99 protein-coding genes (2 of these 99 running past the window's edge) are annotated in these 115,343 nt (G+C 50.0%); 73 read left to right on the plus strand and 26 right to left on the minus strand.

What is annotated here, in order from left to right; genetic code table 11:
• From acpS to AC3QL0_RS05700, 14 genes are all read left to right on the plus strand, one after another.
• Window positions 1-359, plus strand: the 3' portion of a protein-coding gene (gene acpS, locus AC3QL0_RS05635) for a holo-ACP synthase (protein ID WP_135863775.1). Its footprint begins 43 nt before the window's first position; only the last 359 of its 402 coding nucleotides appear in the window; the start codon falls outside the window, past its left edge; the stop codon is at window positions 357-359.
• A 23-nt stretch (window positions 360-382) separates the two neighbouring features.
• Window positions 383-1,441 (plus strand): beta-N-acetylhexosaminidase, encoded by a 1,059-nt coding sequence (gene nagZ / locus AC3QL0_RS05640; RefSeq protein ID WP_493010946.1) that lies wholly within the window; start codon window positions 383-385, stop codon window positions 1,439-1,441.
• Complete coding sequence (gene uvrC / locus AC3QL0_RS05645; protein ID WP_493010947.1) at window positions 1,404-3,227, plus strand: excinuclease ABC subunit UvrC; 1,824 nt, start codon at window positions 1,404-1,406, stop codon at window positions 3,225-3,227. Before nagZ ends, uvrC begins: the two co-directional genes overlap by 38 nt.
• Before the next feature lie 31 nt (window positions 3,228-3,258).
• A complete protein-coding gene (gene pgsA / locus AC3QL0_RS05650) occupies window positions 3,259-3,828 on the plus strand; it encodes a CDP-diacylglycerol--glycerol-3-phosphate 3-phosphatidyltransferase (RefSeq protein ID WP_493010948.1) in 570 nt (189 codons plus the stop codon).
• Window positions 3,829-3,832: 4 nt separating this feature from the next.
• A complete protein-coding gene (locus AC3QL0_RS05655; RefSeq protein ID WP_493010460.1) occupies window positions 3,833-5,089 on the plus strand; it encodes an MFS transporter in 1,257 nt (418 codons plus the stop codon).
• A gap of 368 nt (window positions 5,090-5,457) precedes the next feature.
• Window positions 5,458-6,765, plus strand: a complete 1,308-nt coding sequence (aceA, locus tag AC3QL0_RS05660) for an isocitrate lyase (RefSeq protein WP_493010461.1) — start codon at window positions 5,458-5,460, stop codon at window positions 6,763-6,765.
• A 213-nt stretch (window positions 6,766-6,978) separates the two neighbouring features.
• Window positions 6,979-7,938, plus strand: coding sequence for a hypothetical protein (locus AC3QL0_RS05665; RefSeq protein WP_493010462.1), 960 nt, complete (start codon window positions 6,979-6,981; stop codon window positions 7,936-7,938).
• Window positions 7,939-7,956: 18 nt separating this feature from the next.
• A complete protein-coding gene (gene ccoS, locus AC3QL0_RS05670; protein WP_135865598.1) occupies window positions 7,957-8,133 on the plus strand; it encodes a cbb3-type cytochrome oxidase assembly protein CcoS in 177 nt (58 codons plus the stop codon).
• A 156-nt stretch (window positions 8,134-8,289) separates the two neighbouring features.
• On the plus strand, window positions 8,290-9,774 hold the full coding sequence (ccoN, locus tag AC3QL0_RS05675; RefSeq protein ID WP_493010463.1) for a cytochrome-c oxidase, cbb3-type subunit I: 1,485 nt from the start codon (window positions 8,290-8,292) through the stop codon (window positions 9,772-9,774).
• 10 nt (window positions 9,775-9,784) lie between these two features.
• Entirely contained in the window at window positions 9,785-10,444 is a 660-nt protein-coding gene (gene ccoO, locus AC3QL0_RS05680) for a cytochrome-c oxidase, cbb3-type subunit II (protein ID WP_493010464.1), read from the plus strand.
• A gap of 2 nt (window positions 10,445-10,446) precedes the next feature.
• The gene (locus AC3QL0_RS05685) at window positions 10,447-10,614 is read left to right on the plus strand and encodes a cbb3-type cytochrome oxidase subunit 3 (protein ID WP_135865604.1); all 168 of its coding nucleotides are present in this window, start codon (window positions 10,447-10,449) and stop codon (window positions 10,612-10,614) included.
• Window positions 10,607-11,515: a cytochrome-c oxidase, cbb3-type subunit III gene (gene ccoP, locus AC3QL0_RS05690; RefSeq protein WP_493010465.1), complete on the plus strand. Its 909-nt coding sequence runs from the start codon at window positions 10,607-10,609 to the stop codon at window positions 11,513-11,515. The genes AC3QL0_RS05685 and ccoP overlap by 8 nt, the downstream gene beginning before the upstream one ends.
• A gap of 36 nt (window positions 11,516-11,551) precedes the next feature.
• Window positions 11,552-13,060, plus strand: coding sequence for a cytochrome c oxidase accessory protein CcoG (ccoG, locus tag AC3QL0_RS05695; RefSeq protein ID WP_493010466.1), 1,509 nt, complete (start codon window positions 11,552-11,554; stop codon window positions 13,058-13,060).
• A gap of 24 nt (window positions 13,061-13,084) precedes the next feature.
• On the plus strand, window positions 13,085-13,318 hold the full coding sequence (locus tag AC3QL0_RS05700) for a hypothetical protein (RefSeq protein ID WP_135865610.1): 234 nt from the start codon (window positions 13,085-13,087) through the stop codon (window positions 13,316-13,318).
• A 102-nt stretch (window positions 13,319-13,420) separates the two neighbouring features.
• On the opposite strand, the gene fnr is transcribed toward AC3QL0_RS05700, so the two are convergent.
• Window positions 13,421-14,146, minus strand: a complete 726-nt coding sequence (gene fnr / locus AC3QL0_RS05705) for a fumarate/nitrate reduction transcriptional regulator Fnr (RefSeq protein ID WP_493010467.1) — start codon at window positions 14,144-14,146, stop codon at window positions 13,421-13,423.
• A gap of 333 nt (window positions 14,147-14,479) precedes the next feature.
• Between fnr and clpB the strand changes: the two genes are divergently transcribed.
• From clpB to AC3QL0_RS05720, 3 genes are all read left to right on the plus strand, one after another.
• On the plus strand, window positions 14,480-17,074 hold the full coding sequence (clpB, locus tag AC3QL0_RS05710) for an ATP-dependent chaperone ClpB (protein ID WP_493010468.1): 2,595 nt from the start codon (window positions 14,480-14,482) through the stop codon (window positions 17,072-17,074).
• Between the two features lie 149 nt (window positions 17,075-17,223).
• Window positions 17,224-18,099: a LysR substrate-binding domain-containing protein gene (locus AC3QL0_RS05715; RefSeq protein WP_493010469.1), complete on the plus strand. Its 876-nt coding sequence runs from the start codon at window positions 17,224-17,226 to the stop codon at window positions 18,097-18,099.
• Window positions 18,096-19,277: a YbfB/YjiJ family MFS transporter gene (locus tag AC3QL0_RS05720; RefSeq protein WP_493010470.1), complete on the plus strand. Its 1,182-nt coding sequence runs from the start codon at window positions 18,096-18,098 to the stop codon at window positions 19,275-19,277. The genes AC3QL0_RS05715 and AC3QL0_RS05720 overlap by 4 nt, the downstream gene beginning before the upstream one ends.
• A gap of 46 nt (window positions 19,278-19,323) precedes the next feature.
• On the opposite strand, the gene AC3QL0_RS05725 is transcribed toward AC3QL0_RS05720, so the two are convergent.
• The gene (locus tag AC3QL0_RS05725; RefSeq protein WP_135866608.1) at window positions 19,324-20,034 is read right to left on the minus strand and encodes an epoxyqueuosine reductase QueH; all 711 of its coding nucleotides are present in this window, start codon (window positions 20,032-20,034) and stop codon (window positions 19,324-19,326) included.
• A gap of 39 nt (window positions 20,035-20,073) precedes the next feature.
• Window positions 20,074-22,821 (minus strand): bifunctional [glutamate--ammonia ligase]-adenylyl-L-tyrosine phosphorylase/[glutamate--ammonia-ligase] adenylyltransferase, encoded by a 2,748-nt coding sequence (gene glnE, locus AC3QL0_RS05730; RefSeq protein WP_493010471.1) that lies wholly within the window; start codon window positions 22,819-22,821, stop codon window positions 20,074-20,076.
• A gap of 100 nt (window positions 22,822-22,921) precedes the next feature.
• Between glnE and AC3QL0_RS05735 the strand changes: the two genes are divergently transcribed.
• Window positions 22,922-26,464, plus strand: a complete 3,543-nt coding sequence (locus AC3QL0_RS05735) for a YhdP family protein (protein ID WP_493010472.1) — start codon at window positions 22,922-22,924, stop codon at window positions 26,462-26,464.
• A 71-nt stretch (window positions 26,465-26,535) separates the two neighbouring features.
• Here the strand turns inward: AC3QL0_RS05735 and gdhA are convergent, their stop codons facing one another.
• The 3 genes from gdhA to trxA form a co-directional block, all read right to left on the minus strand.
• On the minus strand, window positions 26,536-27,876 hold the full coding sequence (gene gdhA, locus AC3QL0_RS05740) for an NADP-specific glutamate dehydrogenase (RefSeq protein ID WP_493010473.1): 1,341 nt from the start codon (window positions 27,874-27,876) through the stop codon (window positions 26,536-26,538).
• A 211-nt stretch (window positions 27,877-28,087) separates the two neighbouring features.
• The gene (gene rho, locus AC3QL0_RS05745) at window positions 28,088-29,344 is read right to left on the minus strand and encodes a transcription termination factor Rho (RefSeq protein WP_166408265.1); all 1,257 of its coding nucleotides are present in this window, start codon (window positions 29,342-29,344) and stop codon (window positions 28,088-28,090) included.
• A 79-nt stretch (window positions 29,345-29,423) separates the two neighbouring features.
• Entirely contained in the window at window positions 29,424-29,750 is a 327-nt protein-coding gene (gene trxA / locus AC3QL0_RS05750) for a thioredoxin TrxA (protein ID WP_135864938.1), read from the minus strand.
• A gap of 229 nt (window positions 29,751-29,979) precedes the next feature.
• Here trxA and AC3QL0_RS05755 point away from each other — a divergent pair, with 229 nt between their 5' ends.
• The 9 genes from AC3QL0_RS05755 (at window position 29,980) to AC3QL0_RS05795 (ending at window position 40,735) form a co-directional block, all read left to right on the plus strand.
• Window positions 29,980-31,947, plus strand: a complete 1,968-nt coding sequence (locus AC3QL0_RS05755; RefSeq protein ID WP_493010474.1) for a DNA topoisomerase IV subunit B — start codon at window positions 29,980-29,982, stop codon at window positions 31,945-31,947.
• Between the two features lie 37 nt (window positions 31,948-31,984).
• Window positions 31,985-34,306 (plus strand): DNA topoisomerase IV subunit A, encoded by a 2,322-nt coding sequence (gene parC, locus AC3QL0_RS05760; RefSeq protein ID WP_493010949.1) that lies wholly within the window; start codon window positions 31,985-31,987, stop codon window positions 34,304-34,306.
• Window positions 34,307-34,327: 21 nt separating this feature from the next.
• Window positions 34,328-35,356: a CDP-6-deoxy-delta-3,4-glucoseen reductase gene (locus AC3QL0_RS05765; protein ID WP_493010475.1), complete on the plus strand. Its 1,029-nt coding sequence runs from the start codon at window positions 34,328-34,330 to the stop codon at window positions 35,354-35,356.
• A gap of 50 nt (window positions 35,357-35,406) precedes the next feature.
• Window positions 35,407-36,660 (plus strand): D-amino acid dehydrogenase, encoded by a 1,254-nt coding sequence (locus AC3QL0_RS05770; protein ID WP_493010476.1) that lies wholly within the window; start codon window positions 35,407-35,409, stop codon window positions 36,658-36,660.
• Window positions 36,661-36,667: 7 nt separating this feature from the next.
• Window positions 36,668-37,960 carry an extracellular solute-binding protein gene (locus AC3QL0_RS05775; protein WP_493010477.1) on the plus strand — a complete coding sequence of 431 codons (1,293 nt, stop codon included), beginning with the start codon at window positions 36,668-36,670 and terminating at the stop codon, window positions 37,958-37,960.
• A 98-nt stretch (window positions 37,961-38,058) separates the two neighbouring features.
• Window positions 38,059-39,231 (plus strand): TcpQ domain-containing protein, encoded by a 1,173-nt coding sequence (locus AC3QL0_RS05780; RefSeq protein WP_493010478.1) that lies wholly within the window; start codon window positions 38,059-38,061, stop codon window positions 39,229-39,231.
• 2 nt (window positions 39,232-39,233) lie between these two features.
• Window positions 39,234-39,440: a hypothetical protein gene (locus AC3QL0_RS05785; protein ID WP_493010479.1), complete on the plus strand. Its 207-nt coding sequence runs from the start codon at window positions 39,234-39,236 to the stop codon at window positions 39,438-39,440.
• A 133-nt stretch (window positions 39,441-39,573) separates the two neighbouring features.
• Window positions 39,574-40,158, plus strand: a complete 585-nt coding sequence (locus AC3QL0_RS05790) for an NUDIX domain-containing protein (protein WP_493010480.1) — start codon at window positions 39,574-39,576, stop codon at window positions 40,156-40,158.
• Window positions 40,159-40,237: 79 nt separating this feature from the next.
• On the plus strand, window positions 40,238-40,735 hold the full coding sequence (locus AC3QL0_RS05795) for a hypothetical protein (RefSeq protein WP_493010481.1): 498 nt from the start codon (window positions 40,238-40,240) through the stop codon (window positions 40,733-40,735).
• A gap of 49 nt (window positions 40,736-40,784) precedes the next feature.
• Here AC3QL0_RS05795 and gph read toward each other — a convergent pair whose 3' ends face one another.
• The 3 genes from gph to ompA form a co-directional block, all read right to left on the minus strand.
• Complete coding sequence (gene gph, locus AC3QL0_RS05800) at window positions 40,785-41,459, minus strand: phosphoglycolate phosphatase (RefSeq protein ID WP_493010482.1); 675 nt, start codon at window positions 41,457-41,459, stop codon at window positions 40,785-40,787.
• Window positions 41,460-41,467: 8 nt separating this feature from the next.
• Entirely contained in the window at window positions 41,468-42,184 is a 717-nt protein-coding gene (gene ubiG / locus AC3QL0_RS05805) for a bifunctional 2-polyprenyl-6-hydroxyphenol methylase/3-demethylubiquinol 3-O-methyltransferase UbiG (protein WP_493010483.1), read from the minus strand.
• Between the two features lie 99 nt (window positions 42,185-42,283).
• Window positions 42,284-42,877 (minus strand): outer membrane protein OmpA, encoded by a 594-nt coding sequence (gene ompA, locus AC3QL0_RS05810; RefSeq protein ID WP_430219406.1) that lies wholly within the window; start codon window positions 42,875-42,877, stop codon window positions 42,284-42,286.
• 405 nt (window positions 42,878-43,282) lie between these two features.
• On the opposite strand from ompA, the gene gyrA reads away from it, so the two are divergent.
• The 14 genes from gyrA (at window position 43,283) to cysM (ending at window position 58,499) form a co-directional block, all read left to right on the plus strand.
• Window positions 43,283-45,988 carry a DNA gyrase subunit A gene (gene gyrA / locus AC3QL0_RS05815; RefSeq protein WP_493010484.1) on the plus strand — a complete coding sequence of 902 codons (2,706 nt, stop codon included), beginning with the start codon at window positions 43,283-43,285 and terminating at the stop codon, window positions 45,986-45,988.
• Window positions 45,989-45,997: 9 nt separating this feature from the next.
• Window positions 45,998-47,110 carry a 3-phosphoserine/phosphohydroxythreonine transaminase gene (gene serC / locus AC3QL0_RS05820; protein WP_493010485.1) on the plus strand — a complete coding sequence of 371 codons (1,113 nt, stop codon included), beginning with the start codon at window positions 45,998-46,000 and terminating at the stop codon, window positions 47,108-47,110.
• Window positions 47,103-48,188, plus strand: a complete 1,086-nt coding sequence (gene pheA / locus AC3QL0_RS05825) for a prephenate dehydratase (RefSeq protein WP_493010486.1) — start codon at window positions 47,103-47,105, stop codon at window positions 48,186-48,188. Before serC ends, pheA begins: the two co-directional genes overlap by 8 nt.
• 11 nt (window positions 48,189-48,199) lie before the next feature.
• Window positions 48,200-49,102 (plus strand): prephenate dehydrogenase, encoded by a 903-nt coding sequence (locus AC3QL0_RS05830; RefSeq protein ID WP_493010487.1) that lies wholly within the window; start codon window positions 48,200-48,202, stop codon window positions 49,100-49,102.
• On the plus strand, window positions 49,099-50,418 hold the full coding sequence (gene aroA / locus AC3QL0_RS05835) for a 3-phosphoshikimate 1-carboxyvinyltransferase (protein ID WP_493010488.1): 1,320 nt from the start codon (window positions 49,099-49,101) through the stop codon (window positions 50,416-50,418). Before AC3QL0_RS05830 ends, aroA begins: the two co-directional genes overlap by 4 nt.
• Window positions 50,415-51,071, plus strand: coding sequence for a (d)CMP kinase (gene cmk / locus AC3QL0_RS05840; RefSeq protein ID WP_493010489.1), 657 nt, complete (start codon window positions 50,415-50,417; stop codon window positions 51,069-51,071). Before aroA ends, cmk begins: the two co-directional genes overlap by 4 nt.
• A 100-nt stretch (window positions 51,072-51,171) precedes the next feature.
• Window positions 51,172-52,887, plus strand: a complete 1,716-nt coding sequence (gene rpsA, locus AC3QL0_RS05845) for a 30S ribosomal protein S1 (protein ID WP_168246826.1) — start codon at window positions 51,172-51,174, stop codon at window positions 52,885-52,887.
• 5 nt (window positions 52,888-52,892) lie between these two features.
• Window positions 52,893-53,216 (plus strand): integration host factor subunit beta, encoded by a 324-nt coding sequence (locus AC3QL0_RS05850; RefSeq protein ID WP_135862988.1) that lies wholly within the window; start codon window positions 52,893-52,895, stop codon window positions 53,214-53,216.
• 130 nt (window positions 53,217-53,346) lie between these two features.
• A complete protein-coding gene (locus tag AC3QL0_RS05855; protein ID WP_135862989.1) occupies window positions 53,347-53,661 on the plus strand; it encodes a LapA family protein in 315 nt (104 codons plus the stop codon).
• Window positions 53,662-53,682: 21 nt separating this feature from the next.
• Complete coding sequence (gene lapB, locus AC3QL0_RS05860) at window positions 53,683-54,939, plus strand: lipopolysaccharide assembly protein LapB (protein WP_493010490.1); 1,257 nt, start codon at window positions 53,683-53,685, stop codon at window positions 54,937-54,939.
• Window positions 54,936-55,865: a D-glycero-beta-D-manno-heptose-7-phosphate kinase gene (rfaE1, locus tag AC3QL0_RS05865; protein WP_493010491.1), complete on the plus strand. Its 930-nt coding sequence runs from the start codon at window positions 54,936-54,938 to the stop codon at window positions 55,863-55,865. Before lapB ends, rfaE1 begins: the two co-directional genes overlap by 4 nt.
• Window positions 55,862-56,857: an ADP-glyceromanno-heptose 6-epimerase gene (gene rfaD, locus AC3QL0_RS05870; protein ID WP_493010492.1), complete on the plus strand. Its 996-nt coding sequence runs from the start codon at window positions 55,862-55,864 to the stop codon at window positions 56,855-56,857. Before rfaE1 ends, rfaD begins: the two co-directional genes overlap by 4 nt.
• 100 nt (window positions 56,858-56,957) lie before the next feature.
• Complete coding sequence (locus tag AC3QL0_RS05875) at window positions 56,958-57,305, plus strand: ComEA family DNA-binding protein (protein ID WP_493010493.1); 348 nt, start codon at window positions 56,958-56,960, stop codon at window positions 57,303-57,305.
• A gap of 285 nt (window positions 57,306-57,590) precedes the next feature.
• Window positions 57,591-58,499 carry a cysteine synthase CysM gene (cysM, locus tag AC3QL0_RS05880; RefSeq protein WP_493010494.1) on the plus strand — a complete coding sequence of 303 codons (909 nt, stop codon included), beginning with the start codon at window positions 57,591-57,593 and terminating at the stop codon, window positions 58,497-58,499.
• A gap of 152 nt (window positions 58,500-58,651) precedes the next feature.
• Here the strand turns inward: cysM and AC3QL0_RS05885 are convergent, their stop codons facing one another.
• The 5 genes from AC3QL0_RS05885 to uraH form a co-directional block, all read right to left on the minus strand.
• Entirely contained in the window at window positions 58,652-60,637 is a 1,986-nt protein-coding gene (locus AC3QL0_RS05885) for a hydantoinase B/oxoprolinase family protein (protein ID WP_493010495.1), read from the minus strand.
• 14 nt (window positions 60,638-60,651) lie between these two features.
• Window positions 60,652-62,673, minus strand: a complete 2,022-nt coding sequence (locus tag AC3QL0_RS05890) for a hydantoinase/oxoprolinase family protein (RefSeq protein ID WP_493010496.1) — start codon at window positions 62,671-62,673, stop codon at window positions 60,652-60,654.
• Window positions 62,674-62,814: 141 nt separating this feature from the next.
• Window positions 62,815-63,879 carry an AraC-like ligand-binding domain-containing protein gene (locus AC3QL0_RS05895; RefSeq protein ID WP_493010497.1) on the minus strand — a complete coding sequence of 355 codons (1,065 nt, stop codon included), beginning with the start codon at window positions 63,877-63,879 and terminating at the stop codon, window positions 62,815-62,817.
• A gap of 188 nt (window positions 63,880-64,067) precedes the next feature.
• Window positions 64,068-65,288 (minus strand): urate hydroxylase PuuD, encoded by a 1,221-nt coding sequence (locus AC3QL0_RS05900; protein ID WP_493010498.1) that lies wholly within the window; start codon window positions 65,286-65,288, stop codon window positions 64,068-64,070.
• 49 nt (window positions 65,289-65,337) lie between these two features.
• On the minus strand, window positions 65,338-65,691 hold the full coding sequence (uraH, locus tag AC3QL0_RS05905) for a hydroxyisourate hydrolase (RefSeq protein WP_493010499.1): 354 nt from the start codon (window positions 65,689-65,691) through the stop codon (window positions 65,338-65,340).
• A 199-nt stretch (window positions 65,692-65,890) separates the two neighbouring features.
• Between uraH and AC3QL0_RS05910 the strand changes: the two genes are divergently transcribed.
• From AC3QL0_RS05910 to AC3QL0_RS05945, 8 genes are all read left to right on the plus strand, one after another.
• Window positions 65,891-66,652 carry a GntR family transcriptional regulator gene (locus AC3QL0_RS05910; RefSeq protein WP_493010500.1) on the plus strand — a complete coding sequence of 254 codons (762 nt, stop codon included), beginning with the start codon at window positions 65,891-65,893 and terminating at the stop codon, window positions 66,650-66,652.
• Between the two features lie 16 nt (window positions 66,653-66,668).
• Complete coding sequence (puuE, locus tag AC3QL0_RS05915) at window positions 66,669-67,604, plus strand: allantoinase PuuE (protein ID WP_493010501.1); 936 nt, start codon at window positions 66,669-66,671, stop codon at window positions 67,602-67,604.
• A 150-nt stretch (window positions 67,605-67,754) separates the two neighbouring features.
• Entirely contained in the window at window positions 67,755-70,373 is a 2,619-nt protein-coding gene (alaS, locus tag AC3QL0_RS05920; RefSeq protein WP_493010502.1) for an alanine--tRNA ligase, read from the plus strand.
• Window positions 70,370-70,615, plus strand: coding sequence for a sulfurtransferase TusA family protein (locus tag AC3QL0_RS05925; protein ID WP_135862014.1), 246 nt, complete (start codon window positions 70,370-70,372; stop codon window positions 70,613-70,615). The genes alaS and AC3QL0_RS05925 overlap by 4 nt, the downstream gene beginning before the upstream one ends.
• Window positions 70,616-70,744: 129 nt before the next feature.
• Window positions 70,745-71,005: a 30S ribosomal protein S16 gene (gene rpsP / locus AC3QL0_RS05930; protein WP_135862012.1), complete on the plus strand. Its 261-nt coding sequence runs from the start codon at window positions 70,745-70,747 to the stop codon at window positions 71,003-71,005.
• Between the two features lie 35 nt (window positions 71,006-71,040).
• Window positions 71,041-71,652: a ribosome maturation factor RimM gene (gene rimM, locus AC3QL0_RS05935; protein ID WP_493010503.1), complete on the plus strand. Its 612-nt coding sequence runs from the start codon at window positions 71,041-71,043 to the stop codon at window positions 71,650-71,652.
• A gap of 48 nt (window positions 71,653-71,700) precedes the next feature.
• Complete coding sequence (trmD, locus tag AC3QL0_RS05940) at window positions 71,701-72,486, plus strand: tRNA (guanosine(37)-N1)-methyltransferase TrmD (protein ID WP_493010504.1); 786 nt, start codon at window positions 71,701-71,703, stop codon at window positions 72,484-72,486.
• 452 nt (window positions 72,487-72,938) lie between these two features.
• Window positions 72,939-73,463: a DUF6985 domain-containing protein gene (locus tag AC3QL0_RS05945; protein WP_493010505.1), complete on the plus strand. Its 525-nt coding sequence runs from the start codon at window positions 72,939-72,941 to the stop codon at window positions 73,461-73,463.
• 157 nt (window positions 73,464-73,620) lie between these two features.
• Here the strand turns inward: AC3QL0_RS05945 and AC3QL0_RS05950 are convergent, their stop codons facing one another.
• Entirely contained in the window at window positions 73,621-76,473 is a 2,853-nt protein-coding gene (locus tag AC3QL0_RS05950; RefSeq protein WP_493010506.1) for a valine--tRNA ligase, read from the minus strand.
• A 243-nt stretch (window positions 76,474-76,716) separates the two neighbouring features.
• Here AC3QL0_RS05950 and ndk point away from each other — a divergent pair, with 243 nt between their 5' ends.
• The 19 genes from ndk (at window position 76,717) to rpoD (ending at window position 97,738) form a co-directional block, all read left to right on the plus strand.
• Window positions 76,717-77,142, plus strand: a complete 426-nt coding sequence (gene ndk, locus AC3QL0_RS05955; protein WP_135861999.1) for a nucleoside-diphosphate kinase — start codon at window positions 76,717-76,719, stop codon at window positions 77,140-77,142.
• A gap of 33 nt (window positions 77,143-77,175) precedes the next feature.
• The gene (gene rlmN, locus AC3QL0_RS05960; RefSeq protein ID WP_493010507.1) at window positions 77,176-78,324 is read left to right on the plus strand and encodes a dual-specificity RNA methyltransferase RlmN; all 1,149 of its coding nucleotides are present in this window, start codon (window positions 77,176-77,178) and stop codon (window positions 78,322-78,324) included.
• A complete protein-coding gene (locus AC3QL0_RS05965) occupies window positions 78,324-78,830 on the plus strand; it encodes a helix-turn-helix domain-containing protein (protein WP_493010508.1) in 507 nt (168 codons plus the stop codon). The genes rlmN and AC3QL0_RS05965 overlap by 1 nt, the downstream gene beginning before the upstream one ends.
• On the plus strand, window positions 78,827-80,116 hold the full coding sequence (gene ispG, locus AC3QL0_RS05970; RefSeq protein ID WP_135861996.1) for a flavodoxin-dependent (E)-4-hydroxy-3-methylbut-2-enyl-diphosphate synthase: 1,290 nt from the start codon (window positions 78,827-78,829) through the stop codon (window positions 80,114-80,116). Before AC3QL0_RS05965 ends, ispG begins: the two co-directional genes overlap by 4 nt.
• A 33-nt stretch (window positions 80,117-80,149) precedes the next feature.
• Window positions 80,150-81,433 (plus strand): histidine--tRNA ligase, encoded by a 1,284-nt coding sequence (hisS, locus tag AC3QL0_RS05975; RefSeq protein ID WP_493010509.1) that lies wholly within the window; start codon window positions 80,150-80,152, stop codon window positions 81,431-81,433.
• A 7-nt stretch (window positions 81,434-81,440) separates the two neighbouring features.
• Window positions 81,441-82,079, plus strand: a complete 639-nt coding sequence (locus tag AC3QL0_RS05980; RefSeq protein ID WP_493010510.1) for a tetratricopeptide repeat protein — start codon at window positions 81,441-81,443, stop codon at window positions 82,077-82,079.
• The gene (gene bamB, locus AC3QL0_RS05985) at window positions 82,079-83,227 is read left to right on the plus strand and encodes an outer membrane protein assembly factor BamB (RefSeq protein ID WP_493010511.1); all 1,149 of its coding nucleotides are present in this window, start codon (window positions 82,079-82,081) and stop codon (window positions 83,225-83,227) included. Before AC3QL0_RS05980 ends, bamB begins: the two co-directional genes overlap by 1 nt.
• Before the next feature lie 5 nt (window positions 83,228-83,232).
• The gene (gene der, locus AC3QL0_RS05990) at window positions 83,233-84,606 is read left to right on the plus strand and encodes a ribosome biogenesis GTPase Der (RefSeq protein ID WP_493010950.1); all 1,374 of its coding nucleotides are present in this window, start codon (window positions 83,233-83,235) and stop codon (window positions 84,604-84,606) included.
• The gene (gene hisC / locus AC3QL0_RS05995) at window positions 84,603-85,673 is read left to right on the plus strand and encodes a histidinol-phosphate transaminase (protein ID WP_493010512.1); all 1,071 of its coding nucleotides are present in this window, start codon (window positions 84,603-84,605) and stop codon (window positions 85,671-85,673) included. The genes der and hisC overlap by 4 nt, the downstream gene beginning before the upstream one ends.
• A 122-nt stretch (window positions 85,674-85,795) precedes the next feature.
• Window positions 85,796-86,032: an RNA chaperone Hfq gene (hfq, locus tag AC3QL0_RS06000; RefSeq protein ID WP_135861985.1), complete on the plus strand. Its 237-nt coding sequence runs from the start codon at window positions 85,796-85,798 to the stop codon at window positions 86,030-86,032.
• 69 nt (window positions 86,033-86,101) lie between these two features.
• A complete protein-coding gene (gene hflX, locus AC3QL0_RS06005) occupies window positions 86,102-87,208 on the plus strand; it encodes a GTPase HflX (protein ID WP_493010513.1) in 1,107 nt (368 codons plus the stop codon).
• Entirely contained in the window at window positions 87,174-88,493 is a 1,320-nt protein-coding gene (gene hflK / locus AC3QL0_RS06010; RefSeq protein WP_493010514.1) for an FtsH protease activity modulator HflK, read from the plus strand. Before hflX ends, hflK begins: the two co-directional genes overlap by 35 nt.
• A 9-nt stretch (window positions 88,494-88,502) precedes the next feature.
• Entirely contained in the window at window positions 88,503-89,378 is an 876-nt protein-coding gene (gene hflC, locus AC3QL0_RS06015) for a protease modulator HflC (RefSeq protein WP_493010515.1), read from the plus strand.
• A 160-nt stretch (window positions 89,379-89,538) separates the two neighbouring features.
• Window positions 89,539-90,708 carry an ATP phosphoribosyltransferase regulatory subunit gene (locus AC3QL0_RS06020; protein WP_493010516.1) on the plus strand — a complete coding sequence of 390 codons (1,170 nt, stop codon included), beginning with the start codon at window positions 89,539-89,541 and terminating at the stop codon, window positions 90,706-90,708.
• 68 nt (window positions 90,709-90,776) lie between these two features.
• Window positions 90,777-92,072, plus strand: coding sequence for an adenylosuccinate synthase (locus AC3QL0_RS06025; protein WP_493010517.1), 1,296 nt, complete (start codon window positions 90,777-90,779; stop codon window positions 92,070-92,072).
• A gap of 152 nt (window positions 92,073-92,224) precedes the next feature.
• On the plus strand, window positions 92,225-92,770 hold the full coding sequence (locus tag AC3QL0_RS06030) for a phosphoribosyltransferase (protein ID WP_493010518.1): 546 nt from the start codon (window positions 92,225-92,227) through the stop codon (window positions 92,768-92,770).
• A gap of 315 nt (window positions 92,771-93,085) precedes the next feature.
• Window positions 93,086-93,298 (plus strand): 30S ribosomal protein S21, encoded by a 213-nt coding sequence (rpsU, locus tag AC3QL0_RS06035; RefSeq protein ID WP_166408216.1) that lies wholly within the window; start codon window positions 93,086-93,088, stop codon window positions 93,296-93,298.
• Window positions 93,295-95,265 carry a DNA primase gene (gene dnaG / locus AC3QL0_RS06040; RefSeq protein WP_493010519.1) on the plus strand — a complete coding sequence of 657 codons (1,971 nt, stop codon included), beginning with the start codon at window positions 93,295-93,297 and terminating at the stop codon, window positions 95,263-95,265. Before rpsU ends, dnaG begins: the two co-directional genes overlap by 4 nt.
• A 247-nt stretch (window positions 95,266-95,512) precedes the next feature.
• Window positions 95,513-97,738 carry an RNA polymerase sigma factor RpoD gene (rpoD, locus tag AC3QL0_RS06045; protein ID WP_493010520.1) on the plus strand — a complete coding sequence of 742 codons (2,226 nt, stop codon included), beginning with the start codon at window positions 95,513-95,515 and terminating at the stop codon, window positions 97,736-97,738.
• Window positions 97,739-97,933: 195 nt separating this feature from the next.
• Here the strand turns inward: rpoD and guaD are convergent, their stop codons facing one another.
• The 4 genes from guaD to xdhA are packed head-to-tail and all read right to left on the minus strand — an operon-like array spanning window position 97,934 to window position 104,088.
• Window positions 97,934-99,265, minus strand: coding sequence for a guanine deaminase (gene guaD / locus AC3QL0_RS06050; protein ID WP_493010521.1), 1,332 nt, complete (start codon window positions 99,263-99,265; stop codon window positions 97,934-97,936).
• Window positions 99,266-99,283: 18 nt separating this feature from the next.
• Window positions 99,284-100,252 carry a xanthine dehydrogenase accessory protein XdhC gene (gene xdhC / locus AC3QL0_RS06055; protein ID WP_493010522.1) on the minus strand — a complete coding sequence of 323 codons (969 nt, stop codon included), beginning with the start codon at window positions 100,250-100,252 and terminating at the stop codon, window positions 99,284-99,286.
• Between the two features lie 3 nt (window positions 100,253-100,255).
• Window positions 100,256-102,589, minus strand: coding sequence for a xanthine dehydrogenase molybdopterin binding subunit (xdhB, locus tag AC3QL0_RS06060; RefSeq protein ID WP_493010523.1), 2,334 nt, complete (start codon window positions 102,587-102,589; stop codon window positions 100,256-100,258).
• Window positions 102,586-104,088 (minus strand): xanthine dehydrogenase small subunit, encoded by a 1,503-nt coding sequence (gene xdhA / locus AC3QL0_RS06065; protein ID WP_493010524.1) that lies wholly within the window; start codon window positions 104,086-104,088, stop codon window positions 102,586-102,588. Before xdhA ends, xdhB begins: the two co-directional genes overlap by 4 nt.
• A 160-nt stretch (window positions 104,089-104,248) precedes the next feature.
• On the opposite strand from xdhA, the gene AC3QL0_RS06070 reads away from it, so the two are divergent.
• From AC3QL0_RS06070 to nagB, 5 genes are all read left to right on the plus strand, one after another.
• Window positions 104,249-105,196, plus strand: a complete 948-nt coding sequence (locus AC3QL0_RS06070) for a LysR family transcriptional regulator (RefSeq protein ID WP_493010525.1) — start codon at window positions 104,249-104,251, stop codon at window positions 105,194-105,196.
• Between the two features lie 217 nt (window positions 105,197-105,413).
• On the plus strand, window positions 105,414-106,094 hold the full coding sequence (locus AC3QL0_RS06075) for a c-type cytochrome (RefSeq protein WP_493010526.1): 681 nt from the start codon (window positions 105,414-105,416) through the stop codon (window positions 106,092-106,094).
• A gap of 3 nt (window positions 106,095-106,097) precedes the next feature.
• Entirely contained in the window at window positions 106,098-107,132 is a 1,035-nt protein-coding gene (locus AC3QL0_RS06080; protein ID WP_493010527.1) for a c-type cytochrome, read from the plus strand.
• Window positions 107,133-107,374: 242 nt separating this feature from the next.
• Complete coding sequence (locus tag AC3QL0_RS06085; protein ID WP_493010528.1) at window positions 107,375-108,883, plus strand: metal-dependent hydrolase family protein; 1,509 nt, start codon at window positions 107,375-107,377, stop codon at window positions 108,881-108,883.
• A 273-nt stretch (window positions 108,884-109,156) separates the two neighbouring features.
• Window positions 109,157-109,906, plus strand: a complete 750-nt coding sequence (nagB, locus tag AC3QL0_RS06090; protein WP_493010529.1) for a glucosamine-6-phosphate deaminase — start codon at window positions 109,157-109,159, stop codon at window positions 109,904-109,906.
• A 97-nt stretch (window positions 109,907-110,003) separates the two neighbouring features.
• Here the strand turns inward: nagB and AC3QL0_RS06095 are convergent, their stop codons facing one another.
• The 7 genes from AC3QL0_RS06095 to AC3QL0_RS06125 all read right to left on the minus strand — a co-directional run.
• Window positions 110,004-110,462 carry an Ivy family c-type lysozyme inhibitor gene (locus AC3QL0_RS06095; RefSeq protein ID WP_493010530.1) on the minus strand — a complete coding sequence of 153 codons (459 nt, stop codon included), beginning with the start codon at window positions 110,460-110,462 and terminating at the stop codon, window positions 110,004-110,006.
• Window positions 110,463-110,577: 115 nt separating this feature from the next.
• On the minus strand, window positions 110,578-110,976 hold the full coding sequence (locus tag AC3QL0_RS06100; RefSeq protein ID WP_493010531.1) for a YchJ family protein: 399 nt from the start codon (window positions 110,974-110,976) through the stop codon (window positions 110,578-110,580).
• Window positions 110,977-110,979: 3 nt separating this feature from the next.
• Complete coding sequence (locus AC3QL0_RS06105; protein ID WP_493010532.1) at window positions 110,980-111,480, minus strand: hypothetical protein; 501 nt, start codon at window positions 111,478-111,480, stop codon at window positions 110,980-110,982.
• A gap of 117 nt (window positions 111,481-111,597) precedes the next feature.
• Window positions 111,598-112,017, minus strand: coding sequence for a GlcG/HbpS family heme-binding protein (locus AC3QL0_RS06110; protein ID WP_493010533.1), 420 nt, complete (start codon window positions 112,015-112,017; stop codon window positions 111,598-111,600).
• A complete protein-coding gene (locus AC3QL0_RS06115; protein ID WP_493010534.1) occupies window positions 112,014-113,939 on the minus strand; it encodes a TRAP transporter large permease in 1,926 nt (641 codons plus the stop codon). The genes AC3QL0_RS06110 and AC3QL0_RS06115 overlap by 4 nt, the downstream gene beginning before the upstream one ends.
• 62 nt (window positions 113,940-114,001) lie before the next feature.
• On the minus strand, window positions 114,002-115,015 hold the full coding sequence (locus AC3QL0_RS06120; RefSeq protein ID WP_493010535.1) for a TRAP transporter substrate-binding protein: 1,014 nt from the start codon (window positions 115,013-115,015) through the stop codon (window positions 114,002-114,004).
• Window positions 115,016-115,145: 130 nt separating this feature from the next.
• A protein-coding gene (locus AC3QL0_RS06125; protein WP_493010536.1) for a sulfite exporter TauE/SafE family protein crosses the window boundary here: on the minus strand, window positions 115,146-115,343 show its 3' portion. The gene runs 564 nt beyond the window's last position; 198 of the gene's 762 nt are visible here — the last part of the coding sequence; the start codon falls outside the window, past its right edge — the gene reads right to left on this strand; it ends in the stop codon at window positions 115,146-115,148.

Raw genomic sequence — 115,343 nt, forward strand, 5'->3', positions numbered from 1 at the left:
CGCGCATTCAGGCCGCGTATGAACGCCGGCCCGATCGCTTTGTGCAACGTATTTTGGGGCCAGAGGAACAAGTGGTATTTGCACGGCGTGCTGAGCGCGATATGCGACGCGGCATGCGCTATCTGGCAACTCGATTTGCCGCTAAAGAGGCCTTTTCTAAAGCTGTAGGCTTGGGAATGCGTATGCCGATGGCATGGTCGCGAATGCAAGTGTTAAATGCTCCCAGTGGTAAACCTACGGTAGTGCTAGCAGAACCGCTGGCACACTGGTATAACCAACGTTTTGGTGCTGCGCATGTCAGTCTGACCGATGAGTCTGATTTAGTGATGGCATTTGTGATTGTGGAAAGTCAGACCTAATGACTAAAAGTGGAAACATCAGCATGAAGCAAAGTGAGCAGGGCTCAGTGTTGTTACCCGGTCCAGTAATGGTGGACGTAGCGGGTACTGAATTAACCGAAGCAGAACGTCAGCGGTTGCAGCACCCTTTAGTAGGGGGCGTGATTCTATTTGCACGCAACTTCAATTCGCGTGAGCAACTGACTGCATTATGCGACGCTATACATGCGTCCAGAGATGAGCCGTTGTTGATTGCCGTGGATCACGAAGGTGGTCGTGTGCAACGTTTCAAAACAGATGGTTTTACCGTGCTTCCAGCCATGCGTCATTTGGGTACGCTCTGGGAAAAAGATGCCAAAGCAGCCGCAGAAATGGCGGCGGCTGTTGGGTATGTCTTGGCAGCTGAGCTACGTGCGTGTGGCGTAGATATGAGCTTTACACCTGTGTTGGACTTGGATTGGGGCGTTAGTGGAGTAATTGGCAACCGTGCCTTCCACCGCGATCCAAAAGCGGTGGCGATGTTGGCTACTGGTTTGGTGCAAGGCTTGCATCGTGCTGGTATGGCCAGTTGTGGCAAACATTTCCCTGGTCACGGCGCGGTAGAGGCGGATTCTCACCATGAGATCCCAGTGGACGAACGCGACCTAGAGCAAATCTTGAATGATGATGCGGCACCTTACGGTTGGTTGGGGGCGATGGTGCTAGATAGCGTTATGCCTGCACACGTGATTTATCCCAAAGTAGACGATAAACCTGCTGGTTTTTCTCGCTACTGGCTGCAGCGCGTATTGCGTAAGGCATTGGGTTACGAGGGGGTGATCTTCTCTGATGACCTGACTATGGAAGGCGCAACCGTAGCAGGTGATATTTTGGCTAGAGCTGAGGCTGCATTGGGTGCTGGTTGCGACATGGTGTTGGTATGCAATAGACCTGATTTGGCCGATGAGCTGCTGCAGCGTTTACAGCACAGTTCTGATCCTGAGTCTGTGCAGCGTATACGCCGTCTGCGTTGTTTGGAGCCTGCTTTGGCGTGGGATGATTTGCAGTCTGATGAATACTACCAGCATGCCAGAGAGCTTCAATCTCAAATCGTTTCTAGCTGAACTGCCTAATTTGCCAGGTGTCTACAGGCATCTGGATGAAGAAGGTACGGTGCTTTACGTAGGCAAAGCTAAAGATCTGAAAAAGCGCGTCAGTTCGTATTTTCAGAAAAATTTGTCTAGCCCGCGTATTGCCCATATGGTGGCGCGCATTGCACGTATTGAAGTGACGATTACGCCTAGCGAAGCCGAAGCGCTATTGCTAGAAAATAATCTGATCAAGCGGTTGCGCCCACGCTACAACATCCTGTTTAGGGATGATAAGTCGTACCCTTATTTGCAGTTGAGTGCCCATGAGGCGCCACGTATTGCCTATTACCGAGGCAACACTAATGTGGGCGGGCAGTTCTTTGGGCCGTACCCCAATGCTTGGGCGGTACGCGAAACTATACAAATTCTGCAGCGTGTATTTCAGTTACGTACCTGTGAGGATGGGGTATACGCACACCGTTCACGTCCCTGTTTGTTGCATCAAATCCAACGATGTACGGCACCATGCGTGGGCAATATTTCTCTGGAAGAATATCAAGCTGATGTGAAACGGGCTGTGCGCTTCTTGTCTGGGCAAGCCAATGAGGTATTGCAGGAAATAGAAGAGCGCATGCAAGAAGCCGCTGAGCAGTTTGAGTTTGAACAAGCTGCCGTATTGCGTGATCAAATGCGAGCGTTATCTACGGTATTGCAACAGCAGACCATGGAGCATGCAGGTACTGATGATTTGGATGTGATTGCGGTCATCAGCGAAGAGGGCAAGGTGTGTGTCAACTTGGCTATGGTGCGTGGCGGGCGTCACCTAGGGGATAGAGCATTTTTTCCGACCCAGGTGCAAGACGATACGCCAGAAGATGTCTTGGCTGCATTTATTAGTCAGCACTATATAGAGCGTCCTTTACCTCCTGTATTAGTGGTATCACATCGTTTGTTGGATACCGCTATTTTGGACATGCTCAAAGAGCAAACTGGCAAAGAAACACGGTTACTGATTCGTCCTCAGGGCGTGCGTAAAGCATGGCTAGAGCAAGCATTGAAAAATGGCGAATTGGCCTTGGCGCGCAGACTGAATGAGGCCATTACCAAAGCAGCGCGCACCCTAGATTTGGCGTCAGTGCTAGGACTGGATACCGATGATGAAGCGTTGGAAGCATTGACTATTGAGTGTTTCGATATTAGTCATACGGCAGGTGAGGCGACTCAAGCGTCATGTGTGGTGTATAGGCATCATGATATGCAACCCACTTTATATAGGCGATATAACATCGCGGGAATTACTCCCGGGGATGATTATGCCGCAATGCGTCAGGTGTTATTTAGACGTTATGAGCGTGTTGCAGAAGGTCAGGCAACCTTACCAGATATAGTGCTAGTGGATGGTGGTAAAGGCCAGATATCCATGGCAAAACAAGTATTTAACGAGCTTGGTTTAGATACGAATGTGTTGGTGGGTGTGGCCAAAGGCGAAGGACGTAAAGTAGGGCTTGAGACCCTGATTTTTGCCGATGGCAGGCCCGAGCTGCGCTTGGGTGTGGCGTCTCCTGCATTAATGTTAGTGGCTGAGGCGCGCGATGAGGCGCACCGTTTTGCCATTACTGGGATGCGAGCCCGTCGCGCAAAGTCTAGGAATGTGTCACGATTAGAAGATATAGAAGGCGTAGGAGCAAAACGCCGGCAACGCTTGTTGGCTCGCTTTGGCGGGTTTACAGGTGTAGTAAATGCGAGCATAGATGATTTAGCTTCTGTTGAAGGAATATCTGCTGCATTAGCTGAGCGTATCTACTATGCTTTACGTTGATGTTTTGTAATACCGAGTTAGCCACATGATGATGCCTCTTACTTTTCCCATGGCCCTGACCTGGTTGAGAATCCTGATGATCCCGCTGGTACTGGCGTTGTTTTTCTTGCCAGAAAGTTGGATGAACATACATTCGCGTGATGTATTAGCCTGTGGCGCTTTTATCGTGGCTGCTATCACGGACTGGTTCGATGGTTGGCTTGCGCGACGCTGGAATCAAACCTCAGCCTTTGGTGCGTTTCTGGATCCAGTTGCCGATAAGTTGATGGTATCGGCCGCATTGCTGGTATTGGTGGATTTAGGGCGCGTGGGCTTTGTTATCGCCTTTATTATTATTGGTCGTGAGATCGCCATTTCAGCCTTGCGCGAGTGGATGGCACAAATGGGTGCTAGCAGCAGCGTGGCGGTTAATTGGTTGGGTAAATTCAAAACAGCAGCGCAGATGCTCGCTATCCCATGTTTGTTGTACTGGGAAAACTACGAGGACATACCTGTGGGCGTCATTGGGCAGGTGTTAATCATCATCGCGGCGATTCTGACAGTGTGGTCCATGTGCTATTACTTGAAGAAAGCTTGGCCTGAAATAGCCCGTAAGAGTTAATGCCATGGCTGTATCAGAGCTGACCGCTGAAGAAGTCGTTCATCGAAAACAAGACTGGAGCATCATTAGCCTTATAGGTGTGGTGCATGCCAGTTCGCACTTTTTTCAACTGCTACTGCCCACACTGTATGTGTTCTTAGCGCGCGAGTTTGGCTTTGACTATGTTGAGCTGGGCGCATTAGCCACCACATTTTTTGTGGTGTCTTGCTTGGGACAGGCTAGTTCGGGTTTTATTGTCGATCGTATAGGCCCCATTCCTGTATTGCTATTTGGTTTGGGAGGCTTTGTGATCTCCGGCATTATGATTGGTTTTGCTACCAGTTACTGGATGCTGTGGTTAGCGGCTGCCATTGGTGGTGCTGGGAATTCCATTTTTCACCCGGTAGACTACTCCATTATTAATCACCGTGTCAGTGCAAGACGCTTAGGGCATGCGTTTAGCGTGCATGGTCTAACAGGTAACTTGGGCTGGGCATTAACGCCTTTATTTGTGGCGGCGATTGCTTCTGATCATGGTTGGCGAGCAGCCGCTTTTTCTGCGGCAGGATTAATTGCGGTGGTGTGGTGTGCAGCTTTCTTGGGTAGAAACCTGTTAGCTGGTCAGCATAAGCGACAGCAAGTGGAAGCAGTACAAGAAATATCGTCCGAAAAATCCTTGGCGAGTGAGGGGGTCTGGCAAACTCTAAAAATACTCTGTAAGCAACCTGCCTTGTGGGGCGCTTTCTTATTTTTCGCCTTTTCCTCTATGGCGTTGTCTTCGGTGCAGAACTACACCATCCCTATGCTGGGTAGTGTTTATCACATTGACCCGGTGGTAGCAGGTACAGCATTGTCAGCCTATATGGTGACAGCGGCAGTGGGGATGTTGGCGGGCGGTTTCTTGGTCGGAGCTGATGCACGAAGTGAGCGCACGGTATTTTTATCCCTGTGTTTTGCCGGGTTGATGTTGGTGCTGCTAGGCTCAGGGCTTTTAAGTTCGTCTGTTGCCGTCGTGATGGTGGGGTTGGCGGGTTTCTTCTCTGGTGTGGCTGCACCATCGCGTGACATGCTGATTAGACGTGTGACCCCTAAAGGGGCAACAGGCACTGTATACGGTTTGGTGTATTCAGGCATGGATGTGGGTTCGTCATTGGCTCCGTTGATGTTTGGCGCCATGTTGGATGCTGGTTTGAATAGAGGTCCATGGTTTGGGGCTGCCGTAGCATTTTGTATTTCTGCCTCGATGGCAGTGTGGATTGCACGGGCTGCTGAGAAGAAGTAACGTCGTAGTCCGTGCTCTCTATATAGATAGAGAGTAATAGGTTGTAGTAAAGAAACACCTCAGAAATTGGAATAACGCCAATTTTCGAGGTGTTTTTTTATTTTCTATTATTTTTTGGTACAAAAAGGTTCAATTTTCATATTGTGGTTGTGGCTTTCCGCATTGTGAAAACCAAATGGCGCGCTGCACAATAAATTTTTCCATAAACAAAAATATGATTTCATATCTTGAAATATAAATCGTATGTTATTGATATTAATTATAAAAATATATAGTCTTATATAAGATATAAGTGTGTTGCAGACGCAGCATTTGCGTAGACTAATACTCATCTTGATTGTTTTCTTTTTCTTGTATTGGAGACTGACATGAGTAACCGCGAAACCGAAATCCGCAACTTGCAGAAATACTGGGCCGAGGACCCACGCTGGCAAGGTATCAAACGCACATACAGTGCTGAAGAAGTTATCCGTCTGCGTGGCTCTACTGTAGAAGAGCACACCTTGGCGCGTCGCGGTTCCGAGAAGTTGTGGAAGATGATTACTGAAGAACCCTTTGTAAATGCATTGGGTGCGTTGACAGGTAACCAGGCTATGCAGCAAGTGAAAGCTGGCTTGAAAGCGATTTACCTGTCTGGCTGGCAAGTGGCTGGTGATGCAAACGGTGCAGGCGAAATGTACCCCGACCAATCGTTGTACCCCATCAACTCGGTTCCTCAGGTTGTACGTCGTATTAACAATGCCTTGATGCGCTGTGACCAAATTCAATGGTCCGAAGGTATGAATCCTGGTGATCAAGGCTATATCGATTACTTGGCTCCTATCGTTGCCGATGCAGAGGCTGGTTTCGGTGGTGTATTGAACGCATTTGAGCTGATGAAATCCATGATCGTGGCAGGTGCATCTGGCGTTCACTTTGAAGATCAACTGGCAGCAGTGAAAAAATGTGGTCACTTGGGCGGTAAAGTGTTGGTTCCAACACGCGAAGCTATCTCTAAACTAGTGGCTGCTCGTTTGGCTGCCGATGTTCTGAATGTACCTACAGTATTGGTTGCTCGTACTGATGCAGAAGCGGCTGACCTGATTACTAGCGATGTAGATGACAACGACAAACCGTTTATCACAGGTGAGCGCACGGTAGAAGGTTTCTTCCGCACACGTCCAGGTGTGGATCAAGCGATCTCGCGCGGTTTGGCTTACGCTCCTTACGCTGACTTGATCTGGTGTGAAACATCTACGCCGAACTTGGAGTACGCAAAACGCTTTGCTGAAGCCATTCACCGTCAGTTCCCAGGCAAAATGCTGTCATATAACTGCTCGCCTTCCTTTAATTGGAAGAAAAACTTGGATGACCAGACTATTGCAAAATTCCAACGCGAGTTGGGTGCAATGGGTTACAAATTCCAGTTCATCACCTTGGCTGGTTTCCACGCACTGAACTACGGCATGTTTGATCTGGCACACGGTTATGCTCGCAACAACATGACCGCTTTCGTTGATCTGCAAGAGCGTGAGTTTGCTGCAGCAGAGCGTGGTTTCACAGCGGTACGTCACCAACGCGAAGTAGGTACTGGGTACTTCGATGCTGTAACACAAACTATCGAAGGTGGCCAATCTTCTACTACAGCATTGGCAGGCTCCACAGAAGCTGCCCAATTTGCTAAAGCCGCTGAATAAAGCTAGCATCATGGGTTGATACAAGCCGTAGCATCTTTGGATGCTGCGGCTTGTTCTGTATCAAACAGAAGCGAGACGTTGGCAGACCTTCTGATACCTTTGTAGTAGAATGCACCCGACTAGTACCTCATATCATGTATTCAAGCTTTCGCCGATAACGGTTAGCATGCATGTAAACGGTTAATAAGCAGTTAACGCTTATCTATTCTCTTTATGCGCGCATACTCTATATTTACTATCCCTGCGGGTCTATCTGACGAGCAGCGCAGTCAGCGCAAGCACATGCTCGCGCGACTTGGATTGGCGTGGTTGGCCATGATGCAGGTGATGATGTTTGCTTTTCCAGGGTATTTGCGCTCAGAGTCAATGGAACCTGACAGTCTGGCATTGATGGATAAAGCCATTTTGATCATGAACTGGGCCGCGTTAGTGCTTACCGTTCCTGTCATGATGTACTGTGCTCAGCCTATTTGGGCTGGCGCATGGAATAGTCTTAAAAAATTCAAAGTTGGGATGGATGTGCCCGTTGCCTTAGGCATTATCGTGGCATTCATACCCAGCGTTATCAGCACTTGGCAAGGGCAGGGCGAAGTCTACTTTGATTCTGTCAGCATGTTTGTAGCGTTTTTGCTGACGGCCCGCTATTTGGAATTCTGTGCTCGACAATCTATTAGTCGTGGTCAGTCTTTTGATCGCGTGGAACAGTTTCGCGCCGGTATCTCGGTGCGTGCTAACACATTAGCCTTCTGGTTTGTTCTTATTCAAGTGGCCTTGGCCTTGGTCTTGGGTGTGGTGTGGTTCTTCTATCAACCAGACCATGCTGTGGCAGTGATGGTGGCGTTATTCGTCATGAGCTGTCCCTGTGCCATGTCCATGTCCGTTCCTACAGCTGTTGCCGCCGCCCAGGCGGGATTGATGGTGCAACCTGCACAATCTGAGGCAGACATCTCTGCCCTTATCCAACGCACAGAACATATCTCCAAACAAAATTTATACGGTTCTATTGTCTGGCACCTGTTGATGACCCCCCTAGCTGCTATAGGATTGGTCTCTCCTTGGGTTGCTGCTGTTTCTATGCTGCTGTCCTCACTATTGGTGGCCCTGAATTCCTGGCGCATTTACCGTCAGCGTATCTCGGGTAATCACCTGTCTGGTAGTGAAGTCACTGCATAACAAAAAAGGTGGTACACCATGCTTGAGTCACTGTTTCTCCTGATACCGATCTCGTTGCTGTTTGTGATCCTGATGGGGGTGGCATTCTGGTGGGCCATTTTTGCCGGACAATTTGAAAACTCCCAATCCGCTGGCGAATCAATACTAAACGATGATGACAGCACGCACAGGGATGCGGAGCGCACAAAGAAATAGTGTGAGTTTGTGAGGATCTGTGCCAGTTGGTATAAATCCACACAATAACCACACTAATAATAAGTTCCCTGATTAAGATCAGGGAGCAACGGCCGAGCATGAGCGATCATGGCTCAGGAGATTAATTTTGTAATGTTAGTGTTATAGGGGAAGCAAATGGGCACTTCCGAGACAGTCGGGAAACAGGCCGAAGTCTTCAACTACGGCGTCGTGCGGCAGTTTGCCATCATGACAGTGGTTTGGGGAATTATCGGCATGAGTGTCGGCTTACTTGTTGCCTTGCAACTAATTTGGCCTGAACTTAACTTCGAAACGCCATGGTTTAGCTATGGCCGTCTGCGTCCAGTACATACCAACTTGGTAATTTTCGCCTTTGGCGGTAACGCACTGTTCGCAACGTCGTACTACGTGGTTCAACGTACCTGTCAGGTACGTCTGTACTGTACAAAACTGGCTTCTTTCACCTTCTGGGGTTGGCAGCTAGTGATGTTGGGGGCGCTGATTACTTTGCCTATGGGTTTCACCAGCAGCAAAGAATACGCAGAAATGGAATGGCCGCTGGATATCCTGATCACTATCGTCTGGGTGTCTTATGCTGTGGTGTTCTTTGGCACAATCGTTAAACGCCGTGTGCGTCACATCTACGTGGCGAACTGGTTCTACGGTGCTTTTATTACCACGATTGCCGTACTGCACATCTTCAATAACTTGGAAATTCCGGTTTCCATGTGGAAGTCCTACTCCGTCTATGCTGGCGTGCAAGATGCGATGGTGCAGTGGTGGTATGGTCACAATGCTGTGGGTTTCTTCCTGACCACAAGTTTCTTGGGGATGATGTATTACTTCGTACCTAAGCAAGCTAACCGTCCGGTGTACTCCTACCGTTTGTCCATCGTTCACTTCTGGGCGTTGGCCTTTACGTATATGTGGGCTGGTCCTCACCACTTGCTGTACACATCCTTGCCTGACTGGACACAGTCCTTGGGTATGACATTCTCGCTGATCCTCTTGGCTCCATCTTGGGGCGGTATGATCAACGGTATCATGACCTTGTCTGGCGCTTGGCACAAACTGCGTACAGATCCTATCTTGAAGTTCCTGGTAACTTCCTTGTCCTTCTACGGTATGTCTACCTTCGAAGGCTCCATGATGGCGATCCGTACTGTGAACTCCCTGTCCCACTACACTGACTGGACTATCGGTCACGTGCACTCCGGTGCGTTGGGTTGGGTAGCGATGGTGACCTTCGGTTCCCTGTACTACATGATTCCTCGCTTGTATGGCCAAAAACAGATGGCTTTGCCAAAACTGGTAGAGATCCACTTCTGGGTGGCAACACTGGGCGTGGTGCTGTATATCGCCGCGATGTGGATTTCCGGTGTAATGCAAGGTTTGATGTGGCGTGCAACAGCTCCTGATGGCTTGCTGACATACAGCTTTGTTGAAGGGGTGAAAGCAACTTATCCGTTCTATGCAATTCGTGCATTGGGTGGCTTTATGTTTGTTTGCGGTATTGTCATGATGGGCGTGAACGTCTTCTTGACTGCATGGGGCAAACCTCGTGTGAACCCAGTTGTTCCGCTGACTAACCCTGATGCGATCAGTCCGGCTAACGTTGGTCCGGCTGTTGTTACGGAATAAGGAGCAATCAATGTCCTCAACTGAGAAAAAAGGTTTTTCACACGCCACGATTGAGCGCAACGTTGGTTTATTGATTGTGCTCAGTATTCTGGTGATTTCCTTTGCGGGTTTGGTACAGATCGTGCCGCTGTTTTTCCAGCACTCTATGACTGAACCCACAGAAGGCGTGAAGCCTTACGAGCCCCTGCGTTTGGTAGGTAGAGATATCTACATTCGTGAAGGCTGCGTGGGCTGCCACTCCCAACAAGTGCGTATGCTGCAATCCGAGGTACAGCGCTACGGTCCTTACTCTCTGGCCGGCGAGACTGTGTACGATCACCCATTCTTGTGGGGTTCCAAACGTACTGGTCCTGATTTGGCCCGCGTAGGTGGCGTGTACACCGATAACTGGCACCGTATTCACTTGCGTAATCCTCGTGATACAGAACCTGCTTCCAACATGCCAGCCTACCCTTGGCTGCAACATAACAGCGTAGAAAATGACGACGTGCGTGCACGTATGAATGCTCTGCGTATTATCGGCGTACCTTACACCGACGAGCAGATTGAAAAAGCACCTCAGCAATTGGTTGGTAAAACCGAAGAAGATGCGCTGATTGCTTATCTGCAGGGTATGGGTGTAGAAGGTCGCGCAGCAGCTGAACAAGCTGTAGCCGAGGGGAGACGCTAATCATGGTTGCATTCTTGAATGGTCTGATGACAATACTTGGCATTGTGACGTTCATTGGTATTGTGATCTGGGCGTGGTCGGATGGCCGTAAAAAAGCCAACCATGATGGGTCTATGCTTCCTTTCGCATTGCCGGATGAAGCTGACGAGAAGGGAGGTTCGAATGAGTGATTTTTTTAATCTAGGCTGGGGGATTTACATCTCCGCTATTGCTCTGTTGGGCATTGTCTTCTGTCTGTGGTTGCTGTGGACTCAGCGCGCTTGGCTGTCTCCTTCCATAGAAGAGCAAGAGTCGTCCCATGTGTGGGACGGCAATATCACGGAGCTCAATACTAATGTGCCACGCTGGTGGACCGTTATGTACATATTGCTGTGTGTTTTTGCACTAGGCTACCTGATTATGTACCCAGGTCTGGGTAGTTATCAGGGGATGTTGAGTTATTCGTCCGCTAAAGAAGTGCAAGCACAACAAGAGCAAATTAACGAGCGTTTAGCTCCAACGTACGCTCGTTTCCGTGAAATGCCTTTGGATGAAATCGCTGACGATGCAGAAGCTCGTGCCATTGGCCAACGTTTGTTCTTGAACAACTGTGCTCAGTGTCACGGTTCCGATGCTCAAGGCAGCCCAAGCTTCCCTAACCTGACAGACGGAGCTTGGATGTGGGGTGGCCAGCCTGAGGATATTCTGCACACCATTACTGAAGGTCGCCGTGGCATCATGACAGCACACAAAGGTGTGTTGACTCCTGGTGAAGCGTCCGACATCGCTCAGTACGTGCGTTCCTTGAACAGCTTGGCTCATGACCAGTCTCGTGTACCGTCCGGAAAAAAACTGTTTGAACAAACATGTTTTGCTTGTCACGGTATTGATGCTAAAGGCAATAAGCTGTTAGGTGCTCCTGACTTGACTAGCGGTAACTGGCTGTATGGTAGCTCGGAAGCTGTGATCGTTGACGGTATCTTGAACGGCCATGACAACCAGATGCCAGCCCAGAAACACCGCCTAACCGAAGAGCAAATTCGCTTGTTGGCCGGTTGGGTTTGGGGTTTGGGCAACAACACTGCTAAGTAAGCATTGTGATGTGATTATTGTAAGTTGAGGTGTAGCATGAGTAGTGACGCTCCCCATCGTCAACCAGACGAAGGTAATACAGAGCAGGTACCGGAATGGCGGCCACCTATTTCCTCCAAACCGGTGACAGCTAAAGCGCCTGCTCATGCTGTTAAGATCGACGACGTCAATAAGAAGATCTATGCTAGATCGGTAAAAGGGGTATTCGCCAACTGGCGAATCGCCCTAGTATTCCTCACCCAGATTATTTATTACGGTCTGCCTTGGTTGCAGTGGAATGAACGCCAAGCCGTATTGTTTGATCTGGGTACGAGGAAGTTCTACTTGTTCGGCATTGTGATGTGGCCACAAGATATTATTTATCTGACTGTGCTGCTGATTTTGTCGGCTTTCTCGCTGTTTCTCTTTACAGCGATGGCGGGGCGTCTCTTCTGCGGTTACGCCTGTCCGCAAACGGTATATACCGAAATATTCATGTGGGTTGAACGCAAGGTGGAAGGCGACCGTATGGCTCGCATCCGTCTGGATGAGGCTCCGTGGAGCGCCAAAAAACTGCGTCTTAAAGCCACAAAACACTTCCTGTGGATTGTGATTGCTCTCTGGACTGGTTTTACGTTTATCGGTTACTTCGCTCCTATTCGTGAGTTGGGTGCGCAGATTCTAGATTTCACATTGGGCCCATGGCAGTGGTTCTGGTTGTTATTCTACGGTTTTGCTACCTGGGGGAATGCTGGATTCCTGCGTGAGGCTATCTGTAAGTACATGTGCCCGTACGCACGCTTCCAAAGCGTGATGGTGGATGACGACACCTTTGTGGTGAGTTATGACCATGTGCGCGGTGAGCCTCGTGGTAAACGTTCCAAGAAAGTGGATCACAAAGAAGCAGGCTTAGGGGACTGTGTAGACTGTACCCTCTGTGTGCAGGTCTGTCCGACCGGTATCGACATTCGAGAAGGGCTGCAATACATGTGTATTGGTTGCGGGGCCTGTGTCGATGCCTGTGACGATGTGATGGAAAAACTGGATTATCCTAAAGGGTTAATCCGCTACACCTCTGGCCGTGCTATTACCGAGCGCTTGAGTCAGGATCAGGTACGTAGGCATATGTTTAGGCCACGCATCTTGGTGTATATTGCAATTCTGAGTCTTATTACTGTGGCAGCGGTTTACTCGCTGATGGCCCGTAATGATCTACATATGGATGTGATCCGAGATCGGGGTGTAATGGGGCGCGAAGTTCCGGGCGGTCATATAGAGAACATTTATAGACTGCAAATGATGAACAAGTCAGAGCAGCCTATGCGCATCGAGTTGGGTGTAGAGGGTTTCCCTGGTATCTCCATTAGTACAGTGAATGGTGGCAGTGCAGAAATTGTTGTACCTGCAGCAACGAACGAACTGATTCCGGTGCACGTACAAGTTCCTGTCGATGCGGGTTTGAAGGAGGGTATGCACGATATCGTGATTACGGCCCGTAAACCTGGTAGCGCTGAGTCTGGTGAAGAGTTCATCAGTGAGAAAACACGTTTTTATGTGCCTCGCTAGGGCGCACACGATAAAGGACTCATCATGTCAAATGCAATAGATCAGGATTTGGATACACAGCCGTGGTTTAAAGAGCCTTGGCCGTGGATCCTTATGGCAGGCCCATTCTTGGCTATGGTTGGTTGTGCAGTGACCATTGCCTTGGTGTTGCAACCTACAGGGGTTAGCGAAACCATTAACGATGGTGGTCAGAAGCGCGGCTTGGTCGTAACGCGAGACAAGGCACCTGAGACACCCGTAGTGGTAGAGGCTGAATAAAGCCAAATACTACGTAGCAAAAAAATCCCACGTTGTAACGTGGGATTTTTTTGATGCTTACGCGTTGCGATGTAGCGTGGCTTGCGTATAGAGGGCTGCGGTTTAGCAGTCTACTCCAGCCATGGCTTGTAGAGCAGGCAGGTCTAGAATCATGACTTCGCGTTGTTGGATACGCAGTAGGCCTTCGCGAGCAAAGCGCGAGAACAGACGGCTAACGGTTTCCAATGTCAGGCCTAAGAAGTTACCGATTTCCTCACGGCTCATGCGCAAAATGAACTGATAAGGGGAGTAACCCAAGGTAGACAAACGCTGAGACAGGTTGATCAAGAAAGCAGCTAGACGCTGTTCAGAACGTAACGCACCTAAGTTCATGATCAGAGTATGAGCACGGTTGATTTCCTTGCTCATCAGACGACGCAGTTGTTGTTGCAAGATAGGTAGCTGCAATGAGAGCTTATCTAGCTCGTTCAACGGCATCACACAGACCTCACTGTCTTCCAGTGCGATAGAGTGAGAGACATGGCGATTATTCAATAATCCGTCCATGCCAATGATCTCGCCTGGTAGCAAGAAGCCAGTAATCTGTACTTGGCCGGAGGCGTCTTCCAGTTGTGTCTTGATGCTGCCAGTGCGTAATGCATAGATGGCATCAACTTCATCATCAAGGTGGAACAGGAAAGAGCCTTTGCTCAGACGTATACGTTCCTTGACCAGATCATCCAGCTTCTGCAGGTCGTGGTTGGACATCCCTAGCGGCAAGCAGATTTCATTCAGCATGCAGGATGAGCAACGTATAGCATCGTGACTGACAGAGATTCGTTTTTGCATAGAAAGCGGCTACGGTTGAAAATGGTTAGGTACAACGACCGTGGTTAGAGCTTATTTTCAAGCGCAGCATAAAAGTTGCACTTCGGAGTGAAGTGCCATACTTAGTATTCTAACTTATTTAAAAGCTCTTTTTGAAACATCAAGGATTTTGCTTTTTCTTTTATTTTAGTAAGTTGCAATAAATGTAAGAAAATGCAAATAATCACATAAATGATTTTAACAGGCTCTTGAAGTTTGACCAGATGTCATCATCTATAAGTCAAGCGAAATTAATCTGGTGCAGTCTGTGAATACTCATCGCAAGATTCTGCACATTACCTAGAGTAAGGCAACATGCGAATTGATAAATTAACGACAAAATTTCAACAAGCTTTGGCTGATGCGCAAAGTTTGGCATTGCAACAGGGCAATTCTTATCTGGAACCTGTGCACGTATTGGCTGCATTGTTGGCTGACGTGGATTCCGGAGCAGGCAGTCTATTGGCGCGTGCTGGTGTGGCCGTGCCGCGTTTACAAGCCGAAGTTAAAAAGGCAATTGATGCATTACCTCAGATTTCATCTGGGGATGTAAATCTAAATATTAGTCGCGAGCTGCAAAGCGCGTTGGCATTAACAGAAAAAGAAGCAACCTCGCGTGGCGATACCTATATTGCCAGCGAATTGTTTTTGTTGGTATTAAGCCGAGATAAAGGGCAGGCAGGCCGCTTATTAAAAGAAACAGGTCTAAATGAACAAGCGCTAGCAGCAGCGATTGATGCTGTGCGCGGTGGTGAATCGGTCAGTGATGCAGAAGGCGACGCGAATAGAGAAGCGTTGTCCAAATACACCACTGACCTGACTGAGCGTGCTCGCTTGGGCAAGTTAGACCCAGTGATTGGTAGAGACGATGAGATTCGTCGTTCTATACAGATCTTGCAACGTAGGACCAAAAATAACCCTGTGCTGATTGGTGAGCCGGGTGTGGGTAAGACAGCGATTGTGGAAGGGCTGGCGCAACGTATCGTGAACAACGAAGTGCCTGAAAACCTGAAAAACAAACGCGTGTTGGTATTGGATTTGGCCGCATTGTTGGCGGGTGCTAAATACCGTGGTGAATTTGAAGAGCGTCTGAAAGCTGTCTTGAAAGAGTTGTCTCAAGACGCGGGTAAAACCATTCTCTTTATTGATGAAATCCATACCATGGTTGGCGCAGGTAAAGCCGAAGGTGCTATGGATGCAGGTAATATGTTGAAGCCGGCATTGGCACGTGGTGAGCTGCATTGTATTGGTGCAACCACGCTGGACGAATACCGTCAGTACATAGAGAAAGATGCTGCGTTAGAGCGCCGTTTCCAGAAAGTGCTGGTGGATGAGCCTGATGTGGAATCTACCATTGCGATTTTGCGTGGCTTGCGTGAGCGCTATGAGCTGCATCATGGTGTGGCGATTACCGACCCGGCCATTGTGGCTGCTGCCGAGCTGTCTAACCGCTACATTACCGACAGATTTTTGCCGGATAAAGCGATTGACCTGATTGACGAAGCTGCTGCCCGTATTCGTATGGAGATTGACTCCAAGCCTGAAGTCATGGATAGGCTAGATCGCCGCATGATTCAGCTCAAAATCGAGCGTGAAGCTGTGCGTAAGGAAACTGATGATGCGTCACAGCGTCGTTTAGCCACCATTGAAGAGGAGTTGGAGCGTTTACAGCGCGAGTACAACGACTACGAAGAAGTCTGGAAAGCAGAGAAAGCAGCTGTACAAGGTACACAGTCTATCAAGGAAGAAATTGAGCAGCTCAAAGCGGAAATGGCTGAACTGCAACGTAAAGGTCAGTTTGATAAGTTGGCTGAACTGCAGTATGGCAAGTTACCAGAGCTGGAAGGTCGTTTGGCTACTGCCGAGCAGTCTAAAGACAAACTGGAAGACAAGCCGAAGCTGTTACGTACTCAGGTAGGTACTGAGGAAATTGCGGAAGTTGTGTCACGTGCAACCGGTATTCCTGTGTCTCGTATGATGCAAGGTGAGCGTGAAAAATTGCTGAACATGGAGCAGCACCTTGAAGAGCGTGTGGTAGGTCAGAACGAAGCTGTGTCGTTGGTTGCGGATGCGATCAGACGTTCACGTGCTGGTTTGGCTGATCCATCTAAGCCTTATGGTTCGTTCTTGTTCTTAGGACCTACCGGCGTGGGTAAAACCGAGCTGACTAAAGCCTTGGCTGCATTCTTGTTTGACTCTGAGGATCATTTGATTCGTATTGATATGTCAGAGTTCATGGAGAAACACTCGGTAGCCAGATTGATAGGTGCGCCTCCGGGCTATGTGGGCTACGAGCAGGGCGGTTATTTGACTGAGGCCGTGCGTCGTAAACCGTATAGTGTGATTCTGCTGGATGAGGTAGAAAAAGCGCACCCAGATGTATTTAACATCTTGCTGCAGGTGTTGGATGATGGTCGTTTGACGGATGGCCAGGGTAGAACGGTTGATTTCCGTAATACCGTGGTGATTATGACATCCAACTTGGGTGCTCATCACATCCAGGAAATGGTTGGCGAGCCGTACGAGAAAGTGAAATCAGCCGTATGGGAAGAGGTAAAACTTTCCTTCCGCCCTGAGTTCTTGAACCGTATTGACGAGGTTGTGGTGTTCCATGCACTGGGCGAGGCACAGATTCAATCTATTGCCAAAATCCAGTTGCAACGTTTGGCACAACGCTTGGCTGACAGAGGCATGCAGTTGGAAGTTAGCGATGCTGCATTGGCTGAAGTGGCAAAAGTTGGTTTCGATCCGTTGTTTGGTGCAAGACCGTTGAAACGCGCTATACAGCAAAACATCGAAAACCCAGTGGCCAAACTGATTCTGGAAGGCCAGTTCGGTGAAGACGATGTAGTACCGGTAGACTGGCGAGACGGCAGTTTTGTGTTCGACCAGAAAGCAAGCAAAGCATAAGCCTGTTAGTGCTTGTTAAGCAAAAAGCCCCATCTCTTTGAGTGGGGCTTTTTTGTATATAGGGCTATGGTGTTTCTGCGTAGAGGTGTATATTTTAAATTCTCATTAAAAGAATACTTTGTGTATTTTGTTCTTAAAAGAAGAATTTAATGGATTCCGAAACTCTACGTATCTTCACCACGGTAGCGAGCGAGCTGAGCATCACACATGCTGCAGCACATTTGGGGCGAGCCCCGTCTAATGTGACCACTCGTATACAGCAATTAGAGGCTGACTTGGGGTCGGAGCTGTTTGTACGCACAGGTAAACGACTGGCGCTTTCAGCAGCGGGCCAGAAATTTCTGGATTACGCCAATAGGCTATTAGCCTTGGAAGCAGAAGCTAGGCATGTGGTAACAGGTGGTCTTGATGGCGGCACCTTACGTATGGGCAGTATGGAAAGTACGGCGGCAAGCCGATTGCCCGCTTTATTGGCTAACTACCACGCCCAACATACGAGCACTCAATTGCAACTGAGTACAGGTCCTACACGTGCGCTCATAGAGCAATTGCGCACCGGGCTGCTAGATTGTGCCTTTGCCGCCTTAGCGAGCTCAACGGATGCTGATGTGTTGCTGGATGAGTTAGGTTTACAAGCCATGCCTGTATGGACAGAAGAGCTGCTGTTGCTATTACCTAGTAGCGAGTCTGCGGTGACGCAGGTGTCTGAAATTCAAACACGTACCTTGGTGGCATTTCCGTTAGGGTGCACGTATAGAGGCATAGCAGAACAGGTCTTGGGTATAGCAGATACACCTGAATGGCGTGTGTTAGAGATTGCCTCGTATCACGCCATGATTGCCTGTGTGGCGGCAGGCAATTGCGTGACCTTAGTTCCTGCTAGTGTGTTGAAACTGGCGAGGGTGCCAGAGAGTATGCCCACATTGAAAGTGGCTTCGGTAGACACTTTGTTGATATGGCGTAAAGGCTATGATGTGCCGGCGTTTAGGTCGTTCTTAGCGTTATTGTCCGAGGCTGTGAAATGACAGCCGCTGCACATCGCAGTATGTCATTGGGGCATTGGCGCTCAGCCGTAGAGGCAGCGTTAATTTTGTCGGTAGGCATGGGCTTTGGGCGCTTTGCGTTTACGGCTGTATTCCCTTACATGGTGGAAGACAGCGTGATTAGCGTGCAGCAGGGGAGCTGGGCAGCATCGATGAATTATGCAGGCTATTTGCTAGGAGCACTGTTAGCGGTACGGATGCGTGCACGTTATGCCTACAAACTGTGTTTGTGGTCTGTATTGGGAACAGCCTTGTGTTTGGCTGTCTTAGCGTTGCCTGTGCCTGTGCCTGTGTGGGTCATATTAATTGTGCGTGGTGTGGCCGGTGTGGTGAGTGCATTAGGGTTTGTGGCGGCATCGTTATGGTTATTTGAGCAGCGGGGGCATTTCACTGGGGCTCCAGTGTTGTATGCAGGAGTAGGCGTAGGAATAGCCTTATCGGCTGAGTTGTTGGTACTAGGTGCCAGCCTAGGCTTGCATAGCTCAGGTATGTGGTTGCTATTGGGGGCGGTAGCAGCCGTGATGGGCGTTATTGCCGCACCTGGTTTGTTGATGCCCTATACCGAGCCGTCCACCGAGGCCTCTGCGGCACAGGCGGTTATACAACCTAAATTGGTGGCAGTGCTGCCTATGGTAATCATTTATGGGCTAGCGGGTTTTGGCTATATCGTAACGGCCACCTACTTACCCATATTGGTACACATGGCATTACCTGATGTGCATTCTGCTCATGTGTGGGCGGTGTTTGGTTTGGGTGCAGTACCAGCATGCTTTGTATGGCATAGGCTGCATGAGCGATTAGGTACACGCGGGGCATTGCAATGGAATCTAGCGTTACAAGCGTTGGGCGTAGCTTTGCCTGTGCTTGTTCAGTCAGCCAGTAGTTATATGCTGAGTGCTCTGTTAGTGGGGGGAACCTTCACCGGTACCGTGACAATTGCGATGCCTGCAGCGCAACGTTTGGCTCGTCATACAGGAAAAAATGTTTTAGCCATCATGACATTGATGTACAGCGTAGGGCAGATCATTGGTCCTATGGTGGCAGAGCTTTTGCATACGTATAGCCATAGTTTTTCTAGCGCACTATTAGCGGCATCCTTGGCGTTAGTGATCGCTCTAATTTGTAGCGTAAAACTGTACCCGCCCGCTACACAGCAGTAAGGGAGAATAAAAAAAGCCTGTGATCACAGGCCTTTTTGGTGTGGGCTTAGCGTATTGGTTTGTCTAAACGTTTAGCCGGTGTTTCATTTAGATTTTCTCGCGTAGCGTCCCACGAGTAGAATTTCACACCAATTTGTATGCGTTCGCGGTTAGTTTCGCGACGCCAGCGATTGGCATCTCGCAGTGAGTACACGCAGCCACAGTATTCTTGCATGTAGAACTCTTCTGTTTTGCTGATTTCGATCATACGTTTAGCACCGCCACCTTTGCGCCAGTTGTACGTCCAGTACAGCATGTCAGGGTAACGGGCTGCTGCGCGCTCGCCACAGCCATTGATCTGGTTCATGTCTTTCCAGCGTGAAATGCCTAGTGAGCTACTAAAGGTGTTGTAGCCGTGTTCATGCGCATACAAGGCAGTGCGCTCAAAGCGCATATCAAAGCATTCTGTACAGCGTATGCCGCGTTCAGGTTCATGCTCCATACCTTTTACCCGTTCAAACCAATTATCTACGTCGTAGTCGGCATCAATAAATTCGATGCCGTGTTTTTCGGCGTAGCGTATGTTTTCCTGTTTGCGAATTTCATACTCACGCACGGGATGGATATTCGGGTTGTAGAAGAAAATAGCGTAGTCTATGCCTGATGCGGTCATGGCCTCCATCACCTCGCCTGAACAGGGGGCGCAACAGGAGTGCAGCAAAACCTTTTTGCGGTTGTCTGGTAGGGTGAGTACAGGACGATCAACTGATGTGGACATGACGCTTATGACAGAATAAATGTAGCTGAACCTACTATTTTAGCCCTCAATCACAACTTCCCAAAGTGCTCGCACAGTTTGGCGGTCTTGTTCGTGGTTTTGAGGAGGCACACGCGCCCAAGGTTGGGCTTGTAGACGCAAGGTGTGCTGCAGTTTTCGATAGTTTCTGTAGATGCTACTGACTTGCGTTGCAAGAGTGCTATCAATCAGCCCTAACTCTGCTGCTAAACCTAGCAAGGTGATATTGCCCAAATTCCCTAAAAGCACTGGATACTGATGCGCATGGGCCAACACGATAAATTGCGTGATGAACTCAATATCCACCATGCCGCCACTATCGTGTTTCAAATCGAACAGCTCGCTGCGGTTGGGGTGGCCTTCAAAAATACGAGCACGCATTTGACGTATATCGGCTTTAAGCTGTTGCAAGTCGCGCGGGCGCACCAAGATGTCTTGGCGTACTTGCTCAAAACGTTCACCAATGCGTGTGCTACCGGCTACAAAGCGGGCGCGTGTTAAGGCTTGATGCTCCCAGCTCCAAGCTTGTTGTTGCTGGTATTGTTCGAAGCTGTCTATGCTGACGGCAATGAGGCCGGCGTTACCATCTGGGCGTAGGCGCATATCTACTTCGTATAGGCGTCCTGACGAGGTGAGGGTAGATAGCCACGAGATCATGCGCCTACCAAGCTTTACGTAGTGCTCAGAAGCATTCTGATCAGGGTCATCGTACAAGAACACCAAATCTAAATCAGAGGCGTAGCCTAGCTCTTTTCCGCCCAGCTTACCGTAGGCAATAATGGCAAACTCAGGCGCAGGTAACGAAGATAAATCAGCCCCTTTAGGTTGTGCTAATGGCCATGTGCGGTACAGCGTTTCTTCTAGCATCAGGTCGGCCAAGGCAGAGGACTTGTCGGCCAATTGCTCTACGGTGTAGCAGCCAGACAAGTCTTGCGCTAATAGCTCAAAGGTGTGTTGATGCAGCGTGTCGCGCATCAAGTTCATTTGTTGCTCTATGTCGGGTTGGCCATCGGGCAGTTTGCAGGCATCTAGCTCATGGTGCAGCTGTTTTTGCAACGCAGAAAAGTCGGTGTCTTGCATGAGGCTTTGCCAGTTAATCAGCCTATCCAACACCAACGGGTATTGCACTAAATATTGCGCCACCCACGGGCTGGCAGACACCAACATGGTTAAACGGCTGATAGTCTCTGGGTACTCGCTCAACAAGGCCACATACGCGCTACGCTGAGCGATGCTTTCCATCACATTTAATAGTCGGCTTAGCGTTTCTTCTGGGTTAGTGGTTTGCGCAGCAGCCTGGCAAAGTTGCGGCAGCAATTGCTCTAAGCGGGCACGGCTGGGGCGAGGCAAGCGTCGTAGTTTATGGCTGTCTAGAAAATGGGTGATCTTTTCGTTAGCGTGTGTTTGGAAATCGTCAGGAGTTGCAACATCTGGTTCCGGTTCCTGTGTGACGGGAGCGCTAGTAGGACTAGTGTCGTTCAGTCCGGCTAGTCTAAAGGCATCACTAAAATAACGACTGACTGCATTGCGGTGTTGCTGTAGTTGCGTTTCAAAGTCTTCTACGCTTAACCCCATTGTGGCGGCTAGTGCTTGGCGCTCTTCGGTTTTAACAGGCAGCAGGTGGGTTTGTGTGTCTTCGCGGTACTGCAACATATGTTCAGTGCGTCGCAGAAACAGATAAGCCTGCTTAAGTTCTTGCACGGTAGTTGCTGTGAGTACATCTGCTCGTTGCTGGGCACGCATAGCATCCAGCAAATTAGCGCATTGTAGAGAGGGGAGACGTCCTCCGCGTATCAACTGATTCAGTTGCACTACAAACTCAATTTCTCTAATGCCGCCGTCACCGAGTTTGATGTTGTGTAGGCTATCAATGCCATTTCTACTGAGGACGCGTCGGTTCCAGTCTTGACGTATGCGTTCACGCAGCTCGCGCAGAGAGGCTAACGCATCAAAGTCGAAGTAGTTTCGATATACGAAGGGGGTGCGTAATTGTTCGAATTGGTAACGTAATTGATGAGGATTGCTGCCGGACCATGCTTGCAGTGGTAAAGGTCTGGCTTTGATCCATGCATAGCGCTCCCATTCGCGGCCTTGGCTAATTAGGTAGTTGGCGACAGCAGCCATGCTCCACGCCAAGGGGCCAGAGTCACCGTCTGGACGTAAACGCAGGTCGCAGCGGAACACCTGGCCATCGGGGGTCACCTCAGACAAAATAGCACTGATTTGTTGGGTCAGCTTACCGAAAAACTCATGATGACTGAGTGGGCGAGGCCCTGAGGTGTCACCATCTGGGCCATAGATGCAGATTAGATCTATATCAGAAGATACGTTTAATTCTTTACCTCCCCATTTGCCCATTGCCAGAATTAACATTTCTAATGGTTGGCCGGTTTTAGGGTCCAGCGGTGCACCATGCCGTTCTGCTAGTTTGCGATAAGCAGTTTCGTACGCGTGTTGTACCGACAGATCAGCCAGATGGCTCATGGCTTGAGTTACTTCCTCAAAGCTGGCTAAACCGGCAATGTCGCGCAGCATCAAGGTATAGAAAACCTCGGTGCGCAGTAAGCGTAAGGGGCGCTTGATATCGTTGATTTCACTATAGGGGGCGTCTGCCAAAAAGTGACGAGCCAGTTGGTTTAAACATTCTATAGACAACGGTGTTTGGCTATTTTGCTGTAAGTGTTGAGCAAAATCGGGGAATGCCGTTAATTTTCGTTGTAATGTGCCTGACCAAGTGAGGGCAGAGTTCAATATAATGGCTTCGTTCATCTGATAATCGATAAAAAGTCAGAGCATTAATCAACGGTGTAAAGCATGCCCATGTTAGCACTTGTGCAGTCCTGCGGATTAGTGTGACGATTGGAGGCTTATGTCACGACTACGGCGCACGTTGCTGTATGTGCTTTTTGCTTTATACCTGAGCGCAGTACTGTTTGTCAGCGCAATACGTTTCTGGGTCATACCCAATTTGCAGCAATGGCAGGCACCATTGGAAAAAGTGTTGTCTGAAGCCCTAGGTGTAGAACTGACCTTTGAACAGGTATCCGGCGAGTGGAAAGGGTCTCGCGCCCGTATACAAATAGACAATGTGCGAGTACAGCAAGGTGAAGGCCAACAGCCTGCCATGCACATCCCTTTGCTGAAGTTTGAGTTCAGTTGGTCGTCGTGGCTATATGCCAAGCCTATTTTCCACATGGTGTATGCCGAAGGGCTACAGCTCACCATACAGCGTGATGCCAATGCTGATATACGTGTGGGTGGCGTATTGGTGGATGAAGGGGCAAACACGAATCAGGCACCGCCAGCAGGCGAGGAAGAGGCGGTCTTGCGTTGGTTGGCCTTGCAACGACAAGTGCAGTTTGCCAATGCCACTATTATTTGGGAAGACACCTATAGGCAGCTCCCTCCAGAAATCATTAGCCCGGTACAAATAGACGTTCAGAATCGCGATGGTAGGCATTATGTAGCTCTGCAGGAAGGCACAGTAGCGCAGCCAGAAGGGTTGGCGGTAGTGGCTGATCTACGTAGCCCTGTAGAAGAGGGCGATAACCTAGAGGCTATGGATGGTCAACTGTATGTGCGCGCACGCACGGGGTTTGAGTCGTTGTTAGCCTTGGGGCTGGATAAAAACAAGGATTGGTCGGTGTATCCTGAGTCCTTAGAGTTGCTGGTTAATGTAGAGAAAGGGCGCTTTACCGACATACGCTTTAAAGCGGAGGCTTCTGATTTACACGGCGCATTTTATGGACAACAGTTGGCTGCACAGAAAATGTCCGTGTTCATGTCATCATCATGGGCTGATTTAGATAGGTGGTTAGGGCAGCGTGACTGGCTGAGTACAGCACCCGTACAAAGCATGGCATTGATGCAAGGGGTCAAGATTGGTGCAGGACAACTATGGCAAGAAGACTTATTGCTAGATAGGCTGGCATTCGAGCTGGATGGGCGTGGTAGAACATGGCAACTAAATACCTTCTTGGTGGAAAACGAAGAGTTGTATTTGCATGCTCAAGGTAATTGGCGTCCAGATCCAGATTATGAGTTGGGGTGGTTAGATCTACAGGGTAAGTTAGAGCACGTGCAGCTTAGTACCTTGTACAAATATTTCCCGGATGATGTGGGCGAAGACGTCATTGTTTGGTTAAAAGCAGGTCTGCAAAAAGGGTGGTTAGAGCAAGGGAAGTTTACGCTGCGGGGTGATGTGGATGCTTTCCCTTTTCAGTCTGAGCAAGACAAAGGTTATTTTGATGTAACCGCCACTGTGCGTGATGCCCAAATTGATTATTGGCAAGCACCGGCACATGAACGTACATGGCCAGTGCTGCGAGATATACAGGGGCAATTGCGTGTAGAGCGGGCAGGTCTATATGGCATGTTTACGCAAGCGTCGGTGCTGATTGATCCAGCGTCTCCTGTGCAGGCAACCAAACTAGACATCACTATTCCTAATATGGAGCATGACTCCATCGTGCATATTGATGCGCAGAGTCATGGTAGTGCGGCGTCGTATGCGCCATTATTTAAAAACTCCCCCTTGGGCGAAATGGTGAACCATGAGTTGGATGCCTTGCGTGCTGAGGGGCAGTGGGAAGTGCCTCTGAAATTGGCTGTCCCGTTGCAAGCAGGAAAGCCTGTGACGGTAGCAGGCCATGTGGCTATGCAAAATACGGCGCTGCGTGTTTATGACTACCTTCCTCCTATGCGTAGGCTACAAGGACGTTTGAATTTCACAGAAGATGCCGTCTGGGCTGAGAACCTACGTGGCACATGGTTAGGTCAACCATTGAGTATAGAAAAAGGCGTGGCCTATGAAGGTAACCAGCCAGCCAAGTATCCGGGGCTAACCTTTAATGGCAGCGTGGATATGCAGCAAGCTCGCCCATGGATACCCGCCATGTGGCATGAGCGTGTGCAGGGGCGCACACCTTTTCAGTTTGTGCTGAATGTGCTGCCGTCTGATGTGGTGTTGACCTTCGATTCCGATCTGAGTGGCCTGATCGTGGATATGCCGCTGCCTATGCAAAAACCGGCAGAACAACGTTGGCCACTACAGTTGCGTTGGCAAGGAGCAGGCCCTACCACATCGCAACTGACTGTAGCGTTAGGGCGTTCTTTCTACGCCAGTTTCTTGCACGATACGACTAACCCATCTCCGTATTTCAAGGCTGGTACGATTACCGCCAACAAAGTGGTTCGTCCTGTACAAAATGGGCTGGTCGTTGATGTGTATTACCCCAAAGTGGACTTGGATGGCTGGCAGGCGCTTATACAAACAGCACAGGCAGACGAGTCACAAGGTGATGGGTATTTCCCGGCCTTGAAACGTTTGCGTGTTCAGGCGGATGAAGCGCAGGCTCTGGGGATGGGGTTTGAGCAGTTAACGTTGACAGCTCAGCAGCCACAGCAACGGCATTGGCGTGTAGACATAAGCTCTAGCGAAGCAGCCGGGAACTTGCAGTGGCAGGTGGATAGAGAGGGTGAAATAGAAGGCATACTTCAAGCACACTTTCAACGCATTATTCTGGGTGAGATGGCCGAGAATGACGTGGGCGAGGATACCGAGTCTGAGCGTTGGGGCGATGACGCGTTGCATTTGCCTGATATGAATCTGCATATTGAGCAACTGGAAATCGCTGGTAAGCGCATAGGTAGTGTGTTGGCTGAGGGGCGGTCAGAGATAGGTTCTGATGTCTGGCGATTAGAAAAGCTCTCGTTGGTGGCACCAGGTGTAAGCCTAGCAGGTACAGGGCATTGGTTGTTGAATGGTGAATCCAGAGGGCTGTACATAGAAGCGCAAGCAGCTATAGAAAACCTACAAGACTACCTGAACTTTTTTGGTGTGCAGGATGTAGTACGAGGAACCAAAGGTTCGGTAGCCATGCAGTTTAATTGGCGTAATTTGCCGTGGCGTGTGGCGCTAGATGACCTAGAGGGTGATATCAATATCGTTTTAGGTAAAGGCAGGCTGAATCAGGTACAGTCGCGCTCAGCACGTTTGTTAGAGCTATTGTCATTACAGTCCTTAACGCGACTGGCACGCTTAGAACTAAATATTGGCGGTGTGCTACGTGAAGGTTTCCCTTACGATGAGATGCGTGGTGACATCAGTTTGCGTGAAATGCAGCTGCATACCAATAACTACCGCATTATTGGCCCTGTAGGCACCATTGTGATTGAGGGTGACGTAGGGGTGAAAAGCGAGAGCTTGGCATTGAACGTAGTGGTGATCCCAAGGGTAGATGTGAGTGGTGCTGCTGTGGCAGCAGCGATTGCCGTAAACCCGGTGGTGGGGATAGGGGCATTTTTAGCCCAGTGGTTACTGCAAGAGCCATTATCTAGAGCAATGACACAACGCTATTCAGTACAGGGCAGTTGGGATGATCCGCAACTGGAAGAAATGTCGCTAGACTGAGCGTAGGTAGGCAGTATGATGTGCATAAAAAAGGGGCCTAGGCCCCTTTTTATTGATAGAACGTATAAGGATTAATATACACCTTGTTGGAGTATCGCATCCGCCACCTTTACAAAGCCGGCAATGTTAGCGCCGTCTACATAGTTAATGAATTGAGCCTGCTTGCCATGCTGTACGCAGTTTTCATGAATAGCATGCATGATCTGGTGCAGTTTCTGGTCAACGGCTTCCTGAGTCCAGAATAAACGTTGTGAGCTTTGGCTCATTTCCAGTCCGGATACGGCTACGCCGCCTGCGTTACTGGCTTTACCTGGTGCGTAGAGAATCTTAGCTTCTAAGAACAGTTCTACTGCGTCCAATGTGGATGGCATGTTGGCACCTTCGGCCACACAACGCACACCGTTGGACAGCAAGACACGAGCATCGTGTGCATCCAGTTCGTTTTGTGTTGCACATGGCAGGGCGACATCAACGGGAACTTCCCAAGGACGTTTGCCAGCAATGTACTTAATACCTACTTCTTTGGCGTAATCTTCTACGCAGCCTTGGTTCTGGCAGCGTATAGCCATCAAGCGTTGCAGTTTCTCGGGTGTGAAACCGTCTGGGTCATAGGCATAACCTTTTGAGTCAGAGACCGTCACGACCTTAGCACCTAAGTGCATACATTTTTCAATGGCGTATTGAGCCACGTTGCCTGAACCGGAAACTGATACGGTTAGGCCTTCCAGAGCCATGCTTTGGCGTTTCAGCATTTCTTGAACGAAATACACCAAGCCATAACCAGTCGCTTCTGGGCGAATCAAACTGCCACCAAAACTAATGCCCCGGCCAGTAAAGACGCAAGCAGTGTTGTTGGAGAGTTTTTTCATCATCCCGGACATATAGCCCACTTCACGGCCACCTACACCAATATCGCCTGCAGGCACATCTGTGTCTGGGCCAATGTGGCGGTAGAGCTCGGTTACCAGCGCTTGGCAGAAGCGCATGATTTCGTTCTCAGAGCGGTGTTTAGGATCGAAGTCAGACCCGCCTTTAGCACCACCCATAGGCAGGGTTGTAAGGGCGTTTTTAAAGGTTTGCTCGAAAGCCAGGAATTTAAGGATGGAGAGGTTTACGGAAGGGTGAAAACGCATGCCGCCTTTGAAGGGGCCTAGGGCGCTGCTGTGCTGGATGCGGAAAGCCCTATTAGTTTCGGTTTGACCTTGGTCATTGACCCAAGATACACGGAACTGTATCGCGCGTTCAGGTTCAACCAAACGTTCCAGCAATCCTTGTTTTGCATACTGCGGATTCTGCTGGATGAATGGCCACAAACTGCCCATGACCTCAGCGACTGCCTGCATGAACTCAGGCTGGTGTGGGTCACGGGCGCGTACAGAATCGAGGAACTGCTCTAAACTAGAAAATTTCATAACTACTCTGCAAAAATAGGGGCTGGCATGAGGGAAGCAAGAAACACCTATGGTGAGGCCTGCCATCAGGCCCGCCTATGCCAGTGCAGAGTTAAACCGTAGAACGGTTTTATCCCAGAAAAGTCAGGGAAGCAGGGTCTGAATGCCCGCAGTTTCCAGCCCAAGCCGGAAAGAAAATAAGCCTCACAATGGAGGCTTATTTATTCTATGCTTATTTTTTCATCATATCGAAAAATTCTGCATTTGTTTTTGTGGCGCGAATCTTGTCGAGGATGAATTCCATCGCTTCCACCTCATCCATATCGTGGATGAATTTGCGCAGTACCCATACTTTCTGCAACAAATCTGGCTTGATCAGCAGCTCTTCGCGGCGTGTGCCAGACTTGTTCAGATTGATAGCTGGATACATACGACGCTCGGCCAAACGGCGCTCCAAGTGAATCTCAGAGTTACCAGTACCCTTGAATTCCTCGTAGATTACCTCATCCATACGGCTGCCGGTTTCGATCAGCGCAGTACCGATGATGGTCAGAGAACCGCCTTCTTCTAGGTTACGTGCCGCACCGAAGAAACGCTTAGGACGTTGCAGGGCATTAGCATCCACACCACCTGTCAGTACCTTGCCAGAAGCAGGCACAACTGTGTTGTATGCACGCGCCAATCTGGTGATGGAGTCCAGCAAAATCACTACGTCTTTTTTCAGTTCCACCAAACGTTTGGCTTTTTCGATCACCATCTCAGCCACTTGAACGTGGCGAGTTGCAGGTTCGTCGAAAGTGGACGCTACAACTTCACCACGAACGGTGCGTTGCATTTCGGTCACTTCCTCAGGACGCTCGTCTACCAGAAGCACAATCAGTGTGGCTTCTGGGTAGTTGGTGGTGATGGCGTGAGCCATGTGCTGCATCATCACGGTTTTACCGGATTTAGGGCTAGCAACGATCAGGGCACGCTGGCCTTTACCAATAGGGGCAAAGATATCCAGGATACGGCCAGTGATGTTTTCTTCACTTTTGATCTCACGCTCCAGACGCATAGGCTGATCTGGGTGCAGAGGGGTGAGGTTTTCAAACATGATGCGATGTTTGATGGCCTCTGGCTGCATGCCGTTAACCTTGTCGACTTTTACCAGTGCAAAGTAGCGCTCGCCGTCTTTAGGCGTACGTACTTCACCTTCAATGGAGTCACCGGTATGCAGATTGAAACGGCGAATCTGAGAAGGAGAAATGTAAATGTCGTCAGTGCTGGCAAGGTAGGAGGTTTCTGGTGAACGCAGAAACCCAAAACCATCAGGCAGGACTTCTAATACGCCATCGCCGAAAATTTGTTCGCCTTTTTTGGCGTGCTTTTTCATGATGGCAAACATCAGTTCTTGTTTGCGCAGGCGGTTAGCGTTGTCGATTTCCAGGCTGGCAGCCATTTCCAGCAACTGCGAAACATGCAGCGCTTTGAGTTCGTTGAGGTGCATGAGAGGAAAAGAAGGGGTTCAATCAATGATGGCGGGCCAAAGAATCGCAGGCCCGCGCATGATCAGAGTTGGACACAAGTTATAGGGAGTCGTTGAGAAACGTATTCAGTTGTGAGCGGTTCAGTGCGCCCACTTTAGTTTGTGTGGCTTCACCATTTTTGAACAACATCAAAGTGGGGATGCCACGAATGCCATAAGAGGCAGCAATGTCAGGGTTTTCGTCAACGTTGACTTTGGCAATGATAACACGGCCTTTGAACTCTTCAGCAGCTTCTTCCAGCAAGGGGGCAATCGCTTTACAAGGCCCACACCATGCAGCCCAGTAGTCTACCAGTACAGGAAGATCGGCGTTCAACACATCCGAGTCAAAAGAGGCATCAGTAACGTGTTTGATGGAATCACTCATGAGAATTACAGTTTTAGTAAGAAAAATAGAGAATCTGCAGCCTGATAAGGCCTCATGGCAGTATGGTAGTCTAGCTTTGGAATGAGGGCAGATAGGCTGTCGCATTTTGACAGCAGAGCCAGGTGCAGCGCATTTACATTGTAGTGGTAGTTTAGCGTGTTGTGCGAGTCCTGTTTTGGCTTTTTGGCGCAACTCCGTAAAATACTTTTTATTTTTAATCCTGCTAGAGATGACTTTGGCCACTTCTAATTACGATGAACGTTCCATTCAGGTCCTAAAAGGCCTAGAACCTGTGAGACAACGACCCGGGATGTACACACGTACGGACTGTCCCCTGCACATTATTCAAGAAGTTATTGATAATGCCGCAGACGAGGCGTTGGCTGGGTTGGCATCTTTAATACGGGTTCGGTTGCACGCGGATGGTAGCGTTTCCGTAGAAGATAATGGGCGCGGTATTCCGGTAGGACTGCACCCTGAAGAGCATGCGCCGGTGGTTGAGCTGGTGTTCACCCGTTTGCATGCTGGGGGTAAATTCAATAAAAAAGATGGCGGTGCTTACGCATTTTCCGGCGGTTTGCATGGGGTGGGTGTATCAGTGACCAACGCGCTGTCTACGCGTCTGGAAGTAGACGTGAAGCGTGATGGCTTACAGCATCGCATTGTGTTTTCCGAAGGCGAGGTCATTATCCCGCTAGCGGAAATGGCAAAGGTTCCCAAAAAACACAGCGGTACGTTGGTGCGTGTGTGGCCTGATGCTAAATACTTTGATAGTGCCACCATTCCTCTGAATGAGTTAATGCACGTACTGCGCAGTAAAGCGGTATTGCTGGGTGGCGTGTTGGTTGAACTCATCAACGAGAAAACAGGTGAAACCCATAGTTGGCAATACCAAAATGGTTTGCGCAGCTATTTGCAGGAAACCCTAGATACCACCGAATTCTTGGTGCCGTTATTCGAAGCACAGCAGTATGCTGAAGCCGATGATGACAACTATTCCGAAGGCGAGGGCGCGCATTGGGTAGTGGCATGGACGGCAGAAGGTAACGTCGTACGCGAATCCTTCGTGAACCTGATTCCTACTCCGGCGGGTGGTACTCACGAGGCTGGGTTGCGCGATGGTTTATACCAAGCCGTGAAAAACTTTGCCGAGTTGCACAGCTTGATCCCCAAGGGAGTACGCTTGCTGCCTGAGGACGTATTTGCACGCGTGAGTTTTGTGTTATCGGCCAAAATTTTGGACCCCCAATTCCAAGGCCAAATTAAAGAGAAACTAAATAGCCGCGATGCCGTGAGGTTGATCAGTGGCTTTGTGCGTAATGCCTTGGAACTTAAGCTGCACGCTGATGTGGAAATGGCGAAAAAATTGGCTGAGTTTGCCATTCGTCATGCGCAAGCGCGAGTACGTTCTTTGCAAAAGGTAGAAAAGCGTAAAAGTTCTGGTGTGGCAGTGCTGCCCGGCAAGCTAACAGATTGTGAATCTACTGATAACGCTAGGACTGAGCTGTTCTTGGTAGAGGGTGACTCCGCTGGTGGTTCGGCCAAAATGGGCCGAGATAAGTCCTTCCAAGCGATTTTGCCTTTACGCGGTAAGGTGCTGAACTCGTGGGAAGTGGATAAGGATCGCTTGTTTGCCAACCAAGAAATTCATGATGTGTCTGTCGCTATTGGTGTAGACCCTCATGTTCCAGGTGATACGGTAGATCTATCGGGCTTACGTTATGGCAAAGTATGTATTTTGTCGGATGCAGACGTGGATGGATCACACATTCAGGTGTTGTTGTTGACGCTGTTCTTCCGTCACTTCCCCAAACTAATAGAGGCTGGCCATATTTATGTGGCACGACCACCGCTGTTCAGGCTGGATGTGCCTGCAGTAGGTAAACGTGCTGCACGAAAAATTTATTGTTTGGATCAAAAGGAGCTGGATGCTGCGCAGGAAAAACTGCGAGCAGAAGGTGTCAAAGAAAGCAGTTGGGCGATTAGCCGCTTTAAAGGCTTGGGCGAGATGAGTGCCGAGCAATTGTGGGATACCACCATGAATCCCGATACGCGTCGCCTAATGCCAGTCAGTTATGGTGATTTGGGCAAACAGGGCACCGAGACACTCTTTACTATGCTGATGGGCAAAGGCGAGTCTTCACAGCGTCGAAGCTGGTTGGAGACTAAAGGGAATTTGGCTGAGTTGGATGTGTAATCCCGCCTGCTTTCATTTAACGAATTGACGAGTAAACATCATGGATTCTCAGCAACCAGGGCTATTTGATCAGAGTAGCAATGATGACAGCTTGAGCTTGGGTTTGTATGCAGAACAGGCCTATTTGGATTATGCGGTGTCAGTGGTGCGTGGGCGAGCATTGCCTGACGTGTCTGACGGCCAAAAACCGGTACAACGCCGTATTTTGTATGCTATGCAAGCCATGGGCTTGGCGGCAGGTGCTAAACCGGTAAAGTCCGCTCGTGTGGTGGGTGACGTACTGGGTAAGTACCACCCACACGGTGACCAAGCGGCTTACGATGCCATGGTACGTATGGCACAAGATTTCAGCCTGCGTTACCCCTTGATCGATGGTCAGGGTAACTTTGGCTCACGTGACGGCGATAACGCAGCCGCGATGCGATACACCGAAGCGCGCTTAACACCATTTGCCAAAGTGCTATTGGATGAATTGGGCGAAGGCACTGTAGACTTCATCCCCAACTACGATGGCTCACAAAAAGAACCGTTGTTGTTGCCAGCGCGTTTGCCGGTGGTATTGCTAAACGGTGCATCTGGTATTGCGGTGGGGATGGCAACGGATATTCCGCCACATAATTTGCGTGAAGTCACGCAAGCGTGTGTAGAGTTGATCCGTGATCCCAAACTACCTGACGAGACCTTGGCTGAGCTGATTCCGGGTCCAGACTTTCCGGGTGGTGGTCAAATTATTTCTAGTCGTCAAGAACTTAGCCAGATCTACGCATCTGGTCGTGGCAGCATCAAAGTGCGTGCACGCTGGACAATAGAAGAAATGGCCAGAGGTCAATGGCAGTTGGTGGTAACCGAGCTGCCTCCCGGAGCATCCGCACAAAAGATTCTGGAAGAAATCGAAGATCGTACCAACCCTAAAGTACGTACTGGGCGCAAAGCGCTGAGCAATGAGCAGCAGCAAACCAAAGCATTGTTGCTGGGCTTGTTAGATGCGGTACGTGATGAATCGGGTAAAGATGCACCTGTGCGTTTGGTGTTTGAGCCTAAGAGCAGTCGTGTGGATAGGCAAGAGTTCATCAACACGCTGTTGGCGCACACCAGCATGGAAGGCAACCAAACCATTAACTTGGTGAGTATTGGTATAGATGGTCGCCCAGGACAGCGCTCCTTGCGTGACATGTTGGACGAGTGGTTGCAATACCGTCATCAAACCTTGCTGCGTCGTACTCGTTACCGCTTGGATAAAGTGGAAGATCGTATTCATGTGCTAGAAGGGCGCATGGTGGTGTATCTAGACGTAGATGCTGTCATTAAAACCATTCGCGAAGCCGATGAGCCTAAAGAAGCGCTGATGGAAACCTTCAAGCTGTCAGAGCGTCAAGCTGAAGACATCTTGGAAATGCGCTTACGTCAATTGGCCAGACTGGAAGGCTTCAAGATTGAACAAGAGCTTGCGAAGCAGCGCGAAGAGCAAGCTGCTCTGCAAAAGTTGTTGGATAACCCATCGGCGTTTAAACGCATGATGATCAAAGAGTTAGAAACCGACGCCCAAACGTACGGCGACGACCGACGCACCATCATCGAAGAAGCCGAGCGCGCTGTCTTGGAAAACAAGGTGCTAGATGAACCAGTGACCGTGATTGTGTCTAACAAAGGTTGGATGCGCAGACGCCAGGGGCATGGTCATGATAATGACGGGGTGGCCTTCAAAACGGGTGATAGTTTCTATGCTGCCTTTGAGTGCCGTAGTACCGATGATTTGATCGCTCTGGGTACTGACGGGCGCTGCTATACCATTCCGGTAGCCAACCTACCATCAGGCAGAGGTGATGGCCAACCTATTACGGCCTTAGCGGATATTAGTGCTGCGGCACCAGCCAAGCATATGCTGGTGGCTGCTGAGAAAACACAGTATTTGTTGGGGGCGCAAAGTGCTTACGGCTTTATCTGCGCACTCACAGACATGACTTCACGTCAGCGTGCCGGTAAACAGTTTATGACTGTAGCGGAAGGGGATACACTCATGCCTCCGCTGTTGCTGAGTGATGATGACACAGCTGTTGCGCTATTAAGTGCCAAAGGGCGCTTTATGGTGGTGGATAGAGAAGAATTGCGAGTGCTATCGTCCGGTGGACGGGGTACGATGTTAATGACGCTGGATGACGATGATCATTTGGCGCAGTGGGTAGCTGTGGGGCCTCAAGGTATACGGTTGTCAGGTATTTACCGACGCAAAGAAAGTACCGAGGATTTAGATTGGGCTGCGCTGGAACCTTACCGCGCTAAACGAGCACGTAAAGGCCGCCTGTTAGACAGTAAAATTGCTGAACCTACGCTCAGCACCCTACGCGAAATAACGACTTAAATAGTGATAAGTGAAGACAAAATGAAGGTAACCGTACAACCCTCAGGGCTGGAGTTCCCGGTAGAAGCCGGACAGAATTTGTTGGACGCAGCAATTGCTGCCAAGATTTTGCTGCCATACAGCTGTAAAAGTGGCACTTGCTCTACCTGTAAGGCTAAAGTCATTGAGGGGGAGTACGAGGCCGGCAGCGCTCCAGAGAAAATCCTAGAACCTGCTGAATTGGAGGCCGGTTTTACGTTGATGTGCCAAGTGCGTCCACAGTCCGATATGGTCATTGAATCCCTACAGGCTCAGAAGCTGGGGGATATACAAATCCGTAAAATGCCATCGCGCGTAGCAGGTTTAGAGCGTGTGAGCGATGACGTCATGATTGTGAAGCTGCAACTGCCAGCCAGTGACCCATTCAAGTTTTATGCGGGCCAGTATTTAGAGTTCATTCTGAAAGATGGCCGTCGACGCAGCTATTCCATGGCTAATCCACCAAACGAACAAAACTTGGTGGAATTGCATATTCGTCATATGCCAGGCGGTGCCTTCACGGATCATGTGTTCGGTGCAGGGGCTACACAAATGAAAGAGCGTGAAATCCTGCGTGCTGAAGCGCCATTGGGTTCATTCTTCCTACGTGAAGACAGTGATAAGCCTATTGTATTGTTAGCCAGTGGTACTGGTTTTGCACCGATTAAGGCAATTATTGAGCACATGCAGCAAAAAGGTATTTCCCGCGAAGTGCGTTTGTACTGGGGCGGTCGCAGACCTAAAGACTTGTACATGATGGAATTGGCGCAGGAATGGTCGCAAACTATGGCGAACTTCCAGTTTATTCCTGTGATCTCAGATGCACAGAAAGATGATGAATGGTTTGGTCGCACCGGTTTTGTGCATCAGGCTGTGATGGCTGATTTGCCTGATATGTCTGGTTGGGAAGTCTATGCATGTGGTACCCCTGCGATGGTAGAGAGCGCTCGTAAAGACTTCAGTGAACAGTGTAAGCTGCCTGACGAAGAGTTTTATGCGGATGCATTTACTTCAGAAGCCGACGCCTTGTAAGTAACAGGTGAGAGCAGTGACGTGTTTACAGCCATGAAAAGGGTAGGGCCATGAAAATCGCTGTGTTAGGAAGTGGAACGCTAGGAGTGGCCACAGCCTGGTGGCTGCATCAAGATGGGCACGAAGTGGTGGTGATGGATAGGCAACCTGGACCAGCGCTAGAGTGTTCACGGGCTAACGGCGGACAGATATCCGTGTCTTACGCTGAACCGTGGGCTAATCCTAAAGCGCCTTGGCGTTTGGCCCGGTGGTTGTTTAAAGATGACGCACCGTTATGGTTTAAGCCGTCACTGGATCCAAAACAATGGATGTGGGGGCTGCGCTTTCTGTGGGAGTGCCAGCCTAAACGCTTTGAGCCTAACGTCAAAGCGTTGCTGCGGTTGGCGGAGTACAGCCGTCAGGTGTTACAAGACATGCGCCAATCGGTGGCTGTGGATTACCACTGCTTGGAAAAAGGTATTCTGAGTTTTTACCGCGACGAACGTAGTTTCGATGAAGCGCAAGAAATGGCGGATGTGATGCGTAACTTTGGCATCGATAGACGTATTCTGAGCGCTGAAGAGGTAGTGGCATTGGTGCCGGCGTTAAAAGGTATCAAGCACCATATTGCAGGTGGTGATTTCCACCCCGAGGATGAGTCCGGTGATGCGTATGAGTGGACCACGCAGTTGGCTGCTCATTTGGCAAACAGTGGCGTGGCATTCCAGTACAACACCCATGTGACACGTTTGTGCACTGAGCAGGGAAAAGTACAGCATCTAGAAATTATCGATGCAGAAGGGGAGTACCAGCACGTAGCCGTAGATGCGGTAGTAGTGGCGTTGGGGGCGCATTCTGCAGCGCTATTATCACCACTGGGGATTAGCTGCCCTGTGTATCCAGCTAAAGGGTATTCTGCCTCTTTTGATATCAAAGAGGCTAGCGCCATTCCCGATATCAGTCTTACCGATTCAGCTCAAAAAATGGCGTATACTCGTTTAGGTAGCACCTTGCGTATGGCGGGAACCGCAGAGTTAAGCGGCTACTCTCGGGCTCTGAATGGCAAAAGATGCTTGGCAATGGTTAAGCAAGCTCAAGAGTTATTCCCAAATGCGCTTGATTTTGATAATGTTCAGTTTTGGTCGGGGTTGCGTCCTGCTACTCCATCCAATATTCCCCTAATCGGACGCACTGAAGTACGTAACCTGTATCTCAATACCGGACATGGTACGTTAGGTTGGACTCTTGGGGCCGGTTCTGGCAAAGCGTTGGCTGACCTAATCGCGGGCAGACAACCCGAAGCGGAATTTCCTTTTTTGCGCTAGGCATTTCATGGAAAAAACATTTTTTTCTTCAGCTGTTTCAGGCCGTTTGACGGCGATTGCATTTCTGGTTACTGCCACCTCTGCAGCATCTGCTGCGACGGATATCCAAGTCTGGCACGCTTTGCCAGAATACAATAAAGTTGTTTTTGAAGAGCTGGTCCGCAACTACAACCGTAGTCAGGACGATGTACGTGTCAATTTGCGTGCATTCGAGAGTGAAGATCAATTGGATTCAGCCTTGCAGGCTGACTCCAGCAAACCTAATCTATTCCAGATGGGTGAAACCTCTGGTCTGGATGACGTAGCGCAGCGCTCTTATGTGCAGCCTATGCATGCTTTGCTGACTAAAGCGTCTGCAGGCAACCAGCGCTGGTTCTTGCCAGCAGCAAATAACTTCATGCATGACTCGCGTGGCCGTATGTTGGCCTTGCCGCTCATGGCTGAAATTCCTGTGATGTTCTATAACATCGACGCGTTCAAGCGTGCAGGTTTAGAGCCTACGCAACCACAACGTGTATGGCAGGGGCTGCAGGATCAATTGGTGACTTTGGCCAATAATGGTTCTCGTCGCTGTCCGTTGACCTCTGACCAACCTGTTTCCATTAACTTGGAAAACTTGGCAGCGGTAAACAAACAGTTCTATGCAGGTGATAGCAACAACCGTCGTGGTTTTGACTTTGACATTCTGTACGTACGTCACTTGTCCACCATGATCAGTTGGGTGCGCAGCGAGTTGATGGTGAAGCCTGAATTTGGCCCACAATCGGTAGATCGCTTCCAAGGTGGTGAGTGCGCTGTATTGCTGTCTAACTCTGGCAATATTGGCAGATTAAACGCTCAACGTGGTTTGAATTACGCTGTGACAGGTTTGCCATACTACCCACAAGTTACAGCACAACCAGGCAACCCATTTGTGTCTGGTTCTGGTTTCTGGGCAAGCAAAGGCAAATCTAACGATGAAGACAAAGCTAGTGCACAATTTGTGAACTGGTTGGCTTCTGATGATGTTGCGCAAAAATGGTACGAGTCTACTGGCTACTTGCCTCTGACTCAAGCTGCATACGCGAAAACAGAGCCTTCCTACTACGCTAATCTGGGTGACTGGAAAGCATTGGTTGATGTGTACGAAAGAAATCCTGAAAACACTACTCGTGGCTTCAGAGTCAATAACTACCACCAGATCCGTGCCATGTTCAACCTGACATTGGAAGAAGCACTGGATGGTAAAACTCCAGCTGTAGCTGCTTTGCGTGTAGCAGCAGAGGAAGCGAATAAGATTGCGAATGCTAGACCACGCTAAGTTGGTCCATAGGCAATCATAGCTCTGGTTCTACTAGACTAAATCGCCCAAGATAGCACCCAACCCTAACGGTTGGGTGCTTTTTTATTGGGCAAAATATGAGGAAAGGTATCGCATATTTGATGGTGTGCTGTGTGCTTGCGGGCTGTACCGCACCAAATAATAGTTCCTGGTGGGATGGCTGGGGCTATTTGGCATCGGCAGAGGTCGAGCATCAGTTCGATTTTTCTTGGGGGTTAACCGGCAGCGATCAGTTGGCACCCCTGCAAGTATTTAGTAATGCAAAACAGGTGTGGCTACAGTTTCCTAGTGATAGCTATTTGCCTGCATTATTTACATTACGTCGTGATGGCACTTTAGTGCCAGTGCAGGCGCAGCCACAGGGCATATATCACGTCGTAAACGAGTCGGTTGATGTGTTATTGCTGCGTAGAGGGCCTGAAGAGGCATGGGCATATAGAACGGTTTCTAAGCCTCTGTTGCTGAGTTATTTGCAAAAGCAGCAAATGCTAGTGCAGCGTGCGAGAGCGAGTCAGACTACAAGCCAGTCAGCTCAGGCCTATCCAGATATTGCTTCACGCCATGCAGCACGTATAGAGCCTGTTCAAGAGCAAGGGCATAGCAATGCGCTGTCACAGTCAGACAAGCAGTCACACCTTGGTTTGGGGGCATACGCAACCGCTTTGTCTGTGCAGACCCCATATCTGAGTTCGCTGTCGCGAACACTGGTAGACGTAGGCGGGGGTGGCGATCAAAAGCAGACTGTAAGGCGTTATGTAAAGAATGAAGTTCCTTCAAAAAATACGCTTTTTCAGTCTAGACAGATAGCTGCTGCCAACACGACTCCTAGCGAGGGGTATCCAAGCTCACTTTCTAGGTCAACCGGTGCAGCACTAACACAAGATGCAGGGACACTAGGGGTAAAACAACCGGCTGCCGATGCAGAATCGTTGCCTTCCTCAGCTTCGGCGCAGCAACAGAGTGTGTTTACATCGTTGACCAGCGATAAGAGCCTTAAACAACTCATACAGCGTTGGGCGCGTGATGCTGCATGGGTTTTTAATGATGAGCATTGGGCAGTGAGTGTAGAGATTCCTTTAAGTGGACCGTTTACTCAGCAAGGGAGCTTTCCTGATGTGGTTCAGCAAGTATTGCTCAGTACGCAGTTGGGTGACTATCCTTTGCGGCCTTGCTTCTACAGCAATAACGTGTTGAGGGTCATTCCTTTTGATGAGTCTTGCCTAGCGATAAGGGCGTTGCGAGGAGAGTAATAATGTGGCGTTCTATGTGTGGTGTAGCCGTTGTGGTGATGGGTGTCTTGCTAACAGGGTGTACGCTGGCGGTGCCTAAGCGTGAGACAACTCCACCAGTAGAGCTAGGGGTGTTTCACACCTCGTATTCCAAGCAAGATATCTTCGTGCCTCTGCCGTGGGTGGTTGGGAGCGCGCAAAGATCTACAGATAGTCAGCACAGTAAATAGCTGGGATTGTGTGCCGTTCTGGAGACTGCAAAGATATTTTTCGCTAGGTACATAATCTCTGTAACTGAAAACGGTATAGTGATGGTGGTGCGTCGTGTAGACGCTAGTACATATTCTGGTAATGGAAAACACAATGACTCAACCCACTACGACGGATCAAGACGCTGGATTTACGCATTTAACGGAAGAGTTGCTGGAAAGCACAACGCTGCATGAGGGAAGCTTCATCACATTGAAGCGAGACACGGTACGTTTGCCTGATGGTGGGCAAAGTACACGTGATTATGTGGTGCATCCAGGGGCTGTAGTGGTGATTCCATTGCTGGATAACGGACATGTACTGTTAGAGCGCCAATACCGTCATCCAGTGGGGCAAGTCATGATTGAGCTACCTGCAGGTAAACTGGATGCGGGTGAAGACCCATTTGTATGCGGTCAACGTGAGCTGTTAGAAGAAACCGGTTACACCGCTAGTGAATGGCATTTGGCTGGGAAAATCCATCTGGCTATAGGGTATTCAAACGAAGTGCTCTACGCGTACTTTGCGACTGGCCTACAAGCTGGTACACGACAGCTAGATGATGGTGAGTTTTTAGATGTGTTCAGCATGCCTGTAGAGGATTTTTTAGAGGCGTGTAGAGATGGTCGTATCACAGATGCAAAAACGTTATCCTGCGCTTTTTGGTTAGCTGATAAATGGCAAAATAGCGCTAAATAATAGTCAAAAAAGGTCGTTACGATGCCGTACCGCTTCGCATAGCGGCACGGCATTTTTTGTGTATTAACGAGAGATTTTTATGCCTATTTCTTCGCTGTTGGCGGTGCCTACAACGGTGCTGGATCACAATCGACTTGATGCGGCATCTTTGCCTCAACAAGAAAGCGTGTCGGGTGGAGCGCTGTCGGTATCTGCGGTGCAGCCTATTGGTGAAAGTGTACGTATTAGTATTTCAGCTGAGGCATTGAATGCTGCGGCTAAGCATCAAAAAGCAGAGCAAAATAAAAATGCAGATATAGATGAGAGCGACTTACCCGATACGATGAAGGGGTTACTGAAACGTATACGAGAGTTGCGTGAGCAGTTAGAGCAAAAGCAGCTAGAGCTTCAGCAGGTTATGGCTGATCAGAAATTGTCTGAGAGTGAAAAAGAGCAGAAGGTGTCTAGGTTGCAGGGGGAGGTGGCGGCGTTGAGTGGCGCATTAGCATCTGCTATGCAGGATATGGATGAGCTGATGAACAGCAAGAATATTTCAGCAGATCAGAAGAAAACAGCAGGCTTTTTGTTAATGAAGTAGCTGTAATACACTAAGCGCCTGTGAGAACAGGCGCTTAGTGTAGTGCTTTTTAGGCTTTTCTGCCCCATTCTTGCAACTGGTGTTGCAGTTCTTCGGGGCTGTTTGCAATGGCATCAGCACCCCAGGTGGGGACGGTATCATCGTCTTTGCAGTACCCGTAGGCAGCCACAATGGTGGGCATGCCAGCGGCTTTACCTGCTTGTATATCACGTAGGTCATCACCCACATAAATACATTGTTCAGGCGCGATGCCGTAGGTGCTAGTAGCCAGCAGCAGAGATGCAGGATTGGGTTTAAGGTAAGGAGTGCTATCGCCACCTACCAATACTTTGCATTCCACATCCAGTTCAAATTTAGCCATGATAGGACGTGTTAAGCCTATGGCTTTATTGGTCACAATCCCCCAGGGCAAATCACTTTGCTTAAGACCTGCCAGCATGGCGTCTACGCCGCTAAATAGATGGCTCAGTGTGGTGATGTCTTCAGCGTAGTAATCCAAGAACTGTTGGCGTACTACGAGATACTCAGGGTGTTCGGTGTTTAACCCTAAGCCTGTGCCTAGTAGGCCACGCGCGCCGTGTGAGGCAACGGGACGCAGCAGTTCGTAGGGTAGTGGAGGTAGATTGCGGTCGTGGCGCAGGCGGTTTACGGCCGCCGCCAAATCAGGTGCTGAATCTACCAGCGTGCCATCAAAATCAAACAGTACAAGCTTAGACGTTGCCATGTTGCTACTTATGCTTCCTTGCGTGTGGCAAGTAGATAGTTGACGGAGGTATTACGTGACAGCCAGTAATGCTGTGAGAGAGGGTTGTACTCTAAGCCACGCAAATCCATATTGCTCAGACCTGCTTCACGAGCGCTACGCGCCAGTTCGTGTGGTTTGATGAATGAGGAATAGGTGTGTGTGCCTGCGGGCAGCAGTTTGAGCACGTACTCAGCCCCTACAATCGCAAATAAGAAAGACTTAGGATTGCGGTTCAAGGTAGAGAAAAATACCCAACCACCTGGGCGCACCAGTGTAGAGCAGGCTTGGATAATTGAGGCGGGATCAGGTACGTGTTCCAGCATTTCCATGCAGGTAACTACGTCGTATTGGCCAGCGGCTTCTGCAGCATGGGCTTCAGCACTGATCATTTGGTAGTTCACGGGTACACCGCTTTCTAAGCTGTGTAGGCGCGCTACTTTGAGTGATTTTTCGGCCAAATCAATGCCGGTTACATCAGCATTGTGGGTAGCCATAGCTTCAGTCAGAATACCACCGCCACAGCCTACATCCAGAACTTTCTTCCCTGCCAGCGGGCCGGTGTGTTCCAGAATCCACGATAAGCGCAGAGGGTTGATCGCGTGTAGTGGTTTGAATTCGCTGGTGGGGTCCCACCATTTAGAGGCCAAAGCACTGAATTTTTCTATTTCTGCGGGATCTACGTTAACGCTGTTTAGTGTGCTCATAGGAAATACGGTGATAGCAAAGAAAAAGGCCCCGCAAAATGCGGAGCCTTTAGTATAGCCTGTTTAGACTCTGTCGTAAGACAGATGGCTATGTGTGGATTACTGATTACGCAGACCCACGATTTCCAGCTCAACGCGACGGTTTTCGGCACGGCCAGCAGCTGTTTTGTTTGTAGCAACTGGGTCGGCTTTACCTTTGCCTTCTGTGTAGATCAGGTCAGCAGGGATACCTTTGCTGATCAGGTAATCTTTAACAGTTTGGGCACGGCGTTGTGATAGTTTCAAGTTGTAAGCATCAGTACCGATGGAGTCTGTGTAACCCACGGCGATGATGGCTTCCAGTTGCAGACCACGAACTTGTTCAGCAACTTGATCCAGAACCTGACGGCCTTCTGGTTTCAGGTTGTATTTGTCGAAGTTAAAGAATGTATCTGCGCTCAGAACAACTTTAGTAGTTGTAGGAGCAACAACTGGGGCTTCTGCTTGAGCAACAGGTACACCGTCGCAACCAGGAATACCGGTAGCTGGTGTCCAGAATGCATCACGCCAGCACAGTTCACCAGTGCCGTTTACCCATACGTTACCGAATGGGTTTTGCCAGTTGTTAACTTCGCCAGTTTGTGCCGACACAGTACCTGTGGCTGTGGCTGCCGCAAAGGCGAGTGCAAGTGCGATTTTGGAGGTTTTGTTCATGTTTCTCCTCGTTTAAGCTAATGCCTGTTAAGTGACCGCAGCGAACTCCCGCCGCTTATATGTAACGGAACCAGTATATGCAAGACTACGCATGATGCCTAGTATTAAGCCCTGTTTCACGCTTGTTAGCTGGAATCTTAAGTCATTTGTAGGCCTTAAGTTAAGCGCGTTTTAGGCATAAACGCCTGATGAGGGTAATAAATGCATATATGCTCAAAATCTGTTGGGTTTGGGCAACAAGAGGGTGAGTTGGGGCTGAGTAAAGTCTGACGAAGGGTCAAAGTCAATCGTCTGTGACGAATATCGAGCCCAATTCCATATAGGGGCTCAGTAAGTGCTAGAATTTCTTATTCGACCGAGAACGGCCAGCTTCTTGCTTAACTTATATCTATAAAGACCTTTCATATGGATTCCTTTGCTAAGGAGACTCTTCCAATATCTCTGGAAGAGGAAATGCGTCGCAGCTATCTTGATTATGCAATGAGCGTAATTGTTGGACGTGCTCTGCCTGATGTGCGTGATGGTTTGAAGCCAGTGCATAGGCGAGTACTGTTTGCGATGCACGAGCTCAACAACGACTGGAACCGCGCTTACAAGAAATCCGCCCGTATTGTGGGGGACGTGATTGGTAAGTATCACCCTCACGGTGATTCGGCTGTTTACGACACGATTGTGCGGTTGGCGCAGGACTTCTCCATGCGCTATATGTTGGTAGATGGACAAGGTAACTTCGGTTCCATCGACGGTGATAGCGCGGCGGCGATGCGTTATACCGAAATCCGACTGGCAAAAATTGCTCACGAGATTTTGGCTGATATAGACCAAGAAACCGTGGACTTCATCCCTAACTACGATGGTAGCGAGCAAGAGCCTGCGCTGTTGCCTTCACGTTTGCCTAACCTATTGGTAAACGGTAGCTCCGGTATTGCGGTGGGGATGGCGACTAACATTCCTCCTCATAACTTGGGTGAAGTTGTAGAAGGGTGTTTGTACTGCCTGAAAAATCCAGAGTGCACAGTAGACGATCTGCTGGATTACATTCCTGCACCTGACTTCCCTACAGGCGGCATTATTTACGGTATGTCTGGTGTGCGTGAGGGTTATCGCACAGGCCGTGGCCGTGTAGTGATGCGTGCGCGTGCGCACTTTGAAGACATTGAGCGCAGCAATGGCCGTCAGGCGATTGTGATCGACGCACTGCCATACCAGGTCAACAAAAAATCGTTGCAAGAACGTATTGCTGATCTGGTTAACGACAAAAAAATCGAAGGTATCTCAGATATTCGTGATGAGTCCGATAAAGACGGTATGCGTCTGGTTATCGAACTTAAACGTGGCGAAGTGCCCGAGGTTATTCTGAATAACCTCTACAAGAACACACAGTTGCAAGAAACCTTTGGTATGAACATGGTGGCTCTGGTAGATGGCCAGCCACGTTTGTTGAACCTGAAGCAACTGGTGGAATACTTCTTGATGCACCGTCGCGAAGTGGTGACACGTCGTACGGTGTTCCAACTGCGTAAAGCGCGTGAGCGTGGTCATATTCTGGAAGGTTTGGCGGTTGCACTGGCGAATATCGATGAGTTCATTCGTATTATTCGCGCTGCACCTACACCACCAGTGGCTCGTGAAGAATTGATGTCTCGCACATGGGATGCCACCTTGGTGCGCGAGATGTTGTCGCGTGCTGATGACAGCGGTGTGCCTGGTGGGCGTGCTGCGTACCGTCCTGATAATCTGTCTGCTCGATTTGGCTTGCTGAATGATGGTCAGTATCGTTTGAGTGAAGTGCAGGCTCAGGAAATCCTGAACATGCGCTTGCAACGTTTGACTGGTCTGGAACAAGACAAGATTGTTGACGAATACCGCGAAATCATGGCGCGTATTGCTGATTTGCTGGATATCTTGTCCCGTCCTGAGCGTGTGACCGAAATCATTTCCAATGAGTTGTTGCAGCTTAAAGAAGAGTTCTCTCGTACCGATAAAGATGCACGTCGCTCTGAAATCGAACACAACGCTACCGAGCTAGACACCGAAGATTTGATCACACCAATGGATATGGTGGTGACCTTGTCGCATGCGGGCTATGTGAAGAGTCAGCCGCTGTCCGAGTACCGTGCACAGCGTCGTGGTGGTCGCGGTAAGGTTGCTACGACTATGCGTGAAGACGACTGGGTAGATCAGTTGTTTGTGGCCAATACACACGACGTGTTGTTGTGCTTCTCGGATCACGGGCGTTTGTACTGGCTGAAAGTATGGGAAGTGCCACAGGGGTCTCGTAACTCCAGAGGCCGCCCAATCGTGAATATGTTCCCGTTGGTAGACGACGAGAAAATCACTGCTGTATTGTCCATTAAAGAGTTCAGTGATGACCAGTTTGTCTTCATGGCTACCTCTAGAGGTACAGTGAAGAAAACACCGTTGTCGCATTTCTCCAATCCACGTAAAGCCGGCATTATCGCGGTTGATCTGGACGAGGGCGACTTCCTGATCGGTGCTCAGCTTACTGATGGTAAGCACGATGTGATGCTGTTCTCGGATGCGGGTAAAGCGGTACGTTTTGACGAGGGCGATGTGCGACCTATGGGCCGTACAGCACGCGGTGTACGCGGTATGCGCCTAGAAGATGGTCAGAACGTGATTTCCTTGCTGGTGGCTGACCCTGAGGGTGCTGAGCCGCAAGAAGGCGAAGAAGCTGAACGCGTATCGGTACTGACAGCTACGGCTAACGGTTACGGTAAACGTACTGCACTGGAAGAATACACACGTCACGGTCGTGGCACCAAAGGCATGATCGCCATCCAATGTTCTGCCCGTAATGGCGACTTGGTTGGTGCGGTGTTGGTAAAAGAAAGCGATGAGTTGATGCTGATCACCAACTCTGGTGTGGTGGTTCGTACACGAGTAGATGAGATTCGTGAAATGGGCCGCTCCACTCAGGGCGTCACATTGATTAGCGTTGACGAAGAGAGCAAATTGTCAGGCGTCTACCGCATTCTGGAAACAGATGACGTAGAGGCTGATGAAGAAAGTGACGAAACGGTTGATGCTGCAGGATCAACCGAAACAGGGGATACCTCGTCTTTAGCTGCTGATGAAGGGAATGAATAGAGAGAGTCAATGATGCGTCCGTGGAATTTTTCAGCGGGTCCTTCCGTCTTGCCGGTGGAAGTACTAGAACGTGCAGCAGCAGAAATGCTGGATTGGCAGGGCAGTGGCATGTCCGTTATGGAGATGAGCCACCGCGGTAAAGAGTTTATGCAAATTCTGCAAGAAGCCGAGGCTGATTTGCGTGATTTGCTGCAAGTGCCCGAGGGCTACGCCGTTCTGTTTACGCAGGGTGGTGCACAGGCCCAAAATGCCATCGTTCCTATGAACTTGTTAGGGCTGAAACCCGGACGCAAAGCGGACTATATCGTCTCTGGTAACTGGTCAGCTAAGGCGCAGCAAGATGCGACTCAGTTTGGTCACATCAATGTGGCAGCTAGCTCTGCGGCTGCTGCCAAAATTGATGGCCGTGAGTACAAACCTTTTGCGTGGTTCCCCGCTGTGGATACGTGGCATTTGCAGTCTGATGCTTCGTATATCCACGTCTGCAGTAACGAAACTATTGGTGGTGTGGAGCACAACGAGTGGCCACGTTTTGACGTGCCTCTGGTGGTGGATGCTTCGTCTAACCTGTTATCTCGTCCATTTAATTTCGACAGCATTGACATGCTGTACGCTGGTGCACAGAAAAACGCTGGTCCAGCAGGTTTGACGCTGGTGGTGATTCGTAAAGAGTTGTTGGGTGCGGCAGATGCTATTTGCCCGCATGTATTCAACTACGAACTCTTGGCGGCTAACCAGTCCATGGTGAATACACCGGCTACCTACTCCATTTACATTGCTGGTTTGGTCTACAAATGGCTGAAACAGCAAGGTGGTGTAGATAGCATTGAGAAAGCCAACATCGTTAAGGCAGAAACCTTGTACGGTTACTTGGATCAGTCATCTTTCTACGTCAATGGCGTGCAAAACTGCGATCGTTCACGCATGAACGTGCCGTTCCAGTTGCACGACGCAGCATTGGATTCTGTGTTCTTGGCTGAAGCTGACAAACAAGGCTTGTTGCAGTTGAAAGGGCATAAGAGCGTTGGCGGCATGCGTGCTTCTATTTACAACGCTATGCCTTTGGAAGGCGTGCAGGCATTGGTGGCTTTCATGAAGGAGTTTGAGCAGCGTCATGGCTAAAACTTTGCAAGAACAGTTAGCGCCGTGGCGTGCCGAAATCGACCGCATTGATGAAAGTATCCTGGCACTGCTCAATGAGCGTGCTCAGGCCGCTTTGGCAGTGGGTAAGGTTAAGCAGAACTACGACGCCGAAGATGCCATCTTGAAGCCCGAGCGCGAAGCCATGATTGTGCGTCGCCTACAAGGGGTGAATAAAGGGCCGTTTACGGCAGAGTCCGTGCAAGCCGTGTGGGGGCAGATTATTTCTGCCTGCCGAGGTTTGGAGAGCGTGCTGCGCGTGGCCTGTTTGGGGCCACAGGGTTCATTCTCAGAGCAGGCAGGTTACGAGCATTTCGGACATTTCATCAGCAACGTCTATTGCGATAGTTTTGATGAGGTGTTCCGTTCGGTAGAGGCCGGGCAAGCCGATGTGGGTATTGTGCCGGTGGAAAACTCCACAGAAGGTGCGGTAAACCGTACATTGGATTTGCTGCTGAACTCACCGCTGAAAGTGTTGGGCGAGCATTCGGTGAATATTCATCACAACTTACTGACCAAAAGCGGCAATCTGGATGGTGTAACCAAAGTAATGGCGCACCCTCAAGCATTGGCGCAATGTCAGTCATGGTTGATGCGTAATCACCCTGAGCTAAGTCGTGAACCAGCTTCCAGCAATGCGGAAGCTGCACGGTTGGCCTCTGAGCACGATGATGTGGCTGCGATTGCTAGCATTTCTGCTGCAATGGTGTGGGGGTTATCAGTAGTCGCCAAAGGGATACAAGACGATCCACATAACCGTACTCGTTTCCTGACCATTGGCAACATAGAGCCATTGGCTAGCGGTAGAGATAAAACCAGCATCATTCTGGCTGTGCCTAACAAATCAGGTGCGGTATATGACATGCTGTCGCCGTTGGCTAAACATGGTGTTTCCATGACTCGCTTTGAGTCGCGACCTGCGCGTACAGGTCAGTGGGAATACTATTTCTATGTGGATCTGCAAGGCCATAAAGATGAGCCAGCCATGCAGCAAGCGTTGGCTGAGCTGAAGCAAACAGTGGCTTTCTTCAAAATATTGGGTTCTTACCCAGCACAATAACGAGAGCAGGTATGGAGAGAGGGGAGGCGACTGTTGGCTGCATGGCGCAACTAGGTACGCTGGCGATTGTAGGGCCTGGGTTAATAGGCGGCTCAGTAGCAGCAGCGTTGCGCAAGCAGTATCCCAATATGCGTATTCTGGGTACGGGGCGTAACCCTCAAAGTGTGCAGGTGGCTAAAGAGCTAGGTCTTGTAGACGAAGTGGTAAGTCTAGAGGAGTGTGCAAAACAAGCAGACCTGATCTTGTTGACCATGCCAGTAGGTGCGACGGAATCAGTGCTACGTGCACTAGAGCCGCACCTACAACCCCATACCGTTGTCACGGATGCGGGCAGCACAAAAATGAATGTAGTGCAGGCAGCACGCCAGGCGTTGGGCGACAAAATTGCCCAGTTTGTGCCTGGGCATCCTATTGCAGGGGCTGAGAAGGTAGGGCCACAGGCTGCAACAGCAGAGCTTTATCAAGGCCGTAACGTCATACTGACCCCCTTGGATGAAAACCCTGAGTCGTTCCGCAATAAGGTGGTAGCGCTTTGGAAGGCGTGCGGTGCACGAGTCCTGTTGATGCTGCCGGATGTGCACGATAGGGTGTTGGCGTCGGTGAGCCATGTGCCCCATTTTTTATCATCAGTATTTATGTGGCAGGTGGCTATGGCGCCTGACGCTGACTCACGCTTCGCCGTAGCGGGTAGTGGTTTTAGGGATTTCACCCGTATTGCTGCCGGCTCATCTGAAGTGTGGCGAGATATTTTCTTGGCCAACCGTGAGGCCGTATTACAAGAATTGGAAGAGGTGCAGCAGGCATTTGCTCAAGCTGAGCAAGCGTTGCGCAATAAGGATGGGGCTGCTTTAGAGGATTTCCTCGAGCGTGCCGCGTTGGCTCGCCGGCTGTGGGCGGGTAGGAGTGGATTATGAGTAGAACAGAAAATCTGGTCTTGACGCCGGTGAAGCAGGCGCAAGGCACGGTGATATTGCCTGGGTCAAAAAGCATTTCGAATCGTGCGTTACTGCTGGCTGCATTGGCAGAAGGTGAAACACGCTTATTCGGTTTGCTAGAGTCCGATGACACCAAAGTGATGAAAGCGGCATTGCGCCAGATGGGTGTGAGCGTAGAGGAATCTGACAACGCATTGGTTGTGCGTGGGCAAATGCCTTTTACCCACCTCAAGGGTGATTTCTTTTTGGGTAACGCAGGTACGGCTTTCAGATCCCTAACGGCAGCATTGGCGTTTATGGGAGGGGAGTTCACCTTGAGTGGCATTCCTCGTATGCACGAACGTCCTATTGGTGACTTGGTGGATGCGTTGCGTAGCGCTGGAGCTGACGTACGTTATTTGGGTAACGAAGGCTACCCACCTTTGGCTATAGGCAAAGGGGCGTTGCGTGCAGAAAACTGCATACGCGTTAAAGGCAATGTATCCAGCCAGTATTTAACAGCGTTGCTGATGGCGGCGCCATTGTGGACGGCGGTGCATAAGCAGCCGTTACACATAGAAGTAGAAGGCGTGCTGATTTCGCAGCCTTATATCGCCATTACCTTGGCGATGATGCAAGATTTTGGTGTTTCGGTTCAGCATGAGGCATGGCAACGCTTTACAGTGCCAGCCGATGCACGCTATGTGTCGCCAGGCGACTTCCAGGTAGAGGGGGATGCGTCTTCAGCGTCGTACTTTTTGGCGCTAGGTGCAATTGGTGGTGGGCCGCTGCGTATTGGGGGTGTGGGTTCAGCATCTACCCAAGGTGATGTGGATTTTGCTAAAGTAGTTCAATCTATGGGCGCTGAGGTGCGCTTTGAAGCGCATGCGATGGAAGTGCGTGGCGTGCACGTGGCGGATGGACAGCGTTTAAAAGCCTTTGATCTGGATTTCAATGTCATTCCTGATGCAGCAATGACAGCGGCGGCATTGGCGATGTTTGCAGACGGTCCGTGTACCTTACGCAATATTGCCTCATGGCGTGTCAAAGAAACGGATCGTATTCATGCCATGCACACTGAGCTACAGAAGTTGGGTGCTCAGGTAGAGTCGGGCCCTGATTGGCTAACAGTATGGCCTATCTCAGAAGGGCAGTGGCAGTACGCTGATATAGACACCTACGATGATCACCGTATCGCGATGTGTTTCTCGCTGGCAGCATTCTCTCCTGTGGGCGTGAATATCCTCGACCCAGACTGCGTGAGCAAAACTTTCCCCGATTATTTTTCAGTCTTTAACCGTTTGGTGAGCGCGTGAGTGTAGTACCCGTAATTACTATTGATGGCCCTACCGCTTCAGGTAAGGGCACTATTACCAGCCAAGTTGCGCAAGCGCTGGGTTGGCATGTGCTGGATAGCGGCGCGTTGTATAGATTAACGGCGTTGTCTGCGCTGCAAAAAAACGTGTCCTTAGATGACGAAGCTGCTGTGGCTGATGTGGCGCTGCATTTGGATGTGAGCTTTGGCGAGCAAGGTGCGGTGTTAGAAGGTCAATTAGTGGCTGATGCGATACGCGCAGAAGAAGTGGGAAATGCGGCATCCAAAATTGCGGCGTACCCACGATTGCGTGAGGCGTTGCTGCAGCGTCAGCGTAGTTTCAGAGTGATGCCGGGACTAGTCGCTGATGGTCGCGATATGGGTACTGTAGTTTTTACCGACGCACCGTTAAAGATTTTTCTGGTGGCGGATGTTCGAATCCGAGCCGAGAGGCGCTACAAACAGTTGATGGAAAAAGGAATTTCTGCTAGTCTTACGAGTCTTTTGGAAGATTTGCAGGCACGCGATTTGCGGGATACCACCCGAGCGAGTGCTCCGCTAGTTGCTGCGGCAGATGCTGTAACCATTGATTCTTCACACTTAAGTATTGAAGAAACGGTGGCGAAAGTGTTGGCGCTTTGGCAACGTTCCTGATTGGTGCTGGCTGCTAGTAACGTCAGCGTTTTACAACTCCACCGGAAATGGTTCCGGTGTGTTTATTTAGAAGCCAGAAATGGCTGATATGGGATTGTTAATGTCCTCAACTACTACCGATATTCTTGGCGGCGAAAGCTTTGCCGACCTGTTTGCAGAAAGCGTTAAAAGCCAAGACCTGAAAGCTGGCGAAGTTATTTCTGCTGAAGTTCTGCGTATCGACCACAACTACGTGTTGGTTAACGCTGGCCTGAAATCCGAGTCTCTGATTCCTCTGGAAGAGTTCCTGAACGATCAGGGCGAACTGGAAGTTGAACCAGGTGATTTCGTTTCTGTTGCTATCGATTCCTTTGAAAACGGCTACGGCGACACAATCCTGTCCCGCGACCGCGCTAAACGCCTGTCCGCATGGCTGGCTTTGGAACAAGCTCTGGAATCCGGCGAACTGGTAAACGGTACGGTAACTGGCAAGGTCAAGGGTGGTATGACAGTTATGACCAACGGTATCCGTGCATTCTTGCCGGGTTCTTTGGTTGATCTGCGTCCAGTAAAAGATACCACTCCTTACGAAGGCAAAACCTTCGAATTCAAAGTGATCAAGCTGGATCGTAAACGTAACAACGTTGTGTTGTCTCGTCGTGCAGTGCTGGAAGCAAGCATGGGCGAAGAGCGTCAAAAACTGCTGGAAACTCTGACCGAAGGCGTAGTGGTCAAGGGTATCGTGAAGAACATCACCGACTACGGTGCGTTCGTGGATCTGGGCGGTATCGACGGTCTGTTGCACATCACAGATATGGCATGGCGCCGTGTTCGTCACCCATCCGAAGTTCTGCAGGTTGGTGAAGAAATCGAAGCTAAAGTGCTGAAATTTGACCAAGAGCGCAGCCGCGTTTCCTTGGGCGTTAAACAGCTGGGCGAAGATCCTTGGATCGGTCTGGCACGTCGCTACCCACAAGGTACACGTCTGTTCGGTAAAGTAACTAACTTGACCGACTACGGTGCATTCGTTGAAGTAGAAGACGGTATCGAAGGTCTGGTACACGTATCCGAAATGGATTGGACCAACAAAAACGTTGATCCTCGCAAAGTGGTTACACTGGGCGACGAAGTTGAAGTTATGGTTCTGGATATCGACGAAGACCGTCGTCGTATCTCTTTGGGTATGAAACAGTGCCGTCCTAACCCATGGGAAGAGTTCGCAGTGAACTTCAAACGTGGCGATAAAGTACGTGGCGCAATCAAATCCATCACTGACTTCGGCGTGTTCGTTGGTCTGGACGGTGGTATTGATGGTCTGGTTCACTTGTCCGATCTGTCCTGGACAGACACAGGTGAAGAAGCCGTTCGCAACTTCAAGAAAGGCGAAGAAGTTGACGCCGTTGTGCTGGGTATCGACACCGAGAAAGAGCGTATCTCTCTGGGTATCAAACAGTTGGAAGGCGATCCATTCAACAACTACGTTGCTACAAACGATAAAGGCGCTGTAGTAAGTGGTGTAGTGAAATCCGTAGAAGCCAAAGGCGCTGTGGTGACACTGTCCGTTGATGTTGAGGGTTACCTGCGTGCTTCCGAGCTGGCAGCTGGTCGTGTTGAAGATGCAACAACCGTGCTGAAAGAAGGCGAGGAAATCGAGGCAATGATCCTGAACGTGGATCGTAAAGCTCGTAGCATCCAACTGTCCGTGAAAGCACGTGATAACGCTGATACCGCTGACAACATGCAGCGCATTTCCGAAGCTAGCGCTTCTTCGGGGACGACTAACCTGGGTGCTCTGCTGCGTGCCAAACTGGATCAGCAGCAGCGCGACGACGGTTAATCAGCGTGACTAAGTCGGAATTGATAACACTGCTGGCCAACCGCTATCCGCAGTTGGCTCAGCGTGATATGGATCTCGCGGTCAAAACCATGCTAGATGCTATGACCCAAGCCTTGGCTAACGGTCAACGTATCGAAATACGTGGTTTTGGTAGTTTCTCGTTATCTACGCGTTCTCCTCGTGTAGGACGTAACCCTCGCTCCGGTGAACAAGTGCTGGTGCCTGCTAAGCAGGTACCTCACTTCAAAGCAGGTAAAGAGTTGCGTGAACGTGTAGATGCAGCGTATCTGGAAGAGCTAAAGCGCTCTGAGGCTTCATCAGAAAGCTAACGAGATAAGCACTGCAAGATCTACTAGTCCGTCTGAAAACAGGCCCTCATCGTAGGGCCTGTTTTGCGTATGGGCGTAGAAGCGAATTTCAAATTACAATGGTTTCTTGCCAATAAAGTGGAGTCATGACATGCGCTATCTAGTCTGGGTATTGCGTCTGCTGGTTTTTGTCATTGTGCTGTTGTTTGCACTCAAAAATACCGAGCCTGTAGATGTGCACTTTTTTGCCAACTATATGATTACGGGTGTCCCCCTTGTTGTGGTGATGCTGACGGCATTAATCGTAGGGTTGTTCATCGGTGTGCTGTTGATGGTGCTGGCGATATTGCGTAAGCGTCGTGAAGTAGCCAAGTTGAAACAGGAAATTGTGCGTTTAGAGCGTCAGCAACGTCAGCCTATAGTTGCTGAACGTAATGAAGTTGCTGATGTGGTTACGCCTCTGTAAGTAGCATAAGGAGTTGGATGCGTGGATTTTGAACCGTGGTGGCTCATAATATTTCCTGTGCTATTTGCACTGGGTTGGCTGGCAGCACGTTTTGATTTTAGACAACTGCTGTCTGAGTCAAAAAATTTGCCGAATTCGTATTTTAAAGGCCTGAACTTTCTACTGAATGAGCAGCCTGATCGTGCGATTGATGCGTTTGTGGAAGTCGCCAAGCTAGACCCTGAAACTACCGAGTTGCACTTTGCACTAGGTAGCTTATTTAGACGTCGTGGCGAAATCGAGCGTGCCATTCGTGTTCACCAAAGTTTGTTGGCGCGTTCAGATCTGCCGCAAAGCGATAAAGATGCTGCGCAATATGAATTGGCGCAAGACTTCTTCAAAGCTGGCTTGCTAGATAGGGCTGAGGAAGCTTTTAAAGCCGTATTGGATACGCGCTTTTCATTGGATGCAGCTCGTGCGTTGATTCGTATTTATGAGTCTGAACACGACTGGCCTAAAGCCATTGCCGCTGTGCATTACTTGCGTACTTTGGTGGATGAGCCAGTGCCGCAACTGGTGCATTACCAGTGTGAAGAAGCAGAGACTGCACTGAAGCGACGTGAGCCTAATCTAGAGAAGGCAGAGAAAGCGTTAGAAGCAGCAGAACAAGCATCAGAAGAGTTGGGTGCGGAACGCGGTAGTGTTGCCTCTAGAGCCAGAATATGCATGCTACAAGGTCATTTGGCGCAAGCTAAAGGCGATCTACAAGCACAGCGACGCCACTTGCTAGAAGCAATGAGCATTGCTCCTGAGTATGCGGGTTTGGTGGCGGCACGCTTCATGCAGTGTTGCACACAGTTGGGGGTGGCTGCTGAAGGCTTATCTCAGTTGAAAGCGCACTATGAATTGCACCCTTCACTGGATGTGTTCATCGTGGTGTTCAAAGAGTTGCGTGAACAGCAAGGTCATATACGAGCATGGGCATTCTCTCGTTCAGCATTGCGCGAACAACCTTTGTTGTTGGGGTTGGATCGCATGCTGGAAGCTGAGCTTAAGCATGCGGACCATACGTTACGTGTACCAGATTATGAATCCATTCCTCCTGGTGCGGCGGCAGCCGAAGTTGTGGCGGGTGCAGATTTGAGTTTGTTGTACAAAGTCGTACATAAACATGCACAGCGTTTGGATCGTTACTCGTGTGATGTGTGTGGTTTTGAAGCGCAGCACTATTATTGGCAATGTCCGGGTTGTAACTCTTGGGAGAGCTATGCGCCCAAGCGTCTGGAGGAAATGCGATGATTGCTTTTCCAGCAGAAAAAATTCAGCAGTTAAAGGTACTGGTAATTGGTGACGTTATGCTGGACCGTTATTGGTTTGGCGACGTAGATAGAATCTCTCCCGAGGCGCCAGTACCTGTAGTCAAAATGGGTCGCCAAGAAGACCGGTTGGGTGGTGCGGCAAACGTCGCGCGTAACGTGGCAGCACTAGGTGCTCACGTTTCACTACTGGGTGTTGTTGGTGACGATGTGACCGCCGATACGGTAGAACAGCGTGCTCAAGAGGCTGGTATCAGCACGCAAATGGTGCGTGATGCTCAGATGCCCACGACGTTGAAATTACGTGTGCTGGGGCGTCAGCAGCAGTTGATGCGTGTGGATTTTGAAGAGCGTCCTTCTGCTGCGAGTTTGGCTGTGTTGCAGCAGCAAGCAGAAAACCTTATTGCTGAACACGATTTGGTCATTTTGTCCGATTACGCCAAAGGGTGTTTAGCACAGGTAGAGCCACTAATTGCTTTGGCCAGAAAACGCGGTATTCCCGTGTTGGTAGATCCTAAAGGTGACAAGTACGCGCGCTACACTGGTGCCACTATCTTGACACCTAACCGCTTGGAGATGTCGCAAGCAGTGGGAGTGTGGCATAGCGAAGCTGAGCTGGAAGAGCGGGCGCAAGCGCTGCGTCAGTCCTTGAAACTGGAAGCTATTCTGATCACGAGGTCAGAGCAGGGTATGACCATTTTTACGGCAGAAGGGCGTTTTCACGCCGATGCTCAAGCACAAGAAGTGTTTGACGTGTCGGGGGCGGGTGATACCGTGTTGGCGACGCTAGCAGTGACTAAAGCAGCAGGATTATCATGGAGCGATGCTATGAACTGGGCAAATATTGCTGGTGGCATTGTAGTAGGTAAGTTAGGCACATCCATTGTGACAGCAGGAGAATTGCAATGATCGTAGTAACAGGCGGAGCTGGTTTTATCGGAAGCAATCTGGTGGCCGGCCTGAATAAGCAAGGGATTAGCGATATCCTGGTGGTGGATGATCTACTGAATGGCGATAAGTTCGTCAATTTGGTGGACTTATCTATCGCTGATTACATGCACAAAGACGAGTTCCGTGAGCGTGTGGCTAAAGACCAATTAGGTAGTATTGAAGCGATTTTCCACCAAGGCGCGTGTTCGGACACTACCGAGCGTAATGGCCATTACATGATGGATAACAACTACCGGGTTACCTTAGAGTTGTTCGAGTACTGTCAGAAAAAGCGTATTCCTTTCTTGTATGCCTCTTCAGCAGCAGTGTACGGAGCAGGTCCTATATATGCCGAAGCAGCTGAAAATGAAGGCCCATTGAATGTATACGGCTATTCCAAATTGCTGTTTGATCAGGTGTTGCGCCGTCGCTTTGATAGCTTGGTTGCACCGGTAGTAGGGCTGCGTTATTTCAACGTGTATGGTCCACGCGAGCAGCACAAAGGCCGTATGTCATCGGTAGCGTTGCACAACATGAAGCAATACCAAACAGAAGGTTTGGTACGTTTGTTTGGTGGTTGGGATGGTTACGAGGATGGTGACCAGCAGCGTGACTTCATTTTCATTGATGATGTGGTGAAGGTGAATCTGCATTTCTTGGAACAGCCGTTGTCTGCCTCGGGGATTTATAACTGCGGTACAGGCAGAGCGCAGCCCTTCAACGATGTAGCGATGGCTGTGGTGAACACTATGCGTGAGTCTGAAGGTAAAGAGGCATTATCGCTGGCTGACTTGGTGCATCAAGGCATGATCCGTTATGTGGAGTTCCCAGATGACCTGAAAGGGCGCTACCAAAGTCATACGCAGGCTGATTTGACTGCATTGCGTGGTGCAGGTTATCAAGCTGAATTTGCCACCGTAGGCGAAGGCGTTTCGGCTTACGTTAGACACGAACTCAGCAAAAAATCCTAATCTGTAGGTAAGGTTGCGCATGGGCAAAGCCAGTCAGCCATTGCCGTAACAGTGCAGCCATCCCGCATCATCAAAGCTCCTTTATCTCTTAGGAGTTTTGATGATGACTTCCCTAGCAATCTCCCCCCGTTTTTCCTCACTGTGTAGCACGGTTTCTCGTGGTGCTATAGCGCTATTGTTGTGCCTGAGTTTATGGGGCTTCAGTGCATTGGCGTGGGCGGTGAATGTGAACACTGCTACAGACGAACAGCTACAACAAATCAAAGGTATTGGGCCTAAGACGGCAGCCCTGATTTTGGAAGAGCGCGAACGCGGCGGGCCATTTATGGATTTTCAAGACTTGCAGGAGCGCGTCAAAGGTATTGGCGCTAAGCGAGCGCAGTCATTAGAGCAGGGCGGGCTAACAGTGCAAGGTGGTGAGGCCGCTACAGCCGCTGCGGCTCGTTAGAGTAGATGGGCTGAATATAAGCGAGTGAAGAGCAGCGCGTTTGTGTTCAGCCTCAGCCATCACCAGCACGTTATGCTTTTTAGGCTGATGACTGCTGTTGTATAGAACTAAATACTCTATACAGAGGGTTAGCACGCCTATATCAGTAGATATTCCGTAATAGAGTAGACAGAACCTTGGTATAGCATTCAAAATGGTCATGATACAAAGAAGTGTTGCCAGCCCAGCCACGAAAACTGTATAGGCGATGGGCACCCCTTATTTGATTTTGCTGATACTTAGACTATGACTGCTTATCCGACTATTGAAGATACCATTGGCTCAACTCCCCTGGTGCGCTTGCAACGCCTGCATCCAGAACTGACCACAGAGCGTGGGAATGTGATTCTTGCCAAGTTGGAAGGTAATAATCCAGCCGGTTCGGTAAAAGACCGTGCTGCGAGTTCCATGATTCGCCGTGCCGAAGAGCGCGGCCAGATCAAACCAGGCGATACGTTGATCGAGGCTACCAGTGGTAACACAGGTATTGCGTTGGCGATGATTGCTGCGGTACGTGGTTACAAAATGATCTTGATCATGCCTGACAACCTGTCTGTAGAGCGTAGAGCTTCTATGGCGGCTTACGGTGCAGAGCTGATCCTGACTCCAGCGTCTGCTGGCGGTATGGAGTATGCACGTGATTTGGCACTGAAAATGCAAGCTGAAGGCAAAGGCATCGTGCTTGACCAGTTTTCTAACGACGATAACCCTCAGGCGCATATTCATAGTACTGGCCCTGAAATCTGGGCTCAGACAAACGGTCGTGTGACGCACTTTGTGAGTGCTATGGGTACTACAGGTACCATCATGGGTGTGGGTTCTTTCCTGCGTCGTCAGAAACCTGATGTGATGATTGTAGGTGCTCAACCGGCAGAGGGTGCTTCCATTCCCGGTATTCGTAAATGGCCAGAAGAATACCAACCTTCTATTTTTGAGGCGAATGGCGTAGACAGATACGAGCTGATTGGTCAGAAAGAAGCTGAAGATGCGGCCCGTGCCTTGGCATCTCAGGAAGGTATTTTTGCGGGTATCTCTACGGGCGGTGCTTTGGTAGCAGCGTTACGTGTGGCTGCTCAGGTAGAAAATGCCACTATCGTATTTATTGCTTGCGATAGGGGTGATCGTTACCTGTCTACAGGTGTGTTTAACGGCTAATAGCTGCTAGCATTGTGCTGCTGCGTAGAACGGCAGCAGCATACAAAAAAATCCCCCAGTAAATCTCTGGGGGATTTTTTTGTCTAGGCTATGTTGCTATGCAGTGTGTACGGCATTACGTTGTTGGCATAGCGAGGATGTGTCTCATATGCTTAGGCAGTAACCGCTTCCGTTTGCATCCAGTGTTGCAAGGTGCGTTTTTCTAGCATATCGCGGAACTGCTGTGTGGAAATAGGTAATACCGTACCTTGATCCCAATCCAGAATGACACCATAGCGGCGCACTGCATCTAGCTGGTCTATGTCCCCAGCTCTATACCATTCTGCGACATGTTCTGGGTCGGTTCTCATCCAACCTAGTCGGCTGGATCGCATGTGTTCACGTAGTGTGACGGTAGCGGCCTCATCAATGCGGTACTCACAAATCTCTGGGTCTATCGCCTCAATGATGACGCCATAGTCTTTGGCGGCGCGAGCAATGGATACGTATTCGTCAATAACGTCTTCTAGTACGAGTTTGGGGTCGCGCTCTAACGGGTCACCAAAACCGCCGCCACCAGCAGTGGGGCGACTGAACTCATCGCCAGAACTGATCGATAGATCGGAAAATACAGAGCCCAACCATTCGGATTCGGCAGCATTGGCCCGTTTGAGGGTTAAGCCGTGTGGCATAGAGGGTAGGCCGCCATTAATACCCCAGACGATGGCACGTTCACGGTCACAAATGTACGAGATCACAGGGTCTTCTGCTTCTTGCATGATAGATGTCTTGCGTACCCCCACACCGCCACGCCATTTCCCAGGGCCAGCTGAGTCAGTAAGGATTTGGAACTCGGTGGTCAGAATAGGATTAGCGCGCTCTTGCCCTTCTACAGGTTGTGACATTAAGCCTACCCCAAACGAAGCTGTAGTAACGTTGCTGCCGTCTTTACCGTTACGTCCGCCCCAACCTCCTGGCAGCCAGTCGTAGAACATAAAAATGGGTTTCTCTGGACTGCGTGCATCTTTACCACCTGTCAGCAGGTATTCCAAGTTAAAGGCGCAGGCAGTAGCGCGTTCTGGCATGATTTGCGACCAAATCTCGTAGATTGCATTCATGATTTTTTCAAACGGCATCAAGAAGCCCGTGACGGCCACCGGCCAGCGCGCATTCACAATACTGTCTTCGGGGGCGATCACATCAAATACGCGATAAAAACCACTGTTTAACGGCAAGTCGGGGAAGAAGGTTTTCATCCCTGCGGCTACGGCGGAGAACGTAGAGCCGAAGGCAGAGTTGTAAATCGAGCCGATGGTAGGGTGGCTGCCGGTAAAGTCGTAGGTGGCGCGATCGCCTTTAATGGTGAGTTTGACCTTAATAGGGATCATGCCTTCACTAGAAAGCGGATCTCTATCGATGAAGTCTTGAGTTTCCCACTCACCATCAGGTAGTGCTGCTAAGCGCTGGCGTACTGCGCGTTCTACGTAATCTTGCACAGCGCCCATACCTTCCAGAACCGTGTCTACACCGTATTTTTCACTTAAGCGTATGATTTCGCGTTCACATACTTGGGTGGCTTGGGACTGTGCATGAATATCACCAATGATAGAGGCGGGGTCTCGTGTGTTAGAGGCAATCAGGTGAGCCACATCACGGCAGAACACGCCTTTGTGAAAGAGGCGTACAGGGGTGATACGCATACCTTCTTTGAACATGTCTTTGGCAGTGACGTCAAACGAGCCGGGTACGCTGCCGCCCAAGTCTGACCAGTGACCATTGGATTGGCTAAAGCCTAATAAGGTATCGCCGGAGAATATAGGGCGTATTAAACGCACATCGTTAAAGTGGGTGCCGCCCGCGTAAGGGTCATTGATAGCGTATACATCGCCAGGGTGTATATCGCCTGCAAAGGCTTCAATCACCGCTTTGCAGGTGAAGTGCAGGGTACCCACGTGTACGGCAATATCCTGATTCCCTTGGGCAACTGAATTACCTTGTGCGTCATGCAGGCCGCTGGAGAAGTCACGGTTATAAATTACAAACGAGTAGCAAGTACGCAGAATTTGCTCTGCCATCTGGTCTACGCTGGTAATGAAGGAGTTTTTCAACACCTCAAAGGTGACAGGGTCCAACGTGGTGGATGTGGTTGCAGTAGTCATGATTCTTCTGCCTTTTAAAAACGGATGATAATGTTCAGGTAGTTGTCGATGTCAGCATGGCATTGCGGTGGTACGACTACAGTGGAGTCCAATTGTTCGATCACAGCTGGGCCTTCCAATGTGAAGCCAGCAGGCAAGTCAGTGCGTTCGTAAACAGGAGTGCGGCAGGCCCCAAATTTGGAAAACCACACTTCTCTATGGCTGACAGGGGTAGGAATTACCCCCGTAGGTTCGTGGTGTGGTAGCTCTGCTTGCGCAACCAAACCTACCGCTTTGAGGTTCAGGCGGAACACGCTTACAGGTGCATCCATACGGCGGTAGTTGTATTCGCGTTCGTGTTCTTGGTGGAAAATATCAATCAAGCTATCCAGCGTTTTCAAAGGGCGTGGAGCTGGAATCGCCAACGACCGCCATTGGCCTTGGTACATCATGTCTATAGTGCGTTCCAGCACCATGTCTTCTTCTTGTACGCCTTCGTGAGTCAGGTGCGAGACGGCTTCAGCTTCCAGACGTTGGAAAGCGGCCTCGAGTTCGGCTATATTCACTTCAGAGGCTTGCTTGATATAGCTTTCAGCAAAGTCGTGTTGAATATTAACGAGTAGGCAGCCTAGTGCTGAGGCTACACCAGGGTTTGGCGGCACAATCACGGCAGGAATGGAAAGCTCTTGGGCGATGGCTACGCCGTGCAGAGCACCTGCACCACCAAAAGATACCAAAGCAAAGTCACGCGGGTCATAGCCTCGGCTAATGGATAGCAGGCGTACCGCATCAGCCATGTTGGCATTGGCGACATCGATAATAGCTTGGGCGGCATCGTGCAGTTCTAGCTTGAATGGTTCGGCCACACCTTGTTTAACAGCCTCATGAGCGAGAGAGGCATCCAGAGTGACTTGGCCACCTGCCAATCGTGTTCCTAATCTACCCAGTACAACGTTGGCATCGGTATTGGTGGGCTGCATGTTGCCGTTACCGTAGCAGGCTGGGCCAGGGTTTGCACCGGCTGATTGCGGGCCATTTCGCAACGAGCCAGCTTCGTCTTGCCACGCTAATGAGCCGCCGCCTGCACCAATGGTCAGTACCTCAATACTGGCAAATCTAATGGGGTAACCAAACTCGATGAACCAGTCATTGGTGATACGAGATTGCCCGTCATAAGCTAGGGACACGTCAGTAGAGGTGCCGCCCATATCCAAACCAATGGAGTTTTTGAAGCCACACAGCATGGCGATGTGGCGACTGGCAATCGCACCAGCTGCAATACCAGAACCCGCTAAGCGTGCAGAAAAGTGCTCAACCGCTTCGGTGGTCATCACGCCACCGCCACTGTGCAACAGCAGCAGGTCGCTTTCGTAGCCGCGACGTTTGAGTTCTTGGCCTAACCGTTTGGTGTAGTCCACGACCACAGGGCTGCAGACGGCATTGATCACGGTGGTAGAGAAGCGTTCGTGCTCAAAAATCTCAGGCATTACTTCAGAGGACAACGAAATAGCGACGTCAGGCATTTCTGCTCGCAGAATGTCGCGCATTTCTTGTTCGTGCTGTGGGTTCATGTAGGCATTCATAAAGCAGATAGCTACGGCCTTTACGTCACGACGGCGTAGGGTGTGAGCGACTTGCTTAGCTTGCTCTACGTTTAATGCCGTCACGACTTTGCCTTGCGCGTCTATACGCTCAGCCACGCAGAGTCGGTCACGGCGTTTTACGTGAGGTGGGGCTACATCTTTGTAAATATCCCAGAGGTCTTCTTTGTTCGCTCTACGTATTTCAATGACGTCTCTGAAGCCTTCTGTACAGATCATGGCGGTACGAGGTAGGCGTCGGGTAATTAACGCATTGGTGGCAACGGTGGTGCCGTGAGAAAACAGCGAAACCTGATTCAGGTCTACTTTGCTTTTATCAACGGCATTCAAAATGCCTTCAATGGGGTCTACGGTAGAGGAGGTTTTTTCAATACTGATGCGTCCGGTTTGCTCATCCATGACACAGATATCAGTGAAAGTACCGCCTACATCGACGGCTACGCGTGTGCTTTTCATAGTGTGCTCCAAATGTTTGGCATGCAAAAATCCCTGCCTCATAAAAACAAGGCAAAAAATTCGTTAGGGTGTGTAGGCAGCTTGATGCTGGATACTGCCTGTAGAGGCAGCGGCTACCTACCGAGGTGGGTAGTTCAGCGTTTAACTGTCTACCAGAAAGTGGTGATCTTGGTGCTGATTGAGGCGGGCACGGTATTGGCTACGTGCTTCGCTGGGCGATAAGCCAAAGTGGTTTTTATAAAGTTGACTAAAGGCAGCAGGGCTACTAAACCCCCATTCATAGGCAATTTCGGCAATGCTCTTGGTGTGAGCATGTTGCTGCAATGAGTTGTCGCTAAACAGTAAACGTTGCTCTTGCACCCAATTGCTGACCGATTGGCCTCGCATTTGGAAAAGCATGTGCAGGTAGCGCAGTGAAATACCACAGGCACTGGCAATGTCTTGAGGGCGTAAGGGCTGTTGTATGTGGTCGCGTATGTATTTTTCGGCGCGGTATAAGTGGGCGGTTTGCACTGAGGTAAGCCCAGATTGCATGGGGGAATGATCCAGTACGGCCAAGGCCAGTAAGTCCACCAAGTGACTGCCTATGGTGTGGCGTGCAGCTTGATCCATATGGTCAAGTCGGGTGGACACCATACGTACCATTTCTGTCATCAGCTCACCGGCACCTTGGTTTGCATCAAAAGCAAGAGACACTAATCGCTCGGGTAGACCTACCTTGGAGCGTAATAAGGGGGCGGGAATCTTCATGACCCAGAGGCGGTTGGGGTGGGTATAGCTAAATTGGTAGGGCAGGTGGCTGCGCTGTAAGATAAAGCCGCCAGGATTGCAGCCTACCTCTCTACCGCTTTGGCTGAAATCGATGCTGTCGTGATCGGGGATAGTGATTAGATAGCTTTCCTCGCTTTCAGCTTGTTCCAAGTGGTGGCTATTACGTTGATACATCACACCATCAGATTCCAGCTTGGACAGAGAGATAGGCCCCAGATCCCAAGAGTTCAGCGCACCTGAAAAGCGTGATTCGGCTTTAAACGTGAGCGCTAAAGGAAAATAGGTTTCCGTGACGATTTTTTCCCAGTAGCGCTTGCGGCTCTGAGGTGCTTCATTGGTGGTGCAATGGCTGATATTCACCATGAACTCCTCCTGTTCGGCGGCTACCGGTATGGTGCCTAAAGTCTCCATAAACTGCTTTTTGTTTTTTATCATTCTATGAGTCATATCAAGCGCTTACAAGCTATGGAGTTTAGTGTCAGCGCATAAAAACATGGTGCTATACGCAATCTAGGGTAAGTGCGTAGATAAAAGAGCAGCCGTATTGTGCCAGAAAAGCATAAAAAAACAGCCCACTCCAAAAGGAGGTGGGCTGGTCAAAGGGACGGTGAAACGAGTAAAACTTAGTGGGTGTTCTGAGCATCCCAGCGAGCGATAAGATCACGCTCTTCGGGTGTCATTTGCGTCAGGTTGCCCAAAGGCATGTATTGGTTGGATACCACTTTCTTAATATCGGCCGCATGCAAAAGGGTCTGTGCTTCGCTGTCCATTTGCATACCCAATGGTGGTGCGGCAAAACCAAACTGTTTGTCTGGGGTGGCAGCGTGACACTGGATACAGCGTGCTTCCATGATGTTTTGGACTTGAGCAATGGTGATGCTTTCTTCTGCGCTGCTCACTTCAGTAGCTGGTTGGGATTTAGGAGCACCAATCCACACAATCACCAAGATAAGCAATACACCAGCGATGGGGTACATAGGTTTATTATGGCCAGCGTGCATCAACACAAAATACTGACGGATCAGAGCGCCTGCAAAAATGAACAGGGTCATGATGATCCATGCGTACTCGTTGTTGTACGTGAAGGAGTAGTGGTTGCTCAGCATGAGCAGCAGCACAGGCAGCGTGAAGTAGGTGTTGTGCACCGAACGCTGTTTGCCACGCTTGCCATCTAGTGGATTAGGGGTTTGACCGGCTTTGAGCGCTGCTACCATGCGACGTTGTCCGGGAATAATCCAGAAGAACACGTTGGCAGACATGCTGGTGGCCATCACAGCACCCGTAATAAGGAAGGCGGCACGACCAGAGAAAATATGTGTGCTCAAGTACGCAACCACTACCATCATGATGGCAACGGCAACACTTAATAGGCCATCACGTTCCATGTTGGGACTGATGCGCTTGCACAGTTCGTTGTAGACGACCCAGCCAGCAATCAGGAACAGGATCGCCACAATATTCACTTCTGTACCGCTCAAGTTAGCAGCCCATTCCCACGGACTGGATGGGTTCACCAGGTAGAACGTAGGCTTGGTCAGGTACAGGAGGGCGAATAGGGCAAAGCCAGACAACCATGTGGTGTATGACTTCCAGAATGACCAGTGTAGGTCAGAAGGTAGTTCTGCTGGGCTGGTTAGGTATTTCTGGCTGTGGTAGAAACCGCCACCGTGTACGGCCCACATTTCTCCAAATACACCGCTTTTCTTAGCGGTTTCACTTTTAGGTGGACGCAGACCGTTGTCCAACATCACAAAGTAGATGGACTCACCAATCCAAGCTACTGCAGCAATAACGTGCAGCCAACGTAATAATAGGTTGGCGAAATCTAGCAAATACGCTTCCATGTAAACCTCTCTTTGTTAGTCGCTTACTGAATATCAGAGCAGGTATGGATTAGCTGCCACGGTAGGTGGACCATGACCAAGGGGTCACGACCAGTGGTACGTGGTAGCTACCGCCTTCTTCAGCGATACCAAAGTGAATGGATACTTGGTCTACGAAACGGGGGGATGGAAGGGCTACGCCGCGCGCAGCAAAGTAGTCTCCTGCGTGAAAGACCAGTTCATATTGGCCTTTCGCTACCTCTTGATCCTGCAAAAGAGGTTCGCCACAGCGCCCGTCAGCGTTGGTTTTCACACTCTTGATCAGAGAGCGTGTGCCGTTTTCGTGACGGTACAGGTCAATGTTGACGTGTTGCGCAGGACAGCCATTCATGGTGTCCAGAACGTGGGTAGATAGCTTTCCCATTGGTGTCTCCGGTTTTTTTGGATTCTATATAAGAAAAATATAAGTCCAGCGAGCCCAGTTTGGGAAACCGGCCGTGGGGCAAGCGGTGCAAGGATCAGTGCGCTGGGTTCCGCCCCATGAAAATAAATTGTCGACAATTTATGTTGACGATTTTGAAAGCATCTCTAATAATTGTCAAGGTCAATCACTAGGAAATTTTATGCTTCAGTTGTCATCCGCCCCTTCTATTCCCGCAGTGGATGTTGAAGCACCTTCGGCCTCTTCACTTTTGGGCGGCAAGCGCCATGAGTCAGAGACGGGCCGTATCTACAATGAAATTTTCGATGCAGTGATGGATAGACGCTTGTTGCCTGGTACGAAATTAACCGAGGCGAAGCTGTGTGAGATTTTCTCTTGCTCCCGTACGGTGATCCGTGCTGTCTTGGCTGAGCTGGCGCACGACAAGATTGTCAGCTTGGAAACCAATAGGGGTGCATTTGTGTGGCAGCCAGATCCCAAAGAAACGCGCGAAGTGTTTGAGCTGCGTAGGGATATGGAGTGCTTGATTATCGATAAGCTATTGCGCTTTCCCGATTTGGAGCAAAGGTTGCAAGGGCTGTATGAGATGGTGCAGCGAGAACAGTCGTCGTATAACGCCGGGCAGCGTATTAGCTGGATACGGCTATCTAATGCTTTTCACGTGGAGATGGCGCGTTTGTTGGGCAATGGCGTGCTGACAGAATTGATGCATATGTTGTGCGCAAGAACATCGTTGATCATTGCGTATCACGACAAACCGGGCGAGCAAGCATGCTCCTTTTTTGAGCATGAAGAGATTTTAAACCTGCTGTGTCAGCGCGATCGAGATGGGGCGCTGCATGCTATGCAGCATCACTTATTGGCATGCGAACAGCGCATGAATGAAGAACAGGCACCGGCCAAGCAGGATCCTTGGCAGGCATTTGGTGCTACACGTTTATAAAACTTGGAGACAATAAATGACCATAACTTCCGAATACCCTCGTGATTTACGCGGCTATGGGCGCGATGTGCCTCATGCTAACTGGCCAGGTAAGGCGCGTATTGCGGTGCAATTTGTGCTGAATTACGAGGAGGGGGGCGAAAACTGCGTGTTGCACGGAGACCCAGCTTCTGAGCAGTTTTTGTCGGAAATTGTGGGGGCGGCAGCTTACCCTGATCGTCACAAATCGATGGAGTCCATTTACGAGTATGGCTCCCGCGCTGGGGTATGGCGTATTCTAAAAGAGTTTGAGCGTCGTGGCATGCCCATGACTATTTTTGGCGTGGGTATGGCGTTGGAGCGACACCCAGAAGTGGCGCAAGCCTTTGTGGATGCAGGTCATGAGATCGCGTGTCATGGCTACCGTTGGATTCACTACCAAGACAAACCTGAAGCACTAGAACGCGAGCACATGCAGCGTTGTGTGGAGATCATCACTCAGCTCACTGGTAAACACCCAGCGGGCTGGTATACCGGACGTGATAGCCCTAACACCCGTCGTTTGGTAGCGGAGGAAGGTCAGTTCCTGTACGACTCCGACAACTATGGCGATGATTTGCCCTTCTGGGACGAAGTGCGTTTGCAAGACGGCAGTATTCATCCTCAGCTGATTGTGCCGTACACCTTAGACACCAACGATATGCGCTTTGCAACGCCGCAGGGTTTTAATACCGGTGATGATTTCTTCCATTTCTTACGTGATGCCTTTGATGTGCTGTACGAAGAAGGCGAAGAGACACCAAAAATGCTGTCTATAGGCTTGCATTGCCGATTGATTGGCCGTCCATCACGCTTCCGTGGTTTGCAGCGTTTCTTGGATCACGTGCAAAAACATGATCGCGTGTGGGTGGCAACACGCGAAGATATTGCTCGTCATTGGGTGCAAACACATCCTTATAAAGCCCAACGTTAATACGGGTTAGCGGTATATTAATGGCGGCGCTCACGGTGTTTTGTGAGCGCCGCTTTGCGGTGAGAACCCCACATCTTTCCCGCATTTGTTAGGCGTAGTGCGTCCTCTTACTTATAATGAGTGGTTAACTGTATTTTTTTGTAGCGATCAATGAAGACATCCGAAATTCGCCAGAAGTTTCTCTCATTTTTTGAGGGGCGGGGCCATCAGGTCGTGCCGTCTTCCTCACTGGTCCCTGGAAATGACCCAACACTGCTGTTTACGAACGCAGGTATGGTTCAGTTCAAGGACGTATTTACCGGTAAGGAAACGCGGCCTTATAAGCGTGCAGTCTCCTCGCAGCGCTGCGTGCGCGCAGGTGGCAAACATAATGACTTGGAAAACGTAGGCTATACCGCTCGTCACCACACATTCTTTGAAATGTTGGGTAACTTCAGCTTCGGTGACTACTTCAAGCGCGATGCAATCCTGAACGCATGGGAATTGCTGACATCCGTCTACGGCTTGCCTGCTGAAAAACTGTGGGTCACGGTGTACCACGAGGACGATGAAGCCTATGGTATTTGGCAAAATGAAGTAGGTGTGCCTGCCGAACGTATTATTCGTATTGGTGATAACAAAGGTGCACGCTACGCGTCAGATAACTTCTGGCAAATGGCTGATACGGGTCCATGTGGTCCCTGTTCAGAAATTTTCTTTGATCACGGTCCAGAGGTATGGGGTGGCCCTCCAGGGTCCCCAGAAGAAGACGGTGATCGCTATATCGAAGTGTGGAACTTGGTGTTCATGCAGTTTGATCGCTCCGCTGATGGCGTGATGCATCCACTGCCTAGCCCTTGTGTAGATACAGGTATGGGTTTGGAGCGTATTGCGGCTGTATTGCAGCACGTACACTCAAACTACGACATTGATCTGTTTCAAGCACTGATTGCAGGCGCTTCCCGTGAAACTGGGTGTGCAGATTTAGGCAACAACTCACTGAAAGTGATTGCTGACCACATTCGTGCCTGCAGTTTCCTGATTGTGGATGGCGTGATCCCTGGCAACGAAGGTCGTGGTTATGTACTGCGTCGTATTATTCGCCGCGCTTTGCGTCATGGCCATAAACTGGGTCAAACACGTCCTTTCTTCCATAAACTGGTGGGCGATTTAGTTGCGCAAATGGGCGTGGCTTATCCTGAACTGGTTGCTCAGCAGGCGCGTATAGAGCAAGTGCTGAAGCAAGAGGAAGAGCGTTTTGGTGAAACACTGGAACACGGTCTGAAAATTCTGGAAGGTGCGTTGCAGCAGTTGGGCGATAGCAAAGTCTTGGATGGACAAACCTTGTTCACGCTGTACGATACTTATGGTTTCCCTGTAGACCTTACTGCTGATATTTGTCGCGAACGCGAAGTAGAAGTAGACCAAGAAGGTTTTGAAGTTGCTATGCAGCGTCAGCGCGAGCAAGCGCGTGCGGCCGGTAAATTCAAAGCCGCCGCCGAGCTGGTCTATGATGGTGCAGCGACTCAGTTTGAGGGCTACGACCACCTGCAAACCCAAGCTAAGGTTTTGGCGTTGTACGTAGATGGTTTGTCGGTTGAGTCCGTGAAAGCGGGTCAGCAGGCAGTAGTGGTATTGGATACCACACCGTTTTACGCTGAGTCCGGTGGTCAGGTTGGCGATACAGGTGTGTTGCACAACGCTGAAAGCCACTTCGTCGTACACGATACACAGAAAATTCAATCCCAAGTTTTCGGTCACCAAGGTGTGCTGGAAAGTGGTGAGTTGCGTGTGGGTAATAGCTTACATGCGCAAGTGGATGTAGCGAAACGCGAAGCAACGATCCGCAATCACTCGGCTACTCACCTGATGCACAAAGCCCTGCGCGAAGTGTTGGGTGGTCATGTGCAGCAGCGTGGTTCGCTGGTAGATGCACAGAAAACTCGTTTTGACTTCGCACACGATGCCGCGATGACAGCAGAACAAATCGCTGCGGTCGAAGCTATCGTGAATCGTGAGGTTTTGCAAAATAGCCCAGTTGCTGCGCAATTGATGGCCTTTGATGAAGCCGTTGAAGGTGGTGCTATGGCGCTGTTCGGTGAAAAATACGGCGACGAAGTGCGTGTATTAGACATCGGCTTCTCACGAGAGTTGTGCGGCGGTACACACGTATCCCGCACAGGCGACATCGGTTTGTTCAAAATCGTTTCTGAAAGTGGTGTGGCAGCCGGCGTGCGCCGTGTTGAAGCTATCACTGGTTTGAATTCATTGGCGTGGGTGCAAGGTGTGAATGGTTTGTTAAGCCAAGCTTCTGCTGCATTGCGTACCACACCAGAAGAGGTCACTACACGTATTACATCGCTGCAATCTCAGCTTAAAGATGTAGAACGTGAGCGTGATCAGTTGAAAGATAAATTGGCTAGCTCTGCTGGTCAGGATCTGGTGCAGCAAGCGGTAGAGTTGGCTGGCGGTGTAAAACTGCTGGTAGCTGATCTTCCGGGTGTTGAGGCTAAATCACTACGTAACTTGGTTGATCAACTGAAAGACAAGCTGCAATCTGCTGTGGTGGTATTAAGCACCAGCGAAGATGGCAAGATCAGCTTGGTTGCCGGTGTAACGAAAGCGCTGAGCGCTACCGTGAAAGCTGGTGATGTGGTTGGTCATATCGCCCAACAAGTAGGTGGTAAAGGTGGTGGTCGTCCTGATATGGCAATGGGCGGTGGTTCTGATATAGCTGCCTTGCCGCAAGCCCTGGCTTCCGTGCAAGCCTGGGTGGAAGCCAAGCTATGAGTAGTCAGGAAATAGGAAGCGTCGCCCTAGAGGTGGATGCTTCTGGCCTGAAATGCCCGCTGCCTATTTTGCGGGCAAAAAAGGCGTTAGCACAAATTCAAAGTGGTGACGTGTTGAAAGTCATCACTACGGATACCCATGCACTGACAGATTTCCAGGCATTTGCAACACAAACCGGCAACCTGCTGCTTAAACAAGAGGAAGTCGGGGAGACGTTGGTGCATTATTTACAGCGGCGCTGATCACAAAGCGCTGGATGTTGTTTTTGGTTGGGTTTATAATTGTTTTTTGCGGCCAAACGTATCGTTTGGGTCCGTATGATGATAAACTCTTTTGTTTTACACTTTTACTAACAGAAAAAGGAATTATCAATGGTGGTAATTCGCTTGGCCCGTGGTGGCTCCAAAAAGCGTCCGTTTTATACCGTAGTAGCCGCCAATCGTAGCGATCGCCGCGACGGCCGCTTTATTGAGCGTCTGGGCTTCTACAACCCCGTCGGTGGTGAAGGTCAGGAAAACCTGCGCCTGCAATTGGATCGTATCGAATACTGGACAACAAACGGTGCGCAATTGTCGCCTTCCGTTAGCCGTCTGGTTAAAGAATACGCTAAAACCGTTAGCAGCGCAGTTTAATCAAACTGTCGCTGGTATCGTCTGAAGCCTACGCAATGTCAGTTATTCCTGATGATCTAGTTGAGCTGGGTCGAGTAGTATCTGCTTATGGCGTGCGAGGCTGGGTGAAAATCCAACCTTATGCTGTGGATGGCGATACCTTGCTTACCGCAAAACGGTGGTGGCTGAAAACGCCTGTTTCTCCTGCTCACGGCGGAGGCGCAGGCGTTTCTGCGTCCTATATGCCTTTTACGGTGCAGCAAGCAAAATGGCATAGCGGTACGGTGGTCGCGCTTTTTAAAGGCTTCGATGACCGTAATCAATCAGAGCCGCTCAAAGCTCATACGGTATGGGTGTCACGTGCTGATTTCCCCGCTGCCGACGAAGAAGAATTCTATTGGGTAGATCTTATAGATTGCCTGCTATACGGCGAAGATGAGGCTGGTCAATCTGCCTTTTTGGGTCGTGTGGCGCAAGTGCTAGATAACGGTGCTCATGCAGTGCTGGAGGTCGAGCAGGGCAACGTGGATGATGCTCAACACTTTACACCTGTGCTTTCTACCAAAGGAAAGCGACAGACTATTCTGGTACCTTTTGTCAAAGAGTGTGTGCATACAGTTGACTTGGCCGCGAAGCGGTTAGATAGCAACTGGCCAGTTGGGTTCTAAACCTGCTGGTGGCAGGTGCTCTGACTGTCTGGCCCGTTAGGGATAAACATGCGCTTTGATGTACTGACCATATTCCCAGAAATGTTTACATCGCTATTAGATAGTGGTGTGAATGGGCGCGCCCATAAAAAAGGGGCGTGGCAGTTGCATACATGGAATCCTCGCGACTTTACGTGCGACACACACCGTACGGTGGATGATCGCCCCTATGGCGGCGGTCCCGGTATGGTGATGATGGCTGCGCCATTAGAGGCGGCGCTTGCGGGCGTGCATACGGCACGCCACGAGCAGGGTGAGCTACAACCCGCTCCCGTGATCTTACTTAGCCCCATCGGAGAGGTATTTCAACAGCGCCATGCGCAAGAAATCGCTGATGCAGGGCAGGGGGCCATCTTTGTGTGTGGCCGCTACGAGGGTATAGATCAGCGCTTCATTGATAAGTGCGTCACGCACCAATACTCCCTTGGCGACTTTGTATTGTCCGGTGGTGAGTTGGCGGCGGCTGTCATGATGGATAGCGTGGTGCGACTGCTGCCCGGTGTGCTAAATGATGAGCAGTCGGCAATGCAAGACTCTTTCCATCCTTCCTTGGATGGCTTGCTAGATAGCCCGCATTACACGCGCCCTGAAAATTATGAGGGTGTGGCTGTTCCTGATGTATTGCTTTCAGGTAATCATAAACACATAGAGCAATGGCGCAGAGAGCAGTCCTTACGCTTGAGTTTACAGAACCGTCCGGATTTGTTGATTGCAGCGTGGAAGAATGGAGCGCTTACCAAGAAGGATTTGGCGTTTTTGGCGACGTTGGGGGCTGTGCCTCCATTTGAGGGTTGAGTGCTGGCTTTTGTGCTGGTGTTGTATCCATCGCGCATCTGCAGATTCTGATAGGTTTGCTTCACACTCTTATGTAACTGCGCTACCTGCTTGCAAGGGGCTTACAGTCGTTGGAAAGTGGTAGTTGCAACGTCATACTCCGCCTGATACGTGCTTTTATACTGGCTCTAGCTTGTTTTTGCTTAGAATCTAACGCATTACTACTGAATTTCGATTTGCATAAAATCCTGCCTATGAACGAGGTGGAGGATTTAGAGGTGTTTGAGCTTCCAGCGCGCTTGGTGCAGGTATTGGTGGCGAAAGAGTCTGCGGATATTCCTGTGCTGGCAAAAAAGTGGGCACTCATCACCTGTATTTTACGGCTTAATCACTCTCCAAACTCTGGGCTACACATGGTTTGCTAGGGCTGGATTTGTGGTGTGTTGGGTGTTTATTGCTAATGGATGGTGATAATGGATATTCCGGGTCTAGGTGCGGTGGAAAAGGATGAGGATACTGGCTGGTATTTCAGTGATCCGGTAGTGGTTGCTGTGCTGGGTGGTGGTGAGTGCGAGGTTGTGCTTGAAGGCTACGATGAGGATGAGTGCAAAGAGGATTTTCATGCAGCTATAGCCAATTTCCTTGCAGCAAGCCCTGATGTACTACGCGAAGCGGATGAGGCGCTTTTTCGCTACTACAAAGATTATGAGGAGTATTGGCTCAAAGAGGGTAATGAGCCTATCGCTACGGCGGAAGAGCTGTGGCAGCGCGTGTGGTTTGGGTCTGAGCCTATGGTTTCGCGTGATGATCGTGGCGATAACGCCATCTATGTATCGGTGGAGTGCGGCTGTGACTGGGAAGTGGAGCACGGTTTGCAGATAGTGTTTAAAAATGGGCTACAGATTACTAAGCTTGGGCCATATGATGGCCATTTAACTAATGTTAGTGCGTATGCGGACGATAGCCTTGAGGGTGTGATCTATCGCTCCTATAAGTAAGCGGTATGGTTTTTGGGTTATTTCGGGTGGTGCTCATATATAAGAACGCTAAATGGGAAGGTTGCTCCTTGTGTTGGCGATAAAGAAAAACTCCCTTGGTCATGACAACCAAGGGAGTTTTTTGTGGCCAAGTAAGCGTATGAGTGAGAGGGCTAGATTAGCCTTTCAAACGCGCCAACTGAGCTTGGATCTTCGCTTGTGTTTCGCTGAACTGGTTCAGGCGTTCACGCTCTTGTTCTACCACAGCGGCAGGAGCGCGCTCTACAAAACTGGCATTGCCCAATTTACTTTGCGCTTTGGTGATTTCACCGTTCAAGCGGTCTAGCTCTTTGGTCAAGCGCGCTGTTTCAGCAGCAACGTCAATTTCAACGTGCAGCATCAACTGTGTGGTGCCTACGACCTGAACTGGTGCACCCAAGTCTGGTAATGTAGCGTGGATTTCCACTTTTTCCAGTTTGGCCAAAGCCTGTAGGTACGGGGTGTTGTGTTCTAACACAGCGGCGTCACCTTGTGCCAATAGTGGCACACGTTCGGCGGGTGATAGATTCATTTCACCGCGCAGGGCACGGATAGCATCTACTTGAGCTTTCAGTTCAGTAATGGCTTGTTCGGCAGCCTCATCCACCAAGTTCTGGTCGGCCACAGGGTAGGGTTGCAGTGCGATGGTGCTGTCGTCACCGGCTTGGCGTACACCAGCAACTTCTGCTACTTTCTGCCACAGTTCTTCTGTGATAAAAGGCATGATGGGGTGAATCAGACGCAGTATGGACTCTAGTACGTGAATCAGCGTGCGGCGTGTGCCCAGTTGCTGTGCTGGGGTGCCTTGCTGAATTTGTACTTTAGCCAGTTCCAAGTACCAGTCGCAGTATTCATCCCACACAAAGTGGTACAGAGAATTGGCAACGTTATCGAAACGGTATTCACTAAAGCCGCGCTCTACGTTGCTGTGCAGACGTTGTAGCAGGCTGCTGATCCAACGATCGGCTGTAGAAAACTCAGCAACTTCAGCGCCATTTAGTACATGCCCTTCGGTGTTCATCAGCACAAAGCGTGTGGCGTTCCACAGCTTGTTGCAGAAGTTGCGGTAGCCTTCGCAGCGTTTCAGGTCAAAGTTGATGTTACGGCCCAGTGTGGCGTAAGCGGCCATCGTAAAACGCAGCGCATCAGTACCGTAGGCAGGGAAGCCGTCAGGGTAGTCTTTGCGGGTACGTTTTTCGATGCTTTGAGCTTGGCGTGGGTTCATCAAGCCAGTGGTGCGTTTACCAATCAGACTATCCAGATCAATGCCGTCGATGATGTCTACGGGGTCAATGGTATTGCCCTTGGACTTACTCATCTTCTTGCCTTCCATGTCACATACTAAGCCGTGTACATATACCGAGTGGAAAGGTACTTGGCCGGTCATGTGCATGGTCATCATGACCATACGAGCAACCCAGAAGAAAATAATATCGAAGCCTGTCACTAGTACGCTGGATGGCAGGTATTTTGCCAAATCCGGTGTTTGTTCTGGCCAGCCTAGATCAGTGAACGGTACCAATGCGGAAGAGAACCAGGTGTCCAGTACGTCTTCATCACGGCGCAGTGGGCCTTGGATGCCAGCGGCTTCTGCTTTGGCTTTGGCTTCTTCTTCGCTGCGAGCAACGATAATTTGGCCATCTTCGCTGTACCACGCTGGAATTTGGTGACCCCACCACAATTGGCGAGAAATACACCAGTCTTGGATGTTGTTTAGCCACTGGTTGTAGGTGGTAGTCCAGTTTTCTGGGTAGAACTTAATGCGGCCATCGGCAACTACTTCCAGTGCAACATCGGTAATGCTTTTGCCGGGATGCAAGCTGTCGGCAGGTGCGGCTTTGCTCATGGCAACAAACCATTGGTCTGTCAGCATGGGTTCAATTACGGTGTTAGTACGGTCACCGCGTGGCACCATCAGTTTGTGAGGTTTAACTTGTTGCAGCAAACCCATGCTGTCCAAGTCGTACACAACTTTTTCGCGCGCAACGAAACGGTCCAAGCCTTGGTAAGCTTCGGGAGCGTTTTCGTTGACCTTGGCATCCAGTGTCAGGATGTTGATCAGTTCCAAGCCGTGGCGTTGGCCTACAGCGTAGTCATTGAAGTCATGTGCTGGCGTGACTTTTACAACGCCTGTACCGAATTCCATGTCTACGTAGTCATCAGCGATGATGGGGATTTCTCTACCCACCAACGGCAATGTGACGGTTTGACCAATCAGGTGTTTGTAGCGCTCGTCTTCGGGGTGAACCATCACCGCCACATCGCCCAGCATGGTTTCTGGACGGGTAGTGGCAACTACCAAGTGAGTCAGGTCACCAGAAGGTGTGCTCAGTGGGTAGCGAATTCCCCACATATGGCCATCTTCTTCCTCGCTCACTACTTCTAGGTCGGATACGGCGGTGCCCAATACAGGGTCCCAGTTCACTAAACGTTTGCCACGGTAGATCAGGCCTTGTTCGTACAAACGAACAAATACTTCGGCCACACCACGAGACATGTTGGAGTCCATGGTGAAATATTCACGACCCCAGTCACATGATGCGCCTAAGCGACGGAACTGCTGGGTAATGGCATTACCGGATTTTTCTTTCCATTCCCAGACTTTTTCTACGAAATTTTCGCGGCCTAGGTCATGTCTGGAGATTTTTTGGGCGTCCAGTTGGCGTTCCACCACGATTTGTGTGGCGATACCAGCGTGGTCAGTGCCGGGAATAAAAGCGGTGTCATCGCCGCGCATGCGGTGGTAGCGCGTCAATCCATCCATGATGGTTTGGTTGAACGCGTGCCCCATGTGTAGCGTACCAGTGACGTTAGGTGGGGGAGACTGGATGACAAAGGCTTCGCTTTGGTGCCCGACTGCAGGGGCTACGTGCTGACCACCGGAGAAAAAACCACTTTTTTCCCAACGGGCGTACCAGCGAGATTCGATGTCGCTGGGCTCAAAACTTTTGGCTAATTGATCGGTATTGCTAGTTGTAGATGCGTTTGTCATTGTCTATACGAAAATTTTGCGGCTTGTCGTTGTATGAATGTAACGCAGACAAGTGCCTAAGAATCGGATGCTGAAGCAGTTATTTTATGATGCTGCGCTGCTTCGTGGGCATGCTAAAATGTCTGGTTGCCGTAAAAGCATTAAAAGTGATTGTTTTTATTGAAAAAAACAACGCTTTGATTTAAATGGCTGTTTTCCTTTCTCTAGGGAAATGGCTGGATTTTTGATTATTTGGAATTTTACATGGCTATTGAACGCACTCTGTCTATCATCAAACCTGACGCCGTTGCAAAAAACGTAGTAGGTCAAATCGTATCCCGCTTTGAAAACGCTGGCCTGAAAGTTGTAGCTGCTCGCATGGCTCACTTGTCCCGCGCTGAAGCTGAAGGTTTCTACGCTGTTCACAAAGCACGTCCTTTCTTCAACGACCTGGTTGAGTTCATGATCTCTGGCCCTGTATTCGTACAAGTGCTGGAAGGCGAAGGCGCAATCCTGAAAAACCGTGAATTGATGGGTGCTACTAACCCTAAAGAAGCTGCTGCTGGCACAATCCGTGCTGACTTCGCAGAAAGCATCGATGCTAATGCTGTTCACGGCTCTGATGCCCCAGAAACAGCTGCAGTTGAAATTGCTTATTTCTTCCCTGCAAGCCAGGTTTTCAGCCGCTAATTGCTGAGTCTTGAAAGAATCGTGTCGGGTCCTATGTCTGAAGTCGTTACACCTATCAATCTGCTGGGGCACTCGCCCGAGCAGCTAAGCAACCTCGTGGCTGAATGGGGAGGGAAACCTTTCCGTGCACGGCAGTTACAGCGCTGGATACATCAGCGTGGCGTGAGTGACTTCGAACAAATGACGGACCTGGCACGGGACTTTCGTCAGCAGTTGGCAGAGCATTGCATCATTCAGGCCTCTGAGGTCGTGCATGAGCAACGCTCTGCGGATGGCACACGTAAGTGGCTATTTGATGTGGGGCAAAATAACTCCGTGGAAACGGTGTTTATTCCCGAAGACGATCGCGGTACCTTGTGTATTTCCAGTCAAGCTGGTTGTACGGTGGCGTGTCCGTTTTGCTCCACGGGATATCAGGGTTTTAACCGCAATCTTACCGCTGCGGAAATTATCGGGCAGTTATGGCACGCTAGACGTGCCGTGATGCAAGATTTAGAAAACGCTCGTATCGAAGGTGGTGCTACACCGCCAGATCGCGTCATCAGTAATGTGGTGATGATGGGTATGGGTGAGCCTTTGCTGAATTACAGCCAAGTGCTGATTGCGTTGCAATTGATGTTGGATGATAACGCCTATGGCTTGTCACGCCGCCGTGTCACGGTGTCCACATCGGGCGTAGTGCCGTTCATGGATAAACTGGCACAAGAGTGTCCAGTAGCCTTGGCGGTGTCTTTACATGCGCCCAACGACGCACTGCGGGACCGTTTGGTTCCGTTGAACAAGAAATATCCGCTTAAAGAATTGTTGGCAGCATGTAATCGCTACCTTGAGCGTGCTCCGCGTGACTTCATCACGTTTGAGTACATCATGCTAGATGGGATTAATGATCTGGATGAGCATGCCGATCAGTTGTTGGCTATCTCTCGCGAAGTGAAGTGCAAGTTCAATTTGATTCCATTTAATCCTTTCCCGCAGTCTGGGTTAAAGCGCTCCTCACATGCGCGCGTGCGTGAATTCGCACAGCGTTTGATGGAAGGGGGTGTGGTAACGACTGTGCGCAAGACCCGTGGCGATGATATTGATGCTGCCTGTGGCCAGTTGGCCGGTGATATTCGAGATCGCACGCGCATTGACCAGCGTATGCCGCAGCGCGCGCAGATCTTACTCAAGCAGGAGCCTTAATGAGTCTGATGACGTACGATTCGTCGTTGAATGCCGAAGCCGCTGCGCCGGCTGCACCTGAGCTTACGGATGTGGGTGTCATGTTGCAGCAATTGCGTGAGCAGCGTGGGTTGTCCGTGAGTGATGTATCGCGACGACTGAAGTATTCCGAAGCACAGTTGTGTTTGTTGGAACAAGCGCAGTTCGATCAGTTACCTAAGGCAGCGGCCTTGCGCGGTATGGTGCGCAATTACGCTCGCTACTTAAAAGTAGATGAGCATGCCGTGCTGGCAGTTTTAGATAAACAGGCTGGCACAGCACCTAGACCCCCTGTACCTCGCAAGATCAAAGGTTCGTGGGCTGGGGCGGATACGCCTTTGTATGCCGAAGAGCCACGCCAACGTGCATGGGGCTGGGGCCTAATTATTGCGTTGTTGCTCTTTGTGGCTGCTTTTTATGCGTTGGACCGGGGTTGGATTCCTGATTCCTGGCTGTTTTTTGACTGGTTGAAAGAACTGAAAAAATGACCTCTGCCGTTACCCCTTTTGCGCATCAAGCCCCATTGGCTGTAGGTGCACAGAGTAGACGTCAAACTCGTGCAGTACCTGTTACGTGGAACGATAAGCAGGTGGTGATTGGTGGTGGTGCGCCAGTTGTGGTGCAGTCCATGACCAATACGGATACCGCCCGTGCGATTGAAACCGCCATACAAGTTAAAGAGCTGGCGTTGGCCGGTTCCGAGATGGTGCGTATTACAGTGAACTCACCAGAAGCTGCGCGTGAAGTGCCTGCTATCCGTGAGCAGCTAGATCGTATGGGGATGAATGTACCGCTAGTGGGTGACTTCCACTTTAATGGTCATAAGCTGCTTACTGATTACCCAGAGTGTGCTCAAGCGCTCTCTAAATACCGCATTAACCCGGGCAATATGGGTGGTGGTAAGCGTAGGGATGATAACTTTGCGCGCATGATTGAAGTTGCGTGCCGTTACGAAAAACCTGTGCGTATCGGTGTGAATTGGGGCAGTCTAGACCATGACCTCATGGCAAGGATGATGGATGATAACAATCGTCAATCTACGCCATGGGAGGCACAAGCCGTGATGCGTGATGCGTTGGTGATTTCCGCGATCAGTAATGCGCGTAGGGCAGAAGAGTTAGGCCTGTCACCGAATGCAATCGTGCTGTCCTGCAAAGTTAGTCACGTACAAGATTTGATTACGGTCTATAAAGATTTGTCTCAGCGCTGTGATTACCCGCTGCATTTAGGGTTGACTGAAGCAGGTATGGGTAGCAAAGGTATTGTGGCTTCTACAGCGGCATTATCGGTATTGTTACAGCAAGGTATAGGCGATACCATACGTATTTCGTTGACACCTGAGCCGGGTGGTGACCGTAGTCGTGAAGTGGTGGTAGCACAAGAAATTCTACAAACCATGGGGCTGAGAGCTTTTGCTCCTATGGTTGTGGCCTGTCCTGGCTGTGGTCGTACGAGTAGTACGGTATTCCAAGAGTTGGCCGATGACATTCAGCGCTTCTTGCGTGAGCAAATGCCAGTTTGGCGCCAGCAGTACCCAGGCGTAGAAAGCATGAATGTGGCGGTTATGGGGTGCGTGGTCAACGGACCAGGTGAAAGTCGCCATGCTGATATAGGCATTAGCTTGCCAGGTACAGGAGAGGTTCCTTCAGCGCCTGTGTATCTGGATGGTGAACGAGTAGTGACATTGAAGGGCGACACTATTGCCAAAGAGTTTCAAGGCATTGTGCTGGACTACGTTCAGCGTCGCTATGGTAATAAACAAGCGCAGCAATAATACTGTGCGGGTTCAATACAAAAAAGTAGAGTTATGACGCAGTCGTTTCAAAAGCTTCGTGCCTTAACAGGTATGAAAGACATTCTTCCCGATACCAGTTGGCAATGGGAACAGCTAGAAGAAACCGTACGCCAGTGGTTGGCCAGTTATGGCTACCGCAATATGCGTACTCCTGTACTGGAGCATACGCAGCTGTTTAGTCGTGGTATTGGCGAAGTAACCGATATCGTAGAAAAGGAAATGTATTCCTTTACCGACTCGTTAAATGGCGATTTGCTCACCATGCGCCCTGAATTTACGGCGGGTATGGTGCGTGCCAGTATTGAACATAATTTGTTGTACGACCGTCCGCATCGTGTGTATGCGATGGGGCCAGTGTTTAGACACGAGCGCCCTCAGCGCGGTCGTTACCGTCAGTTTCACCAAATTGACGTAGAAGCATTAGGTTTGCCGGGTCCCGATGTGGATGCCGAGCTGATCATCATGCTGAATCGTTTGTGGAAGATTCTGGGGCTGAAAGATATCCGTCTGGAAATCAACTCCTTGGGCCAAGCCGAAGAGCGTGCCGCTCACCGTGAGGCATTGATTAGCTATCTGGAAGAGCATAAATCTATTCTGGACGAAGAAGCGCAACGACGCATGTACAGCAACCCGCTGCGTGTGCTGGATACTAAAAATCCAGTGATGCAAGAAATGGCTAACAATGCGCCTAAGTTGTTTGATTACTTGGGTGAAGAGTCGTTGGCGCACTACCAAGGTGTATGTCAGCGCTTAGATGATGCAGGTATCGCCTACACATTAAACCCTCGTTTGGTACGTGGTCTGGATTACTACAACCTGACAGTATTCGAGTGGATTACTGATCGCTTGGGTGCTCAAGGCACTGTGTGTGGCGGTGGTAGATACGACGGCTTGATTCCTTTGTTGGGTGGTAAGCCTGCGCCAGCAGTAGGTTTTGCTATTGGTATGGAGCGCTTGCTTGATCTGTGTGAGCAAGAGGCTAACCAAACAGAACAAAGCGAATGTGATGTGTACATGGTGCACCAAGGCGATGCTGCACAACGTCAAGCCAGCTTATTGGCAGAGCAGTTGCGCGATGTGGGCTTGCGTGTGATTGTGCATGCCGGTTCTTCTGGTTTCAAATCGCAGTTCAAGCGTGCTGATGCAAGCGGCGCCTATGTGGCTGTTATTCTGGGTGAAAACGAATTAACTGCTCGCACGGCAAGTGTGAAGTGGTTGCGTTTGGAAGATGAAGAAGCGCAGCAACAAAGCGTGGCATTCGATCAATTGGCAACGGTTTTAACAACGAAGGTATAAACACGACATGGCTTACGATCTGGAAGAACAGGAAAAGCTGGACGCGATTAAAGACTGGTGGACTCGTTACGGTACATTGTGCGTAGTTCTTGCCTTCGTAGTGTTGGCTGGTATCTTGGGCTGGCGTGGCTGGCAGTGGTATCAGACTCATCAGAATACGCAAGCCATGGGGTATTACGAAGCGCTAGAGGCTGCAAGCACCATGACGGGTGAAGAAGCTGATGCGCGTCTTGTTGCGGCGAGTGCAACATTACGTTCGGACTTCCCTAAGTCGGGTTATGCCAGTCGTGGCGCGTTGGTCGCAGCATGGGCGATGCAAAAGCGTGGCAATGCAGACGGTGCACGTGAGCAATTAGAGTGGTTGATTCAACAAGGTTCCGATCCTGCAATGAAAGCTGTGGCTAGAATGCGCTTGGCAGGTTTGTTGTTGGAACAAAAGAATTTCGATGCGGCCTTGGCGCAGTTGAATAATCCGCCAGTTGGCTTTGCCGGTTTGTATGCTGACCGTAAGGGCGACATATTGTTTGCACAAGATAAAGTGGTTGAGGCGCGTGCTGCATGGCAAGAGGCGTTGGGCTTGCTGAAAGGTGAAGCGGTTGAGCAATTGATACAACTAAAAATTGACGCAGTCGGGGAGCAACAATAATGCCTAAACATGTGTTTAAACGTTCAGTAGTTGCCATGGTGGTAGTATTGGGCCTAGGCGTGCTAACAGCGTGCTCTAGCAGCAACCCACGCTTTGATCCTGTGCCGTTAACAGATTTCCAACCTGAAATACAAGCCAATGTACGTTGGTCTACTTCTGTTGGTAGTGGCGGCGGCTATGGCTTTGCGCCAATGGTATTGGGCCCGAACGTCTATGCAGCAACCCCGTCAGGTGCGGTTACTAAAGTTGATGTGGTGACAGGCAAACCGGTATGGAGCACTAACGTAGATAAGCGGTTAAGTGCTGGCGTAGGTGCTGATGGTCGTTTGGTAGTAGTAGCGGCAAATGATGGCACTGTGATTGCTCTGGATGATCAGGGTCAGGAGCAGTGGCGTGCTCAAGCAGCTAGCGAAGTAAATGTGCCGCCAGCCGTAGGTTACGGCGTGGTTGTGGTGCGAAGTAGTGATTACCGTTTGCAAGCTTTTGATGCGAAAAACGGCGAACTGATGTGGAGCGTACAGCGCCCAGGCCCTGCTTTGGCATTGAAAACCAGCATCCAGATGGACATCGTAGACGGCATGTTGATTGCCGGTATGCCGAATGGTCGAGTGATGGCGGTTGATTTGGGTACAGGTGCTGTGCAGTGGGAAGGTACTGTGGCCGTATCCAAGGGTGCAACTGACCTAGAACGTATTATTGACGTCGTTGGTTTGCCGCTGATTCGTGGTCCATTATTGTGTGCTGCAGCCTACCAAGGCCGTATTGTGTGCTTTGATGTGTCCAAAGGTGGTGTGCCGGTATGGTCACGTGATTTCTCTACTAGTGTAGGGATAGGGGCAGACGATAGATTCGTTTATGCCGCAAATAGACATGATGTGCTGAGTGGGTTCAGCATGACAGATGGTACGGCAATTTGGAGCCAAGAGGGTTTACGTAATCGTCGCTTGTCCGCGCCAGCAGTGGTGCCTGAGGCAGTGGTGGTAGGTGACTCTGAGGGCTACGTGCATTTGCTGTCCCGTTCTGATGGGCGCTTCCTAGGACGCGTAAGCGTCGGTGGTGGTGCAATTACTTCTCCGTTGGTGGGTACCGATCGTGGTGTGGTCGTGCAAACCGGCAACGGTAATTTATTATTGGTTGGTGTCAATTGAGCAAGATTGCTTTCAAGCCTGTAGTGACGCTGGTGGGGCGAGCCAACGTTGGTAAGTCAACGTTGTTTAATCGTCTTACACGTTCCCGCCAGGCGTTGGTGGCGGATTTCCCAGGGCTGACGCGCGATCGCCATTATGGCGAGGGCAGAATGGGATCACGTCCTTATTTGGTGGTGGATACAGGTGGTTTTGAGCCTGTGGCCAAAGAAGGTGTGGTGCGTGAAATGGCACGTCAAACACATCAGGCCATTATTGAGTCCGATGTGGTGATTTTCTTGGTCGATGCTCGCGAGGGTATTAATCGACTGGATTACGATATTGCCAATTTGCTGCGTCGCTCTGGCAGACCCGTTATTTTGGCGGTGAATAAGGCTGAAGGCATGCGTCACAGCGCTGCTGTGGCGGATTTCTTTGAGCTGGGTCTGGGTGAGGCGCGAATGATTTCGGCGTCGCATGGTGATGGGGTTATGGACCTTATCGAGACAGCCTTGGCGGAAGTGCCTGAGCCTGAGCTGGAACCAGAGGTCGAAGAGGAATTCGATCCAGATGCGCCTGAAACAGAAATCAAACATCGTATCAAACTGGCGATTGTGGGTAGACCAAACGTAGGTAAATCTACGTTCATCAATAGCTTGATGGGCGAAGATCGCGTGATTGCCTTCGATATGCCAGGTACTACACGTGATGCTATCGAAATTGAATTCGAGCATGGTGGTGTACCTTATACTTTGATTGATACAGCCGGTTTGCGACGCAAAGGCAAAGTGTTTGAAACCATCGAAAAGTTCTCGGTGATTAAAACCTTGCAAGCGATTGAGGCATGTAACGTTGTGCTGTTGATGCTAGATGCGCAAACGGATATCTCGGATCAAGATGCGAGTATCGCTGGTTTTATTCAAGAAACCGGTAGGGCGCTGGTGATCGGTATCAACAAATGGGACGACCTAGACAGCTACAAGCGTGAGTGGGTGCAGCGTGAATTTGAGCGTAAATTGCATTTCCTGAACTTCGCGAAGATGCATACGATGTCGGCGTTGAAAGGGCAGGGTATTCGTCCAGTCATGAAGTCGGTACGTGAAGCGCACGGTGCAGCATTCCGACGTTTGTCTACGCCAAAATTGACACGAGTTTTGCATGCAGCGGTAGAACAGCAACAACCGCCACGTAAAGGTATTTTCCGCCCCAAACTGCGCTATGCTCACCAAGGGGGGCAGAACCCTCCGTTGATCGTTATTCATGGTAGCGGTTTGGAAGGCGTATCGGACTCTTACCGACGCTACCTTGAGGGACGCTTTCGTGAAGCATTTGACTTACAGGGTACGCCGTTGCGTATTGACCTGAAGTCATCACATAACCCTTACGTGCAGGATAAAAAGTGAGCCGTTTTTGGAGTGACCACGTTAATAGCTTGCAGCCTTATGTGCCAGGCGAGCAGCTTGCTATCGAAAATCTGATCAAGCTGAATACCAACGAGCATCCTTATGGGCCATCGCCTAAAGCGATTGCTGCCATTAATCAGGCTGCTAACGACAGTCTGCGTTTGTATCCTAGTTACGATGCTAAAGGCTTGCGTCAGAGCATTGCGCATCTGCATCATCTGGATATGGGCAATGTATTTGTTGGTAATGGTTCGGACGAGGTTCTGGCGCATATTTTCAGTGGTTTATTCCTGCGCGGCGGGCGTCCGTTGCTGTTGCCTGATATCAGCTACAGCTTCTATCGTACGTACTGTCGTTACTATCAGGTGCCGTTTGAGATCGTGCCTCTGGCCGACGATTTCTCTATTCGCGTGGAGGATTACACAAAACCACGCGATGTTGCGCCGGCCGCTATTATTTTTGCTAACCCCAATGCGCCTACTAGCTTGGCCTTGGGGTTAGGCGACATAGAGCGCATCGTTAAAGCTAATCCCGATACTGTAGTCGTGGTAGACGAGGCGTATGTGGATTTTGGTGGGCAAAGCGCGTCTGGTTTGATTAAACAGTACCCCAATGTGGTGGTAGTGCAGACCTTGTCCAAAGCCTATGCCTTAGCAGGGTTGCGTGTAGGATTCGCCTTGGCCAGCACAGAAATCGTGGCAGGCTTAGAGCGCATTAAAGACAGCTTTAACTCGTACCCATTAGATAGTCTTGCTTTGGCTGGTGCGCAAGCGGCTATTGATGACCAAGCGTACTTTAATGAAGTGCGCAAGGCTGTGATGGATGCGCGTGATGAGTTAACTAAAGATTTGCAGGCACTAGGTTTTACTGTGTTGCCATCAGCAGCTAACTTCGTGTTTGCGACACATCCCGAGCACGATGCAGCGCATTTGCAACAAGAGTTAAAAAGACGCGGTATTTTGGTGCGACATTTCTCACAAGATCGCATTCAGCAGTTTTTAAGGATTACAGTGGGAACTTTGGGGCAGTGCAAGCGTCTGACTCAAGAGCTAGCATCTATACTGTAGCGCCTCGTAGAGTAAGCATTTGTTAATATGCTATGGTTTGTAGGGTGCGCAACAGGGTGAAACCCTGTAAAGTATAGGTTTACAAGATTCAACCGAATAACAACACAATTGGAGTTTAGCCAATGAGCAATAAAGGGCAAATATTACAAGACCCATTTTTAAACGCCCTGCGTAAGGAACATATTCCTGTATCCATCTACCTGGTAAACGGCATTAAATTGCAGGGGCAAATTGAATCGTTTGACCAGTACGTAGTATTGCTGCGCAATACTGTGACCCAGATGGTTTACAAACATGCAATCTCCACTGTGGTTCCTGCTCGTCCCGTATCTCTGAAAGCGGATGACGACGCTGAATAAGTGTAGTGCCATCTTCCCAATACCCGCTTATCACTATCGATGGGCGGGTATTTATTTTAGGGGTAGCCGATGAAGACGCTGATTATCAGTGTGGACATGGGCGAGGCAGACTACCAGGCACATGCCGATGAGTTTGTCATGCTGGCTACTGGTGCAGGAGCGATTATTGCCGATGTAGTAGTAGCTAAGCGTAGCAAGCCTGATGCCGCCTATTTCATAGGTTCAGGCAAAGTTCAGGAAGCAGTACAGCTAGCCGATGTGCATGGGGTTGAACTGATTTTATTCGACCATCCGTTAAGCCCTGCGCAACAGCGTAACTTGGAACGTCAGTTCAACCGTCGCGTGGTAGACCGCGTGGCCTTGATTCTGGATATTTTTGCCTTACGAGCTAAAAGTCACGAAGGTAAATTGCAGGTAGAACTGGCGCAGCTGCAGCACTTATCTACACGTCTAACCCGTCTGTGGACGCACTTAGAGCGTCAACAAGGGGGTATAGGTATACGTGGACCCGGTGAATCCCAGCTTGAGCTGGACCGCCGAATGATTGGTGACAAAGTACGCAAATTGCGTGAGCGTTTAGAAAAGGTGCAGCGTCAACGTGCCACTCAACGCCGCGCTAGATTGCGTAGCAATACTCTGACCGTTGCGCTGGTGGGTTACACCAACGCCGGTAAATCCACACTTTTCAATGCATTGACGCGCGCTAATGCGTATGCAGCCGATCAGCTTTTTGCCACGCTGGATCCCACAACCCGAAAAATTTGGATTGAAGGAACTGGTCAGGTGGTGGTGTCAGACACGGTAGGTTTTATTCGTGATCTGCCTCCATCATTGATTGCTGCGTTCCGTGCTACGCTCGAAGAAACAGTGCATGCCGATTTACTCTTGCACGTTGTGGATGCATCCAGTCCTCAGCGTGATGAGCAAATACACGAAGTACATAAAGTACTGGAAGATATTGGGGCGGCACAGATACCTCGTGTGCTGGTCTATAACAAGATCGATCAAGCAGGTTTCGAACCTAGGATCGAGCGCGATGAACATGGTAAGATTTTGCGTGTCTTTGTCAGCGCCCTTGAGCGGGTTGGGCTAGACTACTTACGCGAAGCGATTGCCGAATCAGGTCAACTTTCAGAAAGTAATGCGTTTAATGTCCAGAATTTACAACTTGAATGATCCCGGTTGGGGACGTAACGGCGAGAAAAAAGGTGATCAACCTCCTCGTCGTCCTGAGTCCGGCCAAGAAGGTCCGCCAGATCTAGACGAAGTATGGCGCGATTTTAATAACCGCTTGGGTTCGGTTTTTGGTCGTAAGCAGCGTGGTGGCAATCAGCCCCCTAGTGGTGGTTCGGGTAGTAATGCCCCCCGCATGCCTAAAGGCTCGCCTAAAATTTTCCTAGGTCTAGGGATTGCTGCAGTTGGCTTCTGGCTGGCCAGCGGTTTCATGATCGTGGAAGAGGGGCAGGTTGCTGTAGTGACTCGTTTCGGTCAGTACACCAAAACCTTAGGCCCCGGTCTTCAATGGCGCTGGCCTAGCCCCATCGAAGAGCACCAAGACGTCAACGTAGCGCAATTGCGTACTATTGAATTGGGCTATCGTGGCAACTCCCGCAATAAAGTATTGCCTGAGTCGTTGATGCTGACCCAGGATGAAAGTATTGTGGACGTACAGTTCGTGGTGCAGTACAGATTGCAACCCGGTGGTGCGCCTGATTACTTGTTTAACACTGTTGCACCTGATGACTCTGTGCGCCAAGCTGCAGAAACAGCTATGCGTGAAGTCGTGGGCCGCACACCTATGGACTCCATCTTGTACTCGGGTCGTACTGTAGTGGCGCAGGATGTGCAGAAGTTGGCGCAAAGTATTCTTGAGCTGTACAAGACTGGTATCGAGATCAGTACTGTAGCGATTCAGAACGTGCAGCCACCAGAGCAAGTTCAGGCCGCATTTGACGATGCTGTGAAGGCAGGTCAAGACCGCGAACGTCTGATTAACGAAGGTAATGCGTACGCTAACAAGATTCTTCCTGAAGCACGTGGTCAAGTGTCCAGAATGATGGAAGAGGCAGAGGGTTATAAAGCACGTGTTATTGGTGATGCGCAGGGTGATTCCGCACGCTTTACCAGTGTAGAGAAAGAGTACGTTAAAGCACCTGGTGTGATGCGTGATCGACTCTACCTGACAACCATGCAGGAAATTCTGGAGCAAACAGCGAAGGTTATGGTGGATTTACCTGCTGGTAGCAACATGCTGTATTTGCCACTGGATAAGATCACTAGCCAAGCAGCTAAATCAAGCTCTACTGGTGTGGTTGGTAATGGTAGCGATGCGGCAGTATCTGCAGCGGCGTCGGCAGCCACTACAACTAGCAAGCCTGTAGAAGCAGCACGTCCTGCTGCGGCAGCGGCTTCGCAAGGTGCTAATAGCTTGCCTAACCTTTACTCGCCTTATTCCCGCTAGGAGATCACAATGCATCGTTTGTTTCCAGCATTGATCGCCTTGGCTATCGCCCTGGCGGTATTGCTATCCTCCGTTTTTATCGTACGCGAACGTGATTTGGCGTTGGTGTTTGCACTGGGGGAAGTGAAAGAGTCTATTTCCAAACCCGGTTTGTATTTCAAATTGCCGCCGCCATTCCAGAATGTAGTGTTCTTGGATAAGCGTTTGCAGACTATTGAAAACAAAGAGCCTGAACGTATTCAGACAGCAGAAAAGAAAAACTTGCTGATTGATTACTACGTGAAATGGCGTATTTCTGACCCACGTCAGTACTACGTGACATTTGGCGCGTCGGATCGTGGTGCGGTAGAGCGTCTGCAAGCGCAGATTCGTGATGCACTGAACGCGGCAGTTAACGTACGTACAGTAAAAGACGTAGTGGCTTCAGAGCGTGACGAAATCATGCGTGAAGTGCTGAACGCTGTGGCTGCACGTGCTCGTCCATTTGGTGTGGAAGTGATTGACGTACGTTTGACGCGTATTGGCTTCGTACCAGAGATTTCTGAGTCTGTGTACCGTCGTATGGAGGCTGAGCGTAAGCAAGAAGCTAACCGTTTGCGTGCAACCGGTATGGCGGAAAGCGAGCGTATCCGTGCGCAAGCAGATCGTACTCGTGAAGAAATGCTGGCAGAGGCTTATGCGAAGTCTCAGGCTATACGCGGTGACGGTGATGCAGAAGCTGCTGGTGTGTATGCGTCGGCATATGGCAAGAACCCTGAGTTCTACCGTTTCTACCGTAGCTTGGAGGCTTACCGTAATGCCTTCAACTCCGAGAACGACGTACTGGTTATCAGTCCTGATACGGAATTCTTTAACTTCTGGTCTCAGAGCAAGGATTCCCGTTAAACCACAATTGGTATAGACGGGCTTGCCACAGCAAGGTAAGTTTCGTTTATACTAACGTGTAAGTTATTACACCATTTCGCAGGCGACTTGGAGGGCTTACGCCCCAAGTCGCCTTTTTGTTGTTTGTGTATTGATTGACTACGCCGCACGAGTCTTAGACATGTCAAATTGGTTGTTACCCGAAAGTCTGGCTGATATTCTGCCTGCAGAAGCTCGACGCATCGAGGAACTACGTAGAAAGCTGCTTGATCTGTATCGTACCTATGGGTTCGAACTGGTTATGCCCCCCTTAGTAGAGTACCTGGAGTCCTTACAGGCTGTTTCGGGTACCAAGTTAAACTTGCGAACCAATAAGTTGGTGGACCAGTTGTCTGGTCGCACCATGGGTGTGCGCGCTGATATGACGCCGCAAGTCGCACGAGTGGATGCTCACTTGCTGAACAGGGAAGGGGTGACACGTCTGTGTTATTGTGGTCCTGTATTGCATGCGCGTCCTACCGGCTTAATGGCTGATCGCGAACTGCTGCAAATTGGTGCAGAGGTGTTCGGTTGTGCTGGGGTAGAAGCGGATATAGAAATTATTCGCTTGGCTCTGGCTAGTGTTGCCGCCGCAGGCGTGCAAGGTGCTAGGCTGGATTTGAATTTTCCTGGTATAGGTCAGACACTGATCAACCAAGATCCAGCACTAGTGCCATATTCCGCTGAAATTTTTGATCTGTTAAGCACCAAGGATATGCCTGGTATCCAAGAGTTGGGTAGCAGAGTAGAAGGGTGTAATCCTGCTGTGATTGAGCACTTGCTGGTATTAACTAGCTTGTACGGTGAGGTAGATGCTACCTTGGCAGCAGCACGCAAAAAATTACCGGCATTGCCCGAGATTGTTGCCGCTTTGAATGGCTTGGAAGTGCTGGTTGCAGCGCTTCCTGGTCAGGCGCTGGCAATGGACTTGGCCGATATGGCAGGTAGCTATGGTTATCACACTGGCGCAGTATTTTCTGTGTATGCACCGGGTTGGCACGATGCGCTAGTACGTGGTGGACGTTATGACGGCGTAGGTAAAGTCTACGGTCGTTCGCGTCCGGCAACCGGGTTCAGTCTGGATTTACGCAAACTGTCGGGTGGGTTGACGCCTGCTACGGCAACGCAAGCTATACGTGCCCCATGGGGTTTAGATGAGGCATTGCTGGAGGCCATTTCGGCATTGCGTGAATCAGGGCAGATCGTAATACAGATGTTTCCAGACCAGGCTCCGACTCAAGATGAATTCATCTTTGATAGAGAGTTGGTTCGCGAAGCGGATCAGTGGCACTTAAGGGCGATTTCTGCATAAATATGCAAGTTCGCGTGGTTTTTGGTGGTTGAGCGGCATAACCGTTCCTATTTTACTAAGTACGTAACATGAGCAAGAATATTGTAGTCATCGGCACGCAGTGGGGTGATGAAGGTAAGGGCAAGATCGTTGATTGGCTTGCCGAATCTGCCCAAGGCGTTGTACGTTTTCAAGGTGGTCACAATGCGGGTCACACGCTTTGGATCAATGGACAAAAAACGGTACTGCGTTTGATTCCCTCTGGGATCATGCATAGCCACGTCACTTGCTATATCGGCAATGGCGTAGTGCTGTCACCGGAAGCTTTGCTGGCAGAAATTGCCGAGCTAGAAGCAGCTGGTTTGAATGTGCGTGATCGTTTGCAAATCTCTCAGGCTTGCCCGTTGATTCTGCCTTACCACATCGCTGTGGATCAGGCGCGTGAACGCCGTAAAGGCGATGCCAAGATTGGTACTACCGGTCGTGGTATTGGGCCTGCTTACGAAGATAAAGTGGCTCGCCGTGCATTGCGCGTGCAAGATTTGTTTGATCTGGTTAAGTTTGAAGAAAAGCTCAAAGAAATTCTGGATTACCACAACTTCGTGTTGACCCAGTACTTGGGCGCGGAAGCTGTGTCTATCGCTCAGGTGATGGAACAAGTACGTACGTACAGTGAAGCGCTGAAGCCTATGGTGGCTGATGTCTCCAACAACTTGTACGTTGCCAAGAAGGAAGGGCAGAAGCTGTTGTTCGAAGGCGCGCAAGGTGCGTTGCTGGATATCGATCACGGTACTTACCCCTTCGTTACTAGCAGCAACTGCTTGGCGGGTGCGGCATCGGCTGGTGCGGGTGTGGGTCCTCAGCAGTTGGAATACGTATTGGGTATTGCTAAGTGCTACACCACACGTGTGGGTTCTGGTCCTTTCCCTACAGAGTTGCACGACGAAGTGGGTACGCGCATGGCCACCGTTGGTAAAGAGTTCGGTTCCGTAACAGGGCGTGCTCGTCGTTGCGGTTGGTTTGATGGTGCGGCAATGAAGCGTTCCGTCATGATCAACGGTATTACTGGTTTGTGCATGACCAAACTAGACGTATTGGATGGTTTGGAAACACTGAAAATTGGTGTGGGATACCGTTACAACGGCGAATTCCTAGACGTGCTGCCATACGGTGCAGACGCTGTAGCAGGTGCTGAGCCTGTACTGGAAGAGATGCCAGGTTGGTCAGAGTCCACTGTTGGTGTGACTGAGTACGACAAATTGCCCGTAAACGCTCGCCGTTACCTAGAGCGTATTGCTGAAATTTGCGATGTGCCTATCGATATGGTGTCTACTGGTCCAGATCGTCGTGAAACGATTGTTCTGCGCGACCCGTTCACTAACTAAGTTTAGTTGGGCATTATTAACGCACAAGGCGGCTATTTTTAGCCGCCTTGTGCGTTTTTATCATCATGAGGGCAGGGATTTGCATCTGTGTAGATGATTTTCTGGCGTAGGCAGTGATATGATTCTACTTTGTTTGTCAGTCAGGAATTTTTATGAGTTTGCCCCCAAACACCGATAGTGATCTTTGGATAAGTTGGGATGAGTATCACCGTCTGATAGAACGTCTGGCATTAACCATTCATGAGTCCGGCTGGAAGTTTGACAAGATTGTCTGCTTGGCTCGTGGTGGTATGCGAGTGGGCGATATCATTTCTCGTATTTACGATGTACCTCTAGGTATCCTAGCGACTAGCAGCTACCGTGAAGCAGCTGGTACCCAACAAGGGGCTTTGGATATTGCACAGTTTATTACCATTACCCGTGGTACGCTGGACGGTAATGTATTATTGCTGGATGATATGGTTGATACAGGCATGACCTTCAAGCGTGTGCGCGATCACTTACGTCAGCAATTCCCAGCCATCAATGAATTACGTACTGGTGTGTTGTGGTGGAAAGGGCACTCAACTGTAGAGCCTGATTACCACGTAGATCACCTGCCTACGAACCCTTGGATTCACCAGCCATTTGAGGATTACGATAGCATTCGTCCTCACCAGTTGGAGCCTTGGATTCGTAAAGGTCATAGCAGTAACTAATAGCCGAAGCTAATACCATGAAGAATTACGGCATGTGTGGGTTTTAAACGGTTCACATCTTTATTGTCTTAGGTTTTCGTGGTATTCTACAAGGCTACCCCGTATGCCTTTTGCGGTTTGAAACAAAAGGGCTGGGCAAAGCATGGTAGCTTGGATGTAAGTGCTTTTACTTGCATCTGACGTCGCTGATACGTGTCATATGTTGTGGTCTGGATCATAATGTAGTGCGACTGCAACGTATGTTTTTGCCCTAGTGGCCTTTTTGTTCAGGCAGAAAGTGCTTTTGATTGATTTACTAACTGAATTTAGAACTACATGTCTATTGTTCGCCTAAAAGAGAACGAGCCTTTCGAGGTCGCAATGCGCCGTTTTAAGCGCACTATTGAAAAAACAGGTCTGCTGACCGAACTGCGCTCACGCGAGTTCTACGAGAAGCCAACTGCTGAGCGTAAGCGTAAACACGCCGCCGCAGTAAAGCGCCACTACAAGCGCATCCGTAGCCAGCAACTGCCTCCACGCCTATATTGATTCCTGAATCTTTTATTCAGGAACTGCTCGTACGCATCGATATTGCCGATGTTGTAGGGCGCTATGTGCAGTTAAGAAAGGGTGGAGCCAACCTGCTTGGACTCTGCCCTTTTCACAACGAAAAATCCCCCTCCTTCACTGTCAGTCCAACTAAACAGTTCTATCACTGCTTTGGTTGTGGCGCTCATGGTTCTGCCGTCACCTTTTTGATGCAGCATACCGGAGCTAGTTTTCCTGAGGCCGTACGCAGTCTTGCCAATGAGGTAGGTATGGTGGTGCCTGAAGCACCCCGAAGCCCACAGCAGCGTGCAGCAGATCAGCGTCGTAAGGTTGAGGTTTCCCGTCATCAGCAAATTTTGGATGCGGCGCAGGAGCATTACCTGCGAGAACTGAAACGCAGTGAAGCGGCTAAGCAGTATCTAAAAAAACGTGGCTTAACCGGCGAAATTGCCAAAACCTTCGGCTTAGGCTGGAGTGGAACAGAGCGTCGTGGCTTAAGCAGCGTCTACCCCAATTACGAAGATCCGTTGTTGATAGAGTCAGGCTTGGTGATAGAAGGCGAAGATGGTCGCCGCTATGACCGATTCAGACAGCGGGTGATGTTCCCCATTCGCAATAGTCGTGGTCATATCATTGGTTTTGGTGGCCGACTGATTGAAAAAGGGGAGCCAAAATACCTCAACTCACCAGAAACCTCCTTGTTCTCCAAAGGGCACGAGCTCTATGGGTTATGGGAAGGGCGCAAAGGTATCAGAGATGAAGGCTTTGTGGTGGTGGTGGAAGGCTACATGGATGTGGTGGCATTAGCGCAGCACGGCTTGGCGAATGCGGTGGCTACCTTAGGTACGGCTACCAGTGAGCACCACATCAAAAAGCTGATTCGTAGCAGTGATCGTATTGTGTTCTGCTTTGATGGCGACCAAGCTGGACGTAAAGCAGCATGGCGTGCGCTGGTTACGTGTTTGCCATTAGTACGTGATGATGTGGCGATGCGTTTCATGTTCTTGGAGCAAGGTCATGATCCGGACTCCTTTGTGCGCGAAAGCGGTGCGGACGCATTCCGTGAACAAGCGAGTCAAGCCAGTGCGCTGTCTACCTTTATGCTGGACGAGTTGTCTGAGCGTCATGCCTTAAACGAGGCTGAAGGCAGGGCAGCGTGTGTGCACGAGGCATTGCCGCTATTGAAAAGCTTACCCGACATTACGCTGTCGGTGCAGATTCAAAATGAATTTGCCAAGCTGGTGCAGTTAACGCCGGAAGAACTACAGCAGCGGTTAAGTGCAGTGACAGGTGTGGTTGCGGCGGCTGTGAGTCACGCATCTGCGCCTGAGTATGGTAATGCACCACCTATGGAGTATGGGCCGCCAGACGACTATATTCCGTTTGATGATGGCGATGTGCCTTATGCTGATTTTGGTGGCATGTCCTATGATGATATGCCATCATCGGGACGGAACAAGCCTCGCCGACGTCAACGAGGCAGAGCGCCTAGTAGTGCGGGTGGTTTTGGCGGTAATGAAGTCAGGTCGCGTACGGTGATGCCATTAGCGAAGCGTTTGTTGCGCTTGTTAGCGGCTCACCCTGAGTTGGTTAGCCGCTTGGCGGACCAGCAACTTGAAATTATTGTACAAAGTCCCAATCTACTACTTGTACAAGAGCTAATCGCGCTCATTAATGTGTGTGATGCTAAGCATTCAGGTGCATTGTTGGAGGCGGTTGATCCTGATACTGAGCTTGGTGAGTTGTTGATAGCGTTAACGACTGATTTGTTGGCAGAGGAAGAACTGCCAAGTCCGCAGGTAGAGTTACAAGATACGTTGCGTAGAGTAGAGCAGGTATTGGTGAAGACAGAATTGGATACGTTGGCAAGTAGCGGGCTGCCAGATGAGGCTTCGCGCCGACGATATCAAGAACTTTTCAAGCGTAGTGTTCTGCTTAATGCTGCGCCTAGTTCACAACTGAAGTAAAATATAAGGTTTAGGTGGTTTGCAAAACCATTGGTAGGTAAAGGGCCACGCTTTATTGAGCATACGGCACGATACGTAGTTGGATTCTGATTACTCAAGCCCTTAGCAAAATAGCAGGGACACTTATACAGTACTGATCAGAACGCGCGTTTCACCTGGTCCTTCCAGTAGTTTGGCGAATTACCCGATTGCGTTTTGTCCTGTGGCACTATGCTGCTTTAGCTGTGCTACGTCTATGGGATCCACTATGACACAAACGACTGGTAAGAAATCGGTGACTACAGAAGATGAAAAACGTGTAGTGATGGCAGCTGCTGCTGCATCCGACGACACTTCTGTGGACGTTGAGCCGGCAGCAAAAACAGCCAAGAAAGCTGCTAAAAAAGTGGCGAAGAAGGCTGCTGCCACAAGCGCGGATGATACGACAGCAGTGAAAAAGACTGCTAAGAAAGCCGCTAAGAAGGCTGCAGCTAAAGCTGCTGCAGTCCCAGGTCGTCGTGGGCGTCCTGCCAAAAACACGAATTTTGACGATGAGGATGATGACCTGCACGATAGTGATGAGGTTATTCCTGATCTGAAACCCGTCAGCAAAAAAGGTGCTAAGCGTGGTCGCGGTGAACGCGATGTGTTTGGTGGCCGCGGTCAGTTGACGCCAGAAGAGCAAGAAGCTCGTCGTAACCGCCTGAAAGCCCTGATTAAACTGGGTAAAGAGCGCGGTTACTTGACCTATGGCGAAATCAATGACCATTTGCCTGATGATCTGGTTGATGCTGAAGCCATTGAAGGTATTATCGGCACCTTCGGCGACATGGGTATCTCGGTCTACGACCAAGCCCCTGACGCTGACACCTTGCTGATGAGCGATACCGTACCATCGGCTTCCAGCGATGATGATGTGGACGATGAGGCTGAGGCAGCATTGACCACCGTAGATTCCGACTTCGGTCGTACTACTGATCCAGTACGTATGTACATGCGTGAAATGGGTTCAGTAGAACTGCTGACGCGTGAAGGTGAGATTGAAATCGCCAAACGTATTGAAGACGGTCTGAAACACATGATCATGGCGATTGCCGCTTGCCCAACTACGGTGAAAGAAGTGCTTTCATACGTAGAGCAGGTACGTGGTGGCACCATGGAAATCGACGAAGTTGTTGACGGTCTGATCGATGATGACGGCGAAGAGTACGCTGGTTCAGGTGTGACACGCGACGAAGATGACGAAGGCCCAGCAGGCGGCATGAGCAGCCAGCAGCTAGAGCATCTGCGTACCAAGTCCCTGAAAAAATTCGATTTGATCAACGATTGGTTCGAGAAAATGCGTACAGCCTTTGAGAAAGAAGGCTACCGCAGCGAAGGCTACCTAAAAGCCAAAGAAGCCATTCTTGAAGAATTCATGGGTGTACGCTTTACCGCCAAAATGGTTGAGCGTCTGGCAGACACCATGCGTAATCAGGTAGCGGAAGTTCGTGCTCACGAGCGTGAAATTCTGAATATCTGTGTACATCGCGCTGAAATGCCACGTTCACACTTCATCAAAAGCTTCCCAGGTAATGAAGTGAATCTGGAATGGGTAGCGCAAGAGATTGCTGCTAACCCTGCTTATGCTGAAACCTTAGAGCGCAACATTCCTGCGATTCAAGAAGTACAGCAAAAGCTGATCGATCTGCAAACTAGTGTTGTGCTGTCGCTGAAAGACCTGAAAGAGGTTAACAAGCGCATGCTGACAGGCGAGGCCAAAGCGCGCAAAGCGAAGCGTGACATGACCGAAGCTAACTTGCGTTTGGTGATTTCCATTGCGAAAAAATACACCAACCGTGGCTTGCAGTTCTTGGATCTGATTCAAGAAGGTAACATCGGTTTGATGAAAGCCGTGGACAAGTTTGAATACCGTCGCGGTTATAAATTCTCTACCTATGCTACATGGTGGATTCGTCAGGCGATTACTCGTTCTATTGCTGACCAGGCGCGTACGATTCGTATCCCTGTGCACATGATCGAGACCATCAACAAGATGAACCGTATTAACCGCCAGATTTTGCAGGAAACTGGTGTAGAGCCAGATCCAGCAACACTGGCACAGAAGATGGATCTTCCTGAAGATCGCGTACGTAAGATTCTGAAAATCGCCAAAGAGCCTATTTCCATGGAAACGCCTATTGGTGATGATGACGATTCCCATTTGGGCGATTTCATCGAAGACAACAATACCGTGTCCCCATCGGATTCGGCATTGCACGGCGATATGCGTGGTGTGGTGAAAGAAGTGTTGGATTCCCTAACACCTCGTGAAGCCAAAGTGCTGCGTATGCGTTTCGGTATCGAAATGAGTACTGACCAAACGTTGGAAGAAGTTGGTAAGCAGTTTGACGTAACGCGTGAGCGTATTCGTCAGATCGAGGCAAAGGCACTGCGTAAATTGCGTCATCCTAGCCGTGCTGACAAACTGAAATCTTTCTTGGAAAGTCAGTAAGCAAGAAGATGGTGCGTGGTATAGCGCACTGTTTAAAAGCGGTAGATTAACGACGAACCTCTGGTGCTTTGCCAGAGGTTTTGTCGTTTCTGGGACTGCAGGAATACTTTTCGCAGTGCTAGCTACGGCAGCTAGCGGTGAGTACGTTGGTGCTGCATTTTTTACCACAGAAACTTGAGTGGCTTGCAGCCTAGATTACTCTGCACGCTGATGTACGCAGGCACCCGCTGCATACGTAGCATAGATACAGCGATCATCCCCTAATAAGGCTACCGCAAATAGCAATTCCTCTAAGCTGTTGGCAGTAGAGCAGCGTCTAGCCAATAGCGGAGTGGCATGCATATCTAGAACAATAAAGTCAGCTTCCGCCCCCGCTGCTAAGGTACCAATTTGCCCAGCTAAACCCAACGCTTCAGCTGCACCGGCTGTGCAGTGATAAAACAGCTGCAATGCGGGCAGATAGTGCTGCTGTAGTCTGGCTACTTTGTAGGCTTCGTCCATGGTGCGTAACAACGAGAACGATGTGCCCGCTCCTACATCAGTTGCTAAGGTGTAGCGCATCTGGCTGTTTTCAGCAGCAGCTACATCAAAGAGTCCACTGCCTAAAAATAGGTTAGAGGTAGGGCAGTGTGCAGCCACGCTTTGGGTGTCATGCATGCGGGTGCGGTCTGTCTCATCCAACCAAATACAGTGCCCGTAGACGGCTTTAGGGCGTAGCAAACCGTACTGGTCGTAAATATCTAGATAGCTACGGCTGTTGGGGAAGAGTTCAGCCGCCCATTTCACCTCTGCCTGACTTTCGGCTACGTGGCTTTGTATGTAGACGTCTGTATAGGCTTTAGCGAGCTCACTACAGCGTCCTAGTTGTTCAGGGGTGGATGTGGGCGCAAAGCGTGGTGTGAGGGCGTATAACTGCCTTCCTGTGCCGTGCCAGCGCTGTATAAGTGCTTCACTGTCTCTGGCACCGCTTTCGGCGGTGTCTTGTAGGTAGTCAGGGCAGTTTCTATCCATCAGCACCTTACCGGCAATCATGCGTAGATTACGGCGGTGGCTGGCTTCAAAGAAAGTGTTTGTGGCCTCTTTGTGAGACGTGCAGTACACCATAGCCGTAGTGGTGCCGTTACGCAGTAACTCATCTAAGAAAAACTCGCTGATTTCTGCGGCATGTATAGGGTCGGCAAAGCGGTTTTCCGTAGGGAAGGTATAGTTTTCTAGCCAAGGCAGTAGATCGGGTGCGGGGGAAGCAATCATTTCCGTTTGCGGAAAATGAATGTGGCTATCAATAAACCCCGGCATCAGTAGCTTGTTATCAAAGCGAGTGAGGGGGATGTTGTCCGTCAGTAGATGCTGCAAACTGCTGTAGTCGCCACAGGCCAGCACCTTACCCGCTTGTACCAACAGCAAGCCATCATAATGGTAGGTAATGCAATCTTGATACTCGGGGTGTTGGGCATTTGGTTGCTGATGGAAGTACAGCAGTGCGGCACGAAACGCCTGTGTGGTAGTGGGGGGAGAGACAGTAATCATGATGGGCGTATCCTGAAATCACAGAAACGATTCGTGCACTTGTAGTAGTTGTGCCGTGATGGCCACCGCAATGGCAGCGGGTTCTTTGCTGCGTATTTGGCCTATGCCTATGGGGCAGGTGAGTCGTTCTATGACCTTATTGGTGATTCCTCGTTGGCGAAAGCGCTTCTCAAACTGTTGGCGTTTGGTTTGAGAGCCTATCAACCCAGCATACCTGAAGTCATTACGCTTCAAGATATGGTTGCACAGTTTTTGGTCCAAGTCGTGGCGGTGTGTCATCACAAGGAAGTAGGCATTGGCGGGTGCAAGTTCCACGGCTTCTTCAGGAAAATCGGTGATGTGTACCTGTACGTTGCTGGGAATGCTATCGGGAAATTCAGCTTCGCGTTCATCTACCCAGGTCACTGAACAATCACTCAGGCTACCTAGAAAATGTACCAACGCTTTGCCTATGTGTCCCGCACCAAATAAGACCACGGGGATAGCAGGGGGCGATAGCTCGTCGGTGAACCATTGGGTATGGCCATCTAGGTCTTGATCCAGCCGAGTATGGCCCAAACTGTGAGGCAACTCCATCAGGCTGACATCATGTTGAGCGCCCATGCCTACACGGCGCTGAGCGCTTTTACCAGTGTCTAATAATATGGCGAGATCTTCTAGCCATTCCAGATCGTTGCTACCTAGAAGCTCAAATACTAGCGTAACCATACCGCCGCAGCATTGCCCTAAGCGTGGGCCTAGCGGGTAGCGCTCAATGAGCCGTGCAGACTTACCGGCCACATGATCTTGAATCAGCGTACGGGCTTGGTGAATGGCTTGCCATTCCAGATGCCCACCGCCTATGGTTTGCCACTGCTGCGTACTGCTGACCAACATGCGTGTACCCGCATTGCGAGGGGCAGAGCCTTTGGTTTGTGCTACCGTAATTAATACAGCCGCCTGCCCCTGGTCCAGCAGCCGCCGTGCTTGGCGTATCAATGCTGGCATTGCTTAGCTCCCATGTTGCGCTCGCTCTACCGCGGCGAGTATGGCCTCAGGTGTGGCGGGGGCATTCAGCGTAGGCTGACGTGTGTAGTTACTGGTACTGGCTACCGCATCACGCAGTGCATTGAATACACAAAAAGGCAGCAGTAGTGGAGGTTCACCCACTGCTTTAGAACGGTGAATACTAGGTTGAACGTTTTGATTATCAAACAGTTTTACCGAGAAATGCTCTGGGCAATCACGGATGGCTGGGATTTTATAGGTGGAAGGTGCATGAGTGCGTAATCTGCCTTCTTTGTCCCACCACAGTTCTTCTAGCGTTAGCCAGCCCATACCTTGGATGAAAGCACCTTCTACTTGTCCTATATCCAGAGCAGGATTTAGTGAACGGCCTACATCATGCAGTGCGTCAGCGGCCAACAGAGACCATTCGCCGGTTAAGGTGTCTACTACAACCTCAGCCACCGCTGCTCCATACGAAAAGTAATAGAAAGGGTTACCCGTCATTTTTACGCCGTCCCAGTGCAAACCGGGGGTCGCGTAAAAACCGTCAGACCACAGTTGAATGCGCTGCAAGTACGCCTGTTCTACTACCTCGGCAAACGGTGTAACTACACTGCCTGCATACACCATGCCTTTGGCGAAATGTATGTCTTCGGGTTGTAGTTGCTGTCGGGTTGCCCAAAATTCGGTTAACCGTGCTCGTACTTGGGCAGCAGCATCTTGTGCGGCCATCCCGTTTAAGTCAGAGCCAGTAGAGGCAGCTGTAGCAGAAGTGTTGGCGACTTTGCTGGTGTCGGTGGCAGTACAACGTACTTGGTCTAGTGTGAGCCCCAGTTCATGGGCGACCACTTGAGCGACTTTGGTGTTGAGCCCTTGCCCCATCTCTGTACCGCCGTGGTTGACCAGGACAGAGCCATCACGGTATACGTGCACCAATGCTCCGGCTTGGTTGAAAGCGGGGAAGTTAAATGAAATGCCAAACTTTACAGGCGTTAGTGCTAAGCCTTTTTTCAGGATGGTATTGTGTTTGTTGAACTCTAATACCGCTTGCCTGCGTTCGTGGTAACGGCAGTCGTCGCTCAGTTGTGCTACCAGCGTATCAATGACATTGTCTTTGACTACTTGGCCGTATGGGGTGAGATTGCGGTCTTCGTGGCCATAGAAGTTACGTTGTCGTATTAACAAAGGGTCTATGCCTAAGTGGCGTCCTATGTTGTCTAAAATAACTTCCATCACCAATGCACCCTGTGGGCCACCAAAGCCTCTAAACGCTGTATTGGATTGCGTGTTGGTGCGGGCGCACAATGCGTGTATGGCGACGTGCTCTAAGTAGTAGGCGTTATCGAAGTGACAGACAGCACGGGTAGCAACAGGGCCGGATAGGTCTGCGGAGTAACCCGCATTCAAAGCCATATCTACGTGAGCACCTAGAATGCGTCCTTCACTATCAAAGCCTATGTCCCATTCGTAGTACACGCCGTGACGTTTACCCGTGATGGTCATGTCGTCTTCACGGTCTAAACGCAGTTTGATAGGGCGATGCAGTTTTTGCGCGGCAATGGCGGCTACGCAGGCATACAAGGCTGATTGTGATTCCTTACCACCAAAGCCACCGCCCATGCGTCGGCAGGTGACTTCGATTTTATGTGTGGAAATGTTCAGCGCGCGCGCGGCCAGCATTTGCATTTCAGTAGGGTGCTGGGTAGAACAATAAATGCGTACAGCACCATCGTCCTGAGGCAAGGCGTAAGAAATTTGGCCTTCCAAATAAAACTGCTCTTGGCCCCCACATTCAAAGGTACCTTGCAGACGATGTGGGGCACTGGCGAGTTTTTCATGGGGGGTGCCGCGTACCAAGTTGAACGGTGGCAATACGCTGGCCCCTGCCGCTTTGGCTTCTTTAGCAGTCAGGATGGCGGGTAAGACTTCGTATTCGATATTGGCCAATCGCGCAGCACGTCGTGCCAGATCATGGCTGGTCGCAATGACGGCAAATATAGGTTGTCCTACATAGTGCACCACACCATCGGCCAACAAAGGATCGTCGTGCAGCACAGGGCCGCAGTTATTCTCACCAGGAACATCAGCCACCGTGAGTACGGCGACTACGCCTTTAGCGGCTTTCACAGGCTGTAAATCCATAGACAGGATATTCGCGTGTGCTTGGGTAGAGAGCCCTAATGCAATATGCAGCGTACCTTGTGACTCAGGAATGTCGTCGGTGTAGATGGCCTTGCCGTTTAGGTGCAAGACGGCAGACTCATGGTAGGGTGATATGCCTACTTGGCGTGCATCGTGTAGCAGATCATGCTCTAGAGAGTCAGTGTGAAGGCTCATGGCTGTACTCCCTCAATAGAACGAACGTGTTCAAAAACGTTGAGTTGATGCGTGGCTAAGGCGTGTTCGGGATGGGTGTGTAAATAGAAGCGGCGTAGCAGATTGGCGGCTGCAGTACGCCGGTAGTCGGCACTGGCGCGCATATCGCTTAAGGGTTGGAACTCTTCGCGTAAACAACTGACAGCAACGGTGAGGGTGTTGTCATCCCATTTTTTACCTAGCAAGAATTGTTCTGTCTGATGTGCTCGAATAGGGGTTGCGGCCATACCGCCAAAGGCGATACGAATGTGGCTTACGTGCTGTTGTGCATCCAGCGTAACGGCAAATGCGGAACATACGGCGGAGATATCTTGGTTGTATCGCTTGGCCAGTTTGTAGGTATGGAACTGTAGGCCGGGTTGTTCACGTGGAACGCGTAGGCCTTGTACAAACTCGCCAGTTTGCAGCGCATTTTTTTGATAAGCCAGGTAGAACTCTTCCAGTGGCATTTCGCGCACCTCATTCCCCTTACGCAGCACAATGCGCGCGTTTAGGCAGATCAATGCTGGCATGGAGTCACCAATAGGTGAGCCATTGGCGATATTGCCGCCTAAGGTGCCAGAGTTACGTATGGGGTGCGAGGCAAAGCGTTGATGCAGTTCGTGCAGTTCGGGGTAGTAGCAACACAAGGCTTCAAATGCAGGGTTGAGCAGTACGCCAGCGCCAATATAGACGTAGTCACCATCGTGATGATCTATATGCTGCAATTCGCGTACACGGCCAATGTAGAGCAGGTGCGGCAAGTGTCTGAATTGACGTGTTACCCATAAGCCTATATCGGTACTGCCTGCCAGAATGCGCGCTTCGGGATAGGCTAACCGCAGTTCAGCCATCTCCTTCAAGCTAAGGGGAGCGTGAAATTGCTGTTCTTCGTGTTGGTAGTGCAGGCCGCTTTCACGCTGCATACCCAATAGAGTGTGCTTGAGTGTGTGGTGATCGAATTCGGGGCGCTCGTAGCTGAACATGCGCTCACAGGCATCGATGATGGGGCGGTATCCGGTACAACGGCAGAGGTTGCCAGACAGGGCGGCATCAATGTCGTCGCGAGTTGGAACAGGCGAGCCGGGGGTATGCTGCAAATACAAAGCCCACATGGACATTAAGAATCCGGGAGTGCAGAACCCGCATTGGCTGCCGTGGCACTCCAGCATGGCTTGTTGCACAGGGTGCAGGCTTTGGTCGGTTGCTTGTAGATCTTCTACACTGAAGATGGCTTTGCCATCTAGAGCGGGCAGTAACTGAATGCAGGAGTTAATTGCACGCATCTGTACGTTTTGCTCAGCATCCAGTTCGGCAACCACTACCGTACATGCGCCACAGTCGCCTTCTGCACAGCCCTCTTTGGTGCCGGTGCAGTGTAGATCTTCGCGCAAATGCTGTAAGAGTGTGCGCGTAGTAGGGGCATTCTGCACCTCGTGAACGTGTCCGCGATAATAGAAGCGGATAGGGGTTGTCTCCATAGCCTTGCCTATTATGTAGTAAATGTAATGAATGGCTGCGTTCAGCATAACAGGCTGATGTCATTACAGTATTTCCGGGGGCTGATGATGACTATCAGAACTGCATCATGAGGGAATTACATAACTAGGCAGTACAGTGATGGCTGGAGATAATGCAAGAATGATTAGACCAAAAGAGCCTTTAGATACTTATTTATTGCGGGTATTGCAGTTACTGCTAACTGAGCAAAGCGTATCGCGTACGGCCTTGCAGATGGGGCAGTCTCAGCCTGCAATCAGCAATGCGTTGCGACGACTTCGTGAAATAACCGGAGACCAGATTCTATTGCGGGGCAAATCAGGCATGGTACCTACAGCACGCGGGACAGAGCTGCTGCACTATGCCAATGAGGCCCTACAAGCCATAGAACGTATCGCCAATCCGCCAGAGGATTTTGATCCTCAACACTCGGAGCGCGAGTTCCATGTGGCGGCGCCCGATTATCTGGACACCTTATTTCTACCCACAATCATTGAAAAACTGCGTACACAAGCGCCACACGTCAAACTTTATGTGCATGCAATCAGCCATGAAAGCAACTATGCAGCCTTGCTAGAAGAAGGGCAGCTGGATGTGGTGATTGGGAACTGGTTGGAACCGCCGCCACAGTTGTATCGCTCTCGTTTGTTCGATGACGAGGTGGTCTGTATGTTGGGTGGGCATCACCCGTTGGCGCAAAAAGGTATTTCCATGAAGCATTTCTTGGAGTTGCCCCATTTGGCGCCCACACCCTATGTGTCCCATCGTAGTAATTTTATTGATGGCTGTTTAGCTGAGCAGGGGTTACGTCGTCGGGTACAGATGGCGGTGCCTTACTTTGGCTTAGTGCCCTATGTGTTGATGCGTACAGACATGGTGTTCACCACAGGTAGGCAATTTGCGCAGCATTATGCCAAGCACTTACCTATTGTAGTGTTGGATGCTCCTATTGCATTCCCTCCCATGCGTTTTTATCAACTCTGGCATCGACGAACCCACAAAGCACCAGATGCTATTTGGCTGCGTCGATGTATTACTGAGGTGGCGACGACGTTATTGGGTGGTCATAAAACGGCTACTGGGGCGTAAGGCATTACGCACCCATAAAGCACATCCAGACTATGAGGAATTGGGCAACAACACCCATAGATCTTGAAGGGGCAATACACGATTTGGTGTATTTATTTTGTGCGCCATCACTGGGCATAATGAAATACAGGTGGAAGCTCTATCCGCTTTCACCAGCTTTTTAAGCACCTCAAAAACAGCAGCTTCACTAAAGCTGTGACAACGGGACATATTATTTATGAATAAAAAACCCTTTTCCTGTATGAGCGGGCTGATGGGGGGCGCAGCATTGGTTTTAACCGCAGTTATGTCGCCCGCCGCTGTAGCCCAAGATGATACAGCCGCCATTGAGCGCGGCAAAACTGCAGCAATGGTCTGTATTGCCTGTCACCAAGCAAATGGTGGCGGTATGAGTATTCCCGGTGGCGAGTCTTGGCCTCGTCTGGCTGGGCAAGATCGTGACTATCTGGTTTCTCAATTGAAAGCTTTCAAAGAGGGTACCCGCGACAACATCAGTATGAAACCGTTCAGCATGATGCTGAATGATGAGCAGATGATGGACGTGGCGATTTACTTTGAAAGCCTGCCTTTTCCTGACACCACTAGCGTTACTGTGAACGCCGACGAAGCCTTGTTGGAGCACGGTCGTAAATTGGTGGAGCAAGGCGACTGGGATCGCTACATTGTGTCTTGCCAAAGCTGCCATGGCCCCGGTAGCCAAGGGGTAGGTCATTTCTTCCCAAACATTGCAGGTCAGCACGAAGGCTACATTGTCGCGCAGTTGAAGCACTGGCAAGAAGGCTCTCGTAAAAATGATCCTCAAGATTTGATGGGAAGTATCGCGCGTCGCATGAATGATCGTGACATTCAGGCTGTGTCGGCGTGGTTGGCCAAACAAGAAGCGGGTAGCAAGGAGTAAGGTATGAAAAAGAATATTCTGCTATGGATTGGTGCTTCCGTTGTGGCCACTTCAGTGTTTGCGGCTGAAGAATCCGCTACAAAAAGTAGCTTTGACCCAGCGCTATTAGAACAGCTATCGCACATGGCTCCTGGTTTTAAAACGCCAGTAGAGGGCGATTACGTGCACATTCCTCCTACGATGGAAGATCTGGAAAACTCCGATCTGCACCCAGAGCTGAAAGCAGTGATTCGTCGTGGTCACGATCTGTTTGTGGATACACAGCAGCTACGTGGTGTGAATGTGTTTAACAACATGAACTGTAGCAGCTGTCACATGGGTGAAGGGCGCTTGCCTAACGCTGGTCCTGTGTGGCCTGCTGTGGTGACATTGCCAGAGTATCGTGGCAAAAATGGTCACGTGAATAACCTAGAAGAGCGTATTGTGGGTTGTTTTGCGTATTCCATGAACGGTATTCCTCCTGAGTACGGTAGCGACAATATGTTGGCGTTGACGGCTTATCATCAGTGGTTGGCTCGCGGTGTACCTATGTACCCAGCAGCAGACCAGAAGCTGTATGGCCGTGGTTATGCCCGTTTGCCTGAGCCTGAGCTGAAACCTGATGTAGAACGTGGTCGTGCTTTGTACCAAGCGCAGTGTGCAATGTGTCACGCTGAAGATGGTTCCGGCACCATGAAAGGTGAGGAAGTGATTTTCCCCGCTTTGTGGGGGGATGGTTCGTACAACTGGGGGGCTGGTATTGCTCGCCCGTTTACCTTGGCAGCATTTGTAAAACAAAACATGCCGTTAGGTAAACCTAACTCGTTGACCGAACAGCAGGCATGGGATTTGGCTGAGTACATCGACACACGTGAGCGTCCTCAAGATCCGCGTTATACCGGTGATGTCAGAGAAACACGTGAAATGTACTTGGATACCTTCCACAAGAATACCCGTTACGGTACAGAGCTAAACGGGGAGTTGTTGGCTGATCATGCCAACACAGGCCATAAACCTATCATGAAGCCAGAATTGCTGCGTTCTCGTTCTTTCGAGTGATGCACTAAAGCATTAAGTAGTGCCTTTACCCGCTATGCCGATGGTATAGCGGGTTTTTTATATGTGACAAGTTGTAGGTAAAAGCAGGCAGGGCACTCTGGTTTTAGTATGATTCTCCCTGTGTAAGACCTGACTGCGACGTGTAGATAGCAGTGATATTTTTTACAGCGTGTAACGGTAGCTGTATGGTGTCTGTAGCAGGCAGAAAAGTGCGATAAACCATTCTTATGGGTAATCTTGGCATGCAAAATACATTACGAAAAACGGGGCAGCATCAAGGGCTGTTTACGCTGGCAGGCACGACATCTGGAAAACTCCAACGTCGTCGCGGTTGTGGTTGTGGTGGCACTATCATGCAAATCCTGCATGCCCGCGTCATGGCTGATATGTCCAGACGACAATTTTTAGGTGGTGCCATTGCGATGGCTGCTGCATTTTCTGGTATGACCAGAAGTGTAGGCGCAGCTACAAGTAGCGCTACACCTAAAACACCGCCACGCCCTGTAGTGATTCATAACTGTAGGATCTTTGACGGTACAGGTAAGAAGCCGCAGCAGGGCCTGAAGCTGGTACTGCGTGGTGCCATGATCGAAGATATCATCTCTGAGTCGGAACCCGTGAGTGATGCAGAGCTTATTGATGCGGGCGGGAAACTGCTGATGCCTGGTCTGATTGATGTGCACTGGCACACCATGTTGGCTGCTATCAATCAAGTGACTGCTATGACCTCTGATGTGGGTTATTTGTATTTAGTGGCAGCGAAAGAAGCGCAAAATACGTTGCTGCGTGGATTTACGACCATTAGAGATCCCGGCGGCCCAGCCTTTGCACTGAAGCGCGCCATTGATGAGGGCATTATTGATGGCCCGCGTATTTATCCGTCAGGCGCGATGATTTCGCAAACCTCAGGTCATGGTGACTTCCGTATGCGTAGCGATTTGCCACGTGCGGGTGCAGCGGATCTTGCCTTGGTTGAGCGCGTTGGCGTGGCGATGATTGCTGATGGTGCAGATGAAGTACTGCGTAGGGTACGTGAGCAGTTGATGCTGGGCGCTTCGCAGATTAAGGTTTTGGCAGGTGGCGGTGTGGCGTCTATGTACGATCCTTTAGACAGTACTCAGTACACCGAAGCCGAGCTAAAAGCCGCTGTTGCCGCCGCCTCAGACTGGAATACCTATGTGATGGCGCACGTGTATACGCCTACGGGCATTCAGCGCTGTATACGTGCCGGTGTAAAAAGTATTGAGCATGGTCAGTTGGCGGATGAAGAAAGCGTCAAAATGATGGCTGATACTGATACATGGTGGAGTTTGCAGCCATTCTTACAAGATGAGGATGCTAATTTTTACCCGGATGATATGCGTCGTCAGGCTCAGCATGAGGTGGCTCAAGGTACGGTACATGCCTACGAAATGGCACAAAAATACAATATCCATACCGGTTGGGGCACGGATGTACTGTTCAATGCCAATAACACGCGTACTCAAGGTAAGCAGTTGGCGAAGCTAACCCGTTTCTATGATCCTTTAACGGTGCTTAAGCAGGGAACAGGTATGAATGGCGAGTATGTAGCATTGTCGGGCGCACGAAACCCTTATCCGCATACGCTAGGTAAGTTGGAAAAGGGCGCTTATGCTGATCTGATTATTGCTAATGGCGATCCCGAAAAAAATCTGGATTTTGTGGCGGATCCAGAGCAAAACTTCCATCTAATTATGAAAAATGGTGTGGTGTATAAAAACCTACTGTGAACCGTAATAGCTTGTCCTAATCTCTTGCCGCAGTAATAGCTGTAGTTAGCTTTACTGCGGCAAAATGCTTTCTTCTTAACGCTACTAATAGGCTTTTATAGTAGAAAAAAATCAGCAGTTTTGTTTCTAAAAAACGGCTAATCCTATTTAAAAAATGCCCGAAAGTTTATCTTTGTTAAAAAGGGATGCAAAGCGTCGTGTTTTTGTCCAGAATGGTGCTTTAGCCATTTGGTGATAGATTTTTCATTATTCTTATTTTTATTGTAGTGTTTCATGTTTCTTGTTCTACCTGATCCACAAGCGGTTGCTGCACACGTCAGTAATCACTTGATCCAACTTATACAAAAAAAACCTACGGCCGTGTTGGGTCTGGCGACAGGGGGGACGATGGAGCCCGTCTATCAACAGTTCGTGCAACAGGTCAGTGCTTTGCAGCTGGATGTAGCGCAATTGCGTAGCTTTAACCTGGATGAGTACGTAGGGTTATCTCAGACGCATCCGCAAAGCTATAACTATTACATGCATCAACACCTGTTCAATCTGCTGCCGTTCACTGAAGCACAGTTGCATTTACCTGATGGCTTGGCAAGTGACTGGCAGGCAGAGTGTCAGCATTATTCAGCACGCATACAGCAAGAGGGCGGCTTGGATTTGCAACTGCTGGGCATAGGTAGCAATGGCCATATAGGCTTTAATGAGCCAGGTACGCCTTTTGATAGCCGCACCCATGTGGTAGAGCTGTTAGAGCGCACCAGACAGGACAATGGCCGTTTCTTTAGCAGCATGGACGAAGTACCGCGTCATGCATTGACGATGGGTATTCAAGATATTCTGGAAGCCAAGGAAATCTTGTTAGTAGTAACGGGTGAGCATAAGGCACAGACTATGCTGAACTACTTCCAAAGCCCAGCTAGCGAAGATATGCCTGCAACCGTCTTGAAGCAGCACAGTAACGTGCGTATCGTGATGGATAATGCTGCGGCTAGCTTGTTGCCAGAAACTGCTTTACATCAAGCAGCGTAAATTCCTATTAGGTAGTCAGCCATAAAAAACAGCCCCCACGGTTTTATGCCATTAGGGGCTGTTTGCTTAGCCAGCTCTAAGCATAGGAGACACACGCTTAGTCGTTAGGCGTGAACTCATCCCAAATTACTTGAGCCAAGCTGTCGTTAGCATCGCCCAGCCACTGAATACGAGTTTCAGTCAGTGCGCCTTGATCAGTCATTGTGTCAGTGCGCAGAGCACCGGCTTCAAACTGTTCGGATTTTGGGTTGTACAACACCAAGTAGCTTTGTGTGTTGCAGTCATGTGGTTTGCAGCCTTGGAAAACCAAGTAGCTTTGTTCTTTTTCACCAACTGTCACCAAACGGGCTGGAGAGGAAGTGCCGTAGTTTTTCACCCAGTCAGCTTGAGCAGCTACTGGTTCGAAAAAGTGCACAAAGCGCTCAGCAATCGCTGTGTTTTTCTCAGCGATGTCTGCCAAGTATTCGTCTACATACGGCACGGTGGAGTCTGCATGGCTAAGAGGGCTAAACAGCAGGGCCAAGGATAGTGCCGCAGCAGAGTATTTAATTGTCATGAGTGCTCTCCAGTGAAAAAGATTACGTTCGTAAAGATCATAGCGTAATTTGCTGACAACCTGATGGCTTACGCGTTTCAGAATATGTCAATTTTATAAAGGTTTTGGTCTTTACTTAATCAGGAAACTGCCCATCTACATAAAACCATTGCTCTTGTTCTTTTAGAAACTGACTCACTTCGTGCAAACGATTGGCTTTCCCATTTTGTTTATAGCGTGCCGTAAAACTCACTTCCGCATGCGTGTCGTCGTGCTGCCGAGCATGGTGAATGGTTAGTGCAATCCATTTGGTGAACGTATCATCCAGATCTAGCTCTGAGGGCCGCGTACTGGGGTGCCAGGTAGCGAGCAGGTAATCTGGTAACTGCATGACAAATGCGCTATAGCGTGAGCGCATTAGGTGCTCGGCATCAGGGGCTTGTAAGTATTCCGAACCCCGATGCCAACGACCGCAGCATTGCTCATAGCGTTTTCCCGTGCCGCAAGGGCAGGGCTGCTTAACTGAGTTACTCATGCCTTAAATTTTTACGGGAGTGTCAGAGTCAGCTTGCAGCAGCGCACGAATCACAGCAATGAACAGCAATGGTGCAAGGTTCAGACCCAGTTGGAAAATATCGAAGGTGGGGAACCATTTCAGTGCACCTTCATAGCCCAGTGTGAACTGAATGTGAAAGTTATACATGCCGGGGGTGAGGGTAATAGTGGGGGTGAGGCCTAAACCAATAATACTGTGGTAGGACAGCATGGTAGAGGAAAACACCGGTACGCTGGTCCACGATAACCAGTACAGCAGTTGACCACCCTCAGGATTGCCACGCCAGAACTTAACGCCACCATAGATAGCGACTAAGTTTTGAATCAACATGAGCGAGAACAGAATAATGGCCAGTGCTGAAACCATAAAAATCTGCGCTTGAGAAAGCAGCACATATAAACCAACAATTCCACCAAAGAAATAAATAGCACTTAGCGCTTGGCGCATGAATTTGTGTGAGGTGGAGCTAGTGGCATTAGTCATGGCAAGAAAGAAAATAAAGAATAAGAAACGGTATGGAATACGACCTATTATACAGACGCTCCATGATGGTTACGTGTATCCCTATATGTAATCTTTCTTGCCTTTATTGTGTTTACATCATTTAGAGAAATGTGCTTGTAGGTGTTTAACCAATGTTAGGGCTAAGGTTTCATCGTCATCCAAGGCTCTGCCGCTAACCCCTACTGCGACAACGCTATGGTTGGGTAAAGGCAGGATGACGCCCCCAGGTAGGGCACAGAGAGCACTGTCCATGAACTCGGAGCACTGCAGATTTTCTTGCTGCAAGCGATGTCGAAATTGCCGAGTGCTGGCTCCCATTCTGGCAGCCGTATAGGCTTTGGCAATCGCAATGTTAATGGTACGCACAGGGGCACCATCCATGCGTTCGAAACATAGCAAATCGCCTTGTGTATCTACCAGTGCAAAGCAGACCGGGGGGAGGCCGTCTTGCCCTGCGTAGTGATGCAGGGCGTTTAGGCTAGCGTGGCATAGTGCTTTGTGAGTAATAACGGTCATAGCAGTACCAACGAAATAGCAGGTACATAGGTCACCAATAGCAGCACCAGAATCATAATCAGCAAGAGCGGGAAGCTGGCTTTGGCGATCTTATCTATACCAATTTTGGCGATACCACTGGCGACGAAAAGGTTAACGCCTACAGGGGGCGTAATGAAGCCAATGGCTAGGCCTACAACCATGATGACACCGAAGTGGATAGGGTCTACGCCCAGCTTAAGCACCAGCGGTAGCAAGACGGGAGTGATAATCACAATGGCTGCCAAGGCTTCCATGAACACCCCAATAATCAGCAGCAAAATGCAGATAAGGAACAGGATCAGGTATTTGTTATCGGTGAACGTTAGCACGCCACTGGCTACTGTTTCGGGAATCTGCTCCAGCGTCATGATATTGCCGAAAATAGTCGCCATCGCCATCAAGATAATGATGATAGATGAGGTTTGGGTAGCTTCTATGCTGGCATTCCAGAGTTTCTTCCAGCTCAGCTCACGATACACACATTTACCAATGATCAGACCGTACAGTGCTGCAACAGCCGCTGACTCGGTAGGTGTCATGATACCGCCGTAGATACCCCCCAAAATAATGACTGGGACTAACAGCGCCCATTTGGCTTGCCAGAGCGAGACCAAAATAGAACCTAATGAACGGTCACCTTCTTCGCCTTTCCAGCCGTTCTTTTTGGAAATAAAGTAAGTCATAGCCATGAGCATGAAGCCCATGAATAAGCCTGGCACAATGCCAGCAATAAACAATTTACCAATAGAGGCTTGAGCCGCCACACCGTACACCACAAAGGGGTTGCTTGGCGGGATGATGACCCCAATAGCGCCAGCGCAGGCGACGACGGCAGCGGCAAAGTAAATGTTGTAGCCTCGGGCAGCCATTGCAGGAATGGTGATGGTCCCAATGGCAGCAACGGTGGCTGGGCCTGAACCACTAATGGCCGAAAAGAACATACATGTCATGATGCTGGCTAAGGCTAAGCCACCGGGTAAGGAACCCACTAACTTATCGGCCACAATCAGTAGGCGCTCAGATAACCCACCCGCTCCCATGAAAATACCGGCAGCAATAAAGAACGGTATAGCCATAATGGGGAAGGAGTCTATGGAAACAAAGGCAATTTGCGCGATGTAGTCTAGCGGTAGTGTGTCGGCACCGATGATGGTGACTATACTGGCGAGCCCTAGAGAGAAGGCAATGGGCACACCCAGGACAATGAACACCACAAAATAGCAAAACAGCAGCAGGGTAGCGTCTACGTATTCCCAGATAAAAAGTGGAGACAGTAAAACGACGGGAATTAGCAGGCCAGCGATAAAGTCATACCAGCTCAAATTTTTCCATGACTCATACAAGCATTGCAGCGTACGTAAACTCATCAGACCGAAGCCTAGAGGCAGAATCAAGTACGGCACTAAATAGTTGATTTGAAGAGCAGGAGTAGTTTGAGTAAATTCGCGCTGCATGCCTATATGTTCAATACCCATTTGCAAAAAGGCGGCGGTTAGTAGCAGGCTTAGCGCATAAATAGCCACCCAGACAATATTTTGTAATCTAGGGGGCAGAGCATTGTGTACAGCATCCATACGAATGCTATTTTTGGACAAAATGGACAGGGATACGGCTAGATAAGAAATCCATACAAAAATATAGCGTGCAAGTTCCTCGCTCCAGGTGGCCCAACCTATTTTGCTACGCAACCACGCTTTAACAACGCTAGGGTCGCCGAATAAGGTAATCCATGGGTATTGCTCTGGATGGCTGGCCCAAGTGGTCAGCGTAGACATGGAGTATCTAAACAGAGTTTGGTAGTTGATGATCAGAATCATCAATAGCAGACCAACAAAGAGAAGGGGCTTTTCCAGTTGGTTCAGTATTGCTATAGGGGATCGCTGCGATGTGGCGTGGGCCATGCTGGTGCTCCTCAAACCTAGTGGCGTAGCTACTGTGTGGTGGTAGCTACGCAGGCATAATCTTATTGTTGTGTTTGTTCTACCAGCTCAATCAGCTCGCCTGGTAGTTTGGCCGCAAACTCTTCAAATACAGGACGAGTAAGGGTTTTGAAGGTTTGAATTTCTTCAGGTGTTGCATCATGGATTTGGATGCCGGCCTCTTCGAAGGCTAAGCGAGCTTGACGCTCGTTTTCTGGATACAGCACTTCGCGTTGGTAGGTAACGGCTTCTAATGCCGCATCTTGGATGACCTTTTGGGTCTCGGGGGCTAAGCTATCCCACCATTTTTTATTGGCCATAGCAACTTGCATGCCGTAGTTATGGGCCGAGGTAATGGCGTATTTCAGTGCTTCGTGGTGTTTGGCACCGTACAGGTGGGGGAAGGTATTGCCTTCGGCATCAATAGTGCCTTGTTGCAATGAGGTATAGACCTCACCCCAAGCAATAGGGGCTGGGTTGGTGTTTAAGGATTTAGCGACTGCCACTTCCACAGGGGAATCGGTAGTACGCATTTTTAAGCCTTCTAGGTCGGCCGCGCTGTTCAGTGGTTTGTCACTGGAAACAAAATGGCGGTAGCCATACTCGGCATACATGATGGGCTGTAGGCCTATGTCATTTGCTGCTTTTTCTAAGTATTGATTCAGTGCTCCCCCCGGGTTGATTGCGGCATAGAGCTGTTGCTGCTTTTCTGGGGTAGTGATGTAAGGCAGATCAAATACCTGAAATTGGTTGGAGAAGTTAGCTAGGTTTGGTGTAGAGCTAACACCCATTTGCAGCGTACCTTTTTGAGCACCTTCTATCAGCACGCGATCACTACCCAAGACAGCGCCGGGAAACAGTTGTACGACGACTTTGCCATCTGATTTTTCTTTCACCAGTTCTGCAAATTTCTCATAAGCGCCAGTGATGTGGTTGCCGGGAGGTGCGGTGTGAGCCAGTTTGAAACGTACCGCTGGGCCGTCGTATGCGGCATGTGCCAGAGAGGCTGCACCTAAGCCTAGACCCATTAACCAGAGTTTTACAGTTGTTTTCCCCATGAAATCTCCTTTATGGTACTTTTTGTTTTGTTTAATGAGATTTGATGGTATGTTTTTTTTATCAAGACGGCAATGAGCAAAGGGGTAAATCCTCTAAGGATTTACCCCTGATCGTAGAAAAAAGAGAACCTTACAGCAGCAGTGTGCTTAGGCTGCGAACAATGAGGCTGATACCAATGAGAATCAAGGTGCCAAAGGTAATACGTCGTACTGTTTCTACGCTGAGCGGGGGCGGGAAACGCTGAGTCAGAATGGTGACCAGAGCCACGCAAGGAATGGCCAGCAGGGTTGTTGTCAGCGTGCCTTTAGGAAATCCAGTAGTAATGAA

It is taken from the genome of Paenalcaligenes sp. GW821-LYS-B07-1 (assembly GCF_058803365.1).

Excerpts from the sequence above, each read along its gene's own strand:
- xdhB (WP_493010523.1), bottom strand. The coding sequence starts at position 102,589 with ATGAGCCTTCACACTGACTCTCTAGAGCATGATCTGCTACACGATGCA.
- AC3QL0_RS06075 (WP_493010526.1), top strand. The coding sequence starts at position 105,414 with ATGAATAAAAAACCCTTTTCCTGTATGAGCGGGCTGATGGGGGGCGCA.
- rho (WP_166408265.1), bottom strand. The coding sequence starts at position 29,344 with ATGCACCTCAACGAACTCAAAGCGCTGCATGTTTCGCAGTTGCTGGAA.
- serC (WP_493010485.1), top strand. The coding sequence starts at position 45,998 with ATGATGCGTCCGTGGAATTTTTCAGCGGGTCCTTCCGTCTTGCCGGTG.
- gph (WP_493010482.1), bottom strand. The coding sequence starts at position 41,459 with ATGGCAACGTCTAAGCTTGTACTGTTTGATTTTGATGGCACGCTGGTA.
- ccoN (WP_493010463.1), top strand. The coding sequence starts at position 8,290 with ATGGGCACTTCCGAGACAGTCGGGAAACAGGCCGAAGTCTTCAACTAC.
- AC3QL0_RS05785 (WP_493010479.1), top strand. The coding sequence starts at position 39,234 with ATGTGGCGTTCTATGTGTGGTGTAGCCGTTGTGGTGATGGGTGTCTTG.
- gdhA (WP_493010473.1), bottom strand. The coding sequence starts at position 27,876 with ATGAAATTTTCTAGTTTAGAGCAGTTCCTCGATTCTGTACGCGCCCGT.
- AC3QL0_RS06095 (WP_493010530.1), bottom strand. The coding sequence starts at position 110,462 with ATGACAATTAAATACTCTGCTGCGGCACTATCCTTGGCCCTGCTGTTT.
- AC3QL0_RS05780 (WP_493010478.1), top strand. The coding sequence starts at position 38,059 with ATGAGGAAAGGTATCGCATATTTGATGGTGTGCTGTGTGCTTGCGGGC.
- AC3QL0_RS05790 (WP_493010480.1), top strand. The coding sequence starts at position 39,574 with ATGACTCAACCCACTACGACGGATCAAGACGCTGGATTTACGCATTTA.
- hisS (WP_493010509.1), top strand. The coding sequence starts at position 80,150 with ATGACGCAGTCGTTTCAAAAGCTTCGTGCCTTAACAGGTATGAAAGAC.
- AC3QL0_RS05765 (WP_493010475.1), top strand. The coding sequence starts at position 34,328 with ATGAAGGTAACCGTACAACCCTCAGGGCTGGAGTTCCCGGTAGAAGCC.
- hflC (WP_493010515.1), top strand. The coding sequence starts at position 88,503 with ATGCATCGTTTGTTTCCAGCATTGATCGCCTTGGCTATCGCCCTGGCG.
- uvrC (WP_493010947.1), top strand. The coding sequence starts at position 1,404 with ATGCCAGAGAGCTTCAATCTCAAATCGTTTCTAGCTGAACTGCCTAAT.
- alaS (WP_493010502.1), top strand. The coding sequence starts at position 67,755 with ATGAAGACATCCGAAATTCGCCAGAAGTTTCTCTCATTTTTTGAGGGG.
- rpsA (WP_168246826.1), top strand. The coding sequence starts at position 51,172 with ATGTCCTCAACTACTACCGATATTCTTGGCGGCGAAAGCTTTGCCGAC.
- glnE (WP_493010471.1), bottom strand. The coding sequence starts at position 22,821 with ATGAACGAAGCCATTATATTGAACTCTGCCCTCACTTGGTCAGGCACA.
- clpB (WP_493010468.1), top strand. The coding sequence starts at position 14,480 with ATGCGAATTGATAAATTAACGACAAAATTTCAACAAGCTTTGGCTGAT.
- ccoS (WP_135865598.1), top strand. The coding sequence starts at position 7,957 with ATGCTTGAGTCACTGTTTCTCCTGATACCGATCTCGTTGCTGTTTGTG.
- AC3QL0_RS06120 (WP_493010535.1), bottom strand. The coding sequence starts at position 115,015 with ATGGGGAAAACAACTGTAAAACTCTGGTTAATGGGTCTAGGCTTAGGT.
- ndk (WP_135861999.1), top strand. The coding sequence starts at position 76,717 with ATGGCTATTGAACGCACTCTGTCTATCATCAAACCTGACGCCGTTGCA.
- hflX (WP_493010513.1), top strand. The coding sequence starts at position 86,102 with ATGAAGACGCTGATTATCAGTGTGGACATGGGCGAGGCAGACTACCAG.
- ompA (WP_430219406.1), bottom strand. The coding sequence starts at position 42,877 with ATGAACAAAACCTCCAAAATCGCACTTGCACTCGCCTTTGCGGCAGCC.
- ispG (WP_135861996.1), top strand. The coding sequence starts at position 78,827 with ATGACCTCTGCCGTTACCCCTTTTGCGCATCAAGCCCCATTGGCTGTA.
- AC3QL0_RS05655 (WP_493010460.1), top strand. The coding sequence starts at position 3,833 with ATGGCTGTATCAGAGCTGACCGCTGAAGAAGTCGTTCATCGAAAACAA.
- puuE (WP_493010501.1), top strand. The coding sequence starts at position 66,669 with ATGACCATAACTTCCGAATACCCTCGTGATTTACGCGGCTATGGGCGC.
- aroA (WP_493010488.1), top strand. The coding sequence starts at position 49,099 with ATGAGTAGAACAGAAAATCTGGTCTTGACGCCGGTGAAGCAGGCGCAA.
- AC3QL0_RS05855 (WP_135862989.1), top strand. The coding sequence starts at position 53,347 with ATGCGCTATCTAGTCTGGGTATTGCGTCTGCTGGTTTTTGTCATTGTG.
- bamB (WP_493010511.1), top strand. The coding sequence starts at position 82,079 with ATGCCTAAACATGTGTTTAAACGTTCAGTAGTTGCCATGGTGGTAGTA.
- AC3QL0_RS05900 (WP_493010498.1), bottom strand. The coding sequence starts at position 65,288 with ATGGAAGCGTATTTGCTAGATTTCGCCAACCTATTATTACGTTGGCTG.
- ubiG (WP_493010483.1), bottom strand. The coding sequence starts at position 42,184 with ATGAGCACACTAAACAGCGTTAACGTAGATCCCGCAGAAATAGAAAAA.
- cysM (WP_493010494.1), top strand. The coding sequence starts at position 57,591 with ATGACTGCTTATCCGACTATTGAAGATACCATTGGCTCAACTCCCCTG.
- AC3QL0_RS05665 (WP_493010462.1), top strand. The coding sequence starts at position 6,979 with ATGCGCGCATACTCTATATTTACTATCCCTGCGGGTCTATCTGACGAG.
- AC3QL0_RS05795 (WP_493010481.1), top strand. The coding sequence starts at position 40,238 with ATGCCTATTTCTTCGCTGTTGGCGGTGCCTACAACGGTGCTGGATCAC.
- AC3QL0_RS06080 (WP_493010527.1), top strand. The coding sequence starts at position 106,098 with ATGAAAAAGAATATTCTGCTATGGATTGGTGCTTCCGTTGTGGCCACT.
- hflK (WP_493010514.1), top strand. The coding sequence starts at position 87,174 with ATGCGTTTAATGTCCAGAATTTACAACTTGAATGATCCCGGTTGGGGA.
- AC3QL0_RS05890 (WP_493010496.1), bottom strand. The coding sequence starts at position 62,673 with ATGAAAAGCACACGCGTAGCCGTCGATGTAGGCGGTACTTTCACTGAT.
- xdhA (WP_493010524.1), bottom strand. The coding sequence starts at position 104,088 with ATGGAGACAACCCCTATCCGCTTCTATTATCGCGGACACGTTCACGAG.
- AC3QL0_RS06030 (WP_493010518.1), top strand. The coding sequence starts at position 92,225 with ATGAGTTTGCCCCCAAACACCGATAGTGATCTTTGGATAAGTTGGGAT.
- AC3QL0_RS05910 (WP_493010500.1), top strand. The coding sequence starts at position 65,891 with ATGCTTCAGTTGTCATCCGCCCCTTCTATTCCCGCAGTGGATGTTGAA.
- gyrA (WP_493010484.1), top strand. The coding sequence starts at position 43,283 with ATGGATTCCTTTGCTAAGGAGACTCTTCCAATATCTCTGGAAGAGGAA.
- rpsP (WP_135862012.1), top strand. The coding sequence starts at position 70,745 with ATGGTGGTAATTCGCTTGGCCCGTGGTGGCTCCAAAAAGCGTCCGTTT.
- AC3QL0_RS06115 (WP_493010534.1), bottom strand. The coding sequence starts at position 113,939 with ATGGCCCACGCCACATCGCAGCGATCCCCTATAGCAATACTGAACCAA.
- AC3QL0_RS05685 (WP_135865604.1), top strand. The coding sequence starts at position 10,447 with ATGGTTGCATTCTTGAATGGTCTGATGACAATACTTGGCATTGTGACG.
- xdhC (WP_493010522.1), bottom strand. The coding sequence starts at position 100,252 with ATGCCAGCATTGATACGCCAAGCACGGCGGCTGCTGGACCAGGGGCAG.
- rfaD (WP_493010492.1), top strand. The coding sequence starts at position 55,862 with ATGATCGTAGTAACAGGCGGAGCTGGTTTTATCGGAAGCAATCTGGTG.
- trmD (WP_493010504.1), top strand. The coding sequence starts at position 71,701 with ATGCGCTTTGATGTACTGACCATATTCCCAGAAATGTTTACATCGCTA.
- nagZ (WP_493010946.1), top strand. The coding sequence starts at position 383 with ATGAAGCAAAGTGAGCAGGGCTCAGTGTTGTTACCCGGTCCAGTAATG.
- hfq (WP_135861985.1), top strand. The coding sequence starts at position 85,796 with ATGAGCAATAAAGGGCAAATATTACAAGACCCATTTTTAAACGCCCTG.
- AC3QL0_RS05700 (WP_135865610.1), top strand. The coding sequence starts at position 13,085 with ATGTCAAATGCAATAGATCAGGATTTGGATACACAGCCGTGGTTTAAA.
- rlmN (WP_493010507.1), top strand. The coding sequence starts at position 77,176 with ATGTCTGAAGTCGTTACACCTATCAATCTGCTGGGGCACTCGCCCGAG.
- uraH (WP_493010499.1), bottom strand. The coding sequence starts at position 65,691 with ATGGGAAAGCTATCTACCCACGTTCTGGACACCATGAATGGCTGTCCT.
- ccoG (WP_493010466.1), top strand. The coding sequence starts at position 11,552 with ATGAGTAGTGACGCTCCCCATCGTCAACCAGACGAAGGTAATACAGAG.
- AC3QL0_RS05830 (WP_493010487.1), top strand. The coding sequence starts at position 48,200 with ATGGAGAGAGGGGAGGCGACTGTTGGCTGCATGGCGCAACTAGGTACG.
- AC3QL0_RS05770 (WP_493010476.1), top strand. The coding sequence starts at position 35,407 with ATGAAAATCGCTGTGTTAGGAAGTGGAACGCTAGGAGTGGCCACAGCC.
- AC3QL0_RS05925 (WP_135862014.1), top strand. The coding sequence starts at position 70,370 with ATGAGTAGTCAGGAAATAGGAAGCGTCGCCCTAGAGGTGGATGCTTCT.
- AC3QL0_RS06105 (WP_493010532.1), bottom strand. The coding sequence starts at position 111,480 with ATGACTAATGCCACTAGCTCCACCTCACACAAATTCATGCGCCAAGCG.
- AC3QL0_RS05885 (WP_493010495.1), bottom strand. The coding sequence starts at position 60,637 with ATGACTACTGCAACCACATCCACCACGTTGGACCCTGTCACCTTTGAG.
- AC3QL0_RS05895 (WP_493010497.1), bottom strand. The coding sequence starts at position 63,879 with ATGATAAAAAACAAAAAGCAGTTTATGGAGACTTTAGGCACCATACCG.
- AC3QL0_RS06020 (WP_493010516.1), top strand. The coding sequence starts at position 89,539 with ATGTCAAATTGGTTGTTACCCGAAAGTCTGGCTGATATTCTGCCTGCA.
- AC3QL0_RS05720 (WP_493010470.1), top strand. The coding sequence starts at position 18,096 with ATGACAGCCGCTGCACATCGCAGTATGTCATTGGGGCATTGGCGCTCA.
- AC3QL0_RS05945 (WP_493010505.1), top strand. The coding sequence starts at position 72,939 with ATGGATATTCCGGGTCTAGGTGCGGTGGAAAAGGATGAGGATACTGGC.
- AC3QL0_RS06025 (WP_493010517.1), top strand. The coding sequence starts at position 90,777 with ATGAGCAAGAATATTGTAGTCATCGGCACGCAGTGGGGTGATGAAGGT.
- rpoD (WP_493010520.1), top strand. The coding sequence starts at position 95,513 with ATGACACAAACGACTGGTAAGAAATCGGTGACTACAGAAGATGAAAAA.
- ccoP (WP_493010465.1), top strand. The coding sequence starts at position 10,607 with ATGAGTGATTTTTTTAATCTAGGCTGGGGGATTTACATCTCCGCTATT.
- pheA (WP_493010486.1), top strand. The coding sequence starts at position 47,103 with ATGGCTAAAACTTTGCAAGAACAGTTAGCGCCGTGGCGTGCCGAAATC.
- AC3QL0_RS06070 (WP_493010525.1), top strand. The coding sequence starts at position 104,249 with ATGATTAGACCAAAAGAGCCTTTAGATACTTATTTATTGCGGGTATTG.
- pgsA (WP_493010948.1), top strand. The coding sequence starts at position 3,259 with ATGCCTCTTACTTTTCCCATGGCCCTGACCTGGTTGAGAATCCTGATG.
- AC3QL0_RS05965 (WP_493010508.1), top strand. The coding sequence starts at position 78,324 with ATGAGTCTGATGACGTACGATTCGTCGTTGAATGCCGAAGCCGCTGCG.
- guaD (WP_493010521.1), bottom strand. The coding sequence starts at position 99,265 with ATGATTACTGTCTCTCCCCCCACTACCACACAGGCGTTTCGTGCCGCA.
- aceA (WP_493010461.1), top strand. The coding sequence starts at position 5,458 with ATGAGTAACCGCGAAACCGAAATCCGCAACTTGCAGAAATACTGGGCC.
- AC3QL0_RS05725 (WP_135866608.1), bottom strand. The coding sequence starts at position 20,034 with ATGTCCACATCAGTTGATCGTCCTGTACTCACCCTACCAGACAACCGC.
- rfaE1 (WP_493010491.1), top strand. The coding sequence starts at position 54,936 with ATGATTGCTTTTCCAGCAGAAAAAATTCAGCAGTTAAAGGTACTGGTA.
- AC3QL0_RS06100 (WP_493010531.1), bottom strand. The coding sequence starts at position 110,976 with ATGAGTAACTCAGTTAAGCAGCCCTGCCCTTGCGGCACGGGAAAACGC.
- AC3QL0_RS06110 (WP_493010533.1), bottom strand. The coding sequence starts at position 112,017 with ATGACCGTTATTACTCACAAAGCACTATGCCACGCTAGCCTAAACGCC.
- AC3QL0_RS05950 (WP_493010506.1), bottom strand. The coding sequence starts at position 76,473 with ATGACAAACGCATCTACAACTAGCAATACCGATCAATTAGCCAAAAGT.
- rpsU (WP_166408216.1), top strand. The coding sequence starts at position 93,086 with ATGTCTATTGTTCGCCTAAAAGAGAACGAGCCTTTCGAGGTCGCAATG.
- trxA (WP_135864938.1), bottom strand. The coding sequence starts at position 29,750 with ATGAGTGATTCCATCAAACACGTTACTGATGCCTCTTTTGACTCGGAT.
- AC3QL0_RS06085 (WP_493010528.1), top strand. The coding sequence starts at position 107,375 with ATGCAAAATACATTACGAAAAACGGGGCAGCATCAAGGGCTGTTTACG.
- AC3QL0_RS05735 (WP_493010472.1), top strand. The coding sequence starts at position 22,922 with ATGTCACGACTACGGCGCACGTTGCTGTATGTGCTTTTTGCTTTATAC.
- ccoO (WP_493010464.1), top strand. The coding sequence starts at position 9,785 with ATGTCCTCAACTGAGAAAAAAGGTTTTTCACACGCCACGATTGAGCGC.
- AC3QL0_RS05980 (WP_493010510.1), top strand. The coding sequence starts at position 81,441 with ATGGCTTACGATCTGGAAGAACAGGAAAAGCTGGACGCGATTAAAGAC.
- nagB (WP_493010529.1), top strand. The coding sequence starts at position 109,157 with ATGTTTCTTGTTCTACCTGATCCACAAGCGGTTGCTGCACACGTCAGT.
- AC3QL0_RS05715 (WP_493010469.1), top strand. The coding sequence starts at position 17,224 with ATGGATTCCGAAACTCTACGTATCTTCACCACGGTAGCGAGCGAGCTG.
- fnr (WP_493010467.1), bottom strand. The coding sequence starts at position 14,146 with ATGCAAAAACGAATCTCTGTCAGTCACGATGCTATACGTTGCTCATCC.
- AC3QL0_RS05775 (WP_493010477.1), top strand. The coding sequence starts at position 36,668 with ATGGAAAAAACATTTTTTTCTTCAGCTGTTTCAGGCCGTTTGACGGCG.
- rimM (WP_493010503.1), top strand. The coding sequence starts at position 71,041 with ATGTCAGTTATTCCTGATGATCTAGTTGAGCTGGGTCGAGTAGTATCT.
- AC3QL0_RS05755 (WP_493010474.1), top strand. The coding sequence starts at position 29,980 with ATGACTTTGGCCACTTCTAATTACGATGAACGTTCCATTCAGGTCCTA.
- AC3QL0_RS05875 (WP_493010493.1), top strand. The coding sequence starts at position 56,958 with ATGATGACTTCCCTAGCAATCTCCCCCCGTTTTTCCTCACTGTGTAGC.